The 113730-nt window shown below is 69.3% G+C and carries 100 protein-coding genes and 2 pseudogenes (2 of these 102 only partly in view); 45 read left to right on the top strand and 57 right to left on the bottom strand.

All coding sequences use genetic code 11. From position 1 onward, the window contains the following. The 5 genes from YU1_RS0109835 to YU1_RS0109815 all read right to left on the bottom strand — a co-directional run. Positions 1–571, bottom strand: partial view of an FAD binding domain-containing protein gene (locus YU1_RS0109835; RefSeq protein WP_029003918.1) — the 5' portion only. It extends 230 nt beyond the left edge of the window; 571 of the gene's 801 nt are visible here — the first part of the coding sequence; it begins with the start codon at positions 569–571; its stop codon lies beyond the left edge, outside the window. Between the two features lie 30 nt (positions 572–601). Continuing rightward, entirely contained in the window at positions 602–2980 is a 2379-nt protein-coding gene (locus YU1_RS0109830) for a xanthine dehydrogenase family protein molybdopterin-binding subunit (RefSeq protein ID WP_029003917.1), read from the bottom strand. Between the two features lie 245 nt (positions 2981–3225). Next, the gene (locus YU1_RS0109825) at positions 3226–3714 is read right to left on the bottom strand and encodes a (2Fe-2S)-binding protein (protein ID WP_029003916.1); all 489 of its coding nucleotides are present in this window, start codon (positions 3712–3714) and stop codon (positions 3226–3228) included. A 159-nt stretch (positions 3715–3873) separates the two neighbouring features. After that, on the bottom strand, positions 3874–4929 hold the full coding sequence (locus YU1_RS28850; protein WP_084539784.1) for a bile acid:sodium symporter family protein: 1056 nt from the start codon (positions 4927–4929) through the stop codon (positions 3874–3876). Positions 4930–4956: 27 nt separating this feature from the next. Continuing rightward, on the bottom strand, positions 4957–5421 hold the full coding sequence (locus YU1_RS0109815; RefSeq protein ID WP_029003915.1) for an SRPBCC family protein: 465 nt from the start codon (positions 5419–5421) through the stop codon (positions 4957–4959). Between the two features lie 218 nt (positions 5422–5639). Here YU1_RS0109815 and YU1_RS0109810 point away from each other — a divergent pair, with 218 nt between their 5' ends. The 8 genes from YU1_RS0109810 to YU1_RS31910 all read left to right on the top strand — a co-directional run bounded on the left by YU1_RS0109810 (position 5640) and on the right by YU1_RS31910 (position 13808). Further along, the gene (locus YU1_RS0109810) at positions 5640–6557 is read left to right on the top strand and encodes a branched-chain amino acid ABC transporter permease (RefSeq protein ID WP_029003914.1); all 918 of its coding nucleotides are present in this window, start codon (positions 5640–5642) and stop codon (positions 6555–6557) included. After that, positions 6557–7999 (top strand): high-affinity branched-chain amino acid ABC transporter permease LivM, encoded by a 1443-nt coding sequence (gene livM, locus YU1_RS0109805; protein WP_051356699.1) that lies wholly within the window; start codon positions 6557–6559, stop codon positions 7997–7999. Before YU1_RS0109810 ends, livM begins: the two co-directional genes overlap by 1 nt. Then, positions 7996–8907, top strand: coding sequence for an ABC transporter ATP-binding protein (locus YU1_RS0109800; protein ID WP_029003912.1), 912 nt, complete (start codon positions 7996–7998; stop codon positions 8905–8907). The genes livM and YU1_RS0109800 overlap by 4 nt, the downstream gene beginning before the upstream one ends. Continuing rightward, positions 8904–9623 (top strand): ABC transporter ATP-binding protein, encoded by a 720-nt coding sequence (locus tag YU1_RS0109795; protein WP_029003911.1) that lies wholly within the window; start codon positions 8904–8906, stop codon positions 9621–9623. Before YU1_RS0109800 ends, YU1_RS0109795 begins: the two co-directional genes overlap by 4 nt. 1 nt (position 9624) lies before the next feature. Continuing rightward, positions 9625–10065 carry a DUF6867 family protein gene (locus YU1_RS0109790; RefSeq protein WP_029003910.1) on the top strand — a complete coding sequence of 147 codons (441 nt, stop codon included), beginning with the start codon at positions 9625–9627 and terminating at the stop codon, positions 10063–10065. Between the two features lie 236 nt (positions 10066–10301). Next, positions 10302–11402, top strand: coding sequence for a branched-chain amino acid ABC transporter substrate-binding protein (locus YU1_RS0109785; RefSeq protein ID WP_029003909.1), 1101 nt, complete (start codon positions 10302–10304; stop codon positions 11400–11402). A gap of 145 nt (positions 11403–11547) precedes the next feature. After that, a complete protein-coding gene (locus YU1_RS0109780) occupies positions 11548–12654 on the top strand; it encodes a branched-chain amino acid ABC transporter substrate-binding protein (RefSeq protein ID WP_029003908.1) in 1107 nt (368 codons plus the stop codon). A 137-nt stretch (positions 12655–12791) separates the two neighbouring features. Continuing rightward, positions 12792–13808, top strand: a complete 1017-nt coding sequence (locus tag YU1_RS31910) for a glycosyl transferase family 90 (RefSeq protein ID WP_051356698.1) — start codon at positions 12792–12794, stop codon at positions 13806–13808. 15 nt (positions 13809–13823) lie between these two features. On the opposite strand, the gene YU1_RS0109770 is transcribed toward YU1_RS31910, so the two are convergent. Then, on the bottom strand, positions 13824–14555 hold the full coding sequence (locus YU1_RS0109770; protein ID WP_029003907.1) for a cytochrome c biogenesis CcdA family protein: 732 nt from the start codon (positions 14553–14555) through the stop codon (positions 13824–13826). 242 nt (positions 14556–14797) lie between these two features. Between YU1_RS0109770 and YU1_RS0109765 the strand changes: the two genes are divergently transcribed. Together YU1_RS0109765 and YU1_RS0109760 are read left to right on the top strand one after the other, a co-directional pair. Next, on the top strand, positions 14798–15805 hold the full coding sequence (locus tag YU1_RS0109765) for a P1 family peptidase (RefSeq protein WP_029003906.1): 1008 nt from the start codon (positions 14798–14800) through the stop codon (positions 15803–15805). A 73-nt stretch (positions 15806–15878) separates the two neighbouring features. Beyond that, positions 15879–16388 carry a DUF2569 family protein gene (locus YU1_RS0109760; RefSeq protein ID WP_029003905.1) on the top strand — a complete coding sequence of 170 codons (510 nt, stop codon included), beginning with the start codon at positions 15879–15881 and terminating at the stop codon, positions 16386–16388. A 48-nt stretch (positions 16389–16436) separates the two neighbouring features. On the opposite strand, the gene YU1_RS0109755 is transcribed toward YU1_RS0109760, so the two are convergent. The 9 genes from YU1_RS0109755 to coxB all read right to left on the bottom strand — a co-directional run bounded on the left by YU1_RS0109755 (position 16437) and on the right by coxB (position 24763). Further along, positions 16437–17696: an NAD(P)/FAD-dependent oxidoreductase gene (locus YU1_RS0109755; protein ID WP_035714798.1), complete on the bottom strand. Its 1260-nt coding sequence runs from the start codon at positions 17694–17696 to the stop codon at positions 16437–16439. 135 nt (positions 17697–17831) lie between these two features. Further along, positions 17832–18629, bottom strand: coding sequence for an SURF1 family protein (locus YU1_RS28840; protein ID WP_084539777.1), 798 nt, complete (start codon positions 18627–18629; stop codon positions 17832–17834). Next, entirely contained in the window at positions 18626–19015 is a 390-nt protein-coding gene (locus tag YU1_RS0109745) for a DUF983 domain-containing protein (protein WP_029003903.1), read from the bottom strand. The genes YU1_RS28840 and YU1_RS0109745 overlap by 4 nt, the downstream gene beginning before the upstream one ends. A 68-nt stretch (positions 19016–19083) precedes the next feature. Next, on the bottom strand, positions 19084–19920 hold the full coding sequence (locus tag YU1_RS0109740) for a cytochrome c oxidase subunit 3 (RefSeq protein WP_029003902.1): 837 nt from the start codon (positions 19918–19920) through the stop codon (positions 19084–19086). Positions 19921–20039: 119 nt separating this feature from the next. Next, positions 20040–20702, bottom strand: coding sequence for a cytochrome c oxidase assembly protein (locus tag YU1_RS28835; protein ID WP_084539776.1), 663 nt, complete (start codon positions 20700–20702; stop codon positions 20040–20042). 7 nt (positions 20703–20709) lie between these two features. Next, complete coding sequence (locus YU1_RS28830; RefSeq protein WP_035714724.1) at positions 20710–20937, bottom strand: hypothetical protein; 228 nt, start codon at positions 20935–20937, stop codon at positions 20710–20712. A gap of 4 nt (positions 20938–20941) precedes the next feature. After that, on the bottom strand, positions 20942–21886 hold the full coding sequence (gene cyoE / locus YU1_RS0109725) for a heme o synthase (RefSeq protein ID WP_029003901.1): 945 nt from the start codon (positions 21884–21886) through the stop codon (positions 20942–20944). A gap of 233 nt (positions 21887–22119) precedes the next feature. Continuing rightward, the gene (gene ctaD / locus YU1_RS0109720; protein WP_029003900.1) at positions 22120–23730 is read right to left on the bottom strand and encodes a cytochrome c oxidase subunit I; all 1611 of its coding nucleotides are present in this window, start codon (positions 23728–23730) and stop codon (positions 22120–22122) included. A gap of 181 nt (positions 23731–23911) precedes the next feature. Then, on the bottom strand, positions 23912–24763 hold the full coding sequence (gene coxB, locus YU1_RS0109715) for a cytochrome c oxidase subunit II (RefSeq protein WP_029003899.1): 852 nt from the start codon (positions 24761–24763) through the stop codon (positions 23912–23914). Positions 24764–25270: 507 nt separating this feature from the next. On the opposite strand from coxB, the gene YU1_RS0109710 reads away from it, so the two are divergent. The 4 genes from YU1_RS0109710 to YU1_RS31905 all read left to right on the top strand — a co-directional run bounded on the left by YU1_RS0109710 (position 25271) and on the right by YU1_RS31905 (position 30199). Further along, positions 25271–25726, top strand: coding sequence for an invasion associated locus B family protein (locus YU1_RS0109710; protein ID WP_245263281.1), 456 nt, complete (start codon positions 25271–25273; stop codon positions 25724–25726). A 113-nt stretch (positions 25727–25839) separates the two neighbouring features. Next, entirely contained in the window at positions 25840–27681 is a 1842-nt protein-coding gene (locus tag YU1_RS0109705) for a monovalent cation:proton antiporter-2 (CPA2) family protein (RefSeq protein WP_029003897.1), read from the top strand. 96 nt (positions 27682–27777) lie between these two features. Beyond that, positions 27778–29202 carry an MATE family efflux transporter gene (locus YU1_RS0109700; protein ID WP_029003896.1) on the top strand — a complete coding sequence of 475 codons (1425 nt, stop codon included), beginning with the start codon at positions 27778–27780 and terminating at the stop codon, positions 29200–29202. 43 nt (positions 29203–29245) lie between these two features. Continuing rightward, positions 29246–30199, top strand: coding sequence for a DUF937 domain-containing protein (locus YU1_RS31905; protein ID WP_029003895.1), 954 nt, complete (start codon positions 29246–29248; stop codon positions 30197–30199). A 106-nt stretch (positions 30200–30305) separates the two neighbouring features. Here YU1_RS31905 and YU1_RS28820 read toward each other — a convergent pair whose 3' ends face one another. Then, positions 30306–30623: a DUF1127 domain-containing protein gene (locus tag YU1_RS28820; protein ID WP_198018888.1), complete on the bottom strand. Its 318-nt coding sequence runs from the start codon at positions 30621–30623 to the stop codon at positions 30306–30308. A gap of 174 nt (positions 30624–30797) precedes the next feature. Between YU1_RS28820 and YU1_RS0109685 the strand changes: the two genes are divergently transcribed. Then, positions 30798–31679 carry a LysR substrate-binding domain-containing protein gene (locus YU1_RS0109685; RefSeq protein WP_029003894.1) on the top strand — a complete coding sequence of 294 codons (882 nt, stop codon included), beginning with the start codon at positions 30798–30800 and terminating at the stop codon, positions 31677–31679. 39 nt (positions 31680–31718) lie between these two features. Here the strand turns inward: YU1_RS0109685 and YU1_RS0109680 are convergent, their stop codons facing one another. The 4 genes from YU1_RS0109680 to YU1_RS28810 form a co-directional block, all read right to left on the bottom strand. After that, a complete protein-coding gene (locus tag YU1_RS0109680; RefSeq protein WP_029003893.1) occupies positions 31719–33089 on the bottom strand; it encodes a glutamate--cysteine ligase in 1371 nt (456 codons plus the stop codon). 247 nt (positions 33090–33336) lie between these two features. Next, positions 33337–34332: an AI-2E family transporter gene (locus YU1_RS28815; protein WP_035714721.1), complete on the bottom strand. Its 996-nt coding sequence runs from the start codon at positions 34330–34332 to the stop codon at positions 33337–33339. A gap of 90 nt (positions 34333–34422) precedes the next feature. Next, positions 34423–36072 (bottom strand): long-chain-fatty-acid--CoA ligase, encoded by a 1650-nt coding sequence (locus YU1_RS0109670; RefSeq protein ID WP_029003892.1) that lies wholly within the window; start codon positions 36070–36072, stop codon positions 34423–34425. A 191-nt stretch (positions 36073–36263) separates the two neighbouring features. Beyond that, positions 36264–37541, bottom strand: a complete 1278-nt coding sequence (locus tag YU1_RS28810) for an OmpP1/FadL family transporter (RefSeq protein WP_035714718.1) — start codon at positions 37539–37541, stop codon at positions 36264–36266. A 526-nt stretch (positions 37542–38067) separates the two neighbouring features. Here YU1_RS28810 and YU1_RS28805 point away from each other — a divergent pair. From YU1_RS28805 to YU1_RS28800, 6 genes are all read left to right on the top strand, one after another. After that, positions 38068–38523 (top strand): MerR family transcriptional regulator, encoded by a 456-nt coding sequence (locus tag YU1_RS28805; RefSeq protein ID WP_029003891.1) that lies wholly within the window; start codon positions 38068–38070, stop codon positions 38521–38523. A gap of 105 nt (positions 38524–38628) precedes the next feature. After that, entirely contained in the window at positions 38629–39765 is a 1137-nt protein-coding gene (locus YU1_RS0109655; RefSeq protein WP_029003890.1) for a thiolase family protein, read from the top strand. Positions 39766–39777: 12 nt separating this feature from the next. After that, on the top strand, positions 39778–42108 hold the full coding sequence (locus YU1_RS0109650) for a 3-hydroxyacyl-CoA dehydrogenase/enoyl-CoA hydratase family protein (RefSeq protein WP_029003889.1): 2331 nt from the start codon (positions 39778–39780) through the stop codon (positions 42106–42108). A 424-nt stretch (positions 42109–42532) separates the two neighbouring features. Further along, a complete protein-coding gene (locus YU1_RS0109645) occupies positions 42533–44323 on the top strand; it encodes an acyl-CoA dehydrogenase C-terminal domain-containing protein (protein ID WP_029003888.1) in 1791 nt (596 codons plus the stop codon). A 59-nt stretch (positions 44324–44382) separates the two neighbouring features. Continuing rightward, positions 44383–44691, top strand: a complete 309-nt coding sequence (locus tag YU1_RS0109640) for an SCP2 sterol-binding domain-containing protein (protein WP_029003887.1) — start codon at positions 44383–44385, stop codon at positions 44689–44691. A 269-nt stretch (positions 44692–44960) separates the two neighbouring features. Continuing rightward, complete coding sequence (locus YU1_RS28800) at positions 44961–45500, top strand: hypothetical protein (RefSeq protein ID WP_051356695.1); 540 nt, start codon at positions 44961–44963, stop codon at positions 45498–45500. A gap of 113 nt (positions 45501–45613) precedes the next feature. Here the strand turns inward: YU1_RS28800 and YU1_RS0109630 are convergent, their stop codons facing one another. After that, positions 45614–46039, bottom strand: a complete 426-nt coding sequence (locus tag YU1_RS0109630; RefSeq protein WP_029003886.1) for an organic hydroperoxide resistance protein — start codon at positions 46037–46039, stop codon at positions 45614–45616. A 131-nt stretch (positions 46040–46170) separates the two neighbouring features. Next, on the bottom strand, positions 46171–46305 hold the full coding sequence (locus YU1_RS34710) for a hypothetical protein (RefSeq protein ID WP_280790708.1): 135 nt from the start codon (positions 46303–46305) through the stop codon (positions 46171–46173). Between YU1_RS34710 and tcuC the strand changes: the two genes are divergently transcribed. Beyond that, positions 46304–47563 (top strand): MFS transporter, encoded by a 1260-nt coding sequence (tcuC, locus tag YU1_RS0109625; RefSeq protein ID WP_425339144.1) that lies wholly within the window; start codon positions 46304–46306, stop codon positions 47561–47563. The genes YU1_RS34710 and tcuC overlap by 2 nt on opposite strands. A gap of 985 nt (positions 47564–48548) precedes the next feature. Then, positions 48549–50030, top strand: coding sequence for a methyl-accepting chemotaxis protein (locus YU1_RS0109620; RefSeq protein WP_198018887.1), 1482 nt, complete (start codon positions 48549–48551; stop codon positions 50028–50030). A gap of 53 nt (positions 50031–50083) precedes the next feature. Here the strand turns inward: YU1_RS0109620 and YU1_RS28795 are convergent, their stop codons facing one another. After that, positions 50084–51358 (bottom strand): ATP-grasp domain-containing protein, encoded by a 1275-nt coding sequence (locus YU1_RS28795; RefSeq protein ID WP_051356692.1) that lies wholly within the window; start codon positions 51356–51358, stop codon positions 50084–50086. A gap of 327 nt (positions 51359–51685) precedes the next feature. After that, positions 51686–56533 (bottom strand): Calx-beta domain-containing protein, encoded by a 4848-nt coding sequence (locus YU1_RS28790; RefSeq protein WP_084539781.1) that lies wholly within the window; start codon positions 56531–56533, stop codon positions 51686–51688. Between the two features lie 237 nt (positions 56534–56770). Here YU1_RS28790 and YU1_RS28785 point away from each other — a divergent pair, with 237 nt between their 5' ends. Further along, positions 56771–57916, top strand: coding sequence for a sensor histidine kinase (locus YU1_RS28785; RefSeq protein ID WP_051356690.1), 1146 nt, complete (start codon positions 56771–56773; stop codon positions 57914–57916). Next, on the top strand, positions 57901–58653 hold the full coding sequence (locus YU1_RS0109595) for a LytR/AlgR family response regulator transcription factor (protein WP_029003883.1): 753 nt from the start codon (positions 57901–57903) through the stop codon (positions 58651–58653). The genes YU1_RS28785 and YU1_RS0109595 overlap by 16 nt, the downstream gene beginning before the upstream one ends. Before the next feature lie 47 nt (positions 58654–58700). On the opposite strand, the gene mgtA is transcribed toward YU1_RS0109595, so the two are convergent. The 8 genes from mgtA to YU1_RS0109555 form a co-directional block, all read right to left on the bottom strand. Further along, the gene (gene mgtA / locus YU1_RS0109590) at positions 58701–61277 is read right to left on the bottom strand and encodes a magnesium-translocating P-type ATPase (protein WP_084539773.1); all 2577 of its coding nucleotides are present in this window, start codon (positions 61275–61277) and stop codon (positions 58701–58703) included. A gap of 189 nt (positions 61278–61466) precedes the next feature. Continuing rightward, entirely contained in the window at positions 61467–62720 is a 1254-nt protein-coding gene (locus YU1_RS0109585) for an RNA polymerase sigma factor (protein WP_029003881.1), read from the bottom strand. A gap of 39 nt (positions 62721–62759) precedes the next feature. Beyond that, positions 62760–63128, bottom strand: coding sequence for a YciI family protein (locus YU1_RS0109580; protein ID WP_029003880.1), 369 nt, complete (start codon positions 63126–63128; stop codon positions 62760–62762). Between the two features lie 160 nt (positions 63129–63288). Beyond that, a complete protein-coding gene (locus tag YU1_RS0109575) occupies positions 63289–64584 on the bottom strand; it encodes a four-carbon acid sugar kinase family protein (protein WP_029003879.1) in 1296 nt (431 codons plus the stop codon). Between the two features lie 10 nt (positions 64585–64594). Further along, the gene (locus YU1_RS0109570; RefSeq protein WP_035714770.1) at positions 64595–65857 is read right to left on the bottom strand and encodes a ribulose-bisphosphate carboxylase large subunit family protein; all 1263 of its coding nucleotides are present in this window, start codon (positions 65855–65857) and stop codon (positions 64595–64597) included. A gap of 22 nt (positions 65858–65879) precedes the next feature. Beyond that, a complete protein-coding gene (locus YU1_RS0109565; RefSeq protein WP_029003877.1) occupies positions 65880–66419 on the bottom strand; it encodes a VOC family protein in 540 nt (179 codons plus the stop codon). Between the two features lie 28 nt (positions 66420–66447). After that, the gene (locus YU1_RS0109560; protein WP_029003876.1) at positions 66448–68328 is read right to left on the bottom strand and encodes a TRAP transporter large permease; all 1881 of its coding nucleotides are present in this window, start codon (positions 68326–68328) and stop codon (positions 66448–66450) included. Positions 68329–68373: 45 nt separating this feature from the next. Next, positions 68374–69390, bottom strand: coding sequence for a TRAP transporter substrate-binding protein (locus tag YU1_RS0109555; protein WP_029003875.1), 1017 nt, complete (start codon positions 69388–69390; stop codon positions 68374–68376). 103 nt (positions 69391–69493) lie between these two features. On the opposite strand from YU1_RS0109555, the gene YU1_RS0109550 reads away from it, so the two are divergent. Next, positions 69494–70576 (top strand): LacI family DNA-binding transcriptional regulator, encoded by a 1083-nt coding sequence (locus tag YU1_RS0109550; RefSeq protein WP_051356689.1) that lies wholly within the window; start codon positions 69494–69496, stop codon positions 70574–70576. Positions 70577–70707: 131 nt separating this feature from the next. Here the strand turns inward: YU1_RS0109550 and YU1_RS0109545 are convergent, their stop codons facing one another. Further along, entirely contained in the window at positions 70708–71787 is a 1080-nt protein-coding gene (locus YU1_RS0109545) for a LysR family transcriptional regulator (protein ID WP_245263279.1), read from the bottom strand. On the opposite strand from YU1_RS0109545, the gene benA reads away from it, so the two are divergent. The 9 genes from benA to pcaD all read left to right on the top strand — a co-directional run bounded on the left by benA (position 71786) and on the right by pcaD (position 80314). Continuing rightward, positions 71786–73120: a benzoate 1,2-dioxygenase large subunit gene (gene benA, locus YU1_RS0109540; RefSeq protein ID WP_029003872.1), complete on the top strand. Its 1335-nt coding sequence runs from the start codon at positions 71786–71788 to the stop codon at positions 73118–73120. The two genes, YU1_RS0109545 and benA, sit on opposite strands and share 2 nt — an antisense overlap. Positions 73121–73134: 14 nt before the next feature. Further along, positions 73135–73653, top strand: a complete 519-nt coding sequence (gene benB / locus YU1_RS0109535; RefSeq protein WP_029003871.1) for a benzoate 1,2-dioxygenase small subunit — start codon at positions 73135–73137, stop codon at positions 73651–73653. A gap of 35 nt (positions 73654–73688) precedes the next feature. Further along, the gene (gene benC / locus YU1_RS0109530; protein WP_029003870.1) at positions 73689–74720 is read left to right on the top strand and encodes a benzoate 1,2-dioxygenase electron transfer component BenC; all 1032 of its coding nucleotides are present in this window, start codon (positions 73689–73691) and stop codon (positions 74718–74720) included. Between the two features lie 4 nt (positions 74721–74724). Beyond that, complete coding sequence (gene benD / locus YU1_RS0109525) at positions 74725–75495, top strand: benzoate diol dehydrogenase BenD (protein WP_029003869.1); 771 nt, start codon at positions 74725–74727, stop codon at positions 75493–75495. A 66-nt stretch (positions 75496–75561) separates the two neighbouring features. Then, on the top strand, positions 75562–76488 hold the full coding sequence (gene catA, locus YU1_RS0109520; RefSeq protein WP_029003868.1) for a catechol 1,2-dioxygenase: 927 nt from the start codon (positions 75562–75564) through the stop codon (positions 76486–76488). 97 nt (positions 76489–76585) lie between these two features. Beyond that, positions 76586–77764 carry a muconate/chloromuconate family cycloisomerase gene (locus YU1_RS0109515; RefSeq protein WP_245263278.1) on the top strand — a complete coding sequence of 393 codons (1179 nt, stop codon included), beginning with the start codon at positions 76586–76588 and terminating at the stop codon, positions 77762–77764. An 11-nt stretch (positions 77765–77775) separates the two neighbouring features. Continuing rightward, entirely contained in the window at positions 77776–78054 is a 279-nt protein-coding gene (catC, locus tag YU1_RS0109510) for a muconolactone Delta-isomerase (RefSeq protein ID WP_029003866.1), read from the top strand. Between the two features lie 98 nt (positions 78055–78152). Then, a complete protein-coding gene (locus YU1_RS0109505) occupies positions 78153–79487 on the top strand; it encodes an MFS transporter (RefSeq protein WP_029003865.1) in 1335 nt (444 codons plus the stop codon). A 5-nt stretch (positions 79488–79492) separates the two neighbouring features. Beyond that, a complete protein-coding gene (pcaD, locus tag YU1_RS28780) occupies positions 79493–80314 on the top strand; it encodes a 3-oxoadipate enol-lactonase (protein ID WP_051356687.1) in 822 nt (273 codons plus the stop codon). 91 nt (positions 80315–80405) lie between these two features. On the opposite strand, the gene YU1_RS0109495 is transcribed toward pcaD, so the two are convergent. From YU1_RS0109495 to YU1_RS0109450, 10 genes and pseudogenes are all read right to left on the bottom strand, one after another. Next, a complete protein-coding gene (locus YU1_RS0109495; protein ID WP_029003864.1) occupies positions 80406–81911 on the bottom strand; it encodes an ATP-binding protein in 1506 nt (501 codons plus the stop codon). Next, complete coding sequence (locus YU1_RS0109490) at positions 81908–82627, bottom strand: response regulator (RefSeq protein ID WP_029003863.1); 720 nt, start codon at positions 82625–82627, stop codon at positions 81908–81910. Before YU1_RS0109490 ends, YU1_RS0109495 begins: the two co-directional genes overlap by 4 nt. A 129-nt stretch (positions 82628–82756) precedes the next feature. Then, complete coding sequence (gene soxA / locus YU1_RS0109485) at positions 82757–83551, bottom strand: sulfur oxidation c-type cytochrome SoxA (protein WP_156922020.1); 795 nt, start codon at positions 83549–83551, stop codon at positions 82757–82759. Continuing rightward, entirely contained in the window at positions 83551–83871 is a 321-nt protein-coding gene (soxZ, locus tag YU1_RS0109480) for a thiosulfate oxidation carrier complex protein SoxZ (RefSeq protein ID WP_029003861.1), read from the bottom strand. The genes soxA and soxZ overlap by 1 nt, the downstream gene beginning before the upstream one ends. Then, positions 83871–84332 (bottom strand): SoxY-related AACIE arm protein, encoded by a 462-nt coding sequence (locus YU1_RS0109475; RefSeq protein WP_035714711.1) that lies wholly within the window; start codon positions 84330–84332, stop codon positions 83871–83873. Before YU1_RS0109475 ends, soxZ begins: the two co-directional genes overlap by 1 nt. Before the next feature lie 2 nt (positions 84333–84334). After that, positions 84335–84832, bottom strand: coding sequence for a sulfur oxidation c-type cytochrome SoxX (gene soxX / locus YU1_RS0109470; RefSeq protein ID WP_084539772.1), 498 nt, complete (start codon positions 84830–84832; stop codon positions 84335–84337). Then, a pseudogene (locus YU1_RS28775) lies at positions 84829–86136 on the bottom strand (FAD-dependent oxidoreductase). The gene soxX and the pseudogene YU1_RS28775 overlap by 4 nt, the downstream one beginning before the upstream one ends. Continuing rightward, on the bottom strand, positions 86060–86365 hold the full coding sequence (locus tag YU1_RS28770; protein WP_035714709.1) for a c-type cytochrome: 306 nt from the start codon (positions 86363–86365) through the stop codon (positions 86060–86062). Before YU1_RS28770 ends, YU1_RS28775 begins: the two are co-directional and overlap by 77 nt. Beyond that, positions 86362–88548 carry a xanthine dehydrogenase family protein molybdopterin-binding subunit gene (locus YU1_RS0109455; protein WP_029003858.1) on the bottom strand — a complete coding sequence of 729 codons (2187 nt, stop codon included), beginning with the start codon at positions 88546–88548 and terminating at the stop codon, positions 86362–86364. Before YU1_RS0109455 ends, YU1_RS28770 begins: the two co-directional genes overlap by 4 nt. 10 nt (positions 88549–88558) lie before the next feature. Continuing rightward, positions 88559–89023: a (2Fe-2S)-binding protein gene (locus YU1_RS0109450; RefSeq protein ID WP_029003857.1), complete on the bottom strand. Its 465-nt coding sequence runs from the start codon at positions 89021–89023 to the stop codon at positions 88559–88561. Between the two features lie 573 nt (positions 89024–89596). On the opposite strand from YU1_RS0109450, the gene YU1_RS0109445 reads away from it, so the two are divergent. From YU1_RS0109445 to YU1_RS0109435, 3 genes are all read left to right on the top strand, one after another. After that, a complete protein-coding gene (locus tag YU1_RS0109445; protein ID WP_035714706.1) occupies positions 89597–90985 on the top strand; it encodes a methyl-accepting chemotaxis protein in 1389 nt (462 codons plus the stop codon). 215 nt (positions 90986–91200) lie between these two features. Beyond that, a complete protein-coding gene (locus tag YU1_RS0109440) occupies positions 91201–92580 on the top strand; it encodes an aspartate aminotransferase family protein (RefSeq protein ID WP_029003855.1) in 1380 nt (459 codons plus the stop codon). Positions 92581–92777: 197 nt separating this feature from the next. Next, positions 92778–93578 carry an aldolase gene (locus YU1_RS0109435; protein WP_029003854.1) on the top strand — a complete coding sequence of 267 codons (801 nt, stop codon included), beginning with the start codon at positions 92778–92780 and terminating at the stop codon, positions 93576–93578. Positions 93579–93624: 46 nt separating this feature from the next. On the opposite strand, the gene YU1_RS0109430 is transcribed toward YU1_RS0109435, so the two are convergent. The 4 genes from YU1_RS0109430 to YU1_RS0109415 are packed head-to-tail and all read right to left on the bottom strand — an operon-like array spanning position 93625 to position 97656. Next, positions 93625–94572 (bottom strand): DUF6282 family protein, encoded by a 948-nt coding sequence (locus YU1_RS0109430; protein ID WP_035714703.1) that lies wholly within the window; start codon positions 94570–94572, stop codon positions 93625–93627. Between the two features lie 25 nt (positions 94573–94597). Next, positions 94598–95527 (bottom strand): cupin domain-containing protein, encoded by a 930-nt coding sequence (locus YU1_RS0109425; RefSeq protein ID WP_029003852.1) that lies wholly within the window; start codon positions 95525–95527, stop codon positions 94598–94600. Positions 95528–95567: 40 nt separating this feature from the next. After that, positions 95568–96338, bottom strand: a complete 771-nt coding sequence (locus YU1_RS0109420; RefSeq protein ID WP_029003851.1) for an HpcH/HpaI aldolase family protein — start codon at positions 96336–96338, stop codon at positions 95568–95570. A 10-nt stretch (positions 96339–96348) separates the two neighbouring features. Beyond that, the gene (locus tag YU1_RS0109415; protein WP_198018886.1) at positions 96349–97656 is read right to left on the bottom strand and encodes an MFS transporter; all 1308 of its coding nucleotides are present in this window, start codon (positions 97654–97656) and stop codon (positions 96349–96351) included. Positions 97657–97778: 122 nt separating this feature from the next. On the opposite strand from YU1_RS0109415, the gene YU1_RS0109410 reads away from it, so the two are divergent. Then, on the top strand, positions 97779–98594 hold the full coding sequence (locus YU1_RS0109410) for a DNA-binding transcriptional regulator (protein WP_051356684.1): 816 nt from the start codon (positions 97779–97781) through the stop codon (positions 98592–98594). Positions 98595–98640: 46 nt separating this feature from the next. After that, positions 98641–99546, top strand: coding sequence for a beta-keto acid cleavage family enzyme (locus YU1_RS0109405; RefSeq protein ID WP_029003848.1), 906 nt, complete (start codon positions 98641–98643; stop codon positions 99544–99546). A gap of 47 nt (positions 99547–99593) precedes the next feature. On the opposite strand, the gene YU1_RS0109400 is transcribed toward YU1_RS0109405, so the two are convergent. The 9 genes and pseudogenes from YU1_RS0109400 to YU1_RS0109360 all read right to left on the bottom strand — a co-directional run bounded on the left by YU1_RS0109400 (position 99594) and on the right by YU1_RS0109360 (position 108644). After that, on the bottom strand, positions 99594–100367 hold the full coding sequence (locus tag YU1_RS0109400) for an SDR family oxidoreductase (RefSeq protein WP_029003847.1): 774 nt from the start codon (positions 100365–100367) through the stop codon (positions 99594–99596). Between the two features lie 193 nt (positions 100368–100560). Beyond that, entirely contained in the window at positions 100561–101268 is a 708-nt protein-coding gene (locus YU1_RS0109395) for an SDR family NAD(P)-dependent oxidoreductase (protein ID WP_029003846.1), read from the bottom strand. Continuing rightward, positions 101265–102335 carry an ABC transporter substrate-binding protein gene (locus YU1_RS0109390; RefSeq protein ID WP_029003845.1) on the bottom strand — a complete coding sequence of 357 codons (1071 nt, stop codon included), beginning with the start codon at positions 102333–102335 and terminating at the stop codon, positions 101265–101267. Before YU1_RS0109390 ends, YU1_RS0109395 begins: the two co-directional genes overlap by 4 nt. Before the next feature lie 37 nt (positions 102336–102372). Continuing rightward, a complete protein-coding gene (locus YU1_RS0109385) occupies positions 102373–103245 on the bottom strand; it encodes an ABC transporter permease (protein WP_035714699.1) in 873 nt (290 codons plus the stop codon). Continuing rightward, on the bottom strand, positions 103245–104054 hold the full coding sequence (locus tag YU1_RS0109380; protein ID WP_051356683.1) for an ABC transporter ATP-binding protein: 810 nt from the start codon (positions 104052–104054) through the stop codon (positions 103245–103247). Before YU1_RS0109380 ends, YU1_RS0109385 begins: the two co-directional genes overlap by 1 nt. 34 nt (positions 104055–104088) lie before the next feature. Beyond that, positions 104089–105291, bottom strand: a pseudogene (locus YU1_RS28765) (sialidase family protein). A 1-nt stretch (position 105292) separates the two neighbouring features. Continuing rightward, positions 105293–106450 carry an iron-containing alcohol dehydrogenase gene (locus YU1_RS0109370; protein ID WP_035714696.1) on the bottom strand — a complete coding sequence of 386 codons (1158 nt, stop codon included), beginning with the start codon at positions 106448–106450 and terminating at the stop codon, positions 105293–105295. A gap of 14 nt (positions 106451–106464) precedes the next feature. Continuing rightward, positions 106465–107505, bottom strand: coding sequence for a 4-hydroxythreonine-4-phosphate dehydrogenase PdxA (gene pdxA, locus YU1_RS0109365; protein ID WP_029003841.1), 1041 nt, complete (start codon positions 107503–107505; stop codon positions 106465–106467). Continuing rightward, entirely contained in the window at positions 107502–108644 is a 1143-nt protein-coding gene (locus tag YU1_RS0109360; protein ID WP_051356682.1) for a four-carbon acid sugar kinase family protein, read from the bottom strand. The genes pdxA and YU1_RS0109360 overlap by 4 nt, the downstream gene beginning before the upstream one ends. Before the next feature lie 309 nt (positions 108645–108953). Between YU1_RS0109360 and YU1_RS0109355 the strand changes: the two genes are divergently transcribed. After that, on the top strand, positions 108954–109688 hold the full coding sequence (locus YU1_RS0109355; protein ID WP_029003839.1) for a FadR/GntR family transcriptional regulator: 735 nt from the start codon (positions 108954–108956) through the stop codon (positions 109686–109688). A 189-nt stretch (positions 109689–109877) separates the two neighbouring features. Further along, on the top strand, positions 109878–110768 hold the full coding sequence (locus YU1_RS0109345) for a dihydrodipicolinate synthase family protein (protein ID WP_029003838.1): 891 nt from the start codon (positions 109878–109880) through the stop codon (positions 110766–110768). A 27-nt stretch (positions 110769–110795) separates the two neighbouring features. On the opposite strand, the gene YU1_RS0109340 is transcribed toward YU1_RS0109345, so the two are convergent. After that, the gene (locus tag YU1_RS0109340) at positions 110796–111440 is read right to left on the bottom strand and encodes a TetR/AcrR family transcriptional regulator (protein ID WP_035714762.1); all 645 of its coding nucleotides are present in this window, start codon (positions 111438–111440) and stop codon (positions 110796–110798) included. Positions 111441–111653: 213 nt separating this feature from the next. On the opposite strand from YU1_RS0109340, the gene YU1_RS0109335 reads away from it, so the two are divergent. The 3 genes in view from YU1_RS0109335 to YU1_RS0109325 are tightly spaced (each overlapping or abutting the next) and all read left to right on the top strand, a layout consistent with a single transcriptional unit that may run on beyond the window. Continuing rightward, complete coding sequence (locus tag YU1_RS0109335) at positions 111654–112514, top strand: FAD binding domain-containing protein (protein ID WP_029003836.1); 861 nt, start codon at positions 111654–111656, stop codon at positions 112512–112514. Beyond that, positions 112511–113020: a (2Fe-2S)-binding protein gene (locus tag YU1_RS0109330; protein WP_029003835.1), complete on the top strand. Its 510-nt coding sequence runs from the start codon at positions 112511–112513 to the stop codon at positions 113018–113020. Before YU1_RS0109335 ends, YU1_RS0109330 begins: the two co-directional genes overlap by 4 nt. Further along, positions 113017–113730: the beginning of a xanthine dehydrogenase family protein molybdopterin-binding subunit gene (locus tag YU1_RS0109325; protein ID WP_029003834.1), read on the top strand. The gene runs 1662 nt beyond the window's last position; 714 of the gene's 2376 nt are visible here — the first part of the coding sequence; its start codon is at positions 113017–113019; the stop codon falls past the right edge of the window. The genes YU1_RS0109330 and YU1_RS0109325 overlap by 4 nt, the downstream gene beginning before the upstream one ends.

Here is a 113730-nt window from a genome sequence, read left to right as displayed (position 1 = left end):
CCACGAACACGCCGGCCATGGCATAGCGCGAGGCCGGGTTGCGGAACTTGGCGTAGCCGGCGCGGGCCGGTGCGGCGAACTCCACCGCCACCACCAGTTCGTCTTCCGCCAGCGCGGTCTCGAACAGGCCGGTGAAGAAATCGTCCGCCGGAAGCGTGCGCGCGGTGGTGACGATGCTGGCGCCGAGCCCGAGGCAGGCGGCCGGATAGTCGGCGGTGGGATCGTTATTGGCGATGGAGCCGCCCAGCGTGCCGCGATTGCGCACCGCCGGGTCGCCGATCATCCCGGCCAGTTCCGCCAGCGCCGGGATGACGCTGCGCACCAGCGGCGAGGCCGCCACCTGGGCATGGCGCGCCATGGCGCCGATCAGCAGCCCCTCCCCCCGCCGCTCGATGGCGGCGAGGCCGGGGATGCCGGCAAGGTCCACCAGCGTGCCCGGCTGGGCGAGGCGCTGCTTCAGCGTCGGCAGCAGCGTCTGCCCGCCGGCCAGCACCTTGGGCTCGTCCACCGCGCGCAGCAGGGCAACGGCGGCCTCAATGGCGGCGGGGCGCTGATAATCGAAGGCATACATGGCCTGTCTCCTTGAAATCCTGGCGCGGGTCTATTCGGCGGCCTGCGCCACGGCGCGCTGGGCCTGGATGATCTGCCACACCTTGGCGGGGGTGGCCGGCATGGGCACGTCCTCGGTGCCCAGCGCGGAGGTGAGGGCGTTGATGACGGCGGGGGGCGCCGCGATCGCCCCGGCCTCGCCGCAGCCCTTGATGCCGAGCGGGTTGGAGGGGCAGCGCGTCTCGGTCAGCCCGATGCGGAAGGACGGCAGGTTGCCGGCGCGCGGCATGGTGTAGTCCATGAAGGAGCCGGTCACGAGCTGGCCGTCGCCGTCATAATGCACCCCTTCGAGCAGGGCCTGCCCCACCCCCTGGGCGATGCCGCCGTGCACCTGACCCTCGACGATCATCGGGTTGATGACCACGCCGAAATCGTCCACCGCCACGAAATTCACGATCTCGGTGACGCCGGTGTCCGGGTCTACCTCCAGCTCGCAGACATGGCAGCCGGCGGGGAAGGTGAAGTTGGTGGGGTCGTAGAAGGCGCCCTCCTTCAGCCCCGGCTCGATCTCCGAAGTGGGGAATTTGTGCGCCACATAGGCGTTCAGCGCCACCTCGGCGAAGGCGAGGCCCCGGTCGGTGCCGGCGACCGTGAAGCGGCCGTCCTTGAATTCGATGTCGCCCTCCGACGCCTCCAGCATGTAGGCGGCGATCTTCTTGGCCTTGGCCTCCACCTTGTCGAGCGCCTTGACGATGGCCGACATGCCCACCGCGCCGGAGCGCGAGCCGTAGGTGCCCATGCCGAACTGCACCTTGTCGGTGTCGCCATGCACGATGCTCACCTGCTCCATGGGAATGCCCAGGCGGGATGAGACCAGTTGCGCGAAAGTGGTCTCGTGCCCCTGGCCGTGGCTGTGCGAGCCGGTGAGCACCTCGACATTGCCGGTGGGGTTCACCCGCACCTCCGCGCTCTCCCACAGGCCGACGCCCGCCCCCAGCGAGCCCACCGCCGCCGAGGGGGCGATGCCGCAGGCCTCGATATAATTGGACAGGCCGATGCCGCGCAGCTTGCCGCGCGCCGCGGCTTCCGCCTTGCGGGCGGGGAAGCCGGCGTAGTCGGACAGCATCAAGGCCTTGTCCAGCGAGGCGCCGTAGTCGCCCGCGTCATAGGCCATGATCACCGGCGTCTGGTGCGGGAAGCTGGTAATGAAGTTGCGCCGGCGGAAGGCGGCGCCGTCCATCTTCAGCGTGCGGGCGGCGATCTCGACGATGCGCTCCACCAGGAAGGTGGCCTCCGGCCGCCCGGCGCCGCGATAGGCATCCACCGGGGCGGTGTTGGTATAGACCGCGTCCACATGGCAATGGATGGCGGGAATATCGTACTGGCCCGACAGCAGCGTCGCATAGAGATAGGTCGGGATGGACGAGGCGAAGGTGGAGAGATAGGCGCCCATGTTGGCGGTGGTCTTCACCCGGAAGCCGAGGATCTTGCCGTGCGCATCCAGCGCCAGCTCCGCATGGGTGATGTGGTCGCGTCCATGGGCGTCGGAGAGGAAGGCCTCCGAGCGGTCGGAGGTCCATTTCACCGGCCGCCCCACCCGTTTGGCGGCCCATACGCACACCGTCTCCTCCGCATAGATGAAGATCTTCGAGCCGAAGCCGCCGCCCACGTCGGGGGCGATCACCCTGAGCTTGTTCTCCGGCGCGATGCCGACGAAGGCGGAGAGCACGAGGCGGGCGAGGTGCGGGTTCTGGCTGGTGGTCCACAGCGTGAAGGCATCGTCGCCGCTGTCATATTCGCCGATGGCGGCGCGCGGCTCGATGGGGTTGGGCGCGAGGCGGTTGTTGACGAGGTCGAGCGGGATCACGTGCGCCGCGCCGGAGAAGGCCGCATCGGTGGCGGCCTTGTCGCCCAGCTCCCAGGAGAACACCGTGTTGCCGGGCGCCACCTCGTGCAACTGCGGAGCGTCGGGGGCCTGCGCCCGGCCGGTCTCGGCGACGGCGGGCAGCACGTCGTAGTCCACCTCCACGGCGGCGGCCGCGTCCTTGGCCGCGTTCAGCGTCTCGGCGATGACCACCGCCACGTGGTCGCCCACATAGCGCACGGTGTCCTTGGCCAGCGCCGGATGGGAGCCCATGCGCATGGGCGTGCCGTCCACCGAATGGATCATCCAGCCGCAGATCAGGTCGCCCACCCCGTCGGCGGCGAGGTCCGCGCCGGTCAGGATGGCGACCACGCCAGGCATCGCGGCGGCGGCCGTGGTGTCGATGGCGCGGATGCGCGCATGGGCATGCGGCGAGCGCAGGAAATAGGCCTGCGTCTGGCCCGGCCGGTTCATGTCGTCCGTGTAGCGGCCCTTGCCGGTGATGAAGCGGTGGTCTTCCTTGCGCCGGACCGGGGCGCCGATGGTGGAGATCGTGCTGGCGTTCATGCTGTCCTCCCCGAGCGCATCGCCGCCGCAGGCGGGACGGACGCTCTCCGTGTGGTGGAGGCGGGACGCCGCCGGACATGCGGTCGGCGCGGCTCCGGCTCCCTGGATGAGGTGGCCCGGCGCCGCTTGTTCCGGCTGTCCGGGGATGCGTCAGCGCCCGCGCGGCGCGGACGCGTCCCGGCATTGCGATCCATGCCGGGTGATGAGCAGATGCACAGGATACCCGGCGCGCGGCGCCGGAGCGGTCATTCCGCCGCGAGCGCCGGCTGGCCCATGGCCCGGGCCCCGGCCTCCACCGCCTTGACGATGTTGTGGTAGCCGGTACAGCGGCAGAGGTTGCCGTCGAGATTTTCGCGGATGGTGGCCTCGTCCAGCTCGGAGCCGAGCCGCGCCACCATGTCCACCGCGGTCATGATCATGCCCGGCGTACAGAAGCCGCATTGCAGGCCATGGTGCTCGCGGAAGGCTTCCTGCATGGGGTGCAGCTGGGTCCCCTTGGCGAGGCCCTCGATGGTGGTCACGCTGGCGCCGTCCGCCTGGACCGCGAGCATGGTGCAGGATTTGACGGCGGCGCCGTCCAGATGCACCACGCAGGCGCCGCACTGGCTGGTGTCGCAGCCCACATGGGTGCCGGTGAGATTGAGCGTCTCACGCAAGAGCTGCACCAGCAGCGTGCGCGGCTCGACCTCCGCCGTCACCGCCTTGCCGTTCACGGTCAACGAAATCTTCGCCATCAAGCAACCTCCCGGACCTTTTTCGCCCGGCCGGCCCGGCGGAGCCCTCGCGCGTCCGGGCTGGATGGGATCGTTTTTAATTGGTCCAGTGTGGAACTTGGCGGATGCGGCGGTCAAGCGCGGTGATGGCCGATCACCGCGCACCGATCCGCCGCCGCATCACATCTTCGCGCCGCGTCCCTGCTCGGCCAGGCGCGCCGGCTCTCCGGGCGCGGGCGCCGCGTCCCGCGCCGCCGCCTCGGCGCGATCGAGGCGCGCCGCATTATGGCTGGCAATGAAGCTGACGATCACCAGTTGGATGAAATGGAACAGCATCACCGGCGCGATGATCAGGCTGAGCTCGGCCTGCGAGCCGAAGATGACGCGGGCCATGGGCAGGCCGGTGGCCAGCGACTTCTTGGAGCCGCAGAACAGCACCGCGATACGGTCCGACGGATTGAAGCCCACGAGGCGGCAGATCACCGCCACGAGGCCGTAGACCACGAAGAACAGCACCACCACGCCCACCAGCATCTCGACGATGAGGCGCGGATCGTGCTTGCTCCACACCCCACCGGCCACGCTGTCGCAGAACGAATTGTAGACGATGGCGAGGATCACCGCCCGGTCGGCGATGCGGGCCATGGTCTTGTGCCGGGCAACGAATTCCGCCGCCACCGGCCGCAGCATCTGGCCGATGCCCACCGGCAGCATCACCAGCAGGACCAGCTTGATGATGACGTCCTTGAGATCCATCTGCGAGCCGGTCGCGTGCATGTACCAGGCCATCAGCAGCGGCGTGACGAACACGCCGATCAGGCTGGAGATGCTGGCGTTGAAGATCGCCACCGGCACGTTGCCGCGCGCCAGCGAGGTCATCGCCACCGAGGACGAGACGGTGGAGGGCAACGCGGCCAGGAAGAAGAAACCGGTGACCATCTCCTGCGGCATGATGCGCACCAGCAGCGGATGCGCCGCCAGCACCACCACCGGGAACAGCACGAAGGTGGAGGCCTGCACCACGAGATGCACCCGCCAGCGCCCGGCGCTTTTCCACAGATGCTCGGGGGCGAGCGAGAGGCCGTAGAGCACGAAGATGAAGGCCACGCCGTAGCTGGCGGCCTTGTCGGCGTGCAGCGGGCCGTCGGTGACGCCGGGCGTGGGCCAGGCGATGGCGGCGAGAACGGTCAGCGCGAGGGCAATGACGAACGGATCGAGCTTGAAGCGGGACGACATCAGGGAACGCACGAGAACAGAGGGAGATCATGCTCCCTCGGACGTCTCCTGCGCGACCGCTTCGGCGAAATTCCTGAAGAACTCGTCGGCGATTTTTTTCGCTGTCCCTGCCACGAGGCGCTGACCAAGCTGGGCAAGCTTGCCGCCGATCTGCGCCTCGGCCGTGTAGGCCAAGGTGGTGCCGGTTTCGCTCGGGGTCAACTGGACAAATGCCCCACCCTTGGCGAATCCGGCGATGCCGCCGTCGCCTTCCCCAGAGATACGGTAGCTCTCGGGCGCGTTGAACTCGCTCAAGGTGACAGTGCCGCGGAACTTCGCCTTCACCGGCCCGACCTTGGCCACCACCACCGCCTTCAGCTCGGTGTCGGAGGCTTTTTCAAGCTCCTCGCAGCCCGGGATGCAGCGCTTCAGGACCTCCGCGTCGTTCAGCGCCGCCCAGGCTTTCTCGCGCGTCACGGGCAGTTCGTAGCTGCCCGACATTTCCAGCGCCATGTTGTCCTCCCACGCGACTCCTGCGCCAGATGTTGCGTCAGGCGCGCTTTGAGGAAAAGCTGTCTGGTCCGGAAAACGCGGGGGGAGGCGCTGTCCACACGCCAAAAGGCGCATTTGTCTCCCCGCAAGACCCACGCTATGAGTCGCATTGATCCGTAGTGCCCACACATGAGGCACGGCTAAACAATAGGCGGATCCAAACGAGGGGCATCGGACGCATGGACGTCTTTCTCCAGCAATTGATCAACGGGCTGACGCTCGGATCCATCTATGGGCTCATCGCCATCGGCTACACCATGGTGTTCGGCATCATCGGCATGGTGAACTTCGCCCATGGCGACGTGTTCATGGTCAGCGCCTTCATCGGCCTCATCGCCTTCCTGCTGCTGACCACCGTGATCGGCCTCTCGTCCATCTTCCTCGTGCTCGCCATCGTCCTCGTGGTGGCGATGATCTTCACCGGGCTTTTGTCCTGGACCATCGAGCGCGTCGCCTACCGCCCCCTGCGCGGCTCGTTCCGCCTCGCGCCGATGATCTCGGCCATCGGCATGTCCATCCTGCTGGCCAATTTCGTCCAGGTGGCCCAGGGCCCGCGCAACAAGCCGCTGCCGCCCATGCTCACCGACGTCATCGTGCTGATGGACAACAACGGCTACCAGGTGACGCTGGCCTACAAGCAGATCGTCATCATGGGCGTCACCGTGGCGCTGCTGGCCGGCTTCTGGTACCTGGTGCAGAAGACCCCGCTCGGCCGCGCCCAGCGCGCCTGCGAGCAGGACCGCAAGATGGCCGCGCTGCTGGGCGTGGACGTCGACCGCACCATCTCGCTGACCTTCATCATCGGCGCCATGCTGGCCGCGGTCGCGGGCGTCATGTACCTGATGTATTATGGCGTGGTGAACTTCAACGACGGCTTCGTGCCGGGCGTGAAGGCCTTCACCGCCGCGGTGCTGGGCGGCATCGGCTCGCTGCCGGGCGCGGTGCTGGGCGGGCTGCTCATCGGCCTGATCGAGACCTTCTGGTCCGCCTACTTCTCCATTGAATACAAGGACGTGGCGGCCTTCTCCATCCTCGCCATCACGCTCGTCTTCATGCCCCAGGGCCTGCTCGGCCGGCCGGAAGTGGAGAAGGTCTGATGGCCAAGGCCCTGACCGGGGACGGGAGCGCGCCCGCGCGTCCCGCCCCGCTCGCCGTCGCGCTGAAGGACGCGGTGGTGAGCGGCGTCATCACCTGGCTCCTGCTCCTGCCGCTGGTCGGCTTCCGCGCCACCGAGAGCGGCAGCGGCCCGCTCACCCTCACCACCCGCTTCGGCCTCGTCACCGTGTTCGCGGTGGTGGTGGCGGTGCTGCGCCTCGTCATGCACCTCACCGTGTGGCGTCCGGGCCGGGAGAAACGCGTCGCCGCCACGCCCTCCGCCCTGGCGGGGCTGGGCGCGCGCATCTCGCCGCTCGCCAAGCCCGCCTTCTTCACCCTCGCCCTCCTCTATCCGCTGCTGGCGGTGGTGCTGTCCGGCGGCCTCACGCCCAGCCGCTACTGGATCGACCTCGGCATCTACATCGGCTCCTATGTGATGCTGGGCTGGGGCCTCAACATCGTGGTCGGCCTCGCCGGGCTGCTGGACCTCGGCTACGTGGCCTTCTACGCCGTCGGCGCCTACGCCTTCGCGCTGCTGTCCACCAGCGTGCCGATCAACGACTTCATGGCCGGGCACCTGGGCGAAGGCTTCTGGGCGGCGTGGTCGTTCTGGGTCTGCCTGCCGGTCTGCGGCCTGCTGGCGGCGCTGTGGGGGGTCATCCTCGGCTTCCCGGTGCTGCGCCTGCGCGGCGACTATCTGGCCATCGTCACCCTGGCGTTCGGCGAGATCATCCGCCTCGTGCTGATCAACTGGACCGATTTCACCAATGGCGGCGCGGGCATCGCCTCCATCCCGCCCATCTCCTTCTTCGGCATGCCGTTCTCCGCCGGGGACGACGGCTTCGCGGCGCACTTCGGGCTCACCTTCGATCCCATGCACCGCATCATCTTCCTCTATTTCGTCATCCTCGCGCTCGCCGCCCTCACCGCCTTGGTCACGCTCCGGCTGCGGCGCATGCCGGTGGGCCGGGCGTGGGAAGCCCTGCGCGAGGACGAGATCGCCTGCCGCTCGCTCGGCATCAACACCACGCTCACCAAGCTCACCGCCTTCGCCACCGGCGCCATGTTCGGCGGCTTCGCCGGCGCTTTCTTCGCGGTGCGGGTGCGCTTCGTGTCGCCGGAAAGCTTCACCTTCATCGAATCGGCCATGATCCTGGCCATCGTGGTGCTGGGCGGCATGGGCTCGCAGATCGGCGTCGCCGCCGCCGCCGTGCTGATGATCGGCGGCATGGAGATGCTGCGGAACCTCTCCTTCCTGAAAAGCGACTGGCTGCTGGGGCCGGACTTCGACCCCACGCTCTACCGCATGCTCATCTTCGGCTTCGCCATGGTGGCGGTGATGGTGTGGCGCCCGCGCGGCCTGGTCTCGGGGCGGCTCGCCACCATCTTCCTGAAGGAGCGCAAGACGGTGTCCGGCGACCTCGTGAAGGAGGGCCACGGATGAGACGTTGGGAAACCGATCCCATCCTGGCCGTCGACCATCTCACCATGCGGTTCGGCGGCCTGATCGCGGTGAACGACGTGTCCTTCAGCGTGGGGCGCGGCGATGTCACCGCCCTCATCGGCCCCAACGGCGCCGGTAAGACCACGGCGTTCAACTGCATCACCGGCTTCTACAAGCCGACGTTGGGGCGCCTCGCGCTGTCTCACGACGCCCCGGCCAGCCCGGAGGAGGTGCAGGCGCTCACCGCCAACGGCCAGGCGCACGCGGCCACCACCGGCGGCGCCCTTTACCTGCTGGAGCGCCTGCCCGACCACAAGGTGGCCTCGCGAGCCCGCGTCGCCCGCACCTTCCAGAACATCCGCCTGTTCTCCGGCATGACGGTGCTGGAGAACCTGATGGTGGCGCAGCACACCCGCCTCACCCGCTCCGGCCTGCTGTCGCCCAGCGCGCTCATCAACCTGCCCTCCTGGCGGCGCCAGGAAAAGGAAGGGCTGGACCGCGCCCTGCACTGGCTGGAGAAGGTGGACCTGGTCAGCCGCGCCGACGACCCCGCCGGCGACCTGCCCTATGGCGACCAGCGCCGGCTGGAGATCGCCCGCGCCATGTGCGCCGACCCGGTGCTGCTGTGCCTCGACGAGCCCGCCGCCGGCCTCAACCCGCGGGAATCGGCGGCGCTCAACGCGCTGCTCCTGTCCATCCGCGCCGATTACGGCACCTCGGTGCTGCTGATCGAGCATGACATGTCGGTGGTGATGGAAATCTCGGACCATGTGATCGTGCTGGAGTACGGCTGCAAGATTTCCGACGGCACCCCGGCGGAAGTGCGCTCGGACCCCGCCGTGATCGCCGCTTACCTCGGCGTCGACGAAGAGGCGGTGGAAGCGGTCGAAGCGGAGGTCGGCCTATGACGGCGCTGCTCTCCGTGAAGGGCGTGAAGACTTATTACGGCAACATCGTCGCCCTGAAGGGCGTGGACGTGGAGGTCAACGAGGGCGAGATCGTCACGCTGATCGGTGCCAATGGCGCCGGCAAGTCTACGCTGATGATGACCATCTGCGGCGCGCCGCGGGCGCGGGAGGGCTCCATCAGCTTCGCCGGGCGGGACATCACCGGCCTGCCGACGCACGAGATCATGCGCCTCAAGATCGCCCAGTCGCCCGAGGGGCGGCGGATCTTCGGCCGCATGAGCGTCTATGAGAACCTCCAGATGGGCGCCGCCGTCGCCGGCAACACCCATTTCCAGGACGACCTGGAGCGCATGTTCGACCTGTTCCCTCGCCTCAAGGAACGCCTGCACCAGCGCGGCGGCACCCTGTCCGGGGGCGAGCAGCAGATGCTGGCCATCGCCCGCGCGCTGATGACCCGCCCGCGCCTGCTGCTGCTGGACGAGCCCTCGCTTGGTCTCGCTCCGCTGGTGGTGAAACAGATCTTCGACGCCATCCGCGACCTCAACCGCAGCGAGGGGCTTACCGTGTTCCTGGTGGAGCAGAACGCCTATCATGCCCTGCGCCTCGCCCACCGCGCCTATGTGCTGGTGAACGGCCTCGTGACCATGAGCGGCACCGGCAAGGAATTGCTGGAGCGGCCGGAAGTGAAAGCCGCCTATCTGGAAGGGGGACACTGACATGGTCGCGCCCCTGCCCGAACCCGGCCGCCCCGCCTCCCCCACGGTGCTCTTCCCCACCCTGGCGCTGGTGGCGGTGCTGGCGCTCTACATCGTCCGCCCGCGCTCGGTGGTGGAGGTCTCCCTCGGCGACTTCCTGCTCGTCACCGTGGCGCTCGGCGGCGGCGCGGCCTGGATGTCCGGCCGCGCCGTGGCGAAAGGCTGGAACCCGTTCTTCCAGGTCTTCCTCTATGCGGTGCTGGTCACCTGCGCCGTGCGCTTCTGCCACTTCGCCTTGTTCCATGGCACGCTGTTCGCGGTGGACCATTTCCTGCTGGAGCTGGTCATCCTGTTCTCCATCGCCACGCTGGGCTTCCGTGCGGTGCGCAAGCAGCAGATGACCCAGCGCTACGGCTGGCTCTACGAGAGCGCCGGCCCGCTCGCCTGGCGGCGACGCTCCTGAAGGCGCCGCAAACCGGAGAGGGAGTGACCGCTCCGGTTGATCTCGACCCGAGCGGCCCCCGCTCTGGTGTGGGCAATCCTGCCGCAGGGGACCATGCGCCATCGACAGGCGCCGGTTTTGCGGCAGAATGGCCGGCATCCACGTCCCCGAAGTCAGGCTGACCCAGTCGCACCATCTGCCCATTGCAGCCGGACCCATGGCCCCGCCGTGGCGCCGGAAATCCAGAGGAGATACGGATGAGGAAACTTCTAATTGCCAGCCTTGCGCTCGGCGCCGGCCTCGCCTTCGCGGCGCAGGCTCAGGCCCAGGTCAAGATGGCGGTCGCCGCGCCCATGACCGGCCCCAACGCCGCCTTCGGCGCCCAGCTCAAGAACGGCTTCGACCAGGCGGTGGCGGACATCAATGCGTCCGGCGGCATCCTCGGCCAGAAGATCCAGCCGTTCAGCGGCGACGACGCCTCGACCCCGGCCCAGGGCACCTCGGTGGCCAACAAGCTGATTTCGGACGGCGTGAAATACGTGGTCGGCCACTTCAACTCGGGCGTCTCGATCCCGGCCTCCACGAACTATGAGGAAGGCGGCATCCTCGAGATCACGCCCGCCTCCACCAACCCGACCTTCACCGAGCGCAAGCTGTGGAACGTGTTCCGCACCTGCGGTCGCGACGACCAGCAGGGCGCGGTGGCCGGCGAGTACATCCTCAAGAACCTCAAGGACAAGAAGATCGCCATCGTCCACGACAAGACCCCCTACGGGAAGGGCCTTGCCGACGAGACCCAGAAGGCCATCAACAAGGGTGGCGTGAAGGAAGTGGTCTATGAGGGCATCACGCCCGGCGAGAAGGACTATTCCGCCCTCGTCTCCAAGCTGAAGGCGGCCAACGTCGACATCCTCTACTACGGCGGCCTGCATCCGGAAGCCGGCCTGCTGGTGCGCCAGATGCGCGACCAGGGCATGAAGACCGTGCTGTTCTCCGGCGACGGCATCACCGACAAGGAATACTGGACCATCGCCGGCCCCGGCGCCGCGGGCACGCTGATGACCTTCGGCCCCGATCCGCGCAAGAGCCCCGCCGCCAAGGAAGTGGTGGACCGCTTCAAGGCCAAGGGCATCGATCCGGAAGGCTACGTGCTCTATTCCTACGCCGCCGTGCAGGTCATCAAGCAGGCGGCCGAGGCGGCCAAGTCGCTCGACCCCAAGAAGGTCGCCGAATACATGCATTCCGGCGCCACCTTCAACACCGTGCTCGGCCCGCTCTCCTATGACAAGAAGGGCGACCTGACCAAGCTCGACTATGTGGTCTACGTCTGGAAGGACGGCGGCTACTCGGAACTGTGACCGGCGCACCGACGCCGCACCGCTGACAGCAAAAGGAAACGCCCGCGCTTCGCGGGCGTTTCTGTTCGGGAGGGACACCAAGAAGAGGCGCGTCGCAACCGAACCCGGCCTCCACCGCGGTTCGGGCAAACCAGAGGAGATACGGATGAGAAAGCTTCTACTTGCCGGTCTTGCCTTCGGTGCCGGCCTCGCCGTCGCAGCCCAGAGTCCGGTCCAGGCGCAGGTGAAGATGGGCGTCGCCGGCCCCATGACCGGCCCCAACGCCGCCTTCGGCGCCCAGCTCAAGAACGGCGTCGACCAGGCGGTGGCGGACGTCAACGCTGCCGGCGGCATTCTCGGCCAGCAGATCCAGCTGCTCACGGGCGATGATGCCTCGACCCCGGCCCAGGGCACCTCGGTCGCCAACAAGTTTGTCTCGGACGGCGTGAAATACGTGGTCGGCCACTTCAACTCGGGCGTCTCGATCCCGACCTCCGTCAATTATGAGGAAGGCGGCATCCTGCAGATCAGCCCCGCCTCCACCAACCCGACCTTCACCGAGCGCAAGCTGTGGAATGTGTTCCGCACCTGCGGCCGCGACGACCAGCAGGGCGCCGTGGCCGGCGCGTACATCCTCAAGAACCTCAAGGACAAGAAGATCGCCGTCGTCCACGACAAGACCCCCTACGGGAAGGGCCTTGCCGACGAAACCCAGAAGGCGATCAACAAGGGTGGCGTCAAGGAAGTGCTCTACGAGGGCATCACGCCCGGCGAGAAGGACTATTCCGCCCTCGTCTCCAAGCTGAAGGCGGCCAACATCGACGTCCTCTATTATGGCGGCCTCCATCCGGAGGCCGGCCTGCTGGTGCGCCAGATGCGCGACCAGGGCATGAGCACCGTCCTGTTCTCCGGCGATGGCATCACCGACAAGGAATACTGGACCGTCGCCGGTCCCGGCGCCGCCGGCACGCTGATGACCTTCGGCCCCGATCCGCGCAAGAGCCCGGCGGCCAAGGAGATCGTCGACAAGTTCAAGGCCAAGGGCATCGATCCGGAAGGCTACGTGCTGTATTCCTACGCCGCCGTGCAGGTCATCAAGCAGGCGGCGGAGGCGGCCAAGTCGCTCGATCCCAAGAAGGTCGCAGAATACATGCATTCCGGCGCCACCTTCAACACCGTGCTCGGCCCGCTCGCCTTCGACCAGAAAGGCGACCTGACCAAGCTCGACTATGTGGTCTACGTCTGGAAGGACGGCGGCTACTCGGAATTGTGACCGGCGCACCGACGCCGCTCCGCCGCCGGCAAGGAGCCGCCCGCCCCCAGGCGCAGGCGGCTCCCCACGCGCGGCAGCGGCGCCGGCTTAAAAATCCCTACCGAAAAGAGCCACGATCGCTCTATAAGCCGCACCCGATGGCAGCGTTATCCGACCTTCTCTTCCGTGCCGCGCCCGGCTGGGCGATCCGGCTCGCGGTGGGCGCCCGGTTCAGCACCGTGGTGCCCGCGGGCCGGCGGGTGCGCGTGCTCGCGGGCGATCCCCAGGATGCCCGCCTCACCTTCGAGAATGACGGCCGCTGGTTCACCGCCACGGCGGGCGGCGCGCTGCTGACCCGCGAAGGCATCAACAGCCTCTGGAAGCGCGGCGCGGTGATGGCCTATTTCGCCTCCCGCTCGGCCGCCGACGCGGTGGAGGCGAGCCTTGCCGACCATTCCTCCCAGCCCGGCGTGCTGACCTTCTGCTCCAACCACCCCGATGCGGTGCTCATTCCCGACCGGGCCTTCATGACGCCGCGCGTCTACGCCCCCTACCGGGAGGTGGCGCAGAGCGTGCCGTGGGACGCGCGCGAGGATGTGGTGCGCTGGCGCGGCGCGCCCTCCGGCCAGGGCGAGATCACCCACGCCTGGATGGACCCGGCCAACCCACTGCTGCGGCAGCGGGTGCGCATGTGCCTCGCGCTCAAGGACATGCCGGGCGTGGACGTGGCCTTCGCCGGCCGGGCGGACCTTGCGCCTTACGGCATCAGCCGCGAACGCATCGGGCCGCTGGAATGGGCCAAGGTGCGCTTCGCCGTGGACGTGGACGGCTTCTCCGCCGCTTGGATGAACTTCTATTCGCGGCTGCTGCTGGGCTGCTGCGTCATCAAGATCACCTCGCCCTACGGCTTCCGGCAGTGGTTCTATGACGCGCTGGTGCCGTGGATCCATTATGTGCCGGTCAAAGCCGACCTGTCCGACCTGCCCGAGAAGATCGCCTGGTGCCGGGCCAATACCGATGCCTGCCGGCAGATCGCCGAGGAGGGCCAGCGCTTCGCCCTCGCCCGCACCCCGGAGACCGAGACGCCGCTGACGCTGGCGCGCATCGACGCCGCGCTCGGCGCCCGCAGCGCCGCCAGCGCGCCGAACCCGCAGCTGCGCGGATACAAGTCCTGAGCCGCGCCGCCCACCTCAACCCAGCGAACTGAGGCCGGGGAAGGTCTCCAGCAGCCAGTAGCTCACATTGGCGATGCCCCCCGACAGGAAGCCGATGCCGGTGAGCACCAGAACGGCGCCCAGCACCTTCTCCACTATCGGCAGCATGCGACGCATGTGGGCGAGGCTCTTCAGGAACGGCCGCACCGCCAGCGCCGCCGCCAGGAACGGGACGCCGAGCCCGGCGGAATAGACCGCCAGCAGGCTGGCGCCGCGCGCCACCGTGGCTTCCGAGCCCGCCACCGCGAGGATGGCGCCGAGCACCGGCCCGAGGCACGGCGTCCAGCCGAAGGCGAAGGCGAGGCCCATGACGAAGGCGCCCCACAGCCCCGTGGGCTCGGCCACATGCGGCCGGGCGGTGCGCGACAGCAGCGCGATCTTGAACACACCGAGAAAGTTGAGGCCCATCAGGATGATGGCGAAGCCGGCGATGACCGACAGCGTCTCCAGATGGGCGCGCAGCACATTGCCGATGGCGGATGCCCCGGCGCCCAGCATCACGAACACCACGGTGAAGCCGGCGACGAACAGCAGCGCGCCGTAGAAGGCCCGGCGCGCCACCTGCCGCAACGGCTCGGCCGTGGTCAGGTCGTCCAGCGTGGCGCCGCCGATGTAGCATAGATAGGGCGGCACCAGCGGCAGGACGCAGGGCGACAGGAAACTGGCGAGGCCGGCGAGAAAGGCGGCGGGAAGGGAAACGTCGGCCATCGGACCCTTGCACTCGATACGTCGGCCTCCGGGAAAGGCGCGGTGCCCGTTTCATGGCCCCAGACGGCGGGGGCGGCAAGCCCCGCAACACCCCCCTCCCCGCGTTGTGAAGCCGCGCCATGCAGCGGCTGGATCGCCGGCCATCACGTCCCCTTGAGCCGTCGGCGCACGCCGGGCCGCAGGCGGCTTCCGCCGCCGGCCGTCCGGCTTTAGAGCTAGGGGCTCCACCGGCGAGGCTCCCCATGCGCAATCTCATCACCGATGTTCCCGGCCTCGCCGTCGGCCATGCCACCGATCTGGTACTCGGTTCCGGCGTCACCGCCGTGCTGTGCGACCCGCCCGCCGTGGCGGCGGTGGACGTGCGCGGCGGCAGTCCCGGCACACGGGAGACCGACCTGCTGGACCCCGCCGCCACGGTGGCGCACGTGGATGCCATCGTGCTGTCCGGCGGCTCGGCCTTCGGGCTCGACGCCGCCTCCGGCGTCATGGGCTGGCTCGCCGCCCACGGGCGCGGCCACCCGGTGCGCGACGTGCGGGTGCCCATCGTGCCCGCCGCCATCCTGTTCGACCTGCTGAACGGCGGCGACAAGGCCTGGGGCGAGGAGCCGCCCTATCGCGCGCTCGGCCGCGCGGCGGCGGAGGCGGCCGGGCCGGAGTTCGCGCTCGGCAGCGTCGGTGCCGGCACCGGGGCCACCACCGCCCGCGTCAAGGGCGGGCTGGGCTCGGCCTCGGCCATGTCGCCCTCCGGCCATGTGGTGGGGGCGCTGGTGGCGGTGAACGCGCTCGGCTGCCCGCTGATGGGCAATGGCCCGCACTTTCGCGCCGCCCCGTTCGAGCGCGACGGCGAGTTCGGCGGCCTCGGCCTGCCGTCGCCGCTGCCGGCGGACGGCGCCGCCATCCACCTGAAGGGCGCGACACCGATGACCGCCACCACCCTCGCCGTGGTGGCGACCGACGCCGTGTTCTCGGGTGCGCAGGCCCGCCACTTCGCGGTGATGGCGCAGGACGGGCTGGCGCTCTCGCTGTTTCCCGTCCACACCCCACTGGACGGCGACTGCGTCTTCGCGCTCGCCACCGGCACGGCCCAGATGGCCGACCCGGTGGGCGATCTCCTGGCCATCGGCGCCACGGGGGCGGCGGTGCTGGCCCGCGCGGTGGCGCGCGCCGTCCATGAGGCCACAACGCTGCCCCATCCCGGCGCCCAGCGCGCCTGGCGCGACCAGTTCCCGGCCGCCGCCGCGGGACGATGATGGCCCCGGCGGCTTTTGTGTTAGAGCACGCAGCAACGCGCGTCGCCCGAGCGCGATCCCCGAGGAGTTGCCCATGTCCGCCGTGCCGCCCATCCCCAAACGCCGCCGCCGCTTCGGTGAAGCCGGGGCCCTCGGCGGCGTGCTGGCGATCATCTTCTGGTGCGCGTGCGGCATCGTCGCCGTGCCGCTGGCGGGGCTGTTCACGCTGATTTCGGCGCTGGGCACCCAAGGCGCCTTCTCGGCCATCGCGGATTCGGTGACGGGAAATTCCGTCTCCACCCAGATGCTGCGCTTCGGGCTGGTGCCGCAGGCCATCCTGTTCCTGTGGGCGGTCAGCTTCGTCGCCCTCACCGTCCTGCGCTCGCGCCATGCGCTGAGCGTCGCGCCGCTGCTGATGATCGTGTGGGTGGCGGTGAGCGCCTTCTGCCAGTTCTCCATCCGCGCGCTCATCACTCCCGATGGCGCGACCATCATGGATTTCGCCGCCCTCATGCCGGGCCTGCTGGCGCAGGGGGTGGGGGTCGCGGCCTTCGTCGGCTACTTCAAGGACGGCCGGCGGCCGCGCGAGCTCTACACCCGCTGAACGCGGCGCGCGCTCCGACCAGATGGATTCAATCTGATCGGAGCGCGCTCAGGCCCCTTTCGCGAACCGCGTGGGGGCGAATGGCGCGGGGTCGATGCAGGGCGTGGCGCCGGTGACGAGGTCGGCCAGCAGCCGGCCGGACACCGGCCCCAGCGTCAGCCCCCAATGGCTGTGCCCGAAGTCCAGGAACAGGCCCGGCTGCCCCGGCGCCGGGCCGATCACCGGCTTGGAATCGGCGAAGGCCGGGCGGAAGCCCAGCCACGGCTCCGCCTCCCGCACCGCGCCCACCGGCAGCAGCTTGCGCACGTTGGCGATGACCCGGCGCACCTGGATGTCGGTGGGGGGATCGTCCCGCCGGGCGAACTCCACCCCGGTGGTGGCGCGGATGCCGCCCTTAGTCCATTGCAGCGCGAAGCCCCCGGCCCGATCGGTCACGCCGCGGTTGAGCACCACGCCGGGCTGGGCGGCGAAATGCACGTGGTAGCCGCGCTTCACCGCCATCGGCAGCGGCGCCGGCAGAGCCAGCGGCTTCAGCAGATCGAGGCTCCAGGGGCCGAGCGCCACCACCGCCACGTCCGCATCCACCGGCCCCTCGGCGGTCTCCACCCGCCAGCGCGCGCCGGAGCGGCGCAGGCTGCGGGCATCGCCGCGCAGGGACAGGCCGCCCTGCTGCTCGAACAGCGCCGCATAGGCCTTCACGAGCCCACCGGGATCGCTGACATTGTCGCAATCGTGCCAATGCACGGCGGCGGTGAAGCCGGGCTTCAGCGCCGGCTCCAGCACCCGCACGCCGGCGGCGTCGAGCACCGTGTAGGCGACGCCCAGTTCGTCCGCCAAGGCGCGCTCGACGGCTGTGGCGGCCAGATCCGCCTCCCGGTGGTAGAGCTTCAGGTAGCCGGTGGCCGACAGCAGGCCCATGGCCCGCGCGGGCTTCGCCAGAGCATGATGTTCGGCCCGCGCCAGCGCCAGGATCGGACGCAGTTCGCGCCCGATCACCGCCTGGGCGGCGGGGGCGGAGGCGCGGAAATAGGCCGTCAACCATGAGGCGTAGCCGGGCAGCGCGGCGAGACGGTAGTTGCTCTGCGGCGAGAGCTTCAGCGCATGGCGCAGCAGCGTGAGCGGATCGCGCGGCAGGGACACCGGCAGCAGCGCGCTGCCCTCGATCACCCCGGCATTGCCGAACGAGGTGGCCTCGCCCGGCGCCTGCCGGTCCACCAACGCCACCGACAGGCCGCGCGCCTTGAGATGCAGCGCGGCGCTGACCCCGACGATCCCCGCCCCCAGCACGATCGCATCCGTGCGCGCCATCATGTCCCTCCGGTCCGGACCGGGCGCAGCGCCCGCGCGGTCCCTCGTCCGCACGGCACACCCGCCCCGCAGTGCGATAGACCGCCTTCCGGCCGTCCTGGCAAGTCGGGTCCTGGCAAGCCGTCCCCGCCGACGTCAGGGATGAGGCGTCCGCCGGCGCGCCGCCCGCTGCGAGAGAGCGACGGCCAGCCCCACCCCGAGCAGGGTCGCGGCGAGGCCGTACCAGGTCAGCGCATATTCCAGGTGCCGGTTGGGGAAGGCGAGGCGCGTCTCCCCGCCCTGCGGCAGCCCGCCGGGGTTCGGCGCGGCGTCGGCATCGATCAGGAACGGCGCCGCCCCCGGAAGGCCCCGCGCGGCGGCGATCTCCGCCGGGTCGCGCCGGTACCAGGCGTCCTTGGCCGGATCGTTGGCGGGCACGAAGACGCTGGCTTCCTCCGGAAAGCGCAGCAAGCCGGTGACGCTCACCGGACCCGCCACCTGCCCCTGCGCGCGGCTGGCGGGCGTGCGCTTCTCCAGCGGCACGAAGCCCCGGTTGACCAGCACGGAACGCCCGTCCGGCAGCATCAGCGGCGTGATGACGAGGAAGCCCTGCCCCCGGGCCTCGCCCTTGGGGTCGGACAGCACGGTATAGACCAGAGTCTCGCGGGCGTGGTCGAAGCTGCCCGTCACCTGCACATGGGCATATTCGTCCTCGGCGCGAGAGAGGCGACCCCAGGCGGCGGGGGGCGGCAGCGGCCGGGCGGGCGCATCGGCGCGTTCCTCCACCTGGCGGATCAGCTCGAGCTTCCAGGAGCGCCGCTCCAGCTGCCAGGTACCGAGCCCGACCAGGATGAGAAAGGCGGCCCCGGCCGCCAGCAGCGGCAGGACCCTGCCGCCGCGCGCCGGGCGGACATGGTCGCCGGCGGGCGCGCGAGCCTGCGCCTCGCCGCTCATGGGGTGTCGCGATGCTCCAGCCGGCCCTCGGCCGCCTTGTTGCGATATTGCAGGGCCACCAGCACGCCCTTGAACGGACGCAGCAGCCCCAGCGTGACCACGAGGATGCTCGGCACCCACAGCAGCGCATGCAGCCACAAAGGCGGCTCGTATTTCGCCTCCACCCACAAAGCGAGGCCGACCACAACAGCCCCGCCGATCAGGATGACGAACACCGCCGGCCCGTCGCCCGCATCGATGAAGCCATAGTCGAGCCCGCAGGCCTCGCAGCGCGGGGCCATGGTGAGGAAGCCAGAGAACAGCTTGCCCTTGCCGCAGCGCGGGCAGCGGCAAGACAGGCCTGCCGCGATCGGCGACACTGGCGCCATATAGGGGTCGAGGCTCATGTCGCCTTCCTCCGGCTCGAACAAAAAAGGGGCGGCTCACGCCGCCCCCGATTTCCGGGACGCCCGGCTCAGTGCGCTGCGGATGCCCCCGCCGCGGCCCACACATAGACGAAGGTGAACAGGAACAGCCACACCACGTCCACGAAGTGCCAGTACCAGGCGGCGGCCTCGAAGCCGAAGTGCCGCTCCGGCGTGAAGTCGCCCAGATAGGTGCGCAGCAGGCAGACCATCAGGAAGATGGTGCCCACGATCACATGGAAGCCATGGAAGCCGGTCGCCATGAAGAAGGTGGAGCCGTAGATGCTGCCCGAGAAGGCGAAATGCACGTGCATGTATTCATAGGCCTGGCACGTGCTGAACAGCAGGCCGAGCAGGATGGTGCACCACAGGCCCCACTTCAGGCCCTGCCGGTCCCCTTCCAGCAGCGCATGGTGCGCCCACGTGATGGTGGTGGCCGAGGTGAGCAGGATCAGGGTGTTGAGCAGCGGCAGGTGCCAGGGGGAGAGCGCCTCGATGCCCTTGGGCGGCCAGGTGCCGCCGGTGAATTCGAACCGGCTGTAGTTGATCGCCTCGCCGGAGAACAGGGCGGCGTCGAAGAAGGCCCAGAACCAGGCGACGAAGAACATCACTTCCGAGGCGATGAACAGGATCGTCCCGTAGCGGAACGCGATCTGCACCACCTTGGTGTGATAGCCGGTGCGGCTTTCCCGCACGATGTCCCGCCACCAGCCGAACATGGTGTAGAGGACGCCCAGCAGGCCCAGCGACATGGGCAGGGCGGACCCGCCATGCAGCCACAGCACCGCCCCGGCGGTCATGATGAAGGCCGCGATGGCGCCGATGATCGGCCACGGGCTCGGATCGACTACGTGATAGTCGTGATGCTTCGCGTGTCCCTCGGCCATCTCTCGCGGCCTCCCCTTTCATCCCAGTCGTTCTTGACTATGCCACAGCGCCGCCGGATTGGCGCCGGCGCCGCGTTGGAACCCTTGCGTCAACAGCGCGCGGTTGCGCGCCGCCCCGCCTACATCTGCTTCTCGCTTTTGGCCGGCTCTGCCCGCGCCTGGGTGGCGGCCGGCGGCTTGGCGGGGAAGAAGGTGTAGGACAGCGTGATGGTGCTGACCTCGTCCATCTCCGGGTCGTCGGCGATGGCGGGATCGATGAAGAAGACCACCGGCATGTCCAGCTTCTCGCCGCCCTTCAGCGTCTGCTCGTTGAAGCAGAAGCACTGGAGCTTGACGAAATAGGCACCTGCGGTGGACGGCATCACATTGTAGGTGGCGTTGGCATAGGTCTCCGCCGGGCTGCGATTGCCGGCGAAATAATACGCCATCTTGGTCTCGCCGACCTTCACATCCACCTTGGTCTGCTCGGGACGGAAGTCCCACGACAGTCCGGGTGCCACGTTGGCGTCGAAGCGCACGGTGATGGTGCGGTCCAGCACCTTGCCGGGCGCGGCGTCGCCGGTGCGGGTATAGCCGCCGAAGCCGGTGAGGGTGCAGAAGGCCTGGTAGAGCGGCACGGAGGCATAGGTGACGCCCACCATGGCACCGACGAAGGCGACGCAGCCGGCGACGATCAGGGCCTCCGTGCGCCGGGAGCGGCGGCGGCCGGCGGCTGGCGGGGCCGCCTGCTGCGCGCCGCCCGAGGGCTCCTGGCCGGTTCCACTGGTCTCGCGCGCGTCCATGCCTACCTCACAACGGCCGGTTCAGCACGACGCCGGGGCCGAGCTTCACGATGGTGACCACGTAGAACAGCACCACCAGGAAGCCGAGCACGGAGGCGATGGCGATGGAGCGGGCGCGGCGGCGGCGCAGTTGCTCGGGCGTCAGCACGACGCCGTCCGGCGGCGGTCGCACAGCCGGCGGGGCCTCCTCCTTCGGGCGCTCGTCGCCGAGCTTGCGATGTACCTTCTGTGCCAACAGCTCAGATCCCCGCGACCACCGCTTCCGCCAGCAAGGTGGCGAACAGCAGGAACAGATAGAGGATGGAGAAGCCGAACAGCTTCTTGGCGGCGCGCACCGCTTCCGTCCCCGTGCGACGGCGATAGACGTTCACCGCCAGCGCCAGCATGCCGAGGCCGGTGACGGCGGCGACGATGCCATAGGCGAGGCCCGCCTCGCCGAGGGCCACGGGCGAGAGCGCCAGCGGCACCAGGAACAGGGTGTAGAGCAGGATCTGCCGGCGGGTCTCGTCCGGGCCGGCGGTGACCGGCAGCATGGGGATGCCGGCGCGGGCGTAGTCATCCGCGCGATAGAGCGACAGCGCCCAGAAATGCGGCGGGGTCCAGAAGAAGATGATGGCGACGAGGATGACGCTCTCGAGGCTGACGGTGCCCGAGGCGGCGGCCCAGGCCACCATGGGCGGCAGCGCGCCGGCGAGGCCGCCGATGACGATGTTCTGCGAGGTCGAGCGCTTCAGCCACATGGTGTAGACCACCACGTAGAAGAAGATGGTGAAGGCCAGCAGCGCGCCGGCCAAGGCGTTCACCAGCAGGCCGAGCACCACCACCGAGAAGGCCGACAGCGTCAGGCCGAAGGCCAGCGCCTCCTGCGGGGTGACCCGTCCGGAGGGAATGGGCCGGCCCTTCGTGCGGGTCATCACCGCGTCGATGTCCGCGTCCCACCACATGTTGAGGGCGCCGGCGGCGCCCGCCCCGACGGCGATGCACAGGAGCGCGGTGAAGGCAATGACCGGATGGACGTGATCGGGCGCGCGCACCAGGCCGACCAGCGCGGTGAAGATCACCAGCGACATCACCCGCGGCTTCAGCAGCGCGATGTAGTCGCGCGGTGACGCCAGCCCGCCCGGGGCTTCCGGCGCGAGGCTGAGGCCCCGCTTCTCATTCAATCCAACGCTCACGTCGCTCATCAGCTCTCATCCACCGCCCCGCCAGGCCCTGGCAGGGGCACTTGGCGTGGGCACTTGGCGGGAACATGGCCTTCCTGGGGCATCACGAAGGCCGGTCCGCTCGGTCGTCCTAGAGCCGGCCGCGCGCTGCGGGGCCCCCTGTTCTTCCCGAGCGGAACCGCCCGGGAGCCTTGACGATGCGGCCGGCGCGGGGACCCGCGCCGGCCGGTCTCGGGTTCAATGGGCCGCGCCCGTCACTTGATGCGCGGCAGCACTTCGAAGTGGTGGTAGGGCGGCGGCGAGGGCAGCGTCCATTCCAGCGTGGTGGCGCCGGCGCCCCACGGATTGTCGCCGGCCTTCTCCTTGCGCACGAAGGCCAGGGTGACGCCGGTGAGGAAGATCAGCACCGCCACGCCCGAGATGTAGGAGCCGATGGATGAGATGAAGTTCCAGTGGGCGAAGGCATCCGGATAATCCGCATAGCGGCGCGGCATGCCGGCGAGGCCCAGGAAGTGCTGCGGGAAGAACACCATGTTCACGCCCACGAACGTGACCCAGAAGTGCAGCTTGCCCCAGAACTCGGGGATCATGTAGCCGCTCATCTTCGGGAACCAGTAGTACCAGCCGGCGAAGATGGCGAACACCGCGCCCAGCGACAGCACGTAGTGGAAGTGGGCCACCACGTAATAGGTGTCGTGCAGCGAGCGGTCGATGCCGGCGTTGGACAGCACCACGCCGGTGACGCCGCCGACGGTGAACAGGAAGATGAAGCCGATCGACCACAGCATCGGGGTGCGGAACTGAAGCGAGCCGCCCCACATGGTGGCGATCCAGGAGAAGATCTTCACGCCCGTCGGCACGGCGATGATCATGGTCGCGGCGACGAAGTAGGACTGGGTCGAGGACGACAGGCCCACCGTGTACATGTGGTGCGCCCACACCACGAAGCCCACCACGCCGATCGCCACCATCGCATAGGCCATGCCCAGATAGCCGAAGATGGGCTTGCGGGAGAAGGTGGAGATGATGTGCGAGACGATGCCGAAGCCGGGCAGGATGAGGATGTAGACCTCGGGGTGGCCGAAGAACCAGAACAGGTGCTGGAACAGGATCGGGTCGCCGCCGCCGGCCGGGTCGAAGAAGGTGGTGCCGAAGTTGCGGTCGGTGAGCAGCATGGTGATGGCACCGGCCAGCACCGGCAGCGACAGCAGCAGCAGGAAAGCGGTGATGAGCTGGGCCCAGGCGAACAGCGGCATCTTGTGCAGCGTCATGCCGGGGGCGCGCATGTTGAAGATGGTGGTGATGAGGTTGATCGCCCCGAGGATGGACGAGGCGCCGGCCACGTGCAGCGAGAAGATCAAGAGGTCCATGGCCGGACCGGGATGGCCGAGCTTGGAGGACAGCGGCGGATAGATGGTCCAGCCGCCGCCGAAGCCGTCCGAGCCCGCCGCGCCCTCGACGAAGAGCGACATGATGGCGAGGGCGAAGGAGGGGATCAGCAGCCAGAAGGCGATGTTGTTGATGCGCGGGAAGGCGGTGTCGGGCGCCCCGATCATCAGCGGGATGAAATAGTTGCCGAAGCCGCCGATCAGAGCCGGCATCACCATGAAGAAGATCATGATGAGGCCGTGGCCCGTGGTGAACACGTTGAAGGTCTGCGGATTCTTGAAATATTGCAGGCCCGGCTCCATCAGCTCGAGCCGGATGCCGATGGACAGGGCGCCGCCCACGATCCCCGCCACGATGGCGAAGATCAGGTACATGATGCCAATGTCCTTGTTGTTGGTGGAAAAGGCCCAGCGCCGCCAGCCGGTCGGCACATGCTCGTCGTGGGGGGCGCCGTAAGACGTTGCCTCAGTGGCCATGGGTTCGATCCTCGATCTCGGTCAGGCGCGCGGCCCTGCCGCGGCGGCCCTACTCAGCTGACTATGGGTCCAGGTCGTCTTCCGGCTGGTCTGCCCGGCGGCCTGGGGCCGAACCTTCCCGGCCCGGCCAGCTCGATGTCGGGGCGCGCGCCCGGCGCGCCCGATCCTGCCCCCGAGGGGTTCAGCGCACGCCGCCGGCGTCCGCGAGCTGCGCCGGCGCGATCACCGGCACGTCGGAATACTTCTGCTTGGCCTGGCCGACCCAGGCGTCGAAGTCCTGCTGGCTCACCACCCGCACCGCGAGCGGCATGAAGGCGTGGTCACGTCCGCACAGCTCCGAACACTGGCCGTAATATACGCCTTCCTTGGTGGCCTTGAACCACGACTCGTTGAGGCGGCCCGGAATGGCGTCGATCTTCACGCCGAACGAGGGCACGGCGAAGGAGTGGATCACGTCGGCGCTGGTCACATAGACCCGGACGGTCTTGTTCACCGGCACGATCACCTCATTGTCAACCGTCAGCAGGCGCGGCTGGCCGGGCTTGAGGTCCTTCTCGCCGACCATCAGCGAATCGAAGCTGAAACCGCCGTTGTCGGGATATTCGTAGGACCAGTACCACTGGTGCCCGGTGACCTTCACCGTCATGTCCGGTTCCGGCGTGTGCAGCTCAAGGTGCAGCAGGCGGAAGGAGGGAATGGCGATGGCCACCAGGATCATCACCGGCACCACCGTCCACACCACCTCGATCAGCGTGTTGTGCGTGGTCTTGGAGGGGACCGGGTTCGCCTTCTCGTTGAAGCGGACGATCACGATCGACAGCAGCACCGTCACGAACAGCACGATGGCCGAGATGATGGTGAGCAGAAAGGTGTTGAAGGAGTGGATGCTCTCCATCACCGGCGTGGCGGCGCCCTGGAGGCCGATCTGCCACTCCGAGGGCTGGCCCATTCCCGCCCAGGCTGCGGCACCCGACAGGCTCACGGCCGCCAGCGCGACCATGGCGAGACCGGCGGTGCGGACGAATGACTTCATGTTTGCCCTCTCCCCGGAGCGGCGACGCGCCGGACATCGTGTTTCAGCCCTAGGACCAAAACCGCCTGTAAACGCAACCGGCAGTTGTCGTGCGGCCACGCTCGCGAAAAGGCGCTTTGGCTTCTTTCTTGATTTACATCAAACACAATTCGCAGTGCCCCGCAATTAGCTCCAATCTGCCTCCGATGCGACACAAAGTCGGGGCATCCGGCGCAGTGCTTCCTACGAGGCGCCCGCGCTGTTTAGAACAATTCCACACATTTCTGGCGTCTTTCCAATGCCGCTTCGCGCCCCGCGCGTGGCGCGGCGGGGCGTCCTCATTCTTGACATGCACGTCGCGCCCCTTAAGCAAGACATGATATTCCACGGCCGCAGGCGTCATCGCCTTGCACGGCTGGAGCCTGTTCGATGATGCTGATGCTGCCCTTCCGCCGTTCCCTGGCTTCGGCCCTGCCCCGCCTGCGCAGCCTGCTGCCGGCGCTGGGCCTCGCCGGCCTCGTCCTGGGCATGGGCGCCGTCACGCCGGCGGCGGCGCAAGGGGTGGTGAAGCAGACGTTCGGCGACTGGCAGATCCGCTGCGATACCCCGCCGGGCGCGCAGAGCGAGCAGTGCGTGCTGCTGCAGAGCGTGCAGGCGGACGACCGGCCGAACGTCGGCCTCACCGTCATCGTGCTGCGCACCGCCGACCAGAAGAGCCGCCTGCTGCGCGTGCTCGCCCCGCTCGGCGTGCTGCTGCCGTCCGGCCTCGGCCTGAAGATCGACGATACCGATGTGGGCCGCGCTGGCTTCGTGCGCTGCCTGCCCAATGGCTGCGTCGCGGAAGTGGTGATGGACGATGCCCTCGTCGCCCGGCTGCGCACCGGCAAGCAGGCCACGTTCATCATCTTCCAGACACCTGAGGAGGGCATCGGCATCCCCCTCGGCCTCAACGGCTTCGGCCCGGGCTTCGACGCGCTGAAGTAGCTGCGCGCGCCCCATCCACCGGTGGTGGAAGAAATGGGCGCGCACGGCATGGTTTGGCCATGCTTGGGCGCCACAAGGCGGGGCACCAGCGGGGGCGCGGGGGGACAAGGTGGATGCATGGGGATGAACACACGCTCTTTCTGAGCGCCCTCGCCTTCCTCGCCGCAGCCGTCATCTCCGTTCCCGTGGCCAAGCGCCTCGGCCTCTCCCCCGTCGTCGGCTACCTTGCGTCCGGCATCGCCATCGGCCCGGTGGGGCTCAACGTCGCCAATCCCTCCACCGTCATTACGGTTGCGGAACTCGGCGTCGTCCTGCTGCTGTTCCTCATCGGCCTGGAGCTCCAGCCCTCGCGCCTGCTGTCCATGGGGCGCTACATCTTCGGCCTCGGCACGGCGCAATTGCTGATCACCGGCGCGGTGATCGCCGGGGTGGCCTACATGCTCGGCTTCGGCTGGGCGGGAGCGGTCATCTCCGGCATGGCGCTCGCCATGTCCGCCACCTCCATCGCCCTGCAACTCTTGTCCGAGCGCGGCGACCTGTCGTCCGGCTACGGCCAGCGCGCCTTCTCCATCCTGCTGTTCCAGGACATCGCCATCGTCCCGCTGCTGGCGCTGGTCCCGCTGATCGCGCCGACGGACCACGCGGCCGCGCCGCGCGACCCCATGGGCGTGCTGCTCCAGGCGGCCGGCATGCTGGCGGCCATCAGCGTCATCGTGCTGGCCGGCCGCTTCCTGCTCAATCCCCTGTTCCGCCTGCTCGCCCGCTCCGGCGCGCGCGAGGCGATGACGGCGGCGGCGCTGCTGGTGGTGCTGGGGGCGGCGGGCATCATGGCGTTCGCCGGCCTCTCCATGGCGCTCGGCGCGTTCCTCGCCGGCCTGCTGCTGTCGGAAAGCACCTTCCGCCACGAGCTGGAAGCCAATATCGACGCCTTCCGCGGCCTGCTGCTGGCGCTGTTCTTCATGGGCGTCGGCATGACGCTGGACCTCGGCGTAGTGGTGCCGCACCTGGTCCCCGTGCTGTCGGGCGCGCTGGTCATCACCCTCATCAAGTTCGCCGTGGTCTTCGTGCTCTATCGCGGCGACCACCGCGACCTGGCGGACGGCCTGCGCGCCGGGGCGGTGCTGATGCCGGCGGGCGAGTTCGCCTTCGTGCTGTTTCCGCTCGCTCTGTCCAACGGCATCCTGAACCAGGAGCAGGCGGCCCTGCTCGTCGCCACCGCGGCGCTGACCATGATGATCGGCCCGCTGGCCTTCGCCGGCATCGAGGTCCTGCTGCCCCGCCTCAGGAAGGCCACGCCCGAGCCCGAGCCGGACGACTTCACCGATGCCAACGGCACCGTGCTGGTGATCGGCTTCGGCCGCTTCGGCCAGGTGGTCTCGCAATGCCTGCTGGCGGAGAACGTGGGCGTCACCATCATCGACAACGACGTGGAGATGATCCAGAGCGCCGGCCGGTTCGGCGTGCACATCTATTATGGCGACGGCACCCGGCTCGACGTGCTGCGCTCGGCCGGGGCCGAGACCGCCGAGGTCATCGCCGTGTGCGTGGACGACAAGGACGCCGCCACCCGCATCGTCGAGATCGTGAAGGCCTCCATGCCCCAGGCCCGCCTGTTCGTGCGCAGCTTCGACCGCGTCCATTCCATGGACCTGCTGCGCAAGGGGGTGGATTTCGAGATTCGCGAGACCGTCGAATCGGCCTTCGCCTTCGGCACCCGCACGCTGGAATCCCTCGGCCTCGACCCGGAGACGGCCCGCCAGCGTGTCGCCGACGTGCGCGAGCGCGACCGCACCCGCCTGCTGCGCCAGTTGGAGGAAGGGCTCTATGCGGGCATCGACATGATCACCCCGCGCAAGGTGGAACCGGAGCCGCTGATCGCGCCGGAGAAGCCGGCCCGTCCGCTCAATCCGGAAGCCCAGGACGTGCTCAGCCACGAGACCGAATTCTCCGGCTGAGGACGCGCCAGCGCGGGCTGCCTCCCGCGGCGGCGTGGCGCTGCGGGCCGGCTTTCGTGGTAGGAACAGCCGTCCGCCGCCCCACCCCCAGGTTCCATGACCCGCTCCCACCCCACCTTCACCCACGGCCCGATCATGCGGCACGTGGCGGTGATGACCGCCACCGGCTCCGTCGGCCTCATCGCGGTGTTCGTGGTGGACCTGCTGAACCTGTTCTACATCTCGCTGCTGGGTGAGGCCGAACTGGCGGCGGCCATCGGCTATGCCGGCACGATGATGTTCTTCGTCACCTCGGTGGCGCTCGGCATCATGATCGCCGCCTCCGCCACCGTGTCGCGCGCGCTCGGCGCCGGCCGGCGCCGCGCGGCCCGGCAGCTCGCCACCTCGGCCATCGTCTATGTGACGGTGGTGAGCCTTCTCCTCACCCTGGTCTCGCTGCCGCTGATCGGCCCGCTGCTGCATCTGCTCGGCGCCACCGGCCGCACGGCGCAGATCGCCGAGCGCTTCCTGTTCGTCATCACCCTGTCCACGCCCCTGCTCGGCCTCGGCATGGTCAGCTCCGGCCTTTTGCGCGCCACCGGCGACGCCGGCCGCGCCATGTGGGTGACGCTCGGCGCCGGGCTGCTGATGGCGGCGCTCGACCCGATCTTCATCCTCGCCCTCGGGCTGGGCGTCGATGGCGCCGCCGCCGCCAGCGTCGCCTCGCGGCTGTTCATGGCGGTGGCCGGCCTGGTCTGGTGCGGCCGCGTCCACCGCCTGCTGGTCCGCCCGCGGCTCGCCATGCTGGCGACCCGGGTGCCGGCCATCAGCGCCATCGCGGTGCCGGCCATCCTCACCAATATCGCCACGCCGGTGGGCAACGCCTATGTCACCAGCGCGCTGGCGCCCTATGGCGACCATGCGGTGGCCGCCTGGGCGGTGATCGGGCGCATCATCCCGGTGGCCTTCGGCCCGTTGTTCGCGCTCACCGGCGCCGTCGGGCCGATCTTCGGCCAGAACATCGGTGCCGGCCGCTTCGACCGGCTGCGCGCCACGCTGAAGGACAGCCTGCTGCTGACGCTGGCCTATGTGGGCACGATCTGGGTGCTGCTCGCGCTCGGCCGCGACAGCATCGCCTCGGTGTTCAGCTTGACGGCGCAGGGCGAGGAGATCGTCTCCTTCTTCTGCCTGGTGTCGGCCGGCAGCTTCATGTTCCTCGGCGCCCTGTTCGTCTCCAACGCCGCCTTCAACAATCTCGGCGCGCCGCTGCTGTCCACCCTGTTCAACTGGGGCCGGGCCACGCTCGGCACCGTTCCCTTCGTGTGGGCGGGCGGGCGCCTGATGGGCACGAACGGCGTGATTCTCGGCCAGTCCCTGGGCGCCGCGGCCTTTGGCGTCGCCGCCATGATCTTCGCCTTCCGGCTGATCGAGAAAATCGGCGCCGATGCGGCCGCCGGGAATCAAGTCCCCACGCCCCATCCCGCAGCGGCGGAGATGCCGGCGCTCTCCTCCCCCCAGGACGCGGTCGCCATCGACCCGTGATTTCGGCGGGATGATGGCGTAGGGTGGCGCAGGGGAGGCCACCATGGATCAGTTCGTACAATTGCTGCGCGCCGCACAAGGCGGGCATGGCGTCGAGAACCTGGCGAGCCTTTACGGCCTGTCGGCTCAGCAGGCGCAGCGGGTCATGGAAGCGCTGATGCCGGCGTTCTCGGCCGCGATGCAGCGCGCCATGCAGTCGCCGGAAGGCATGGCCAACCTCACCGTGCTGATGATGAGCGGGCCCTATGGCGGGCTCTACGAACACCCTCCGACCGTGCCCGGGGATCTCGCCAAGCCCGGCGACCCGGTGCTGGAGACGGTGTTCGGCAGCCCGGACGTCGCCCGCGCCGTCGCCGACCACGCCGCCACCACCTCGGGGCTGGCCGCCGCCGTGGTCAAGCAGGTGATGCCCTCTTTCGCCACCCTGCTGCTGGGCGGGCTCGCCAAGTCGCTGGCGGCGTCCGGCGCCATGAACCAGTTGCTGGCGGCCTCGCTGGCGCGGGCCAGCGGCCAGCCGCTGCCCACCGGCAATCCCTGGATCGACGCGCTGAGCAACTTCCTGACCCCGCCGCCGCAGCAGGCGGCTCCCAAGAGCACCGGCAACCCCTGGCTCGATTCCTTCGCGCAGATGATGGTGCAGTCGCCGTTCGGCCTGCGCGGCGCGGCCAGCCGCAACGCCAATCCGTGGCAGGCGCTCTCGGATGCCATCAGCGCCTCCATGGCCAATTTCCAGATGCCGGCGCAGGCCTGGGCCGCGGCCCAGCAGCCGGCGCCCAAGCCGGTGGCGCCGCCCCCGCCGCAGCCCGCCCTCAGTGGCCCCCTGCCCTTCCAGGACTATTTCGCGCAGTTCTTCGCCCAGGGCTTCCCGCCCGGCTTCTCGCCGTTCGAGGCCGGCAAGGGCCAGGCCGGCGGCCCCACGGGCTTCTATCCGTTCGACTTCTGGAGCCAGATGCTCGACCGCAGCTCCGGCCGCGAGCACGGCGGCCCGAAGCGCTGACGCCGTCCTCGGCGGGCGCACAAACAAAGAGCCCGCACCGACGGGCGGTGCGGGCGAGGCGGCGGTCCCGAGGGGCGCGACCGCAATCGAAAAAGGGCGGCGCCGCTCAGGGCGCCATGCGCTGCCGGGCGGCGAGGCGCTGCTGCAGCTTGCGGGAGGCCTGACGCTCCACGGAGCGCGACACCAGCACCTGCGTCGGGTCCGACCACCACGGCACGGACGCCGCGTCGCGCAGGTCGGCGCGGTCGATGCCGATGTCGCGCAGCATGGCGTCATTCATGGCGCCGAGCACGGTCAGCTCGTTGCGGCGGGCGATGGCCTCGGTGATATGGCGCACCGCGCGCACCACCAGACGGGCGGTCGTCGCCACGCGGGTGCCGAAGGGTTCCGCGAACGTGCTGCTGATCTCTCCAAGACTTGCCATGTCGCTCTCCATCGCCGGGCGCCGGCTATCTCTGCCTCCTGGTCACGGGTGACAGCCACCCGATTTCGCTGCGCCGCAGCTGCCCGACGGTTGTGACCGAGCGCTTCAAATCAGACTAGCGAATGTTATTCATCCCATTTATCATCCTGGGTGATGATTGCAGAGACCGTGCCCATGACCGTTCTGCTCGACACCGATCACCTGCGCACCTTCGTCGCTATTGCGGAAACCGGCAGCTTCACCCGCGCCGCCGAAGTGGTGCACAAGACCCAGTCGGCCGTGTCCATGCAGATGAAACGGCTGGAGGACCGGGTCGGCCGGCCGCTGTTCGCCCGTGACGGGCGCGCCTCGCGGCTGACGCCCGAGGGCGACCGCCTGCTGGATTACGCCCGGCGCATCGTGAAGCTCAATCTGGAAGCGGTGGCCGCCTTCGCCGACGACACCCTGTCCGGGCGGGTCTGCCTCGGCGTGCCGGACGATTACGCCGACCGCTACCTGCCGGACATCATGGCCCGCTTCTCGCGCACCCATCCCTCGGTGGAACTGACCGTAGTGTGCGAGCCGAGCTTCCGGCTGAACGAGAGCATCGCCGCCGGCAATATCGACCTCGCCATCATCACCGCCACCGACATCACCGGACGCAACGCCCAGGTGATCCGCCGCGAGCGCCTGCTGTGGGTCGGCTCGCTGCGCCATTCCGCGCATCTGGAAATGCCGACCCCGCTGGCCCTGGGCCAGCCCACCTGTCAGTGGCGAGACGTGGCGATGACGCGGCTGAACGCCGCCGGGCGGGGCTATCGCGTGCTCTACAGCAGCCCCAACCACGGCGCGGTATCGGCCGCCGTGCTGGCGGGCCTTGCCGTCTCCGTGGTGCCGGAATCGGCGCTGCGGCCAGGCATGCGGGTGCTGGGCGCGGCGGAGGGCTTCCCGCCTTTGCCGCCCTGCGACATCGGCCTGCTGCGCAACCGCCATGAGCCCTCGGTGCTGGCGGACGCGCTGGCCCACCACATCATCCAGGGCCTCGACAACCTCACCGAAGCGGACGCGGCGGAATAGCCGCGCGCTTGGCGCTCCCGCCGGTGGCGGGAGGCCGGATCAGTAGGCCAGTTCCTCGAACGCCGGCTCCACCGAGCCTTCCCAGGCGCCGTGGAAGCGCTCCAGCAGCACATCCGCCGGCGTGCGGCCGGTGGCCACCACCTCCTCGATGGGGCTGAGGAAGCGCGTCTCGTCGCGGCCCTGGCTGTCCAGGCGCCGGCGGCGCACGAGCCCGGCGCGGGACAGCGCCAGCACGTCACGGGCGACGTCATGCAGGCTGCGGCCGGCGATCTGCGCCTTCAGTCCGAGGCGGGGCACGTCGTCGCGCAGCTTCTGGCGCTCCTGCGCGGTCCAGTCCTTGGCGATCTGCCAGGCGGCGTCCAGGCTCTGCCGGTCATAGAGCAGCCCCACCCAGAAGGCGGGCAGCGCACAGAGCTTGGCCCACGGGCCGGCATCGGCGCCGCGCATCTCCAGATAGCGCTTCAACCGCACTTCCGGGAAGATGGTCGAGAGGTGGTTGATCCAGTCCGCCAGCGTGGCGCTCTCGCCCGGGACGGCCGGATGCCGCCCCGCCAGCAGGTCGCGGAAGGACGAGCCGGACACGTCGATATAGCCCTCGCCGCGCTTGAGGAAATACATCGGCACGTCGAGCGCATAGTCCACGTAGCGCTCGAACCCCATGCCCGGCTCGAAGGCGAACGGCAGCATGCCGGAGCGGGCATTGTCGGTGTCGCGCCAGATTTCCGAGCGGAACGACAGGAAGCCGTTGGGCTTGCCCTCGGTGAAGGGCGAGTTGGCGAACAGCGCGGTGGCCACCGGCTGGAGCGCGAGGCTGACGCGCAGCTTCTCCACCATGTCCGCCTCGGAGGAGAAGTCGAGATTCACCTGCACTGTGCAGGTGCGGAACATCATGTCGAGGCCGAGCTTGCCCACCTTGGGCATATAGCCGGCCATGATCTTGTACCGGCCCTTGGGCATCACCGGCGTCTCGGCGCGGCTCCACTTCGGGCTCATGCCGATGCCGAGGAAGCCGACGCCCAGCGGCTCGGCCACCTTGCGCACTTCCGCGAGATGGGTGTTCAGCTCCGAGCAGGTCTCGTGGATCGAGGCGAGCGGCGCGCCGGACAGTTCGAACTGGCCGCCCGGCTCCAGCGAGATGGCGCCGCCGCCGCGCGGGTCGGCCAGCCCGATGATGGTCTCGCCTTCCAGGATAGGGTCCCAGGCGAGCACGTCGCGCATGCCTTCCAGGATGGCGCGGATGCCCTTCTCGCCGTCATAGGGAACGGGCTCGTGGCGGCCGAGGGTGAAGGGAATCTTCTCGTGCTCGGTCCCGAGTAGGAAAGAGGCCTCCGGCTTGTTGCCGGCCTCGAGATAGGCCACCAGCTCATCACGCGAGCAGATGGGAGTGGCGTCCGTGGTATCGCGGGCCATGCAAGCGTCTTCCCCGTACCCCTGCGGCAGCCGCCAGGGCGAAGGCCGCCGGCGCGCCGTATAGCTGAAACACAGGCCGGCCCGGACGGGCCTACCCGACGGCTGAACCGCCGCCCCTGCGCGGGCAGGAGGCCCACGCGATGGCCGAGGGATCGGGCGATCCCGGCCGGCGCGGGAGGCGCAGGGCGCGCGAACATACACGGCGCGCGGGCGACCGCAAACCGTGGCGCATCCGCCCATTGCGTCCTCAGCGCCGGCAATGGCCTTCCGGCCGCGCCAGCGCGAACACGAGCACGGTGAGCGGCGTCGCCAGCAGCAGCCCGAGCGGCCCCAGCAGCGTGCCGAACGCCACCACCGAGAACAGCGTGACCGCCGCCGGCAGCGACACCAGTTCCTGCTGCAGCAGCGGCGAGATGAGGTTGCTCTCCACCTGCTGCACCACGACGAACAGCAGCAAGGTATAGAGCGTGGAATCGAGGCCGACGGTCAGCGCCAGCAGCAGCGCCGGGATCGCCGCCATCACCGGCCCCACCATGGGCACGAATTCCGCCAGCCCCGCGAACAGGCCGAGCGCCAGCGCGGCCGGAATGCCGAGGATAGCCAGCCCGATGCCGCTCAGCAGGCCGACCACCACCATGGCGATGAGCTGGGCCTTCAGGAAGCAGCGCAGCGCCTCGCCCACGTCGTCGAGCCGCCGGCCCGCCGCCGCCCGGTGCTGCGCCGGGACCAGCGCCAGCAACCCGTTGCGATAGAGCTGCGGCTGCACGGCGAAATAGAGCCCGCCGACCACCACCAGGAAGATGCCCAGCAGCACGTTGGTGACATTGGCGGTGACGCCGCGCACGGCCGACAGCAGGGTGGCGCCGGAGGGCGCCGCCGCCTCGGCCCGGCGCATCAGGTCGTCGGTCATGCCATGCAGGTGGAACTCGTCCTGGAAGGTCTGCCACGCGGACGGCAGCCGATGGAACAGCTCCTTCACCTGCGCGCTGATGATGTTGCCGAACAGGTAGGAGATGGCCGCGAGCAGGCCGGCGACGGCCAGGCAGACGATGGCCAGCGCGGCCTTCGGCGGGCAGCGCGTGTAGTGGGTGACCGTATGCGAGAGCCCATGCAGCCCCACCGCCACGAGAATGGCGGCGAAGACCAGCAGCAGCACGTCGGAGATGACCCAAGCCGCGAGAAACAGCGCGACCACGGCGCAGGCGATGGCCACATAGCGAGCCATGGTCCAGTCTGACGGCATGCGGAGGGTCCCCGTCTTGCGGCGGGGACAGGGCGCCCGGCCTCGCCCCGCCATAGCACGGCCCGCCGCCGGGAGCATCCGGCGCCGCGCTCAGGCCTGCGGGTGCTTGCGGGCTTCCTCGTCCACCAGTTCCTTCTTGGACAGCTTGCCCACCAGCGTGCGAGGCAGTTGGTCGCGGATCTCCACCTCGCGCGGCAGCTCCACCTTGGAGACCTGCTTGGTGAGGAAGCTCTTCAGTTCCGCCACCGTCGCCGGATGGCCGACCTTGAGGGTGACGAAGGCCTTGGGGGCCTGGCCGCGATAGGAATCCGGCACGCCGATCACCACCGCCTCGGCCACCGCCGGATGCAAATAGAGCGCTTCCTCGATCATCCGCGGGTAGACGTTGAAGCCGCCGCACAGAATCACGTCCTTGATCCGGTCCACCAGGAAAAGGTAGCCGTCCTCATCGAGATAGCCGACATCGCCGGTGCGGAAGGCGCCGTCCACGAACACCCGGGCGGTTTCCTCCGGCTTCTGCCAGTAGCCCAGCATCACCTGCGGGCCGCGGGCGCACACCTCGCCCTTCTGCCCGACGCCGAGCACGCGGGCGGGGTCTTCCAGGTCGCGGATCTCCAGCGTGGTGCCGGGCACGGCGAGCCCCACCGAGCCGTCCTTGATGATGCCGTTGGGCGGATTGGCGGTGAGCACCGGCGCGGTCTCGCTGAGGCCGTAGCCTTCCACCAGCTTGCAGCCGGCCAGCGCTTCGAAGCGGTGGCGCACCTCCACCGGCAGCGGCGCGCCGCCGGAGATGCAGATGGAGAGCGAGGACAGGTCGTAGCTCGCGAGGTCCGGCGCATTGTTGATGGCGCCGTAGATGGTGGGCACGCCCGGGAAGACGGTCGGGCGCGTGCGCACGATGGTCTTCAGCAGGTCGTCCAGATGGAAGCGCGGCACCAGGATGATCTCCGCCCCCAATGCGATGGGGATGTTCATCACCGTGGTCATGGCGAAGACGTGGAACAGCGGCAGCACGCCCAGGATGCGCTCGCAGCCGGTGCCGAGGCAGTTCACGTGGTCGATCACCTGCCGGGCGTTGGCCGCCACGTTGGCGTGGCTGAGCATGGCCCCCTTGGGAACGCCGGTGGTGCCGCCGGTATATTGCAGCACCGCCACGTCGCGCTCCGGATCGACGCTCACCGGCTTCAGCGGCGGGGCGCCCGCGACCAGTGCCTTGTGGGTGAGGTGCCGGCCGTCATTGGCGTCGAAGACGGCCTTGTCCTTGCGCTTGAAGATGTTGAACAGCAGGCCCTTCAGCGGCGAGAGGATCGCGGCGAAGGGGCAGACGACGATGGTGGAGAGCCCGGCCTCCTGCGCCACCGCGGCGACCCGGGAGTGGATGATCTTCAGGTCGGGCACCACCATGATCGTGGTGCCGGAATCGCGGATCTGGTGCTTGAGCTCGCGCTCCACATAAAGCGGCGAGAAGTTCACCACCGTGCCGCCGGCTTTCAGCACGGCGAAATAGAAGATCACCGAATAGGGCGTGTTCGGCAGGCAGAGCCCGACCTTGCTGCCCTTGGTGACGCCGAGGCGCTGCAGGCCGGCGGCGGCTTCGTCCACCTGCCGGCCGAGCTGGGCGTAGGTCCAGCGGCGGCCCAGGAAATTGAGCGCAGGCAAGGCACCGTAGGCGGTCACGCTGGCATCCAGCAGCGCCGTCAGCGGGCTGGTGGCGCTTGTGTGCTCGACGCGCTGAAGCATCGTTCTCTCCCTCGCCCGCATGACGCGGGGTGGCGGGCCGTCTGTGCAGCCCTCACAGGCGGATTGACGCGCGCCTTGCGACGCGCGTTCCGCTTCATCCGGACCGGGATTGTAGATCCACGGGCGACGTTATGTAAGAAGCGGAATGCGCCCAAAACCCGGCGGCCTGACGACCGCCGGGCCGGATGTTCCTACTTCACGTAGAGCGCGGCGGTCTTGGGCTCCGGCGCGTTGAACTTGTAGCGCACGCCCATGGAGACGATGTCCACATAGGCGTCGTTGACTTCCGCCACCAGCGTGCCGCGCAGGGCGTTGGCCGGATCCAGCGGGCTCAGCGCGATGTTGCCGCTCTGGCCGAAGATGTGGGTGTAGGCGAAGTCGAAGCTCAGCTGCTCGGTCCAATTGTAGGTGGCGCCGACCGAGAGCCAGATGCGGTTGGAGTCCGGCAGGCGGGGATTGCGCACCTCGTCGGTGACGGGGGAGATCTCGTAGCCGAGACCGCCGCGCAGCGCGAGGCGCTGATCCCATTGATATTCCACGCCGCCGGAGAAGAACCAGCCGTCGCGCCAGCCCAGATCGAGCACCGAGACCGAGGAACCCGTGGCGGTGGAGGTGACGACGAGCTGCTGCAGCTTGGACCAGTTGGTCCACTCCACCGTGCCCAGCGCCGTCCACTGCGGGGTGAGTTGAGAGCGGAAGCTGGCCGTCACCTGGTCCGGCAGGCTCAGCGAGGCATTGGCCGGCAGCAGCTGGAAGGCGGTGGCGGCGGAGTTGAACAGGGTGACCTGGCCGGAGAGGTTGAGGTCGATGGCCGAGCGATAGCCGACGCCAAGCGTGGTGCCGGGCGCCAGGGTGAACAGGGCGCCCAGGCTGAAGCCGTAGCCCACGTCGTCGCCGTCCACCTGGCCGCTGCCATAGGCGATGCCCTGGGTGGTGACGCCGTTGATCTGCGCCTGGCTGAGGCGGGCGTCCATGTAGTTCAGCGACACGCCGCCGCCCAGGGTCAGCCAGTCGTTGACCTTGTAGGCGATGTTGCCCTGGACGTTGACGTCATAGATGCGGCTGTAGCAGCCGTAATAGCGGCCCGACCAGTTGCAGGGCGCGTCGGTGACGAGGCCGAACGGGGCGTTGACCGAGATGCCGATGGCGATGCGGTCCCAGCCATAGGTGATGTAGGTGGACGGCACCGCGGCATTGTCCACGATGTCCGATACGCCGTAAGTGCCGAGATTCGCGCCGGTAATCGGCCCGGTGGCACGCAGTACGTCGACCGAGGCGTGGGGGGCGATGTAGCTGACGTTGCCTTCCACCTGGAGGCCGGGGGCGAAGCTCACCGCGGCCGGGTTCCAGAACATGGAGGCGAGGCCCGCGCCGCCGGCGGCATCGCCCGCGAACGAGGTGCCCTGGTAATAGGAGCTCTGCTCGCGCAGGCCGAAGCCGCCCGCCTGCGCGCCGCCGGCGGCGGCCACGGCCAGAGCCGGAAGAACAAGTACCGGCGCCGCGCGCCGCCAACGAGACCCGTGGTTCACAATCAGCCCCTCCCCACGATGGCCGTTCCAACGAACGGTCCAGACACGTTTCCAGAAGGGCACCCTTTTTGTGCATTGCACCTTAGGGTGTGCGAGATGCCCTATACGTCATCAGCATGCCGATCCTGAGCCGGGCGTCAACGCGATTGCCGCGCAACCGACACATTTTCGACCACGAATTCCCCACTGTTGTTTCGATGCAACGCATTTTACACCGAACGCCGGACCCAACAACCGCAACGGGTGGCGATTTTCAAGTTTTGTCTCATACATCGTTTTCCCTGTCGCAAGACATTTGCTGCGAATCCGCCCCCGTCCCCACGTTGTTGCATTGCACAACATGGACCGCCCCGCCGAGAACATCGCCGGCAATGTTGTTTGTTTGTACAGAGGCGATCCGCCGGGGGTTGATGGCCGGGGCAAAGCATGTATCCTAAGAGCCAACGCATGACGTATAGGTCAACCCATGGCACCCGATGGTTCCGCCGCCCCCCACGGCCTGACCGACACCTTCTTCTCGGTCACCGAGCTCGCCCGCGATCTGGCGATCACCCCGCGCACCATCCGCTTCTATGAGGACAAGGGGCTGGTCTCGCCCCGCCGCGCCGGCAACATCCGCGTCTACACCAAGCGCGACCGCGCCCGCATGGTGCTGATCCTGCGCGGCAAGCGGCTCGGCTTCAGCCTGCGCGAGATCAAGGAATATCTCGACCTCTACGACGTGGACCCCACCCAGGCGGAGCAGATCCGCCTGCTGCTCGCCAAGGTCCGCACCCGGCTGGAAATGCTGGAGGACCAGCGCCTCGCCCTGGAGGAGAGCCTCGCGGAACTGAAAGACATCGAGGAGCAGACCCTGGCGGCGCTCGCCGCCGCCGACGCCGCCGAGGCCGCGCCCCGCCGGGGCGCCAAGAAGGCCGGCTGAAGCCGGGCCCGACCCGGCCCGAGCCGCCGACACCGGACCACCGTCACACCGACGTCAGACCCGACAGAACAACAATACGGCCCCAAGGAAATCGCAGGAGTGCCCATGCAGAACGTCGTCATCGCGGGCTATGCCCGCTCCCCCTTCGCGCCCGCCAAGAAGGGCGACCTCGCCCGCGTCCGCCCGGACGACCTCGCCGCCCAGGTGGTGCGCGAGCTGATCGCCCGCACCAAGGTGGACCCGGAGGACATCGAGGACCTCATCGTCGGCTGCGCCTTCCCGGAAGCTGAGCAGGGGTTCAACGTTGCCCGGCTCATCGGCATGATCGCCGAGCTGCCGCAGTCGGTGGCCGGCGTCACGGTGAACCGCTTCTGCGGCTCCTCCATGCAGGCGGTGCACATGGCCGCCGGCCAGATCCTGCTCGGCGCCGGCGAGGTGTTCGTGTGCGCCGGCATCGAGAGCATGAGCCGCGTGCCCATGACCGGCTTCAACCCGATGCCGAACCCCGCCCTCTACGCCGCCAACCATGCCGCCTACATGGGCATGGGCGACACGGCGGAGAATGTCGCGCGCAAGTGGCAGATCACCCGCGCCGACCAGGAGGCGTTCGCCCTGGAGAGCCACCGCAAGGCGGCCAAGGCGCAGGCGGACGGCAAGTTCACCGACGAGATCGTGCCGATCCGCATCAACGGCAAGTCGGTGAGCGCGGACGGCTGCATCCGCGCCGAGACCACGGCGGAAGACCTCGCCGGCCTCAAGCCCGCGTTCGACCAGAACGGCACCGTGACCGCCGGCACCTCCTCCCCGCTCACCGACGGCGCCTCCGCCGTGCTGGTGTGCTCGGAAGCCTACGCGGAGAAGCACGGGCTGAACGTGCTGGCCCGCCTGCGCAGCGTAGCGGTGGCCGGCTGCGCGCCGGAGATCATGGGCATCGGCCCGGTGGATGCCACCCGCAAGGCGCTGGCCCGCGCCAACATCACCATCGACGACGTGGACGTGGTGGAGCTGAACGAGGCCTTCTCCTCCCAGGCCATCGCCTGCGCCCGCGACCTCAACATCCGCACCGAGACGCTGAACATCGACGGCGGCGCGCTGGCGCTCGGCCATCCGCTCGGCGCCACCGGCGCGCGCATCGTCGGCAAGGCCGCGTCCCTGCTCCAGCGCGAGGGCGGGCGCTACGCGCTGGCCACCCAGTGCATCGGCGGCGGCCAGGGCATCGCCACCGTCCTCGAACGCGTCTGAGCGGAGGCCGTCATGAGCGAGATCAGGAAGGCCGCCGTCATCGGCGCCGGCGTCATGGGCGCCGGCATCGCCGCCCACATCGCCAATGCGGGCGTCGAAGTGCTGCTGCTGGACATCGTGCCGGACGCGGCCAAGAGCAATGGCGCGAGCCGCAGCACCATCGCGGAAAAGGCGGTGGAGCGGCTGTTGAAGGCGGACCCCGCCGCCTTCATGTCCAAGCGCGCCGCCAGGCTGGTGACCGCCGGCAATACCGAGGACGACCTTGAGAAGCTGGCGGAGTGCGACTGGATCGTCGAGGCGGTGGTGGAGCGGCTCGACATCAAGCAGGCGCTCTATGCCAAGATCGAGAGCGTGCGCAAGCCGGGCACGGCGGTGTCCTCCAACACCTCCACCATCCCCCTGGGCGACCTCACCGAGGGGCTGCCGGAGAGCTTCCGGCGCGACTTCCTCATCACCCATTTCTTCAATCCGCCGCGCTACATGCGACTGCTGGAGATCGTCGCCGGGCCGGAGAGCGACCCGGCCACGGTCGAGCGCGTCGCCCGCTTCGCGGACGTGAAGCTGGGCAAGACCGTGGTCCGCTGCAAGGACACCCCGGGCTTCATCGCCAACCGCCTCGGCACCTATTGGATGCAGCTGGCGGTGGGCCAGGCGTTCGAGCTGGGCCTGACGGTGGAAGAGGCCGACGCGGTGATGGGGCGGCCGTTCGGCATTCCCAAGACCGGCGTGTTCGGCCTGCTGGATCTGGTGGGCCTCGACCTGATGCCGCACGTGCAGGGCAGCCTGGAGCGCGCCCTGCCGAAGGACGACCCGTTCCACGCCACCGTGCGCGACGTGCCGCTGATCAAGAAGATGATCGAGACTGGCCACACCGGGCGCAAGGGCAAGGGCGGCTTCTATCGCCTCAACCGCGAGAACGGCGGCAAGGTGAAGGAGAGTATCGACCTCGCCACCGGCACCTACCGGCCGCAGGAAAAGGCCGTGCTGCCCGAGGTGGAGGCCGCGTCCAGGCACCCCAAGGCGCTGCTCGCCGCCGACACCCCGGCCGGGCGCTACGCCGCCGGCGTCGTCGCCCGCACGCTCGCCTATGCCGCCTTCCTGGTGCCGGCGGCGGCGGACGACGTGGTGGCCATCGATGAGGCCATGCGCCTCGGCTACAATTGGAAATGGGGCCCGTTCGAGCTGATCGACCGCATCGGCGCGGGCCCGGTGGCCGAGATGCTGAAGGGGATGGGCGAGCCGGTGCCGGAGTTCCTGGCGCAGGGCAAGCCCTTCTACCGGGTGGAGAACGGCCGCCGCCAGTATCTCGGCCTCGACGGCGCCTATCGCGACATCGTGCGCCCCGAGGGCGTGCTGCTGCTCTCCGACATCAAGCTCGCCTCCGAGCCGGTGCTGAAGAACGGCTCCGCCTCGGTGTGGGACATCGGCAACGGCGTGCTGTGCTTCGAGTTCACCTCCAAGTCCAATTCGCTGGACGAGGGCATCATCACCCTGCTCGGCAAGACGCAGCGGCTGGTGAAGGACAAGTACAAGGCCCTCGTCATCTATAACGAGGGCTCGAACTTCTCGGTCGGCGCCAATCTCGGCCTCGCGCTGTTCGCCTGCAACATCGCGGCGTTCGGCGAGGTGGAGAAGCTGGTGGCCACCGGCCAGCAGGCCTATCAGGCGCTCAAATACGCCCCCTTCCCCGTGGTGTCGGCCCCGGCCGGCATGGCGCTGGGCGGCGGCTGCGAGATCCTGCTGCATTCCTCCGCCGTGCAGGCCCATGCGGAGAGCTATATCGGGCTGGTGGAATGCGGCGTCGGCGTGCTGCCCGGCTGGGGCGGCTGCAAGGAGATGCTGACCCGCTGGCAGTCGGACCCGGCCCTGCCCAAGGGGCCGATGCCGGCGCCCTCCAAGGTGTTCGAGACGGTGAGCACCGCCACCGTGTCGAAATCCGCCGCCGAGGCCAAGGAGCTGAAGTTCCTGCGCGAGGACGACGGCATCACCATGAACCGCGACCGCCTGCTGGCGGACGCCAAGGCCAAGGCCCTGGCGCTGGCGGAGAACTACGTGCCGCCGCAGCCGAAGGAGCTGACGCTGCCGGGCCCCTCGGGCCGGGTGGCGCTGGAGATGGCGGCGGAGAGCTTCCACAAGCGCGGCATCGCCACCAAGCACGACCTGGTGGTGGCCGCGGCCCTGGCGGAGGTGCTCACCGGGGGACCGGCGGACCACATCCAGCCGGTGACCGAGGCGCAGGTGCTGGAGCTGGAGCGGGCGGGCTTCATGAAGCTGATCCGCACCAATGCCACGCTGGCGCGGATCGAATCCGTGCTGGAGACCGGACGGCCGCTGCGCAACTAGGGGGCGGGCAGCAGCGGCTCGGGGCATGGCCGGCGCGTTCATCCGCGGCCGGCCATGCTGCCTCCCGCGTTTGAAAGGGGCCTTTTCCGCGCTGACGCGCGGCCCCCACCCCTGCCCTCCCCCGCAAGCGGGAGAGGGAGGGCGAACGGTGGGGATGGCGCACGATTGACGCGGATGCCACCAAGCGTGGCGCGCCTTCTTCGCCCGCGTGCGGGCAAAGCCCTCTCCCGCTTGCGGGGGAGGGTTGGGTGGGGGCGACGCGCGCAGCGCGGCGGAGCAGCGCAACGATTCCCCTCCCCCGCAAGGGAGAGGGTTGAAATCGGCGAGGGCAGGAACAAGCCACGGAATGACCGCCCCTCCCCGGCAACCGCCGGGGGCGCTACAAGCGGGCAACGGATCGAGAAGAACGACACGGGAGACGACCATGCAGACCTATCAGCCGCCGCTGCGCGACATGCGCTTCGTGCTCCACGAACTGCACGGCAGCGACACCCTCAAGGACATGAAGGGGTGCGAGGACATCACCCCCGACCTCATCGACGCGGTGCTGGAAGAGGCCGGCAAGCTGGTCACCGAGGTGCTGGCGCCGCTCAACCCCGTCGGCGATGCCGAGGGCTGCAAGTATGAGAACGGCGTGGTGCGCACGCCTACCGGCTTCAAGGACGCCTACAAGACCTATGTGGAAGGCGGCTGGAACGGCATCGCCTGCGATCCCGAATGGGGCGGCCAGGGCCTGCCGGCGAGCGTGACCAAGTTCATCGAGGAGATGATGTGCTCGGCCAACCTCTCCTTCGGCCTCTATCCCGGCCTCACCCACGGCGCCTACCAGGCGATCGTCAGCCACGCCCCGCAGGAGCTGAAGGAACGCTTCCTGCCGAAGATGGTGGAAGGCATCTGGTCCGGCACCATGTGCCTCACCGAGCCGCATTGCGGCACCGACCTCGGCCTGCTGCGCACCAAGGCCGAGCCGCAGGGCGACGGCTCCTACAAGATCACCGGCTCGAAGATCTTCATCTCCGCCGGCGAGCATGACCTGACCGAAAACATCATCCACCTCGTGCTCGCCCGCCTGCCGAACGCGCCCAAGGGGGTAAAGGGCATCTCCCTGTTCCTGGTGCCGAAGTTCCTGCCCAAGGAGGACGGCACGCCCGGCCCGCGCAACGGCGTGCTGTGCACCGGCATCGAGCACAAGATGGGGCTCAACGGCTCGGCCACCTGCCAGCTCTCGCTGGACGAGGCCACCGGCTGGCTGGTGGGCGAGCCGCACAAGGGCATGCGCGCCATGTTCACCATGATGAACTCCGAGCGCCTGTCCGTGGGCACGCAGGGGCTCGGCGTGGGCGAGGCCGCCTACCAGAGCGCGGTGGCCTATGCCAAGGAGCGCCTCCAGGGCCGCGCGCTGACCGGGGCGAAATATCCCGACAAGCCGGCCGACCCGATCATCGTCCACCCGGACGTGCGCCGCTCGCTGATGACCATGCGGGCCTATAACGAGGGCTGCCGCGCGCTCTCCGGCTGGGTGGCGCGCAATCTCGACCTGATGGAGCGCTCCAACGACCCGGAGGAGCGGCAGAACGCCGAGGACTTCACCGCGCTGATGACGCCCATCGTCAAGGCGCTGTTCACGGATCTGGGCTTCACCAACGCCTCCATGGGCGTGCAGGTCTATGGCGGCCACGGCTACATCCGCGACCATGGGGTGGAGCAATATGTGCGCGATGCCCGCATCGCCATGATCTACGAGGGCACCAACGGCGTGCAGGCGCTGGACCTGGTGGGCCGCAAGCTGCCGGCGCACATGGGCCGCTACCTGCGCAGCTTCTTCCATCCGGTGCTGGCCTATATCGACAGCAAGCTGGACGACGAGAACCTCGGCCCGCTGGTGGGGCCGCTGGGCAAGGCGTTCGGCGCGCTCCAGCTCGCCACCGGCCACATCGCCGAGAAGGGGCTGAAGGACCCCGACGAGGCGGGCGCTGCGGCGACCGACTACCTGCGGCTGTTCGGCCTGGTGGCGCTCGGCTACATGTGGGTGCGCATGGCCGACGTCGCCTTCCAGAAGCGCGCCGAGGCCAATGGCGAGGCCGCCTTCTACGAGGCCAAGATCGCCACCGCGCGCTTCTATATCGACCGCCTGCTGCCCGAGGTGGCCGGCCTGTGGGGCTCCATCAAGGCCGGCAAGGCGGCGATGATGGCGCTCGACGACGCCGCCTTCTGATCCCTTCCCCTCCCCGGCCGCGCCCGCGAGGCGCGGCCGCTTTCGTTCTGGAGCTTCCCATGGCCGACATCGCCGCCCTCATCGACAGCCTCACCGACCGCGCCGGCGCGCTGGCCGCGCTCGGCCACACGGTGCGCTTCGACCTGACCGACAGCGGGCAGTCCATCCATCTCGACGCCACCGGCCCGGCGGTGACGGTCGCCGAAAGCGACGCGGAGGCCGACGCGGTGCTCAAGCTGTCCTCCGACACGCTAGACAAGCTGATCACCGGACGGATCGGCCCGATGATGGCCTTCTCCACCGGCCGGCTGCGGCTGGAAGGCTCCCAGGGCGTCGCGCTCAAGCTCGCCGGCCTGTTGGACAGTTGACCGCGCCCCGGATGCCAGCACAGCGCAAGCAGACGCCGCAAGTTGTTTGAAGACGAACGAAAGCCGATTGCGCTGAATACCGGAGACATTATCTCCGCCGCACAGCGCATTCGCCCCTCTCCCATAGGATTCAACTTGGATACAACGTATCGCGCATCGCATCATATCTTAAACTTCGGACATGATGACGGAAGGGACTGGCAAAGCCGAGGCAAGCTGGTACAGTGCGCCGCGTGGTGACGGACCCCTCATTTACCTGGGAGAGTTCAATGAAATCAGCGATTTACGGGGCGCTGCTGGCGATGGCGTGTGCCATCGGCGGCGCCCAGGCGCAGACCGCTCCGGCCAAGCCGGGCAATGTGGAAGAAATGAAGCCGGCCAACTGGCTGTTCGTGCAGGTCGCCGATTCCGTGGTGGTGGACGAGAAGACCATCACCCTGAAGGGCGTGGCCCCGCAGACCCTGATGTTCGCCGACCGTCCGGAGCGCATGACGGGCGACGCCCCGACCGCCAACTTCGTGAAGTTCTGGAACACCGGCAAGGACAGCTTCCAGAAGGACGCCCCCAACGCCACCCTCGCGGTGACCGTGGACGGCAAGCCGACCACCGCCGTGGTCGAGCTGACCAACCCGGTGATCAACGGCGACACGCTGACCTACAATTACAAGCTGCTGAGCGACGACAAGCCGATGTCCGGCACCAACGCCAGCCTGTTCATCGACTGGTGGTACGGCTACGGCCCCTACTGGCATCCGGGCGGCTGCTGGCGCGGCCCGTACGGCGGCCTGCACTGCCGTCCCGGCTGGTGATCGCCGGCTGACCGATCGGTCTTGAGACGAAACGCCCCGCCCGGCCCTGCCGCGGCGGGGTTTTTCTTTGAGGGGCCGCCGCGACGCCGGCGGCCCCATGGTTCCGGCGGCGCTCACGCCACGCTGAGGCCCACGTCCACATTGCCGCGGGTGGCGTTGGAATAGGGGCACACCTGGTGCGCCTTCTCCACCAGCTCCGTGGCCAGCGCCTTGTCGAGGCCGGGCAGCGCCACCTCCAGCGCGGCGGTGATGCCGAAGCCGCCCTCCGAGCGCGGGCCGATGCCCACGGTGGCGGTGACGGTGGCCTCGGCCGGGATCTGCACCTTGGCCTGCCCGGCGACGAACTTCAGCGCGCCCAGGAAGCAGGCCGAATAGCCGGCGGCGAACAATTGCTCGGGATTGGTGCCCGGCCCGCCGGCGCCGCCCAACTCCTTGGGGGTGGAGAGCTTGACCTCCAGCACGCCGTCGGCGCTGGCGGCGCGCCCGTCGCGCCCGCCCGTGGCGGTGGCCTTGGTGGTGTACTTCACATCGACCGACATGGGGAAATCCTTGAGGTTGCGCGGCCCGGCGCCCGACAGGAGCGCCCACGGCACCGCGAGCCCGGTTCTTTTAGCGCACAATTTAATTGTGTCAAATCTTTTTTCGCCGCCGCCGGCAACCTCTCCTTGCGTCACCATTTTTCCGTTTGCGCACAGGCACTTACCTGCCCCTGCGGCAGATAGGCAGAATGCCCCGGCTGCGTCATAGTCCCGCCCAGTTTGGTGTCCGAGAGGCCGAAAATGCCCAAATCCACGTCCAAGGCCATGGCAGTTCTCCGCGTCACGAGCGGCAACTTCCTGGAGATGTTCGACTTCTTCCTGTTCGGCTTCTACGCGACGCACATCGCCGCCGCCTTCTTCCCGGTCAGCAACCCGTTCGCCTCGCTGATGCTGACCTTCGGCACCTTCGGCGCCGGCTTCCTCATGCGCCCGCTGGGCGCCCTCTTTCTCGGCGCCTATGTGGACCGCATCGGCCGCCGCGAGGGCCTGATCCTGACGCTCGGCATCATGTCGCTCGGCACCGTGCTGATCGCCTTCGTGCCCGGCTATGCCACCATCGGGCTGGCGGCGCCGATCCTGGTGCTCATCGGCCGCCTGTTGCAGGGCTTCTCCGCCGGCGTGGAGCTGGGCGGCGTCTCGGTCTATCTGGCGGAAATGGCCACCCCCGGCCACAAGGGCTTCTATGTGAGCTGGCAGTCGGGCAGCCAGCAGGTGGCGATCATCGTCGCCGCCGCGCTGGGCTACTGGCTCAACGCCTCCTTCGCCCCGCAGACGGTCTCCGACTGGGCCTGGCGCATCCCCTTCTTCATCGGTTGCCTCATCGTGCCGCTGCTGTTCGCGCTGCGCCGCTCGCTCCAGGAGACCGAGGAATTCCTCGCCCGCAAGCACCGTCCGGAGACCCGCGAGATCTTCCAGTCCATGGCCGCCAACTGGCGCCTGGTGGGCGCCGGCATGCTGCTGGTGGTGATGACCACCGTGTCCTTCTACATGATCACCGTCTACACCCCGACCTTCGGCCGGGCGGTGCTCAAGCTCTCGGCCACCGACGCGCTCATCGTCACCTTCTGCGTCGGCGTGTCGAACCTGTTCTGGCTGCCGGTGATGGGCGCCCTGTCCGACCGGGTCGGCCGCCGCCCCATCCTGCTGGTCTTCACCGTCCTCACCCTGCTCACCGCCTATCCGGCCCTGGCCTGGCTGGTGGCCAACATCACCTTCACCAAGATGCTGGTGGTGGAGCTGTGGCTGTCCTTCCTCTATGCCAGCTACAACGGGGCCATGGTGGTGGCGCTCACCGAGGTGATGCCGGCGCACGTGCGCACCTCCGGCTTCTCCCTCGCCTACAGCCTCGCCACCGCCTTGTTCGGCGGCTTCACGCCGGCGGTGTCCACCTGGCTGATCGAGGTGACGGGCGACAAGGCGGCGCCGGGCTACTGGCTGATCTTCGCCTCGGCGTGCGGGCTCATCGCCACCCTCATCCTCTATTCCTCCCACCGCCCGGTGGCGCGCGAGGCTGTGGCGCACTAGGCCTCCGCGTCACCCGCATCCACGCACCATCTCCCACGGCGCGCGCCCGGAGCCTTCCGAAGCTCCGCTTCGGCCTCCACCCTGCCCTCCCCCGCGAGCGGGAGAGGGTTTTCCCGCGCGGCGGATGGATGGCGCGCGCCCTCTCGCCCGCGGCGCGACCGCACTCCCTCTCCCACATCGTGGGGGAGGGCTGGGGTGGGGGCGCCGCGCCAGCGGCGGGAACGCACGGACCCGGCACACACCCACGGCGGGCACCCGGATCCTTCCGAAGCTCCGCTTCGGCCCCCACCCCGCAAGCGGGAGAGGGTCGGGAGAGGGTTCCGCCGCGCGATGAATGGCAGGGCCCGCTTCTCCTGAGCGCCCGCTCGATGCACCCAAGGCGACGCCGGACTGTCATGCCCGCCCGCTAGGGTCGCCCCCAGCCACGCCGGCCGGCATCTGCCGCAGCGGAAGGCCAAGCTGCCCCCCCGCTTGACGGCCGAATGCGCCGGCATCGCCGCCGGAGAGCCGGCAAACTTCAAACGCACGTTTGATCTCGTTTTCCAAAGTCAAGTCAGAATTTCGAGAGCGCATTCCTTAGGCACAATCGGCTGGATTTAATGCAGATCAAACATCTCCTGCGGCATATCCCTCTATTGTCCGAGCCATTCAAGCCGGATCGTTCGATGCCTGCTTCCTCACATCGCCACGTCGAGGCACCGATTCTTTTTATCCGCTTATCCGTCGCCGAACGGCGCAGCCGTCCTTTTCGCAGTCCAACGGAACACCATCCATGTACAATAACATCTCCATGATATGGAAAGTCGCCATCCTCCTGATTGCTTTCGGAATAGTGAGTTTTGGCGGCGCATACTATTCGTCAACGAACATGGATGCAGTAGACGATACCTATATATTTCTCTTGAATGGCCCGGCGCGGGCCAGACAAGAGACATCTCGCGCCTCGCGCTTCCTGAGCGACGCCAATGCCGCGATCTACATGAACATGGCCGCGGTTTCCGCTGAGGAGAAAGCGGCCGCGCGCCAGAACCTTGTTGAAGCCCGCCGCAACTTCAATGAGAAGATCAGCCTCGCGGCCACGCTGTTTCCCGACGCCGCGGCCGAGCTCAAGGGGCTCGACACCGACTATGCGCGGCTGCTCGACGTCACCTGCGCCGAGACCATCCGTCTCGCCAACGACATGACCGTCGCCGACGGCAACGCCAAGTCGTTCGCGCAAATGGCCAAGGTTTGCGAGCCGGCCGGGCGCGCCTTTCTGCAGCGGATGGTGGACGTGAACACGGACATCAACACGGCGACGCAGAAGCTCGCCGAGCGGGCGTCGCAGACCACCCATTCCACCAGCCTGCAGACCCTCGGCACCATCGCCGCCGCCACCCTGCTGATGACCGCCATCGCCGTGCTGCTGGTGCGCCGGAGCATGGTGGCGCCGATCCAGGTCATGATCGCGGAGATGGAGGGGCTCGGCCGCGGCGAGCTCGACACCGCCATCGCCGGCACCGCCCGCAAGGACGAGATCGGCGCCATGGCCAAGGCCCTGGAAGTGCTGCGCGGGCAGCTCTCCGACGCCGACGCGGCGCGCCACGCGCAGGCCGAGCGGGAGGAAGCCGAGCGCGTCCGCCTCGCCCATCGCAACGCCCTGGGCGAGGGCTTTGTCGCCCGCATGACCGAGCTTGCCGCCGCCTTCGCCTCCTCCTCCGACCAGGTGGCCGGCTCCGCCCGCAGCCTCTCGGTCACCGCAGAGGAAACCGCCCGCCAGGCGCAGGCGGTGGCCGAGGCCGCAGAGGAAGCCGCCGGCAACGTGCAGACCATGGCCGCCTCGTCCGAGGAGCTGGCCGCCTCGGTGCGCGAGATCACCGGGCAGGTGAGCCATTCCGCCGATGTCGCCGACATCGCCTTCAACGAGGCGGCGTCCTCCAACCAGCGCATCAACGCGCTGGCCTCGTCCGCCGCCGCCATCGGCGACGTGGTCTCGCTGATCAAGGGCATCGCCGACCAGACCAACCTCTTGGCGCTCAACGCCACCATCGAGGCCGCCCGCGCCGGGGATGCCGGCCGGGGCTTCGCGGTGGTCGCCTCCGAGGTGAAAGCGCTGGCCACCCAGACCGCGCGGGCCACCGACGAGATCGGCCGCAAGATCGGCGAGATCCAGGCCGCCACCAACGGCACGGTGACCTCCATGGCCGAGATCATCCGGGTGATCTCCGACATGAAGCAGATCTCCTCCTCGATCGCCGGCGCGGTAGAGGAACAGGGCGCGGCGACGGGCGAGATCGCGCACAATTGCCAGAAGGCGGCCACCGGCACCGAGCAGGTGACGCAGAGCATCGGCGGCGTCGGCCAGGCGGCCCAGATGACCGGATCGGCCTCCACCGAGCTGCTCACCCTCTCCGAGGGCCTGTCCAGCCAGGCGGGCGACCTGCGGGCGCTGGTGGCGGACTTCGTGCGCGACCTCAGCGCCGCCTGACGGTGGGGCAACGGCGCGAAGACGAGACCAGGAAGGGAAAGGGAAAGCGCGGCTCAGGCCGCGCTTTCGCCGCGCGGGGCGGCGGAGCCGGCATCGGGGCCGCGCGCCTCAAGCGCCGCCTGGAAGGCGGCGAACAGCCGGCGCATGGGCTCCACCTTATAGGGAAACATCACCGGATCGTCCGCATCGTGCAGCACCATGGCGATGTCGGCCTCGAACAGCAGCAGGCGGCCATCCGGCAGCTCGGCGCAGTCGATGGCGAAATAGTCGAGCCCGATGCCCTCGGCCAGGGCCGCGAAGGCATCCGCGTGGCGCGCGGCGTAGCCGGCATCGAACGTGCCCATGAACACCGCTTCCTCGTCGCGGCGCTCGGCGAACTTGCGCATGCCGGCGTTGATGTAATGCACCATCCAATGGGCGGAGGTGGCGCCGTGGGCGGCGTAGGCCACGCCGTCGATGAAGGCGATGCGCTGCTTGCGGAACAGGCCGTCCGGCCCGCTGTAGTCCACGAACGGCGAGACGAAGAATTCGCCCTCGGGCTGCTGGGTCAGATAGAGATAGAGTTGGTCGCGGCTCGTCACCTGCTCCAGCCCCTCGCCCGCGTGGCTGGCGATGGGGCGGACGATGAGCGGGAACGTCGCCGGCAGGTGCGCGGCGCGGGAGAAATCGCCCTGCGCCAGGGCTTGCAGGTCCGCGCGCGGCACCCGCGCGGTGGCCGGGACCAGCACGTGCGGGTGGTCCTTGAACAGCGCGCACACCCCGTCCCGCGTCAGCGCCGCGATGCGCTGCGGCGGGCCGTTCAGGATCGGCACCGGCCAGCCGGCGAGCAATTGTGCGAGACGCGCCAGCACCGCCTGGTTCTCCGGCGATTCGCCCACCGCGATGATCGCCACATCGTGCGGCGGCACGTCGGCGAGGTCGGCGGTGTCGGCGTCCACATAGATCAGGTCCAGCTCGAAGTCCGAGCCGGTGAGCAGGAAGTCCAGCGGCGTGTTGGCCATCAGGTCGCCGGCGGTGACGAAGGCCGCGAGCCTGAGCCCGCCGCCCAGCCCGTAGGTGCGGTGGTAGATGCGGGCCAGGTCCAGCGCCGCCGCCTGGGCCGCCTCGCCCTTGGCGCGCACCTTGCGGACCATGAGGAAGGTGGACATGTCCAGCAGCGCCGCGGCGTCGGTGGGGTCGGCGTCCAGCCGGGCGACGAGACGCTCCCACACCGCCGCCATGTCGCGGCCGGCCTCGAAGCCGCGGACCAGCTCGGCCATGCCGACGAGGGGGTGCCGCGCGGACGCAAGGGAAACCGGCCGGGCCGGGGAAAGGGCGGCATTCGTCATGAAGGCGCGGCAGCTCCAGATGTCCCCGGCGGGACCGGGGCGCCTCCCCGCGTGCCCTCATGGCGGCGGCGGATGCACCGGCCAAACTGGAGCGGCGAGCTTGCCCTGGGCTTGCGCGGGACGGCCCTGGGGCGGCCGCGCCCGCCCCTTCCGCAACGTCGGGCGGCCCGGGGCCGAGGGGGGAGCGGGAGGGAGCCCGCACGCGGCCGGTCTCCCCGCAAAGGTCGGCCGGGCGTCCCCCCGGCCCCCTCCCGTCCCGCCATCACCACCGTTCGGGGCATGCCCCCCGACCATGGGACCCGGCGGTGGTGGCGAGCATGCGGCGCTTCAGAAGATCAGCTCCACATGGGTCGGGTCGAGCTTGCCCGTGCCGATGAAGCCGAAGCTGACCTCCGCGTCCGCCCCCACCGTACCGTTCCAGGCGGCGTTGCGGATCACGTAGGTGTCGCCGGTGTGGGAGACGATCTCGGCGTTCCAGATGTTCTGGATCTCGTAGGGCATCTCCACGCTCACCTGCCAGCCGGAGGTGGGGATGGTGCCGTCATTGTGGACCGCGACCGAGAGGTTGAAGCCGCTGTTCCACGTATCCACCACGGTCAGCGCCCCGTGCAGCCCGTCGCCGGCGGGATCGGCGGGGGTGGTGGGGGTGGTGGGGTCGGTGGGCGTCGTCGTCCCGCCGTCGTCGTCGAGGATGGTGGCGGTGCCGGTGTCCTTCACCACCGTGGCATGCACCGGATTGGAGAGCGCGACGGCGAAATGCTCGGTCGCCTCCGCGGTCTTGTCGGCGGTGACCGGGATGGAGATGACCTTGCTGGTCTCCCCCGGCAGAAAGGTGACGGTGCCCGAGGCGGCGGTGAAGTCCGATCCCGCCGCAGCCTCCAGCGCCACGGTGTGGTAGTCGACGCTCACCGCCACGTCGAAGGCCTGCGACAGGGTGACGGTGAAGTCCGCATGCGCGCCCGCCGCCGCGCCGCCGGTGCCGTCCAGCGCCGGAAACGGCGCCTCGATGGGCGTGAGATAGGCCATCTTGTTGGTGTTCACGCTGGTCCAGTCATCCTTCAGGATGCCGCCGGTGTCGCCCGAGTTCGGGTTCCACGACCAGTAGGTCCAGCTCGGCCCGGTCTCGCCGGCCGGCAGGTCGGAGACGCCGTCATTGTTGAAGTCGCCGCCGAGATAGGAGGTGATGGCCTCGAACCAGGCGACGTCCTTCGGATCGGTCAGCTTGGTGCCGAACTCGCCGATATAGACCGGGGCGATTCCCTCGCGGTAGATGTAGCCCCACATGTCGTCGAACTTCTCCGTCAGGTTGGCCGGGAAGTCGCTGCCCTGGAACCAGGGCTGGGCGTAGACGGAGTTGGGATAATCATGCGCTGAATAGACCAGCTTGTTGTCCACATCGAGATCGATGGGCCGGTCGCGCACCCCCATGAGGTTGCCGCCCCACCAGTAGTTCTGGCCGTCATAGGTGGCGATGCCCTCGACGAAGATCAGCCAGTTGGGATTGACCTCGCCGATGGCGTTGCCGGCGGCCTCCGCCGCCCGCGCCCAGTCGGTGGCCCCGCCCCCGCCCCAGGTGCCGTTATAGGGCTCGTTGTGCAAATCGGCGCCGATCACCGTCGGGTCGTCCGCATAGCGCGCCGCCAGCATCTGCCAGTCGGCGATCCAGCCGGCTTCCGAATGGGCGCTGTCGTACCACAGGCCGTTGGCCGAGGTGCCGTCGCCGGCGCTGCTGCGGTGGTGGTCGAGAATGATCTTCAGGCCGATCTCGCCGGCATAGTCGACGATCTTGTCCATCACCTCCAGCGGCGTCAGCCCGGCGAGGTCCGGGTTCTTGGCATAGTCGATGCCCAGCGCGGCGGCGGTGGCGTGCAGCATGTCGCTGGAGAACGGCAGGCGGATGGTGTTGAACCCCTCGTCCACCATCTGCTGCATCATGTCCTTGTAGCCGCGCGTCCACAGGCCGTTGGGCGATTCATTGGTGCCCTCGAAGCCGAACCAGTTCACCCCGGCGATCTGCACGCTGTGGCCGTCCGCATCGATGATCTGGTTGCCCGAGGTGCTGAACCAGCCGGTCTCGGTGACCACGGCGGGATTGCCCTCGCTCACCGTGGTGTCGGAGATGCTGATGGTCGGCGTCGCGCCCGGCGCCGCCGTGTCGTCATTGACGATGGTGCCGGTGGCCGTGCCGGTGCCGATGGTCGCCCCGCCCGGCTGGGAGAGGATCAGCTTCAGCGTCTCGTTCGCCTCCACCGCCGTGTCGGCATTCACCTGCACGTGCACCACCTTGGAGACCTCGCCGGCGGCGAAGGTGAGCGTGCCGGAGGTGGCGGCATAGTCCGAGCCCGCGCCCGCCGTGCCGTCCTGCGTGCCGTAGTGCACGCTCACCGCCCCGGTGGTGGCCTGCGACAGGGTGACGGTGAAGGCGAGATCCACGGCGCCGCTGTTGCCCTCGGTCACGCTGGCGTCCGCCACCGAGACCACCGGCACCACGGGCGCCACGTCGTCATTGACGATGGTGCCGGTGCCGCTGCCGTCGGCGATGGTGGCGCCGCTCGGCGCCGACAGGCTCAGCGTCAGGGTCTCGTTCGCCTCCACCACTGTGTCGCCGCTCACCGGCACGTGCAGCACCTTGGAGGTCTCGCCCGGCGCGAAGGTCAGCGTGCCGGTCATGGCGGTGTAGTCCGAGCCCGCCGTGGCGGTGCCGTTGCCGGTGGCATAGGCCACCGTCACCGCGGTGGCGGAGGCCGCCGACAGCGTGACCGTGAAGGCGAGATCGGCGAGGCCCGCATGGCCCTCGCTCACGCTGGCGTCGGACACCGAGATGGTGGGCAGCGCCGGGGCCGGCATGCCGCCGTCCGCCGACCGGCCGTTGACGAGGAAGCCGCCCGCCGTGGTGCCCCCCGCGCCCGGCGTCGCCTGGAAGCCGAAGGCGGTGTCCTTGCCGGCGCCCACCGCGCCGTTGTAGCTGGCGTTCTTCACCACGTAGTGGGTGCCCACGTGGCTGACGATCACCGCGTTCCAGATGTTGGTGATGGTGATGGTGAAGCCCGCGTCGAACTCCACGGTCCAGCCGGCGAGCGCGCTGCTGCCCGCCTCCACCGTCATGGCCGCCGTGAAGCCGGAGCCCCAGTTGCTGGTGACGTCATAGTCCAGCCCGGCGCCGCCGGCCGGGACGCTCGCCACGTCGTCATTGGTGATGGCGGCCGTGGCCGAGCCGTCCGCCAGGGTGGCGTTGGTCGGCGCGGAGAGCTGCACCGTGAAGGTCTCGTTGGCCTCCACGGCGGTGTCGCCCGTCACCTGAACCTGCACGACCTTGGAGGTCTCGCCCGGCGCGAAGGTCACGGTCCCGGCCTTGGCGGTGTAGTCCGAGCCGGCGCTCGCCGTGCCGTCTGCGGTGCCATAGGCCACGCTCACCGTCTGCGCCGAGGCGGCCGACAGGCTCACCGTGAAGCTCAGCGCCGTGCTGCCGGCATTGCCCTCCACCAGCGTCGCGTCGCCGATGGACAGCGTGGGCAGCACCACGGCGGCATCGTCATTGACGATGGTGGCGACGGCGGTGCCGTCGGCGATGGTGGCGTTGGTCGGCGCCGACAGGGTGACCGTATAGGTCTCGTCGGGCTCGACCGTGGTGTCGCCATACATGTGGGCGTGGATGGTCTGCGTCGTCTCGCCCGGCGCGAAGGTGATGGTGCCGCTCAGGACCTCATAGTCGGTGCCGCCGATGGCGGTGCCGTCCGAGGAGGCATACTGCACCGTGATGGTCTGCGTGGAGGCCTTGGACAGCGTCACCTGGAAGCGGAAATGCGCCAGGTCCGCATCGCCTTCCACCACCGAGATGTCGGCGATGGAGATGGCGGGTGGGACATCGGGGGCGGTGTCGGCGTCATTGTCGGTGATGGTGCCCACCGCCGAGCCGTCGTTGATGGTGGCGCCGGAGGGCGCGGACAGTTGCAGCGAGAAGGCTTCGCTCAGCTCGTGCAGGGTGTCGCCGGTCACCGCCACGGCCACCGTCTTGACCGTCTCGCCGGGCGCGAAGGTCACCGTGCCCACAGCGGAGGCGTAGTCGCTGCCCGCCGTGGCGGTGCCGTTGAGGGTGGAATAGCTGACGCTCACCGCGCTGTCCGAGGCGTGCGACAGGGTCACGGTGAACAGCATCTGCGTGGTGCCGGCATCGCCCTCCACCACCTGCCCGTCGGCCACGTTGATCACCGGCAGAGCGGCCGGCGGCGGGGCGGCGTCGATCAGCGCCTGCCATTCGGCGCGGGCGGTGGTGTCGAGCGCGACGATGTTGTTGATCTCCAGCTCGCCCAGGCTCACCCCGGTCAGGGTGTAGGTCTGGTGGTTGCCGGTGATGCTGATGACGGTGGAGCCGTTGACCTCGCGGACGTCGAACTCATAGGCCTTGAACCAGCCGAAATCGAGCTTGTCCACGGCCGGGTTGAAGGCCAGCGCGGTGTCCGTGCCGTAGTGCCATTCGATGGCGTAGGTGGTGCCGGTGACGCCGGAGGGCGCCTCCCCGCTGCCGGCCACGGTCGGCCAGGCGGTCGTGCCGGCGTAGTCGACGCCCTGCGGGATGATCTGGCTGGCCGGCACGCTGGAGAAGCCCAGTTGCAGCGCCACCCGGTCCTCCAGCACCTCGGCCGGATAGAAGACGAAGTTGTCGACCGTCAGCTCGGCCTTGGTGACGCCCAGGAGGATCAGCGCCTGCCCGGTCCCCGAATTGGAGATGATGACACCCTCGGAGCTGTCGCTCATGTAGATCTGCTCGCGGGTGCCGAAATAGCGGAAGTCCACCACGTCGGTCGCCGGATCGAACGCCACCTTGTCGATCTGCCCCAGCTCGTGCGAGCGGGCATAGACCGTGTGGGGCGCCGCCTCGATGCCGTGCTCCCAGGCCAGGGCGCCGCTGAGGGTCTGCCGCAGGTGGTCGTTCACGATCGGCACGAAGCTGTCGATGGTGAGCTGGGCGAGGGACACGCCCAGGATGACGCAGGTCTCGCCCGACCACGGATTCATGAAGCCGACGCCGGTCGGGGTGTCGACGACGATGAAATTGTGGACCGAGTTGTCGCCCAGATCGAGCTTGTCCCTGGCCGGGTCGAACCCGACGATATCGGCACCGGAGGTGCTGACGGTGAAGATCCGGCCTTCGGTGGTGGCATCGGCGTTTGTCATCTTGGTCACTCCCTTCCGCAGCGCGTGTCGGCGTGCCTCTGGGGGTTGTCCTGTCACAAACGACGCGTGACTTCATGACGCAACGGAGCCTACTCGGTGAAGCCGCCCGGAAAAACGGCGAGGCGGCGGCCGCGGGCAACGAAGCGCTCATTCGCGCCCGGCCGCGCGGCCGGAACACCCGCTTCGTCTTGCCCGCCCGCCGCAAATGCCGTTACCTCGGTGCGGGACCATGGGTGGATGGGGCGCGCGGTGAGCGAGCGGGGGCTGACGGCAGATCTGCGACACGACTTCGCCCGCCGCTGGCAGCAACTGCCGGTGTTCTGGCGGGTGCAGATCGTCGGCTGGGGCCTGTTCTCGCTGGTGGACCTCGCCACCCGCACCGTGGTCTACCAGAGCTTCACCACCGCGCTTACCATCACGCTGCTGCTGGAGCCGCTGCTGGTGCTGGCGGCGGCGGGCCTGCGCGCGGCCTTCCTGCACCTCGGCCTCAACGGCCGGCTTTCGGTGGCGGCGCTGGCCTGCATCTTCGCGCTCAGCGGCGGCACGGCCATCCTCATCGTCAGCGTGCTGACCCTGGTGCGCGGGCCGCTCGGCTGGGGCATTCCGGACTGGAACGCCTCCCAGGAGCTGCTGGCGCCGCTGGCCTATTACATGCTGATCTTCGGCGGCTGGAGCCTCGCCTATTTCTGGGTGCGGGCGGAGATCGAGGGCCGCGCCGAGCGCCAGCGCGCGGCCACCGCCGAGGCCGAGGCGCTGCGCGCCGAGCTCCAGCAATTGCGCCTCCAGCTCAATCCGCACTTCCTGTTCAACGCGCTGAACGGCGTGGCGGAAGAGATCCCCGAGCATCCCGACGCGGCGCTGGCCATGGTCCGGGATCTGGCCGCCTATCTGCGCCACACGCTGGCCGGCATCAACCAGAGCGTGGTGAGCGTCGCCGCCGAGGCCGAGGCGCTCGGCGCCTACCTGCGCATCCAGGAGGCGCGCTTCGGGCCGCGCCTGCGCAGCCGCGTGGAGGTGGACCCGGCCGCCGCCGGCCGGCCCATCGCCAGCGTGCTGCTCCAGCCGCTGGTGGAGAATGCGGTGGAGCACGGCGACCGGGAGGGCCATATCGACCTCACCGTGCGCATCACGGCGGAGGGCGAGGCGCTGCGGGTGGTGATCGAGAACAGCGGCGCGCTGGCGCCGCAGGACGGGCCGGCGCCCCCCCGCCACACCGGCATCGGCCTGGAGAACGTGCGCCGGCGGCTGGCGCTGCATTATCCCGGCCGCCACCGCTTCGAGCTGCGCCAGCAGGCCGTGGTGCCGCGCGCGGCCGACTGCCACCATCACGACGCCGTGGTGGCCGAGCTGCTGCTGGAGGGAGAGCCATGCTCCGTGTCGTGATCGTGGATGACGAGCCGCTGGCGGTGCGCGCCATGCGCCGCCTGCTCGCTGCCCATGCGGACGTCAGCGTCGTCGGCACGGCGGACACGCTGCGCGCCGCCGCCGCCGTGCTCGCCGCCGAGCGGCCGGACGCGGTGTTCCTCGACATCGACCTCGGCACCGGCACCGGCTTCGATCTCATCGCCCGCCTCGACCCGGCGCCCAAGGTGGTGTTCGTCACCGCCCACGCCGCCTATGCGGTGGACGCCTTCGCCGCCGACGCGGTGGACTATCTGCTGAAGCCGGTGGAGCCGGAGCGGCTGGCGGAAGCCCTGGCCCGGCTGAACCGCGCCAAGGCGCAGGCGGCGCCGCCCGCCGCGCCCGCGGCGAAGGGCGAGATATTGGAGCTGCGCACGCCCAACCGCACGGTGCTCGCCGCCCCCGACGACATCGCCGCTCTGTGCGCGGAGGGCGACTTCACCCGCGTGGTGCTGGCCGAGCAGCCGGCGCTGCTGATCTGGCGCACGCTCAGCCATTTCGAGACCGTGCTGCCCGCCCCGCCCTTCGTGCGGCTGAGCCGCTCGCTGATCCTCAACCGCACCCGGCTGCGCGGCTTCGACACCCCTTCGCGCAACCGCTCGCGGGTGACGCTGGAGGGCGTGGCCGAGCCGCTGGTGCTGGGGCGCGTCGCCACCACCCGCCTGCGCGAGGCGCTGGCCAAAGCCGGATCCGCTCAGCCTGACCAACCAGAGCGGTAAATCCATCTCTCACGCCGAGACGGAGGCCGAGCGGCGGTGAGGCCGGCCTACGCCCTGTGGCGGCGCGGCGGCTTGATGGCAACGCGCTTCAGCCCCTCCGCCACGACCAGATAGAGCACCGTCAGCGTCGCGATCGCCGCCAGCAGCGGCGGCGGCAGCGGCGCGAAGCCGATCTCCCGTCCGATGGGAGTGAGCGCCAGCAGCAGCGCCACCGCCAGCGCGCCGAGCGAGGTCAAGGTGAGCACGCGGTCCGGCCGGCTCTTCCACACCGGCAGGCGGGTGCGGATGATGAAGATCACCAATATCTGGGTGGCGATGGATTCCACGAACCAGGCGGTGCGGAACACCTCGACGCCGGCGTGGAAGCCCAGATGCAGCACGGCGAAGGTGGCGAGGTCGAACACCGAGGACAACGGCCCCATGATGAGCGTGAAGCGCAGCACCGCGCCCATGTCCCAGGCCTGCGGCCGGGCAAGGTCCTGCGCATCCGCCTGGTCGAACGGAATGCCGATCTCGGAAAAGTCGTAGATCAGGTTGTTGAGCAGGATCTGCAGCGGCGCCAGCGGCAGGAACGGCAGCACCAGCGAGGCCGCCGCCATGGACAGCATGTTGCCGAAGTTAGAGCTGGTGCCCATGCGCACGTATTTCATGATGTTCGCATAGGTGCGGCGGCCTTCCGCCACGCCGTCCGCCAGCACGCCGAGATCGGGCGCCAGCAGGATGATGTCGGCCGCCTCGCGGGCAACGTCGGTGCCGCCCTCCACCGACAGCCCCACGTCGGCCATGTGGATGGCGGGGGCGTCGTTGATGCCGTCGCCGATGAAGCCCACCGTGTGCCCGCGATGGCGCAGCGCCCGCACGATGCGGCCCTTCTGTTCCGGCGAGACGCGCACGAACAGGTCCGTGCCCTGCACCCGGGCGGCGAGCGCGAGGTCGCTCATCTCCTCCATCTGCGCGCCGGTCAGCATGCCGCGCGCCGGCAGGGCCAGCGTCTCCACCAGATGCTGCACCACCGGCCCGGCATCGCCGGAGACGATCTTCACCCGCACCCCGGCGGCCGCGAGGCGGGCGATCGCCTCGGTGGCGGAGGCCTTGGGCGGATCGAGGAAGACCAGGCAGCCGGCGAAGGCATAGGCCACGCCCTCCTCGGCGATCTCGCATGCCTCCCCGGCGGCGGGCCCGCGGGCGACGCCGAGCAGGCGCAGCCCCTCCCGCCCCCTGGCCTCCATGCGCCCGGTGATCGCCGCGCGGGCGGCGGCGTCCAGCGGCGCCCGCGTGCCGTCGGGCAGCTCCACCTCAGTGCATAGCGCCAGCACCGCCTCGGGGGCGCCCTTGGTGACGAGGAAACGCCCCTGCGGCCCCTCCAGCAGCACGGTGGCGCGGCGGGTCTCGAAATCGAACGGCCGGTCGTCCAGCCGGCGGATGCCGGCGCACTCCCCCGGCCCGTCGGCCAGCAGCGCGTCGTCCAGATTGCTGTGCATGCCGCCGACGAAATGGCTGTTGAGGCGGCCCAGCGCCACCACATGCGCGCTCTCGCTCCCGTCCGCCGCGAAGCTGCCGGTCAGGGCGATGCGCGCCTCGGTGAGCGTGCCGGTCTTGTCGGTGCACAGCACGTCCATGGCGCCGAGGTCGTGGATGGCGGACAGGCGCTTCACCACCACCTTGCGCGCCGCCATGCGCACCGCCCCGCGCGACAGGGTGACGGTGGTGATCATGGGCAGCAGTTCGGGGGTGAGCCCCACCGCCAGCGCCACCGCGAACAGGAACGCCTCCAGCGACAGGCCGTGCTGCACCAATTGCGTGAGCAGCACGAACAGCACCAGGAAGCCGGTGAGGCGCAGGATCAGCATGCCGAGCGCATGGATGCCGCGTTCGAAGGCGCCGGGCGCCACCTTGGCCTGCACCGAGGCCGCCACATGGCCGAAGCGGGTGCCGGGGCCGGTGGCCACCACCAGCATCACCGCCTCGCCGCCGACGATGCTGGTGCCGGCGAACAGCGCGTTGGTGGCGTCCGCCACGTCCGGCGCGGCGCAGGCGCCGGGCGCCTTCTCCGCCCCGTAGGCCTCGCCCGTCAGCGCCACCTCATTGGCCAGCGTGCCGCGCCCGGAGAGCAGGATGCCGTCCGCCGGCACGAGGTCGCCGGCGGTCAGCTCCACCACGTCGCCGGGCACGATCTCGCGCACCGGGACGGTGAGGCAGGCCCCGTCCCGCCGCACCCGCGCGGTCACCGCCACGGCGCGCTTCAAGGCCTCCACCGCCGCCTCGGCCTTCTCCTCCTGGACGAGGTCGAGGCCGATGGAGAACAGGACGATGCAGACGATGATGACGAAGCTCTGCCAGTCCCCGGTGGCGCCGGAGACGGCGGCGGCGATCAGCAGGATGGCGACCAGCGGCTCGGCGAGGCGCTTCAGCAGCTTCGCCAGCAGAGAGCGCCGGCCGCGCGCCACCGCCACATTGGGCCCGCAGCGGGCAAGGCGCGCCTGCGCCTCTCCGGCGGAGAGCCCCTCCGGCCGGGCCTCCAGCCCGGCGAGGAGCGCATCGGCGCCCTTCGTCCAGAAAGCGGCGGCCGGGGGCAGCCCGGCGGAAGCGGCGAGGGGGCGCGGGAAAACGGGACGCGAGAGCATGGGCGGAAGCCTTCGCGAAGGGAGACGGCCCCTTCTAGAAGGCCAGGCATGCCACGTCCTTGCGTCCCGTCAAACCGCGATCGGCCGCCGCGGCCTCCCCCGTGGCCGGATCGGCGGCGGGCCGCCGCCCTGCGTCAGGTTGGAAACACAATGCGCGCGCATGGCCTTCACCGGGCGAAGCGGATGCGTTCATGCCGGGCCGGCGTCGCCTGCGGCCTCGCGCTCCAGCCGGTCGAGATGCATGCGGATATGCGCCGCCTCCGCCGCCGTGGACGCGAGCGCGATGGCCCGGTCGAAGGCCGCCCGCGCCTCCCGCCTGCGGCCGAGCTGAAGCAGCAGCCCGCCGCGCACGCCGTGGAAATAGAAATAGCCCGACAGCCGGCCCTCCAGCGGCGCCACCACGGCCAGCGCCGCCTCCGGCCCCGCCACCTTGGACACCGCCACGGCGCGGTTGAGCGTCACCACCGGCGAGGGGTTGAGGCGCTCCAGCGCCAGATAGAGCCGCTCGATCTGCGCCCAGTCGGTCTCCTGTGGCCGCTCGGCGCGCACATGCAGCGCGGCGATGGCGGACTGGATCTGGTAGGCGCCGGGCGTGCGATGGCGCATGGCCTTGTCGATCAGCGCCAGCCCTTCGGTGATCAGCGGCCGGTTCCACAGCCGCCGGTCCTGGTCCTCCAGCAGCACGACGGCGCCCTGCGCATCGAAGCGCGCGGCGGCGCGGGCATGCTGGAGCAGCATCAAGGCCAGCAGCCCCATCAGCTCCGGCTCGGCGGGAAACAGGCGCAGCAGCAGCCGGGCGAGGCGGATCGCCTCCTCGCACAGGCGGGCGCTCTCCCCGGCGGCCGAATAGCCTTCGGTGAAGACGAGATAGAGCATGGCCGCCACGGCGGCGAGGCGCTCGGCCCGCTCCACCGCGCCGGGGGCCTCGAACGGCACGGCGCCCGCCGCGATCCGCGCCTTGGCCCGCGTGATGCGCTGCTCCATGGCGCTCTCGCCCACCAGGAAGACGCGGGCGATCTGCTTCACCGACAGGCCGGAGACGATGCGCAAGGCGAGCGCGATCTGCTGCGTCGGCGGCAGATCCGGATGGCAGCAGATGAACATGAGGCGCAGCACGTCGTCGCGATAATGCGCGCCGTCGAGCCGCTCGGCGGCATCCGCCTCCGCGTCCTCCAGGTCGGACAGCACGGCCTCGTCCGGCAAGGCCGTGAGCCTGCGCTGCCGGCGCACGCCGTCGATGCCGGCATTGCGGCCCACCATCACCAGCCAAGCCACCGGATCGCGCGGCGGACCGTTGTCCGGCCAGTGCTTCAGCGCGCGGAGGCAGGCGTCCTGCACCGCCTCCTCGGCGGCGTCTAGATTGCGGAAATAGCGCAGCAGCGCCGCCACCGCCTGCGGCCGCGCCCCGGCCAGGGTGGCGTGGATCCAGGCCGGATCGCCCATGCCGAGATCGCTCATGACACGGCGCTCATGACACCGCCCTCACGCGAGCGGGCCGGGAAAGAACAGCGCCAGCGGGCGGATCTCGTAGGAGCCGCCGGGATTGGCCTGTCCGAGGTCGCGGGCGATGTCCAGCACCGCGTCCAGGCTGTCGGCATTGACGATGTAGAAGCCGAGCAGCTGCTCCCGCGTCTCGGCGAACGGGCCGTCGATGACGAGGGGCGGGTCGCTGTCCTTGCGCAGCGTGGTGGCGGTGGTGGTGGGCAGGAGGCGCACCACCGGGCCGAGACGGCCTTCCTTCAAGAGCCGCTCCTGCACCACGGACAGGCGGGCCATGACGGCGGCGTCCTCCTCCGCGCTCCAGGCCCCGACCACTTCCTCGGAATGGTAGCACAGGATGGCATATTGCATGTTGTCGTCTCCTCCGGGGCCGGGAGCTTAGGGCCGGATGCGATCCGCCTCAAACCCTTGGCCGGGAACGGCCAAGGCGCGGCTTGCGGAAGGCCGCCGCGCCTTTGATGTTCCAAGGACGAAGGACACCGGCCCGCGCCGACAGGGGGCGCGGCTGAATTCACCCGCCGTGGAGAAGCCGCTCGAACAGATCGGGCGAGCCCATCTGGCCGCCCTTCAGCATGAGTTCGAGGCCGTCGAGCGCGGGCGCATCGCTGTGCACCCGGCACAGCGCCACGCCCGGCGAGGGCGCGCCGAGATAGGACAGGCCCCACAGATCGAGCGCCTGCACCGCCCGGCTCGACGTGTCGCCGCCGGCGATGCCGAGCCGGCGCACCGGCGCGCGGGCAAGCACGGCGGTGAGGAAGGCGGCGGTGGCCGCCGCCACCTCGGCCGGGCCGAGGGCCGCTTCCCCCTCCCCGCCCTCCGGCGCGGTGGTGGCGAGCACGGACCGGCCAGCCCGCAGCAGCCCGGCGATGGTCTGCGCGCCGTCGGCGGCATAGGCCGGATCGCGGGCAAGGCGCGCGGCGTCGAGCGGCACCGGCGCGTAGGAGACCGCCGCCTGCATCTGCCGCCGGGTGACCGGCGACAGGCTGCCGGCCAGCAGGAACACCGGCCCCTGCGCCGGCGCGAGCGGAGCCGGCGGCACCGGCTCGGCGCCCCAATGGGCGCAGACCGCCTGGGCGACGCTGCTTGCCCCCACAGCCAGCAGCGTCGCCCGTTCCGCGGCCCCCCAGATCAGCCGGCCGACGACGGCAAGGTCGTCGGCGCCGGCAATGTCGCACAGCACCGCGTCGGGATGCGCCGTCAGCAGCGCCGCGAGACGGGCGTCGAGCGCCGCCGCCTCATCCGCATACGCAGGGTAATGCAGCGCGGCGACGGTACCGAGCCCCTGGGCCGCCAGATGCCGCCGCAGGTCGCCCTCCCCCATGGGGGTGACGGGATGGACGCTCATGGTGGGATGGCGGTCGATGCGGTGCACCTCCCCGCCGGTGCCCGCCGCCGCGAACAGGTTGGAGAAGGTGCAGTAGCGCCCGATGTTCGGCTGGCCGCCGACGATGGGGCGGAACGGATTGGGAAAGGACGGGGCGAGCACGGACACCGCATGGCCGATGCTGCCCACCTGCGGCGCGCTGTCGAAGGTGGAGCAGCATTTGTAATGCAGCACCCGCACCCCGAGGCCGGCGAAGAAGGCCGCCACCAGCCCGAGCTCCGCGGTCATGTCCGCAAGGCCCATGGCGCGGGAGGCTCCGGCGATGCCCACCGCATCCAGCGGCCCGGCGCGGCGAAGCTGCTCCGGCGTCGGCAGGCCGCGGAACAGCAGCGCCCGCTGCCCGCGCTGGGCCAGCACGGCCAGCGTGTCGCTGGCGCCGGTGAAATCGTCGCCATACCAGCCGTAGCGGGGCGCGGGCGTCATGATCCCGCCGTCACGCTTTGCCGAAGAAGGCCATGGCGGCGCGCAGCGCGCCCTGCTGGGCGGCGGCGCTTTCCAGGCTCTCACCCGCCATGGTCGCCTCCCACGCCTCGCGGATGCTGGCGACGCCCGCCGCCGGCCCCTGCGGATGGGCCATGATGCCGCCCCCCGCCATGAACAGCAGGTCGGCGTTTCCGGTGGCGGCGTAGGTGGCCGGCACGGTGCCCGCCCACTGGCCGGAGGAGAAGGCCGGCATCACCCGGTCGTCGGTGGTGCTGGACAAAGGCATGGCGCAGTCGCGCGCGCTTTCCACCACCTCGCGGTCCTCCTGGGCGAACTTGCCCCTGAGGCCGTGCACATGCATGTGGTCCACGCCGGCGAGGCGCCAGAGCACCTGATAGGCCTGGAACGAGATGCCCAGCAGCGGATCGCGGGAGAGCGCGCCATAGCCGTTGCGGTGGCCGTGCAGCACCAGATCGGTGGAACGGCGCAAGGTCTGGACGGCGGAGAAGCCGCACCAGTTGAGGCTCACCATCACGCAGCTGCCGCCTTCCTTCGCCACGAGGTCCGCATGGCGGCGCATGGCGTCGGTCTCGTCCGTGATGTTGAAGGCCACCATCACCTGCTTGCCGGTGCGGTCCGCATGCGCCCGCACCCGGCGCATCACCGCCGGCACGCGCGCGGCGAGCGGAGCATGGGCGGGGTCGGCGCAGATCTCGTCATCCTTGATGAAATCGAGCCCGGCCTCGCAGAGCTGCCCCGCCAGCTCGCCCGTCTCCTCCGCCGACAAGCCGACATTGGGCTTGATGATGGAGCCCACCAACGGCCCGGCGGAGACGCCGGTGAGGGCGCGGGTGCCCGACAGGCCCTGGCGCGGCAGATCGAAGGCAAGGCGGTAGGCGTCGGGCAGCGCGATGCTCTCCAGGCGCAGGCCGGTGACCTCGCCGAGGTCGTAGAGATTGCCGGCGACGGTGGCGGCCAGCGTCGGCAGGTTGGCGCCCACGTTGGCGGCGGGGAAGGCGAGGCGTACCCGCGCCTGCCGGTAGGGGCCGGTCACCCCGCGCCGGTCGAGATAGGCATTGGGCAGGCTGGGCGCGCCGCGCGTGCCGAGCTCGACCACCGAGAGCACCTCGGCGCGCGAGCGGGCGCGCAGTTCGTCGGTCTCGCCATGCACGCGGGTGAAGGTGCCGCTCGACTGCTCCCCCGCCATCACCTCCGCCACCTTGGCGGGATCGAACGGGGTCTCGATCAGATAGCTCGCTTCGAAGCGTGACATGGGGACCTCGGACATCATCGCCTCAGAGCGTCGAGAGATCGGGGAAGGCCCGCACGGGATCGGTGCCGTCCCAGCCCTGCGCCGCCTCGCGGATCATCTTGAACAGCTTGCCCTTCGGCCCCGCCACCTCGGACAGCTCGATGACCGTGCCGGGATGGTATTCGGTGTCGAAATAGACGAAGCGGCCCTTCTCGCCCACTTCCCCGCCCATCACCGGCTTGAAGCCGTCCTTGAGAAGGCGCTCAAGATCGGCGTCGTAGTTCTCGGTCCAGTAGGCGACGTGCTGGAGGCCGGTGTTCCCGGCCTCAAGGAAGTCGCGATACATGGAGGGCGCGTCGTTGCGGCACTGGATCAGCTCCATCTGCAACGGCCCGGAATTGGCCAGAGCGACGGAATTGTGCACCTCGTAGGCTTCGCCGCGATAGGTGTAGTTCACGATCGGCACGCGCGGATTGTAGAACCACGGGCCGATGCCGAGCACCCGGCTCCAATAGTCCATCGCCGCCTCGATGTCCTTGACCACATATCCGGCCTGCCGGATGTCGCCGAAAAACCGGCTCATGACGTAAACCTCTTTGTTGAGCGGAAGATCACAGGAAGCCGATGGAGAGCCACGGGATGGCGGCCACGATGACCAGGCCGATGAGGAGCGCGGCCACATAGCCCCAGATGTGCTTGAGGCCCTCATCCGGATTGATCTTGGAGATGGCGCAGGCGCCGTAATAGCCGACCCCGAACGGCGGGGCGAACAGGCCGATGCCCATGGCGAAGATCACCACCATGGCATAGTGCACCTCGTGCACGCCCGCCGCCTTGGCGATGGGGAACAGCAGCGGCCCGAACAGGACGATGGCCGGAATGCCCTCCAGCACGCTGCCGAGGATTATGAAGGCGAGGATGGAGATGGCGAGGAAGCCGTAGCCGCCGCCGGGGATGGCCGCCATCGCCTGGGCGAGGCTGCGCGAGAAGCCGGACTGGGTGAGCCCCCAGGCCATGGCGGTGGCGCAGCCGACGATGAAGATGATCGCCCCGGTGAGCGCCGCCGTCTCGATCAGCATGGGCCGGATGCGCCGGATGTCGAACTTGCGGTACACCAGCAGGCCCATGAGCACCGCGTAGACGATGCCGATGGTGGAGACCTCGGTGGCCGTGGCGACGCCTTCCACCACCGCCGCGCGGATGACGAAGGGCAGCGCGATGGCCGGGACGGCGACCAGCGCCAGCTTGCCGATCTCGCGCGCCTTGGGCTTGCGGATATGGCTCAGGTCCTCGCCGCGATAGCGCCACCACACCACGGTGCACAGGCACAGGCCGAGCACCAGCGCCGGCACCATGCCGCCGGTGAACAGCGCGGCGATGGACACGCCGGTGACCGAGCCGATGGTGATGAGGACGATGGACGGCGGGATGGTCTCGGTCTGCGCGCCGGTGGTGGCGAGCAGCGCCACCAGGTCGCCCTCCTTCGCCCCACGCGCCTTCATCTCCGGGAACAGGATGGGCGCGATAGCCGCCATGTCGGCGATCTTCGAGCCGGAGATGCCGGAGACCAGGTACATGGCGCCGATCAGCACATAGGACAGACCGCCCTTCACATGGCCCAGCAGGCTGGCGAGGAAGGCGATCATGGCTTTGGCCATGCCGGTCATCTCAATCAGCGCGCCGAGAAAGATGAACAGCGGTACCGCCAGCAGGATGAGGTGGCTCATGCCCTCGTCCAGCCGCCCCACCATCACCAGCATGGGGGTGCGGGTGGTGAGCGCCAGATAGCCGAAGGTGGCGAGCGCGAAGGCGAAGGCGATGGGCACGCCGGTGAACACGCAGAGCCCCACCACGCCGACGAAGAAGATGACGAGGTTGAGCTGGCCGAGCGGCTTCAGCACCGGGCCCAGCAGATAGAAGGCCAGCATCAGCCCGGCGGTGAGGCCGAGCGCCACCAGCAGCGCCTTGAGCGAGGTGGCGCGCGCCAGCCGCGCGAGAGCCGCCAGCACCATCAGCGCCAGCCCCACCGGTATGGCCGAGGCGCGCCACACGTTGCTGATCTCCAGCGCCGGGGTGACGATGAAGCGTTCCTCGGCGGCATAATCCACCGCCGGGTGCAGGATGAGGCCGAGGAAGGCCAGCGGCACGACCACCGCCAGCGCTTCCAGCACCGCCCGGGTCTGCGGCCCGGCAAAGCCCAGGCAGCCGGTCATGCGCATGTGCTCGCCGCGCCGGAGCGCCACCACCGCGCCCAGCATGGAGAGCCAGAGGAACAGGATGGACGCCAGTTCGTCCGACCACACCAGCGGCGCGTGGAAGGCGTAGCGGGCGAGGACGCCCGCGAACAGCACCACCACCTCCACCAGCACGATCAGCGCGGCGAGATTCTCGATGAGGCCGAAGACGGCCGCCTCCAGCCGCGCCAGTCCGGACGCAGCCGGGCGGCCGGCGGCCGGGCTATCGGCCGCCGCCTGGAACAAGGAGCCGGACATGGGGCCTCCGTTACAACATTCGGCAGGAACTGGGCGGGTGTGCGCTCAGGCGAGCTTGCCGACCGCGCCCTCCAGCAGGCCCCACACCTCGTCGCCGAACCGGCCCTTCCACTCCACGTAGAAGCCGGCGTCCTTCAGCTTGGCGCGGAAGCTGTCCGGCGTGGTGGTGTTGAAGACGAGGCCGTTCTTCTCCAGGTCCGCCTGCACGCCTTGGTTCAGCGCCTTGATGTCGGCGCGCTGGGCGAGGCCCGCGTCATTGATGGCGGTGGCGACGATCTTCTGCAGGTTCTCCGGCAGGGTCTTCCACTCGCGGGCGTGGGCGATGAACCAGTAGCCGTCCCAGATGTGGTTGGTCAGCGAGGCGTATTTCTGCACCTCGTAGAGCTTGGCCACCTGGATGATGGGCAGCGGGTTTTCCTGCGCATCCACGATCTTGGTCTGGAGCGCGGAATAGACTTCCGAGAATTGCAGGCTGGCGGGGGCCGAGCCCAGCGCCTTGAACATGGAGACGGAGAGCGGGCTCACCGGCACGCGGATCTTCAGCCCGTCCATGTCCTTGGCGCTGGTGATCGGCGCCTTGGACGAGGTCATCTGGCGGAAGCCGTTGTCCCACATCTTCTCGAAGGCATAGAGGCCGACCTTGGAGATGGCGCCGCGCACATGGGCGCCGAGCGCCCCGTCCATGGCCTTCCACACCTGGTCATAGTCGGCGAAGGCGAAGCCCACCGCATTGATGGCGGCGGAGGGCACCAGGGTCGCGATGACCAGCGCCGAGGGGGTGAAGAAAGTGACGCCGCCGGAGCGCACCTGCGCCAGCATGTCGGTGTCGCCGCCGAGCTGGTTGTTGGGGAAGATCTGGATGGTGACCTGGCCCTTGGTCTCCACCTCCACCCGCTTGGCAAATTCCTGCGCGCGGATGTTGAGGGGATGCGTCATGGGCAGGTTGTTGGCGTACTTCAGCTCGTATTCGGCGGCGCGGGCGATGCCCGGCATGCCGATGAGGCCGGCCGCCGAGGCGGCACCGGCGGCGGCAACGAACTGGCGGCGCGACAGAGACGGCATGAGATCCTCCCGATTTGATGTTTTTTGATGTTTTTATTGCGGTGTTCTGAGATGATATGGTTTATGAAATCGACGCGTCAATTTCAAAGAATGATGTAATCTGATGTCTTCCGATGCCGTGACATCACCCGGCGCGACCGAAACGCCGGACAGCGCGGAGCCGGCGCGCCCGGCGCACGCCCGGCTGCCCGACGTGGCGCGGCGCGCGGGCGTGTCCACCGCGACGGTGGACCGGGTGCTCAACAAGCGGCCCGGCGTGCGCGCGATCACCGTGCAGCGGGTGCTGAAGGCGGCGGCGGAGCTGAACTATATCCTGGAGAGCGAAATCGCCCCGCCGGTGGCACCCCTGCGCCTCGTCTTCCTGCTGCCGGCGGGCACCAACCGCTTCCTCGGCCTGCTCGGCCGCCTCATCGCCGCGAGCGCGGCGGACCTTGCCGAACGGCAGATCCACGCCCGCGTGGAATATATCAAGAGCTTCAATCCCGAACTGCTGGCCCGCGCCCTGCTCCAGCACGGCCGGCACGCCGACGGCATCGCCTTCATGGCCCTGGAGCACCCCGCCGTGCGCGAGGCGGTGAACGCCCTGGCCGAGAAGGGCGTGCCCACGGTCACGCTGATCTCCGATCTCGGCGGCGCCCGGCGGGTGGCCTGCGTCGGGCTCGACAACCGCTCGGCCGGACGCACGGCGGGCTATCTGATCGCCCGCTTCATCGGCGCGCGCAAGGCCAAGGTGGCGATGATCGCCGGCTCACTCTCCTACCGCGCCCATGAGGAGCGGGAGATGGGCTTCCTGCACCTGTTCGAGGAGATGTTCCCGCAGATCGAGGTGGTGGGCCTGCGCGAGGGGCAGGACGACGAGGCGCGCAACTATCGCCAGACCCGGCAGTTCCTCGCCCAGCACCCGGATCTGGCCGGGCTCTACAATATCGGCGGCGGGGCCGCGGGCGTGGGCAAGGCGCTGCGCGAGATGCGCCGCTCCGACGTGGTGTTCGTCGGCCACGGCCTCACCCCGGACACCCGCGCCTTGCTGCTGGACGGCACCATGGACGCGGTCATCACCCAGAATCCGGAGAGCGCCATCGCCAGCTGCGTCGGCATCTTCTCCAACCTGCGGGCCGGCCGCGAGGCGCTGGCCAGCATCACCCCGCCGCGCATCGACATCGTGCTGCGCGAGAACCTGCCCTGAGGCCCGGCAGGCGGACAGCCGCTCCGTGATCAGCGCCCTATCCCCACCCTCCGGCGCCAGCGCTCGGCGTCGAGTGTCCGGCAACAATGGCATCCGCCGGTATCGATATGGAACGGCCCGGACGGCCCATCCTATTGGCCGAACGTTATTCCGGCGTCCCGGTACATGGCCTTGATGATCTTCAGCAGCACGGCCGCCTCGGGCGACGGCGCATCCCGCCGCGTGCTCATGATCACCGGGGACAACGCGTCCGGCTCGTCGAGCGGCATGTAGCGCACATTGTCGCGCTTCAACCGCTCGACGCAGGCCGGCACGATCGCCACGCCGCTTTCCGCGGCCACCAGCCCGAGAGCGGTCTGCAATTCCCGGACCTCATGCACGACACCCAGCCGGATGTCCCGGTCACGGAACAGCTTCAGCACCTGATCGGCATAGCTGGGCCGCGGTGATTGCGGATAGACGACGAGCGGAAAGCGCGCCAGCTCGTCGAGCGTCACCAGCCTGGCCTGCCGGACAAGGGGGAAGCTCGCCGGCAATGCGGCGATCATCTTCTCGTTCCGCAGCAGGCGTCGTTCGAGAACGGGATCCTCCAGCGTAATCCGCCCGAAGCCGATGTCGATCCGCCCCTCCTTCAGCGCGACGAGCTGTTCGAGCGTGGTCATCTCGACAAGCGCGAGCTCGACATCCGGTCGGGCAGCGCGGTAGCGGCGGATCACCTCGGGAAGATAGCCATAGAGGGTGGACGCCACGAAACCGATGCCGAGGCGCGTCTGCCCCGCCTCGCGCAGGCGGCGGGTCATCAGCAGCATCTGCTCGACCCGGTCCAGCACCTGCACGGCCTGCTCATAGAACAGCCGCCCTGCCTCGGTGAGCCGCACCGGGCGGCTGCCGCGCTCGACGAGAATCACCCCCGTCTCCTGCTCCAGTTGCTGGATCTGCCGGCTCAGGGGCGGCTGCGCGATATTCAGCGTCTCCGCCGCACGGGTGAAGTTCCGCTCCCGCGCAACGGCCACGAAATACTTCAGTTGCCGCAGCTCCACTCCATACCCTTTCGGTATCGAACGCATCCAATCGGTATTGGAAGCCTGCTTTCGAGCGAAGTAAAGCTCGTCATCACGAAGAACGAAGCGGCCTTGGGGTTCATTCAGGGTATCGCGACGCACAACGAGCCGCCGCAGTGCGGCAAGGAAACGCCAAGAGGAGACGGCCATGCTCGACGAGATCGGGGTGAAGATCGATTCCGCCCTGGAGGATGATGCGGCGCGCGGGGTCTATCGCGTGGCGCGCGACATCTTCACCGACCCGCAGATCTTCGAGCTGGAGATGGCCCACATCTTCGAGGGCAACTGGATCTATCTCGCCCACGAGAGCCAGGTTGGCGGGTCGAACGACTATTTCACCACCACCATCGGCCGCCAGCCCATCGTCATCACCCGCGACCGCAAGGGCGAGCTGCGGGCCTTCATCAATGCGTGCAGCCACCGCGGCGCCATGCTCTGCCGCTTCAAGCGCGGCACCAAGGCCACCTTCACTTGCCCGTTCCACGGCTGGACCTTCTCCAACGCCGGCAAGCTGCTGAAGGTGAAGGACCCGGACTGCGCCGGCTACCCCGAGAGCTTCGATTGCGAGGGCTCGCACGACCTCACCCCCGTCGCCCGCTTCGAAAGCTATCGCGGCTTCATGTTCGGCAGCCTCAATGCCGACGTGGCCCCGCTGGCCGATTATCTCGGCGAGGCGGCCAAGATCATCGACCTGATGGTGGACCAGTCACCCGACGGCCTGGAAGTGCTGCGCGGCGCCTCCACCTACGTCTATGACGGCAACTGGAAGCTCCAGACGGAGAATGGCGCGGACGGCTATCACGTCACCGCCACCCACTGGAACTATGCCGCTACCACCAGCCGCCGCAAGGAAGCGGAGAAGGGCGACAGCGTGCGCGCCATGTCCGCCGGCGGCTGGGCCAAGCAGGGCGGCGGATTCTACTCCTTCGAGAACGGCCATCTGCTGCTCTGGACCAACTGGGCCAACCCCGAGGACCGGCCGAACTGGGAGCGCCGCGAGGAACTGGCGGAAGCCTTCGGTCCCGCCCGCGCCGAATGGATGGTGCGCCGCTCGCGCAACCTCTGCCTCTATCCCAACGTCTATCTGATGGACCAGTTCTCCAGCCAGATCCGGCATTACCGTCCCATCGCCGTCGATAAGACCGAGGTGACGATCTATTGCATCGCCCCCAAGGGCGAGGCGCCGGAGGCCCGCGCCCATCGCATCCGCCAGTATGAGGACTTCTTCAACGCCTCCGGCATGGCGACGCCGGACGACCTGGAGGAATTCCGCGCCTGCCAGATGTCCTACAAGGCGGCCGCCGCGCGCTGGAACGACATGTGCCGCGGCGCCACCCACTGGATCGAGGGCGCCGACGAGGCCGCCGAGGCCATCGGTCTTGAGCCGCAGATGAGCGGCGTGCGCACCGAGGACGAGGGCCTGTTCGTGGTGCAGCACCGGCACTGGCAGACCATCATGCGCAAGGCGCTGGGCGAACTCTGAGGGAGGATAGACCCATGACCATCGCCGCCCTCTCCCACCCCGCAGGCCTCACCCTGGAGGCAGTGCGCGACTTCCTTCACCGCGAGGCCCGCGCGCTGGACGACCGCGATTTCGAGACCTGGCTCGCCTTCTACTCCAGGGAGGCCGAATTCTGGATGCCGGCCTGGGATGACGACGACACGCTCACCGAGGATCCGCAGTCGGAAATCTCGCTGATCTGGTACGGCAATCGCGACGGGCTGGAGGACCGGGTGTTCCGCATCCGCACCGAGCGCTCCAGCGCTACCAGCCTGCCGGAGCCGCGCACCTCGCACAACATCTCCAATGTGGAGATCGTCAGCCGCTTCGGCCCGGTCACCGAGGTGCGGTTCAATTGGGTCACGCTGTCCTATCGCTACAAGACGGTGGACACCTATTTCGGCACGTCCTTCTACACCATCGACACCGCGAGTGGTGAGCCGCAGATCACCCGCAAGAAAGTGGTGCTCAAGAACGACTACATCCACCACGTGGTGGACATCTACCACGTCTGAACCCGCCCCAGCGCTCCAGTCCCGGGAGGGTCCCAATGGCCCATGCAATCGCATTGAATTTCGAGGACGGCGTCACCCGCCTCATCGAGGCACGCCCCGGTGAGACGGTGGCCGAGGCCGCCTACCGGCTCGGCATCAACATCCCGCTCGACTGCCGCGACGGCGCCTGCGGCACCTGCAAGTGCCGCATCGCCTCCGGCAGCTTCGAGAGCGGCGATTATCTTGAGGATGCGCTGGGTCCCGAGGAGGCGGCCGAAGGCTATGCCCTGGCGTGCCAGGCCCGGCCGACCGGCGACCTCGTGGTGGAGGTGGCCGCGTCCTCCGCCGCCTGCAAGACCCGGCCGCAGAGCGTGACGGCGACACTGGCCAAGGTGGCACGCCTGTCGCCCTCCACCCTCGCCTTCGAGCTGGACGTCGCCGGCGCCTTCGGCTTCCTGCCCGGCCAGTATGTGAACCTCACCGTGCCGGGCACGCGGGAGACGCGCTCCTATTCCTTCGCCAGCGCGCCGGGCACAGATCGCCTCGCCTTCCTGATCCGCGACATACCGGGTGGCCTGATGAGCGGGACGCTGCGCGGGGCGGCGGCTGGACTGGCGCTGGAGTTCACCGGCCCGTCCGGCAGCTTCTATCTGCGCGACGTGAAGCGCCCCCTGCTGTTCCTCGCCGGTGGCACCGGCCTTGCGCCCTTCCTCTCCATGCTACGGCATCTGAAGGCGAAGGGCACGGGCGGCCACCCTGTCCATCTGGTCTATGGCGTCACCCGCGACGCGGACCTGGTGGAGGTGGACACGCTGGAAGCGCTGGCGCGGGACATCCCCGGCTTCACCTTCGCCACGGTAGTGGCGGACGCGCAGAGCCCCCATCCGCGCACGGGCTACGTGACCGACCATCTGCCCGCCGCAGCGCTCCACGGCGGGGACGTGGATATCTATCTCTGCGGCCCGCCGCCCATGGTGGATGCGGTGCGCGGCTGGCTCCACGCGCAGGGCGTCACGCCCGCCGGCTTCCACACGGAAAAGTTCGCGGTGAGCGGCACCGCTGCCGTTCCCCTCAAGCGCGCCGGGTGAGGCCATGACCTTTCCCGGACGCTTCAAGGACAAGGTGGGCGTCATCACCGGCGCCGCCCAGGGCATCGGCCGCGCCGTGGCGCTGCGCTTCCTCGCCGAGGGTGGACGCGCCGTCCTGGTGGATCGCTCGGACCTGGTGCGCCAGGTGGCCGCCGAGGCGCAGGGCGAGGCCCGCGCGGTGGTGGCGGACCTGGAGACCTGGGAGGGCGCCAGCGCCGCCGTGGCGGCCGCCAGCGAATATTTCGGGCGGCTGGACGTGCTGGTGAACAATGTGGGCGGTGCCATCTGGATGCAGCCGTTCGAGGCCTTCTCGCCGGAGCAGATCACGGCGGAGATCCGCCGCTCGCTGTTCCCCACCCTGTGGTGCTGCCGGGCGGCGCTGCCGGTGATGGAGAAGGGGGCGGTGATCGTGAACGTCTCGTCCATCGCCACGCGCGGCATCAACCGCATTCCCTATTCCGCCGCCAAGGGCGGGGTGAACGCGCTCACCGCCAGCCTCGCGCTGGAAGCGGCCGGGCGCGGCATCCGCGTGGTCGCCGCCGCCCCCGGCGGCACGGACGCCCCCACCCGCCGCGTGCCGCGCAAGCCGGAGGCGCCGAGCGAAGCCGAGCGCGGGCACATCTCCGCCGTGGTCGAGCAGACGCTCGGATCGAGCCCGATGCACCGCTACGGCACGCTGGAGGAGATGGCCGCGCCGATCCTGTTCCTGGCCTCCGACGAGGCCTCTTACATCACCGGCTCCGTGCTGCCCGTGGGCGGCGGAGACCTCGGCTGAGCGGCGCCGCCAAGCGCCGGACATTCATCCAAGACGCCCGGAACGGGCCACAAGGAGGAGACGCAGATGACGAACCTGGTCGATACAGCCGAAGTCCAGCAGTTGCTCGACAAGGTGGCCGGCGGCGGCCAGTCCGGCGGCGACCCGCGCGTGAAGGCGGTGGTCCGCCGCGTGGCGCAGGACATGATGCGCATCATCGAGGATTTCGACGTGCAGCCGGACGAATTCTGGTCCGCCGTCGCCTACATTACCCGCCTCGGGCAGGCCAATGAAGCCGGACTGCTGGTGCCGGGCCTCGGCATCGAGACCTTCCTCGACCTGCGCCTCGACGCGGCCGAACGGCAGGCCGGGATCGAGGGCGGCACGCCGCGCACCATCGAGGGGCCGCTCTATATCGCCGGCGCGCCGCTCAGCAAGGGCGAGGCGCGGCTCGACGACGGCTCCGAGCAGGGCGAGGTGCTCGTCATGCACGGTCAGGTGCGGGACATGGACGGCCGGCCCGTGGCCGGCGCGGTCGTGGACGTCTGGCACGCCAACACCAAGGGCGGCTATTCCTTCTTCGACCCCAGCCAGCCGAAATACAATCTGCGCCGGCGCATCGAGGCCGACGCCGAGGGCCGCTACCGTTTCCGCTCCATCCTGCCCGCCGGCTATGCCTGCCCGCCGGAAGGCGCCACCCAGGCGCTGCTGAACCAGCTCGGCCGCCACGGCAACCGCCCCGCCCATATCCATTTCTTCGTCTCGGCCAACGGCTATCGCCACCTCACCACCCAGATCAACATCGAGGGCGACGCCTATCTGCATGACGACTTCGCCTTCGCCACCCGCGACGATCTGATCCCGCCCGTCACCCGCGTGGAGGATGCCGGCCGCATCCATGCGCAGGGGCTCAACGCCCCCTTCGCCGAGATCGCCTTTGACTTCGTGCTGCATGCGGAGACGCAGGCGGCCCCCACCACCATCGTCCAGCGGCCGCACGCGCAGGCTGCCTGACGCCTCCCCGCCCGCCGCGCCCGGATGACCTCCGGCGCGGCGGCTCCCCACCCCGCCTGATGCAGCCCGCGGCCCCTGCCGCGGGAAGGAAGAGCTCATGCCCGCAGGACCCGCCGTCATGGAAATCCGCCCCATCCCCGTCCCGCCCGACCTGCGGCGCGACCTGACCATCGAGGCGGTCTCCACCACCATCGTCGACGTGCCGACCGTGCGCCGACACAAGCTCTCCCAACTCTCCGTCACCGCGCAGAGCTACGTCATCGTCGAGATCCGCCTGCGCAACGGCGCCACCGGCGTCGGCGAGGCGGCGACGCTGGGCGGCCCGCGCTGGAGCGAGGAGAGCGTGGAAGGCATCAAGGCCACCATCGATGCCCATCTGAGCCCCGCCATCCTCGGCCAGTCGGCCGAGCGCTTCATCGCGATCGGCACGCTTCTCGACGCCGCCGCCAAGCGCAACAGCGCCGCCAAGGGCGCCATCGAGACGGCGCTGATCGATGCGGTGGGCCGCACCCTCGGCCTGCCCGCGCACCAATTGCTCGGCGGGCGGGTACGCGAGCGCTTTCCGGTATTCTGGACCCTAGCCTCCGGCGACCCCGGCCAGGAGATTGAGGAGGCGGAGGCCAAGCTTTCCGCGCGCCTCCACGACCGCTTCAAGATCAAGGTGGGCGCCCAGCCCGTCGAGGCCGACCTCGCCCGCCTCACGCGGCTGTCGGCCGCGCTGGCGGGGCGGGCGCAGCTCATCGTCGATGCCAACCAGGCCTGGGACGAGCCCACCGCCGTGCGCGCCCTGCCCGCGCTCGCGGATCTCGGCATCGCCTTAGCGGAGCAGCCCCTGCCCGCTTGGAACATGGCCGGCATGGCGCGGCTGAAGGCGCGCTCGCCCATTCCGCTGATGGCGGACGAATGCGTCTTCTCCGCCCACGACATGTTCCAGGCCGGCGCGCTCGCCTGCGCCGATGTGGTGTCGCTCAAGATCGTCAAGCACGGCGGCCTGTTCGGTCTCCACAAGGTGGCGGCGGTGGCGGAGGCGGCGGGGTTCTCGCTCTATGGCGGCTGCCTGCTGGAAAGCTCCATCGGAGCGGCCGCGCACCTCCAGGCCTTCGCCGGCCTCAACACCCTGGCCTGGGGCTGCGAGCATTTCGGTCCGCACATCCTCACGCAGGATCTCGTGCTGGAGCCGCTCGTCATCCGCGACTTCCACATCCACCTGCCGAGCGGCCCCGGCATCGGCATCGAGCTGGACCGCGCGCAACTCGCCCGCTTCGCCCGCACCTGAAGGAGACCCTAATGCTTTACCACGTGCGCATGGACGTGTGCCCGCCCCACGACATCGACCCCGCCTGGTTCGACGCCCTGAAGGCGGCCGAGAAAGAGAAGGCGCAGGAGCTCCAGCGCGCAGGCAAGTGGCGCCATCTCTGGCGTATCGCTGGCGAATACGCCAACGTCTCCATCTTCGACGTCGCCGACCATGACGAGCTGCACGCGCTGCTCTCCGGCCTGCCGCTCTTCCCCTTCATGTCCATCGCCGTGACGCCGCTCGCCCGGCACCCCTCGGCCATCGGCTGAGGTCCGGGCCGCCCGGCGGCCCGTTCCGCATGGAACACGCCAGGCGAAGCGGCCGGAAAGAGCCCTCGCCAATCCCTTGCAACAGAGAGGAAACGCCAATGTCCCCCCGGATCGTCGACGTCCAGGCGGTGTTCGACAGCCATCCCCTGTCCGCCCGCCAGAAACTGGTCATCGCCCTGTGCTTTCTCGTCGTCGCCATCGACGGTTTCGACACCGCGGCCATCGGCTTCATCGCTCCCGCCCTGCGCGCGCAATGGGGCGCGACGCCCGCCGATCTCGGGCCGCTGTTCGGCGCCGGGCTGTTCGGCCTCATGGCCGGCGCCTTCGTCTTCGGCCCGCTCGCCGACCGGGTGGGCCGCAAGCCCGTGCTGGTGGCGACCACCATCTTCTTCGGCATCGCCACCTACGCCTCCTCCTTCGCCGGGGATGTGCAGACGCTCACCGCGCTGCGCTTCATCACCGGCATCGGCCTCGGCGGCGCCATGCCGGCGGCCATCACCCTGACCGCCGAGGTCTGCCCGCAGGGGCGACGCTCCTCGCTGGTGACGCTGATGTTCTGCGGCTTCACCATCGGCTCGGCGGCGGCGGGCCTCGCCGCCTCCCATGTGGTGGCGGCCTTCGGCTGGCAGGGCCTGCTGATGCTGGGCGGCGTGCTGCCCCTGGTGCTCACCCCGCTGCTGATCTGGGGCCTGCCGGAATCCGCCCGCTACCTCGCCAGCCGCAAGGGTCATCCCGCGCGCATCGCCGCCGTCCTCAAGCGCCTTGTTCCGGAAGCAGATCTTGACGGCGCCACCTTCATGGTTCCGCTGCGCCCAGCCGGCTCCCCGGTGAGCCGCCTGTTCAAGGACGGGCTCGCCATGGGCACGGTGTTCATCTGGATCACCTTCTTCATGAGCCTGCTGGTATTCTATCTGCTCTCCAGCTGGCTGCCGCTGCTCATCACCTCCGCCGGCTTCTCCATGGCCAACGCGTCGCTCATGGGCGCGACGCTGGCCACCGGCGGCACCATCGGGGCGGTCATAATCGGCCGGCTGATGGACCGCTACGAGCCGCACAAGGTGCTCGCCCTTTCCTATGTGGTCGCCGGCCTGTTCGTGGTGCTGCTGGGCAATGCGGTGTCCGTCCCCTGGCTGCTGGTGCTGGCCATCTTCGGCGCGGGCTTCGGCGTCGCCGGGGCGCAGGTGGGCATCAATGCCCTGGCCGCCGGCTTCTATCCCACCGCCAGCCGCGCCACTGGGGTGAGCTGGGCCAATGCGGTGGGGCGCACCGGCTCCGTGCTGGGCTCGATGATCGGCGGCGTGCTGCTGTCCTTCGGCTGGCCGCTCTCCACCGTCTTCGCCGCCGCGGCGGTGCCCGCCTTCATCGCCGCCCTCGCCATGCTCGCCAAGGCGGCGCGCCCGGTGCGCGCGCCCGCTTCCGCCCCCGCGGAGTGATCCCCATGTTCGTCGACCTGGACGGTTTCACCCTTCATTTGCGCGCCTCGGGCCCACAGGACGCGCCCGTGGTCCTGCTGCTGCATTCGCTCGGCACGGACCATGGCGTGTGGGACCCGCAGGCTGAGGCGCTGGAGCACGACTATCGCGTGCTGCGGCCGGACCTGCGCGGCCACGGCCTCAGCGGCGTGACGCCCGGCCCCTATTCCATCGACGGGCTGGCCGACGACATCGCCGGCCTGTTGGAAAGGCTGGAGGTGACGCAAGCGCACGTCGCCGGCCTGTCCATCGGCGGCATGGTGGCCCAGGCCCTGGCGGCGCGAGCACCCCGGCGGGTCGCCTCACTCGTGCTATGCGACACGGCGCTCGCCATTCCCCCCACCAGCCTGTGGCGGGACCGGGCGGCGCTGGTGCGCCGGGAGGGCATGGCGGCGATCGCCGACGCGGTGCTGGCCCGCTGGGTGACGCCCGCCGCCGTCGACACGCCGGAGACGCGCGGCCTCAAGGCCATGCTGCTGCGCACCGCGCCGGAGGGCTATGCTGGCGCCGCCGAGGCGCTGGCGGTCGCCGATCTCTCGTCCAGCGCCGGCGCCCTCCATGTGCCGACGCTGGTGCTCGTGGGCGAGGAGGATCTCGCCACGCCGCTCGCCTCCGCGCAGGCCCTGGCGGGCGCAATACCGGGCGCGCGGCTCGCTGTCATACCGGCGGCCTCGCATATACCGACCTTTGAGAGAGCCGCGGCGGTGAACCAGCATCTGACGACGTTCCTGGCACCCCAAGCCCATGGCCTGGCGCGTCCTTCCATCACGGCGCGAGGTTCGGGCTGAGTGTTCCTGTCGCTCAAGGCTTGCCGAAAGCTCCTCTTGCCGAGGCACGGCCCTCGCATCGCGCTTCGAGCCGACCTGCCGCGGCGATCCGTCAGCCGGCGCGGGCGGAGGGCGCCGGCGAGGACGGGAGCGGAAAGCCCCGGGCGCCCCCTTCACGGGACGGCGCCACCGGCAGGTTTTGGCCGACATCGCCATTCACCGCCGGCAGCGTGAGGGTCACGCGAAGGCCCGTCGCCCCATTGGCAAGGCCGACGTCGCCGCCGTGGTGGCGCACGATGGTCCGGGCGATGGCGAGCCCGAGGCCAACACCGCCGGTCTCCCGGTTGCGGGAATTCTCCAGCCGGAAGAAGGGCGCGAAGACGTGCTCGTGGTCCGCCTCGGGAATGCCCGGGCCGTCATCCTCCACGATGATCGCCACGCCGTCGGCGCCGTGCTCGATGCGCACGCGGGCGCATTCCCCATAACGCACGGCATTCTCGACGAGGTTGCGGCAGGCGCGCCGCAGGGCCGCCGGCCGGCAGTGATAGCCGAGCTTGGGCGCCTCCTCGAACGTGACCTTGTGGCCCAGTTCGGCCAAGTCCTCGCACAGGCTCTCCACCAGCGCCGTGAGGTCCACCGTGCGGGTCTCCTCCGCCGCGCCTTCCTCCCGCACGAAGGCGAGCGTCGCCTCGCACATGGACTGGATCTCGGTCACCGTGCTGAGGATCTTCTCCCGCACCTCGTCGTCGGCGATGAATTCGGCGCGCAGGCGCAGCGAGGTGAGCGGCGTGCGCAGATCGTGGCCGATCGCCGCCAGCATGCGGGTGCGATCCTCCACGAAGCGCACCAGCCGTTCCTGCATGCGGTTGAACGCCTCCGCCGTCTGCCGGATGTCGTCCGGCCCGGTCTCCGGCAGCCGATCGATCTGCTGGCCGCGCCCAAGCGCCTCCGCGGCCCGCGCGAGGCGGCGCAGCGGGCGGGCGATGCCACGGGCCGCGAACACCGCGAGGACGGACAGGACCAGCGCCGAAATGGCGAACGAGGTGATCGTCTGGGCGTTCCAGAAGCTTTCCTGCGGCTTGGCGAAGGCGATGTTCAGCCAGCTTCCGTTCTCCAGCCGCACGGTGAGGCCCATGCCTGTGGCATTGTCCAGATAGACAAACCGCGCCGCGCGGGCGAGCGGCCAGGCCGCGGGAGGCATGTCGAGCCATTCGGGCGAGCCGACCTCAGCCGCATTGCGCGGCGGCTCAATGCGGGGCTCGAGCGCGGGCGGCATATAGCCGTGCATCGGCAGGCGCGGCAGCGGCTCGGACAAATGCGACCAGGCCTGCAACCGCCAGGTCGCGGCGTCCTGCGGCACCTCGGCGGTGACCCAATAGCGCGTCGTCATGCTGCTGCTGGCGGCCAGGATGTCGGTCTGCAACTCCGGCGGCGTCGCTTCGAGCACCCGCACCAGTGCCGTGCTGCGGCTGAGCATTTCGCCCTTGGCGGACTTGCGCATGGCCTGCCCGTGCTCATCCCAGGAGATGAAGAACACCACCGCCTGCGACAGGATGAGCGAGAACAGGGTGAAGCAGATGAAACGGGCGGCGAGGCTCCGCGTCCACAGGCGCATCATTGGCGTCTCACCTCGGCGACCAGGCTGTAGCCGCCACCCCAATGGGTCTTGATCAGGCACGGCGCCTTCGGATCCGCCTCCACCTTCTTGCGCAGGCGGCTCACCTGATTGTCGATGCTGCGGTCGAACGGATCGGCGTTGCGGCCGGCGGTGAGATCAAGCAGCTGGTCGCGGCTGAGCACGATGCCGGGATGGTCCAGGAAGGCGCACAACAGGCGATATTCCGCCGTGCTCAACGGCACCGCCACCGCGTCCGCGCCCATCAGTTCGCGGCGCCCCACGTCCAGGGTCCAGCGGTCGAAGCGCACCACCTTGGCGGCGAGCTGACCCTTCTGCGGCGGCAGGCTGTTCACCCGGCGCAGCACCGCCTTGATGCGCGCCAGCAGTTCGCGGGGATTGAACGGCTTGCCCACATAATCGTCCGCGCCCACCTCCAGGCCCACGATGCGGTCGGTCTCCTCGGTCATGGCGGTCAGCAGGATGATCGGCAGGTCGGTCGTGCTGCGCAGGTAGCGGCACAAGGAGAGGCCGTCTTCCCCCGGCATCATGATGTCGAGCACCACGAGATCAGGGGCGCTCTTCTCCAGCAGACGGCGCAGCGCCGCCGCATTCTCCGCCAGGCTGATGCGATAGCCGTGCTGGGCCAGATACTTGCCGACAAGATCGCGGATGTCGCGATGATCATCGACGACCGCGATATGGGGTGCCGCTTCCATGGAATGCTCCTGGAACGACCATACTGAAAGGTTCCGCCGGGCCCAGGCCAAAAGTGTATCAGACTGTATCACAGTCCGGCTCTGTGGCACGGGACGGACGATGGCCCTTCGCAGCGGTCTGCTGCCGCATCACGGCCGGACGCCCGGCGTTTCCATTGGCAGGCCCGCCGCCCGCGCGGCGAGATAGAGCTCAAGATCGATATAGTCTGCCGCATCATACGCGAAGGGCTCCGCCCGCACGCCCGCCATGCAGTTGCGCATGCGCCGTTGCAGCGAGCCAAGCGCCTGCCACTCCAGGCGGTAGAGCGGATAGGCATTGGGCTGGGCCTGCGTCACCGGGCTGCCCCCGAGGCGGGCGCTCCAATGGTCGTCGTGACAATTGGCGCAGGACAGGTCCAGTTGCCCCATCCGCTGCTCGAACAAGCGCCGCCCCTCGGCGCGGAACGGGGCGAGGCGCGCGTCGGCGGCCGGCGCCATCGGCAGGCCCCGCGACTGGAAGGCCACGAAGGCCGTCAGCGCCAGCATCTCGGAGCCTTCATGCGCCAGTGGCGCGGCGCGCTGGTGCCGCACGCGGCACAGGTTGATGCGTCCGCTCAGGTCCACCGGCCGCCCGAGGCCGGCGTCGAAATCCGGATAGCGTGGCGCGACCCCCTTCATGCTTTGCGCCGCGTCGCCGTGACATTCTTGGCAGGCCTTGCCCGCCGCGCCGTCCGGCCGGCGCCAGAGCTGGGCGCCGTCCATGACCCACAACATGCCGGGATTGGCGGTGTCATCGGCCTGCATGGCCTGCGTCTGCGGGCTGGCGAACGCAATGCCCGAGCGCCGGTCACCCTGTTCGAGCGCGACCGCCCCCGAGACCGCCAGCAGCGCGGGGATCGACAGCAATGCCGCGATGACGGCTGGCGCGCGCGGGCGAGGCCGCATCAGGTCACCGTGATATCCGTCGTGGCCACATGCACCTCGCCCGTATCCTCGGTCCAGGCAAAGGCCAGGACGCCGCTTTGCGTCGCGACCACGCAGAAGGACAGGAAGGGATTGGCCGAGACCGCCGGATGGAGATCGGCCGAGAACACCACCTCGCCGCCATAGGTGCAGACGAAGCGGTTGATGATGGCGCGGGGAATCATGGTGCCGTTCACGCCCATGCGCTGCCCGGTCTCCATGGGGTGGGCGATCATGGCCCGGATCTCGATGATCTCGCCGGCCCGAGCGGCCTTGGGCGCATGGATCAGGGTGCGTGCCATCACAGCCCCTCGATGCAGGCGGCGAGCGTCACCACCACGCCGCGCGCCACGCCCCAATAGGTGCCATCGCTCATCTCGGCGACGGCGACGACCTGCTGGGAGGTGGCAAGGCGAATGCGGGTGGAGACGCGGGCGCGGCCGGATTTCGGATAGAATTGAAAGATCGCCACGTCCGCCAGCGGGTTCTTCTCGTTGAAAATGCCGATGCGGCGCACGTGGTCCTCCGGGCGCATGGCGCTGTCCACATCCACGGTCAGCGGCACGGCGTTGCCATTCTCCACCAGCGGGGCGATGTCGAGATGCACCCGGCCCTCGCGCAGGTCGGCACCGCCGGTGAACAGGCGCACCGCCGCTTGAAGATCAGGGCGCGCCATCGCGCGCAACGGCAGCGCCAGAACGACAAGGTGGGCCACCGCGCCGGCCAGCACGTCGCGCCGCCTCAGGGCTGGGATCTCGACCATGCTCACCCCTTCAGGCTGGACAGATAGGCGACGATATCCTCGATCTCCTCGCCCGACAGGATCGGCTTGCCTCGCCACGCATTGGCAACGCGGGCACCGGGAGATGATCCGCCATAGGCCGGCATGATGCTCTCCGGGTTGAGCGCTTTCATGTTCACGATGCGCAGGCGGATCTGCCCCTCGGACAGGCGCGCGCCAATTCCGGCGAGGCTCGGCGCGAGATTGCCCTGCATGTGGGCGGGCGCCTCCAGCCCGGAATGGCACAGCACGCACAGGCTGAGCGTCCGGTCGGCCACAAGGCCCGCGCCGCGCGCGGCATCTCCCGGCGCCCCGGTCAACGGCGCGCCGATGGCATCGCCCTCGACGGTGTAGCCCACGAGCGTCTGCGCATCGGCACGAGCGGCGACCAGGAGGAACCCGACCAGGAGGAACCCGGCCAGGAGGAGCCAGGCCAGGAGGAGCCCGGCCAAGAGGCCGGCCGTGAGCGCGGCCGCCCTCATGCGAAGGCCTCGTGCGTGACGGTGTTGAACCAGGCATCCGCATAGGCCGCCTCCCTCGCGCGCATGCCGTCCGGGGGGGTGAGCGGGCTCACGCCGCCGGCGCCCTCCACGTCGGCCAGAAGCCCATCCTTGGGGCGGTAGACGCCGGCGATGGAGATGGCGCTGCCAGGCGCCACCAGACTGTAACAGGTGTTGACCAGCTTCGGCGCCTGTGGGGCACGGCCCGCCAGCAGGTCCGCCACGGCGGCGGCGCACACCTTGGCCTGCCCGTTGGCCGCGAAGGCCGATTTGGGCATGGCTCCGGCAATGGCCGCGTCGCCGATCACATGGATGCCGCCCTGGAGGCGGGATTCGAACGATACCGGATCGATGGGGCACCAGCCGGTGGCGTCGGCGACGCCCGCCGCATGGGCGATGGCCCCGGCCTGCTGCGGCGGGATGACATTGGCCACGTCCGCCGTGTAGCGGTCGAACTCGGTCACCAGCGTGCGGGTGGCCACGTCCACCTCCATCACCTTTCCGCCGAACGACAGCCCGATTCATTCGATCATGTTCGGATAGAGCTCAGTCCAGGCCGCCTCAAACAGGCGCTGCTTGGAGAAGGCATCCTTGGCATCGAGGATGATGATCTTGGAGCGCGGCTTATGGGTCTTCAGGTAGTGGGCGATGAGGCTCGCGCGTTCATAGGGGCCGGGCGGGCAGCGGAAGGGATTGGGTGGGGCGGCGATGACCACGAGGCCGCCGTCCTCCATCACCTCCAGTTGCCGGCGCAGCAGCAGCGTCTGCGCGCCCGCCTTCCAGGCGTGCGGCATCAGCCCGGCCGCCGCCGCGTCATAGCCGCCGATGGCATCGAACCGCAGGTCCACACCCGGCGCCAGCACGAGGCGGTCGTAGGACAATTCGATGCCGTCCTCCAGGCGAACGCTGCGGGCCAGCGGATCGACCGCCGCCGCGGCATGCGGCACCAGCTTCACCCCCGCGCCCACAAGGCCCTGGTAGCCGAAGGTCTGCTGATCCATCTCCCGCAACCCGGCGACGACGGCGTTGGAGAACGGGCACGCCACATACTGCGCACTCGGCTCCACCAGCGTGACCGCGAGACCCCGCTCCGCCAGGGCGCGGGCGCAGGTCGCCCCGGCAAAGCCGCCGCCGATGACGACCACGCGCGCGGGCGCCTGGGCCAGAACGGCGGGCGCCGCCAGCGCAGCGGCACCGCCGGCAAGGCCCCTAAGGACCGCGCGTCGGCTCGGCCGCCCCGCCGTGAGGCGTGGCCAGCCAGTCGGCGATGGCGCGCGTTTCTTCATCGGAAAAACCCTTCGCGATGCGATCCATGACGGTCGCCGGGCGGGAGCCCGAGCGGAATGCGGCCATGTCGGCGACGATCTCGCCGGCGGTGCGGCCGGCAAGGCTGGGAATGGCGCCCGCCGGCTCGGGCGGGTGGCAGCCGCCGCAGGACAGCGCCCCCGGCGGGGCGGCGGCGAGGGGCGGCGCCGCGGCCAGAACGGCGAGCAGCGCCGCGACCGCCCGCCTCATGCGAGCGGATGATTCTTCAACGGCAGCAGGCGGATGCGCTTGCCGCTCACCGCGAACAGGGCGTTGAGGACGGCCGGGGCGGCCACCGCGATGGTGGGCTCGCCCACCCCGCCCCAGAAGCCGCCGGAGGGGATGATGATGGTCTCCACCTTCGGCATCTGCGCCATGTGCAACACATCGTAGGTGTCGAAATTCTCCTGCTCCATGCGGCCCTTATCCACCGTGCACTCGCCGTAGAGGCAGGCGGACAGGCCGTAGGCGAAGGAGCCTTCCACCTGCCGCTCCACCTGGGCGGGGTTGACCACATGGCCCGGATCGGTCGCCGCGACGATGCGATGGACCTTCAATTCACCACTTGCGACAGACACTTCCGCCGCCGCCGCCACATAGGAGCCAAAACCCATGATCTGGGCGATGCCGCGCCCCACGCCCTTCGGCGCCGGCGTGTCCCAGCCGATGCGCTCGGCCACCGCGTTCAGCACCGCCAGATGCTTTGGATGGCCGGCCATGAATTTGCGCCGGAACGCCAGCGGGTCGACCCCGGCGGCGTGGGCCAGCTCATCCATGAAGCACTCCACATAGACCGCGTTCTGGTTGAGGTTCACCCCGCGCCAGAAGCCCGGCCGGACCGGCGGGTTGCGCATGGCGTGGTCGATGAGGACGTTGGGGATCGCATAGCCCAGCATGCCCTCCGGGCTTCTCGCGGTCAGGCCCTGGAACACCACCGGGTCCATGCCGCCCGCCATCGCCTCGGGCCGCACCGAGGCCATGATGGACTGGCCGGAGATGCGCATGTGCAGGGCCGTCACATTGCCCTGTTCATCCAGCGCCCCGGTCAGCCGGCACTGGGTGGTCGGGTGGTAGAAGCCATGCAGCATGTCCTCCTCGCGCGACCACAGCAGCTTGACGTGCGTCCCTGGCACGGCCTTGGCCACCAGCACCGCCTGGCGCACATAGTCCTGGAAGCCGCGCCGGCCGAAGCCGCCGCCCAACAGCAATTTGTGCACCTCGCATTGCGCTGGCGGCAGGCCCGCCGCCTCCGCCGCCGCCGCGAGGCTGGCCTCGCCGTTCTGCGTCGGCGCCCACACCTCGCAACGCTCGCCGGTGAACAGCGCGGTGGCGTTCATCGGCTCCATGGTGGCGTGGTTCTGATAGGGGAAGGCATAGGTCGCCGTCACCGTCCTCGCCGCCTTGGCCAGCGCGCCCTTGGCGTCGCCGGAACTGTTGCCGACGAAGGCCTCCGGCGCGTCCAGCCCCGCGCTCAGCGTCTCGGCAATGGCGGCGCTGGTGAGGGCGGCGTTCGGCCCCTCGTCCCAGGTGACCGGCAGCGCGTCGAGCGCGGATTTCGCCTGCCACCAGGTGTCGGCGACGACCACGAGGGTGGCATCGTCCACCTTCACCACCTTGCGCACGCCGGGCTTTCCGGCGATGGCCGCCGCGTCATAGGAGGCGATCCGGCCGCCGAAATAGGGGCAGGCCTTCACCGCCGCGCTGAGCATGCCGGGGAAGCGCAAATCGGCGCCATAGACCTGCTTGCCGGTAAGCTTGTCGCGCGTGTCGAGGCGCGGCAAGGGCTGGCCGGCGATGGTCCAGTCCTTGGGGTCCTTCAGGACGATATTGGCCGGCGGCGCCATCCTGGCGGCGGCGTCCGCCACCTGGCCATAGGTGGTGCTCCGGCCGGAGGCGGCGTGGGTGATCACGCCCTTGGCGACCCGGCACTCGGCCGCCGGCACGTTCCACGCCGCCGCCGCGGCGGAGACCAGCATGAAGCGGGCGGCGGCACCGCCCTCGCGCACGTATTTCTCCGACTCGCGCACGCCCCGGCTGCCGCCGGTGGAGAAATTGCCCCACACGCGGTTGCGTCGCAGGTTTTCCGAGGGGCCGGGATATTCGGTCGTGACCCGCGCCCAGTCGCATTCCAGCTCCTCGGCGACGAGCTGGGCCAGGCCGGTGAGGGTGCCCTGCCCCATCTCCGAGCGGGCGATGCGGATCACCACGGTCTCGTCGGGCCGGACCACGACCCAGGCATTCACCTCGGGAGGGGCCTTCGCCCCGGCCGGCGCTGCGGCCTGCGCGTGCGCCTCCGGCATGAACGCCATGCTGAAGCCGAGGGAGAGGCCGCCCATGGCGGCGGCGGAGCCGACGACGAAGCGGCGGCGGGAGATGTCGATCTGGCTGGTCATGCGCGCGCCCTCACCCGGCCTTGCCGCCGCCGTCGGCGGCGAGATGGATGGCGGCCCGGACCTTGTTGTAGGTCCCGCACCGGCAGATGTTGGTGATCTCGGAATTGATGTCCGCGTCGGAGGGCTTCGGATTCTGCTCCAGCAGCCCGGCGGCGGCCATGATCATGCCCGACTGGCAGTAGCCGCACTGAGGCACGTCGAGCGCCAGCCAGGCCCGCTGCACCGGGTGGCTGCCATCGGGCGACAATCCCTCGATGGTGACGATCTTCTGCGCCGCATCGACGCCGCTGACCGGCAAGGCGCATGAGCGCGTGGGCACGCCGTCGATATGCACCGTGCAGGCGCCGCACATGGCGATGCCGCAGCCGAACTTGGTGCCGGTGAGGCCGAGCTGTTCGCGGATCACCCACAGCAGCGGCGTATCCGGATCCACCTCGACGTCGCGGACCTGCCCATTGACGGTCAAGCGAGGCATGTTCTGCTCCTTTTTGCGGGACGGCGGCTTCGGATCGACCCCGGCGGCCCGGTGGTCGGCTGCGATGCGCGGAGAACGGCCGCCGCCCTCGCCGCCGGCGGGATGACGCAGGAGAACGGTAGGGGCGAGCTGTCGCAGAACCTTGCCTCCCGCGCCGACCTTTGTCGCAAGGTGTCGCAGGCGCCGGCTTTGTGAAGTCTTGTTACAAAACAGGCACCGGAAGCGGCCGCCGCGACGGCCTCGCCCCCGCCGCGGCAGAGGTCACGGCCTGACCGCCGACATCCCGCTTATATCAATCAAGAACAGTATTCGCCTCCCTCGCATGGATGTCGACTCCGCATTTACGGGCAGGTTTGATTGAATTTCGCGTCATCGAAATAAATACGGCGCCGCAGATCGAAAAACAGAGCATTGACGACGTGTTCCGACGGGCGAAACTCATGGGCCGGCGGGCGATTTGGCATGGGCCGGAGCGGTACCTTGCGATGCATCAAGCGCCACGCCAGCCTGAGCTGCTAACATGTACCGGAGTACAGGCGATGCGCACGTGCGCCCTGGATGATGGGAGAAGACATGCTTTCGGTTCTAAGAGGCAACAAGACCCCGGCAACGGCGGCGCCGTCCCTCGCCCCGGCTGGAGAACAGGTTGCCCTGTCCGCGCTCCTGCCGGTGCTCGTCGCCCTGGTGGCGCGCCGGACGTGCGACATGCCCGCCTCCTTCCCGCCGGCCCTCAAGGAGACCCTGGCCGCGCTCGACGCGGCGCTTGAAGCGCGTGACCGCTCCATCCTGCTGCAAGCCGTGGGCTTCTCGATGAAGGCCAGCGAGGCGATGGCGTCCGCCGCGCGCATCACCGGCGAAATCGCCGAAACCTCGCAACAGGCGGGCACCATGGCCGCCGCCGTGGAGGAACTGAACGCGACCACCGACACCATCGCCGAGAATTCACGCGGCGTGGCGGACGCCATGGACCAGGCCAGCCGGCAGATCGGCGACGCCGCCGAGACCTCGCTTGCCTCCGCCGACGCGAGCCGGGCCATGAGCGGGGCCTTCCAGCGGATGGTCGATGCCTCCGGCCATCTCACCCAGGCCGCCGAGCAGATCGTCACCTTCGTCGCGACCATTGAGGGCCTCGCCCAGCAGACCAACCTTCTCGCCCTCAACGCCACCATCGAGGCGGCGCGCGCCGGAGAGGCCGGGCGCGGCTTCGCCGTGGTCGCGTCGGAAGTGAAGGAACTGTCCGGCCAGACGAAGAAGGCGACGGACGACATCCGCGCCCGCATCGCGCAATTGAGCGGCTATGTGACCGGCGTGCGAAACGCGGTGGAGGAGGTCAGCGAGCCGCTGCGGCTTTCCGCCAGCTCGGCGGACGACGCGCGGGCAAAGATCGAGGCCGTGCGCGCCCAGGTTCTCCAGAGTTCCGAACGCATGGCGCAGATCGCCAGGATTCTCGGCGAGAACAGTGCCGCCGTCGCCGAGATGGCGCACGGCGTCCAGACCGTCTCCACCCATGCCATGCAGGCCGCGGGCTTCACCGAAGGCGTCAACACGGCGGTCGGCGGCTGCGAGCAGATGGTCGACGCCATCTTCTCGGACATCGAACGCATCGACATCCCCAATTACGTGCTGCATCGCGCCAAGTCCGACCACTTCATGTGGAAGAAGCACCTGTCGGAGGTGCTGGTCGGCAAGCGGCACATGGATCGCAGCAAGATCAGCGACCACCACCAGTGCCGCCTCGGCAAATGGTATGACGGCATCACCGACGCGGCGCTTCTCAAGCACCCTGCCTTCCTCGCGCTGCTCCCCGCCCACCAGGACGTCCACGCCAGCGGCCGCAAGGTGGTGGAGGAGGTCGCCAACGGCAACCGGAGCGCGGCGATCGAAGCCTATGCCCGGATGGAGAAGGCATCGGCCACCGTCGTCGAATGCCTCGACCGGCTCATCGCCAGGACCGACGGCTGACGCCACCGGCCTCCGCGCCCTGCCCCCTATCCGGCGTCCTGTTCCTGCAACAGGCGCCGGGCGATGGCCGAGGCGCTCGCAACCCGACCGCGCGTTCCGGCTGCATGCGCGGCGAAACGCGCGCGGCATCCCGTTTCGTTCCGGCCTGAGGCATGCCATGTATCGGGGGCGCCGCTTCGGGCGCCAATGCTGACCTTCCCGACTGGACCCTGACGATGCCGACCAACTCGCTGCACAGCCTGGACATTGCCCACCACATCCATCCCGTGACCAACCTGCGCCGTCACGAGCGCCTTGGCCCCATCGTCATCGACCACGGCTCCGGCATCTATGTGTATGACGACGAGGGGAAGGAATATATCGAGGCCATGGCCGGCCTGTGGAGCGTGGGCCTGGGCTTCGGCGAGAACCGCCTGGTGGAGGCCGCCACCCGGCAGATGTCCAAGCTGCCCTACTACCATATCTTCTCCCACAAGGCGCACGAGCCCTCCATCCTGCTGGCGCAGAAGCTGGTGGAGCTGTCGCCCGCCGGGCTCGACCACGTGTTCTTCACCAATTCCGGCGGTGAGGCCAACGACACGGTCGTCAAGTTCGTCTGGTACTACAACAACGCGCTCGGCCGGCCGGAGAAGAAGAAGTTCATCGCCCGCGAGGGCGGCTATCACGGCATCACCATCGCCGCCGCCAGCCTCACCGGCCTGCAGGTGAACCAGAAGGGCTTCGACCTGCCGCTGTCATTCGCCCGGCACGTGTCGCGCCCGCACCACTATCGCAACGCCCAGCCCGGCGAGACCGAGGAGGCGTTCGCCGAGCGCCTAGCCGCCGAGCTGGAGGCGATGATCCTGGCGGAAGGCCCGGAGACGGTGGCCGCCTTCATCGGCGAGCCGGTGATGGGCGCGGGCGGCGTCATCGTGCCGCCGCGCACCTACTGGCAACGCATCCAGGAGGTCTGCCGCAAGTATGACGTGCTGGTGGTCGCCGACGAGGTCATCAACGGCTTCGGCCGCATCGGCACCATGTTCGCCTGCGAGGCGCTGGGCATCCAGCCGGACATCCTGGTGTGCTCCAAGCAGATCACCTCCTCCTACCAGCCGCTGGCGGCGGTGCTGGTGAGCGACGCCATCTACCAGGGCATGGCCGACCAGTCGGAGACGCTGGGCACGCTGGGCCATGGCTACACCACCGGCGGTCATCCGGTGGCCACCGCCGTGGCGCTGGAGAACCTCGCCATCATCGAGGAGCGCGGGCTGGTGCAGAACGCCGCCGAGATGGGCGCCTACATGCGCGCCGGGCTCCAGCGCTTCGCCGACCACCCGCTGGTGGGCGAGGTGCGCGGCATGGGGCTGATCGCCGCCGTCGAGCTGGTGGCCGACAAGGCCACCAAGGCCAAGTTCGATCCGCCCGGCAAGGTCGGCCTGCGCTTCTACGACCAGGCTCACAAGCATGGCCTGATCATTCGCGGCATCGGCGACAGCATCGCCTTCTGCCCGCCGATGATCATCACCCAGGAGCAGATCGACGAGATGCTCCGCCGCTTCTCCGCCACCCTCGACGACGTCACCGCCTGGGTCCAGGCCGGCATGCCGGACGCCTGAGCGCCGGCCTGCCGCGATCCCGGCTCCGGCCGGTCCCGCCCGCGCCGCGCGGGTGGGACCGGCCCACCGGCCTTGGGCGTGGAGATGGCACAGTCCCATCCCCGCCATGGTCCCGCACGGGCCGCAGATCCCGCCGCCGCCCTTTCAGACGACGCACCGGCCCGCCCGCGCCGGACCACCCAGACAGGAGAGATCCGATGGCCCATGCCTTCACGCGCGAGACCGCCCCGCAGGCGGCCCAGTCCGCCCCCAACCGCCCGGCGCTCGACGGCGAGGAAGTGTGGAATGCCCGCGTGGAGCTGGCGGCCTGCTTCCGCTTCGCCGCGCGCCTCGGCATGCACGAGGGCATCTGCAACCACTTCTCCGCCGTGGTGCCCGGCTATGACGACCTGTTCCTGGTGAACCCCTACGGCTACGCCTTCAGCGAGCTGAGTGCCTCGCACCTGCTGGTGTGCGATTTCCACGGCAACGTGCTTTCGGGCACCGGCGTGCCGGAGGCGACCGCCTTCTACATCCACGCCCGCATGCACCTGAACGTGCCGCGCGCCCGCGTCGCCTTCCACACCCACATGCCCCATGCCACCGCGCTCAGCATGGTGGAGGGGGAGCCGCTGATCTACGCCGGCCAGACCGCGCTGAAATTCTACGGCCGCACCGTCGTCGACCACGACTACAACGGGCTCGCCCTGGACAGCACCGAGGGCGACCGCATCGCCGCCTCGGTGGGCGATGCGGACATCGTCTTCATGAAGCACCACGGCGTCATGGTGCTCGGCCGCAGCATCGCCGAGGCGTGGGACGATCTCTATTATCTGGAGCGGGCCTGCGAGGTGCAGTGCCTCGCCATGGCCACCGGCCGCCCCGTCATCCCGGTGAAGACCGAGATCGCCGAGGCCGCCGCCCGCCAGATGCGCGAGGGCGACGAGGAATCCGCCCGCCTGCACCTGGAGAGCATGAAGCGCATCCTCGACCGCGAGGAGCCGTCCTACCGGAGCTAGGCGCGGGACCGGGCGGCCGGCGCGCTTGCGCGACCGGCCGCCCCGCTCACGCCAGCTTCAGCAGCGATGCCGCATTGTCGCCGACGAGTTTGCGGATATCGGCCTTCGGGAACTGGAGGTCGAGCAGGGTCTGCACGATGGCGCGGAAGCCGTCCACGGGGCGCGGCCCGCCGAGAAGGCCGAGATCGGACGACAGGATGGTGCGCTCGACGCCGGCCACCTCGATCAGATGGGCGAGGTCGTCGGGCGAGAATTTCAGCGACTTGCCGCCCACGAACATGCAGATCGAATGTTCCATGAAGGCGCCCAGCCCCACCAGGTCGCGGATGTCCGCGTCGGTGCAGCCGATGACATAGGTGGGGTGGTTGACGAGCATCTTGCGCACCCCGCGCCGCGCCGCCTCCGCGAACAGGATCGCCAGCTCGGCCGCCGACAGGTGACCGCCGGCCAGGATGACGTCGGCCTCGGCGATGATGTCGAGCACCTGCTTGCTCTCGTCGGTCAGCGCGCCGTTGGCGTCGAGGACGCTCAGGGGGGCGGGCGGCAGCATCCTGCGGGTGGTCTTGGGGAAGCTCTTGGTCTGCTTGCCGGCATCGGCGAGATGATTGGCCGCCGACAAAGTCGGCATCCACACGATCGCGGCGCCGAGCCCGACCGCATGGTCCACCGCGTGCGGGTTGATGCCGCCCGATGCGTTGTTGAGCGCGATGCCGGAGAACAGCCGGACCTTCTCCTGCGGGAACAGCGTCTGCAGCAGGATCGCGTGCGGCGTGCCGAGATAATAGTGGTCCTTGAACAGCAGCGCGCGGAAGCCGGCGTCCTCGGCATCCACCATGGCCTCGCGATGGTCGAGGATGCGCGGCATGGCCGCCGGCCCGCTGTGGCAGTGCAGGTCGACGGCGCCGACGAGCAGCTCGGCCACCTCCGCGGGGCGCTGGAGGGGCGGCAGTTCGTGGATGCTGTCGTGGCGGGGCAGGAAGGCTTCGATGTTCATGGTGTCGGGCTCTCGCAAATGGAGGTCAGCCGTTCCCGCCGGCGTCGCCGCCGTCCGCGGGAAGGGGATAGTCGGCGGCGTTCAGCACCCAGCCGGGCTTGGCGGAGAAGTCCGCGCGCGGCGGGCAGAAGATGTCGACCAGCTGGTTGATGCCGGCGCCGATCGCCTGCGAGGTGTGGATCGCCGGCGGCGGAATGATCGCCACCGACGGCGAGGCGCAATGCTCGTGCTCGTCGCCGCGCCAGTGGGCGAGGTTCGTGGTCCAGGGCCACCGCAGGTGATGGACATATTCGCCGGACAGGGCGAGCGAGCACTGCTCGAAGTCGTCGTGATGGTGTGGCGACAGCACGGCAGGGTCGCGCGGCCCGTCCTTCGGCTCCAGATAGTTCACCATGAAGGTCGATCCCCGGAAGATCCGGCCGAACCGCCCCGGCTCCGGCGGCACCGCGAGGCTGTAGCTGCGGACACGATATCCCTCGTGCGGCGCGGGCCAGGGCTTCAGCTCCGGAATGGCGAGGTTCGGCGCCGCGTAGGTGGCGGCGTTGGACGCCTGGGCGATCAGGTCGCCCGCCGCCGCCGTGAACAGGCGGACGATGCGCCCGCCCTCCGGCAGGATGATCCGGCTGTCGCCGGGCGGGACGAAGGTCACCGAGAAGCCGGCGATGTCGGTGGCGGTGCCGTCCACCTCGACGACGGCACGGGTCTCCGCGTCCGGGATCAGGAGCACGTATTCGTCGCCCTGCCCGGTCCGCTCGAAAACCTGCCGGCCCTCGGCCGCGCTGTAGAGGACCACGAAGGTCTGGCCGCGGACGATCCAGGTGTCCGCGCCCGGACGCCGCTCCTGGGGCTCCGACTGGTAGAAACGGGCATAGGTGGCGGGAAAGGCCGGCTGGTTCCGGGCGCTGCCGGGCTTGGGCGGCGCCAGGCTCGCGCGCGGGTCTGAGGGGTCGTACACGGGTGATCCTCCGGGTTGGTCGGTGGCGCTGGCGCGGCCTTCAGGCGCGGAAATCCTTGAGGATCTGCCCGGCCGCCTTGCGCAGCAGCCCCTGGTCGGTGGACAGGATGAAGGCGGAGGCGCCCATCTGGGCGTAGGCGTCGCCCTCCTCACGGCTGTTGGCCATGACCGCGAACGGCTTGCCCGCCGCCTTCGCCGCCTCGGCGATCTTGCCGACCGCCTCGGTGACCTCAGGCGCGCGGGCATCGCTGGCCCCGAGCGCGACCGAGAGGTCGCCGCGCCCGACGAAGAAGCCGTCGATCCCATCCACACGGGCGATCTCGGCGATCTGCTCGACGCCGGACGGATCCTCGATCATGGCGATGACCGTGACCTTGCCGTCGGCGGCGTCGATATAGGGCCAGGACGCCGTTCCGCCGTAGCGGCCCGAGCGGCCGGAGGGCGAGTAGCCGCGATGCCCGTCGCGGTAGCGCGACGCCGCCGCCACCTCCCGCGCCGCCGCGACGCTCGACACATGCGGCACCAGCACGCCCTCCGCGCCGCAGTCGAGCGCGCTCAGGATCGTGGCCGGCGAGGAAACCCTGACCAGCGCCGCGATGTCGGCCGCGCGGGCCGCAAGAAGCGCGATGTCGATGGCCCGCCGGTCGAACGGGGCATGCTCCTCGTCGATCACCACGAAGTCGAAGCCGACGTCGCCGAGGATCTCGACCGGATGCGGCGTCGGCATTTTGACAAAGGTGCCGAGGAGGCGTTCTCCCGCGGCGAAGCGCTGGCGAAAGCCATGGGGCGCGGCGTTCTGGCTGGCTGTCATCATCCGTCCTTCAGATATCGCTTGGGTTGCCGCCGGAGACGGCGGGCAGAGGGCGTCGTCCGCTCGCCTGGAGGCTCCGCAGCATGCAGGTCAGCCAGAGCAGCCCGAGGCAGACGGCGGGGACGATCATCGCGCCCACCGAGCTTCCCACCGCCTGGGCGACGCTGGGCATCAGGTTCTGCCCGATGAAGCCGCCCAGCAGCCCGATGGTGTTGATGACGGCGATGCCGGCCGCCCCGCGCGACCCCTTGAACATGCGCGAGGGAAAGAACCAGAAGCACGGGTACAGCAGCGAGATGCAGGGCGTGCCGATGGCCAGGGCGGCGAAGCGCAGGGCATTGGACGGCAGCATCGTCGCGGCCGCGAAGGAGCACAGGCCGACCAGGGTGAAGACCGCCGCCGCCATCAGGATCGACCGCTCGGTCTGCAGGCGGCGCGGCAAGGTGAACAGCAGCACCGCCGCGAACGCCCACGGGACGGCGTTGAGCAGCCCGTTCTGCGTTCCGGTAACGCCAAACCCCTTGATCACGGTCGGCAGCCAGTAGATCACGCCGAACAGAGAAATGTTGATCAGCGTATAAACGACGGCCAGGCCGAGCACCTTGGGATCCACCATCGCCGCGAGCGGGTTGCCATGGTGCTCCGGCTCCCGCCGGCTGGCGCTGAGCCAGGCCTTCTCCTCGGACGACAGGAAGTCGGCCTCGGCGAGGTTGCTCGGAAGATACTTCAGCACCACCAGCGACAGCAGGATCGGCGGCACCCCCGTGGCGATGAAGACCCATTGCCAGCCGCTCAGCCCGCCCATGCCGTGAAGATCGAGCAGGGGGCCGGAGATCAGCGCCGACAGCATGTTTCCGAACGCGCTGCCCAATGTCAGGACGGCGAGGGCATGGGCGCGGTGGCGCTCCGGAAACCACAGCGTCAGGTAGAACACCGCGGCGGGATACAGGCCGCCCTCCGCCGCGCCCAGCAGGAAGCGCAGCGCGTAGAAGGTGAAGCCGGAGTTGGAGAAGGCCAGCAGGACCGTCAGAACGCCCCAGGTGAAGGCGATCCGCGCCAGCCACAGGCGCGCGCCGAACCGATATGCGGCGAGGGCGCTGGGGATCTCCACCGCGATGTAGCTGAAGAAGAAGAGCGAGGAGCCGAGGGCGAACCCGACCTCCGTGAGGTGCAGTTCGTCGATCATCTGGAGCTTGGCAAAGCCGATGTTCGATCGGTCGATGATGGCGCAGAGATAGAGCCCCATCACCATGGGCAGGATGCGCCACGACAGACGGCGGATCAGCTCTGGCTCGCTGACGGAAGTTGCGATGCGCACGGTTCCTCCCAAACACTTTGTATGGCGCGAGGCCTTTTTTGTTCGCGGAGAGTTGCAAATCCGCCGCCGCGGATCCATCAATCCCCTACGTCATTCCGTATGGCGGAATTTCGGAGGCACCCTTGAGCGAGCCGTCGGTGGAATCCGTCCTGAGGGCCCTGGCGCTGCTGCGGGAGCTGAACCGCCAGCGCGTCTCCTCCGTGAAGCACCTGCATGCGGCCACCGGCCTGCCGAAGGCGACCATCGTTCGATTGCTGAAGACCTTGTGCGACGCGCAATATGTGACGAACGACCGGCGGCAGGGCGGCTACCAGGTCACGTCGAACGTCAAGGCGCTCAGCTGCGGCTATCACGGCGACCCGCTGGTGGTGGAGGCGGCGCGGCCGTGGGCCATCGAGTTCACCCGACAGCACCGCTGGCCGATCGCCATGGCCACGTTCGAGAAGGATGCCGTCTTCGTCCGTCTCAGCACCATCCCCGACAGCCCGGTGTCGCCGTTCCACGGCACCATCAATCTGCGTCTCGATCTGCTGACGCGCGCGCTCGGGCGTGCCTATCTCGCCTTCTGCCCGGAGCGGGAACGCGCGCTCCTGCTCGATGCCCTGGGCGTCCAGGACGAGGAGCGCCGCACCGGCCTCGCCATGCTCGCGCGCATCCGGAACGCGGGGTTCGCGCTGCGCGATCCCGCCGTGGAGCCGCGCTCGTCCAACACCATCGCGGTCCCCGTCATGCGCGGCCGCGACGTGCTCGCCACCATCGGGATGACCTATTACAATTCCGCCTATTCGGTGCCGCAGGCCGTCTCCACCTTCGTCCCGCTTCTTCAGGCGCTGGCGCAGCGCATCGGCGAAAGCGCTGCCGCCCTGGAGGCGCAGGATCCCGCAGCCGGCGCGCAAGCTCATTCCGACCCGCAGAACGCCGCCAGAATCCTGCCGTGACCTCCGGCCCGCCTGCTAACCCCGGGCGATCAAGGAGGAGAATGCAATGGCCCCAAGCAATGCCAAGACCGTCATCACCTGCGCCGTCACCGGCAATCTGACCACGCGGGACCAGACCCCGCACCTGCCGGTGACGCCGGCCGAGATCGCGCGCTCATGCCTGGAGGCGGCGGAAGCCGGCGCGGCGATCGTCCATATTCATGTGCGCGATCCGGCGACGGGACGCCCGTCCATGGAACTGGACCTCTATCGCGAGGTGATCGATCGCATCCGCGAGCGCAACGGCGACGTGGTGATCAACCTGACCACCGGGCCCGGCGGGCGCTTCGTGCCGGGCGAGGCGGATCCGAAGGTCGCGGCGCCGGGAACCACGCTCACGACGCCGGAGCGCCGCGTGGCGCACGTGAGCGTGCTGAGGCCGGACATCTGCACGCTCGATCTCAACACGATGAATTCCGGCGCGGAGGTCGTCATCAACACGCCGCGCAACATCCGGCGCATGGCGGCGATCATCCGGGAGGCCGGCGTGCTGCCGGAGATCGAGCTGTTCGACACCGGGGACACCGCACTGCTGCGCGACCTGATCGCCGACCGGGCGCTCGGCGGGCCGGTGGTCTGCTCGCTGGTGCTCGGCGTGAAATACGGCTTCCCGGCAACGCCCGAGACCTTGCTGCACGGCCGCAGCCTGTTGCCGCCGGGCGCGTTCTGGACCGCCTTCGGGGTGGGCCGCAGCGCGTTTCCCATGCTTGCCCAGTCCTATCTCGCCGGCGGGCATGTCCGCATCGGCCTTGAGGACGCGGTCTATCTTGAGAAGGGGGTTCTGGCGCGCTCGAACGCCGCCTTGGTGGAAAAGGCCCGCGCCATCGTCGAAACCCTCGGCGGCGCGATCGCCACCCCGCGCGAGGCGCGCCGCCTGCTCGGCCTGGTCGAGACGGCCGCGGCGGCCGAATAGGCGGGACGATAGGGGGGGCGGCGCCACGCGGCGCCCCCCGCCTCGCATCACAGCGCCGCCAGATAGCCGCCGTCGAGCGGGATGGTGCAGCCGTTGACATAGGCGCCGGCGCGCGAGGCGAGGAAGACGGTCAGGCCCTCCACATCCTCGGCCCGGCCCGAGCGCTTGAGGGGAACATAGGTCTCGACGCTCTTCTTCACTGCATCGGACGCGGTGTCGGTCAGGCGCGAGGGGAAGGGCCCCGGGGCGATGGCATTGACCAGGATGCGGTCCGGCCCCAGGCGCTTGGCGAGCGCGCGCGTGAGGTGGTGGAGCGCCGCCTTCGACCCGCCGTAGGGATAGGCCTCCCAGCCGGGAATGTGCAGGCCGCCGATGGAGCCCACATTGATGATCCGCGCGGGCGCCTCCTCGCTGGCCGCGGCGCGCAGCAGCGGCAGCAGCTTCTGGATGAGGAAGAAGGGCGCGCGCAGGTTCACGTTCAGCACGAAATCCCACATCTCCGGCGTCGCCGTCTCGATGGTGGCGCGATCGTTGGCGCCGGCATTGTTGACCAGGATGTCGAGACGCCCCTCATGCCCGGCGACCAGCGCGGCGAGACGCTCGGGGCCTTCATCGGACGCGAGGTCCGCCGCCAGGCCGATGCAGTGGCCCTCGCGGGACAGTTCCGTCGCTGCCGCCCGGCTGCGGTCCGCGTCGCGCGAGGCGATATAGGTCTTCACCCCCCGCCGGACGAAGCCGCGCGCGATCATCGCGCCGATTCCGCTGGTGCCGCCCGTCACCAGCGCGACCTTGCCCGCCACCGAGAACAGATCGTCCGTCATGCGCCCGCTCCTCTTCCGCCACGCCCCGAGGGGTGTCACGCCGCGTGGCCGGGCCGTCTCCCGGCAGGGCTGATCCCTCGGCAGGTCCGATCCCTCGGCGGGTCTAGGCTTCTACAGGGGAAGCGGCGCCGGGCCTGAGGTATCGCGCGCCGTTTCGCATTGCGGAACATGAAATTGGCGCCGCGCCGGCCGCCTAGAGCGAGGCTCCGCCGCACACGACGATCTGCTGGCCGGTGAGGCTGGCCGCCCCTTCCGAGAGCAGGAACGCGGTCAGGGCGGCGATCTCCTCGGGCTGCACCAGGCGGCCCATGGGCGGCACCTTGGGTGAGACCGAGGCGCGGTTGGGATCCTTGAGCATGGGCGTATCGGTCGCTCCGGGGGAGACCACGTTGACGGTGATCCGGCGCGGCGCCAGCTCGATGGCGAAGGACCGCGCCATGCCCACCAGCGCCGCCTTGGTCGCCGCATATTGCGCCCGCCCGGCCGATCCCGCCGCCGTGCGGCTGCCGATGAAGACGATGCGCCCGCCATCGGGGAGCTTCGGCACGAGCGCCTCGATCATCTGCTCGGCGGCATCCACATGGAGCCGCCACATGGCCCGTCCGTTCTCCGGATCGAGCGCGCCCAGCGTTCCCACCCGCAGAATGCCGGCCGCGTGCACGACGGCATCGAGCGAGGCAATTTGATCCAGCGCCGCTGCGAGCGCGGCCCGCTCGGCGATGTCCACCGGCACATGGTGCAGCGCCTCATGCGCGATGGCCGGCACGCCGCGGCTGAAGCCCGTGACCTGCCAGCCGTGATCCAGCAGATGCCGGGCGATGGCCTGCCCGATCCCCGAGCTCACCCCGGTGACGAGCGCGCGCCGCGCGCGCCCGTTCCCCGTCGCGGGAGAGGACGTCACAGGCCGTAGGCGCGTGCCTGCGCCCGGATCTTCTCCACGTCGAAATTGTTGATCTCGTTGATGAGATCGTTGGTATAGATCTTCGAGAAATCGGTGATGGCGAGATCGTTCATCCTGGCTTCCGTCACGAACTCGTCCTCGCGGATGCTGCCCATCTTGGCGCCCGGATAGGGCGGCTCGTAGAGCTTGATCCGGCGGCTGATGGCCTCGATGACCGACTTCACCGCCTGCTCCTCAGTGGAACCGCGCGGCGCGGTCTCGGGATAGAGCTTCAGGAAGGCCTTGGCGCCGGCCTGCGGGTTGGCGAGGATGAAATAGGACGCCTTGGCGGTCGAGCGCCCGAAGCCGACGAACAGCTGCCGCTCGGCCTGGATGCGCTCGCGCAGGCCCATCAGGAACTGCCCGCCGATCATGGGCAGGTTGCTCGGCCGCTGCACCAGCTCGAACGGAATGCCGGCGCCGTCGATGATGCCGAAGCCGGTGTCGTAATAGGCGAGCGCATCGATCGCGCCCCGCTGCAAGGCCACGCCCGCCGGCACCCCCGCGCCCACGGCGGTCCATTTCACGTCCTTGTCCGGATCGACGCCCAGCGACTTGAGGACGTTGCGCGTGACCGGATACTCGGTGCCGCCAAAGTCCGACACGCCGATATTCTTGCCCTTGAGGTCGGCATAGGCCTTGATCGGCCCGCCGGGCTTCACCGCCACGTCCCATTTATAGGGATAGGTGTACTGGTAGAACCACAGCGCATTGCCCCACTCGCCCTTGGCGAGGATCGGCAGAGCGTAGGACGGGACGCCGATGCCCACGTCCACGTCGCCCTTGTTGGTCGCCACCTGGACGTTGGCATTGCCGCCGAGCGCCATGCCCTGGACCTTGAAGCCCTCCTCGGCATTGTAGCCCAGCGCTTCGCCGATCAGCAGGTTGATGACGCTGGCATTGATCGACTTCAGCCCCACCCCCACCTTCACGGTCTTGACCGGCTGCGCCATGACGGAGCGCGGACCGAGCGCGAGAGCCGCCGCGAAGGCGCTGCTCGCCTGAAGCCATTGCCTGCGTGTGATCATGACCTTCTCCCTCATGTTTTCTTTTGATCTTGGCTGCTTATTTCCGGCCGCGGTCGCCCCAATGGACGATCCGGGCTTCGAGGCCGCGGACGATGCCGTGGAGCAGGATGCCCATGGCGCCGAGGATGACGAGCGCCGCGAACACGCCGGCCACGTCGGTGACCGCCTGCGCCTGGGTGATCACCACCCCCATGCCCTGCTGCGCGCCCAGGAATTCCGCGACGATGGTGCCGAGCAAGGCGTAGACCACCGCCATGTCGAGGCCGGCGAAGATGTAGGGCGCGGCGTTGGGAAGCTTCACGATGCGGTAGGTCTCGAACCGCGAGGCGGAGAGCGAGCGCATCAGGTCGATGCGCTCCGGCTCCACCGCCCGCAGGCCGGTAAAGCTGTTGATCAGCATCGGGAAGAAGGCCAGCAGGGCCGAGATCGCCACCTTCGAGCCGTCGCCGAAGCCGAACCAGATCACCACCAGCGGGGCGATCGCCACCTTGGGCAGGCTCTGGAGCGCGAAGGCATAAGGCATCAGCAGCTTCTCGATCACCCGGCTCTCCGCCATGAGCGAGCCGAGCACGAGGCCGAGGCCCGAGCCGATGGCAAGGCCGATGGCCGCATTCTTCAAGGTGCCCCACAGCGGCAGATAATAGCCGAGCGGGCTCGACGGGCTCACGGCGATGCCGGACCAGAGCGCGTGCCAGACCGCCACCGGCGAGGGCAGGATGTAGGACGGGATCTCGAGATATTTCACCGCCAGCGCCCACCCGCCGAACAGGATCAGCAGGCCCAGCACCATGATGACGGTGCCGCCCGCGCCCTTCCCGCGCCGCTTCCGGCCCGCGACGGCCGGGGCCTTGGGCGCGGCCGCCTCGATGGCGGTGACATTGGCCAGGACGGAAGTCTTCGCCTCGCTCATCACTCGTCTCCCTGCGCGTTGAGCAGGCCCCGGATCTCCTTGGCGAGCGCCGGATAGGCCGGATGGCTGATGATGCCGTCGTTGCTGCGCGGACGCGGGATCGGCACCTCCAGCTCGCGGATGACGCGGCCCGGACGGGCGGACATCACCACCACCCGGTCGGCCAGGAAGATCGCCTCGGAAATCGAGTGCGTGATCAGCATCACGGTCTTCCGGCTGGCCTGCCAGATGCGCTGGAGCTCCAGGTTCATGCGCTCGCGGGTCAGCGCGTCCAGCGCGCCGAACGGCTCGTCCATGAGCAGCACGCGCGGGCTGCGCACCAGGGCGCGGCAGATGCCGGCCCGCTGCTGCATCCCGCCGGACAGCTCATAAGGGAAGCGATGGCCGAAGTCCTTCAGCCCGGCCACGTCGAGCAGCCGGTCGACGTCCTCCGCCTGGCCGACCTGCTTGCCGCCGACGCGCAGCGGCAGCGCCACGTTCTCGCGCACCGTCAGCCACGGCAGCAGGTTCGCGGCCTGGAACACCACCCCCACGTCCCGGGACGGGCCGGTGATGGCCTTGCCGTCCAGCGCCGCGGTGCCGGTGTCGTAATCGTCCAGCCCGGCGAGGATGCGCAGCAGCGTGGACTTGCCGCAGCCGGACGGGCCGACGACGCACACGAACTCGCCGTCCCGGATGTCCAGGTTGATGTTGGACAGCGCGTGCACGCTGCCGTCCGCATAGGTCTTCTCCAGCCCGCGGATGCGGATGAGGTCGCCCAGCGCGGCGGCGGCCGGATCGATCGGTTGGGCTTGCGCGAAGGCAGCCATGGGAGTCTCCCTGCTCATTCTTTTCTCGATCACGTCACGCCCCCGCCACCCATTCGGGCGCGACGCGGACGTGCTTGATGGCGCGGCGGTAGTAGGTGAACGCGATCTGAAGCATCCCGTCCGCCGTCTGGGTGATCGACGGATAGGAGAACTCGCGGTTGAGGCCGTCCTTCGAATTGTTGGTCATGCAATAGCCGTCGCCGACCTCCAGGTCGCGCATCCGCGGCCACGTCCGCCCGCCATCCTGCGAGATCGCGAGCGTCATGGGCGCGCGCGGCGCGCCCCAGAAGGCGGAACGCCCGGCCGCCTCGGGTGCCGGCACCGGCGCTGCGGGCGCTCCGTCGTCCTCCAGATCGTCATAGAGCCCGGTGCGGCGGTCGGTGGCGTCCTTCCGGCTCGCATTGTTGAACACGAGGGCGATGCGCCCGTCGGCGAGCACCGTGGCCTGGATGGAGGAGTTGTTGTTGGGCAGTTACGTCGCCACCGGCGCCGTCCAGGCGCGGCCGTCCGTGGAGCGGCTGGCATGGATGAATTCCGCCCAACGGCTGCGATAGAGGGCAAGCAGGCCCTCCTTCGTCTTCAGCACGTTCATGTGCACGCACCCCAGCGAGCCCGGCACCGGGTATTCGCTCCAGGTGCGCCCCGCGTCGGTGGAGAGACGCACCGCGCTCGTGTCGCGGTCGCCGACCCATCTGGCGCCGGGCACGCTCGCGCAATGGAACACCGGAATGACCCACGCCCCGTCATCGAGCACCACCGGCGGCTGGCGCACGAACAGGCCGCCGCCCTCCGGCGCCTCGAACAGCGTCTCGATCGGCCCCCAGGTGAGGCCGTGATCACGCGAAATGCGCTTGCGGACGAAGGCCGTGTCCTGATTGCCGGAGACCTGCGCGGTCCAGATCAGCCAGAGCTCCCCGCCGGGGGCCGTGAACAGCACCGGATTCTGCTCGGAACGAGTGGGATCGTCCGAGAGCTTCTGCGGCTGCGTCCAGCGGTCGGCACCGCGGGCAAGACGCGAGAAATAGACCGAGATGTCGGAAATGCCTTCCTGCGTGCCGCCGAACCAGACCGTCGCCAGGTCGCCATTGCCGAGCACCGCGATATTGGCCGCATGGTTCTGGACGCAGGGCGAAGGCAGATAGGCCTCGACCCGCGCGGCATCGCCGGCGCGCGGGTGCAGGATGCCGCTGCGCTCGGTCAGATCCTCGGGCTCGATGACCGGCTGATGGGATCCCATCTCAATAGGCCTTCTCATAGAGGGCGAGGATCTCCTCGCGGCTGATGTCACGCGGGTTGTTGTCCAGCAGGCGGCGGATGGCGTGCGCTTCGCGCGCCATCTCGGGCAGGTCGGCCCGCGGCACGTGGAGGGCGGAAAGCCGCATCTCGCAGCCGAGCTTCGCGCAATAGCCATAGGCGGCGCCGAACACCTCTTCCTGGTGCGGGGAAGGCTCAAGGCCCAGGGCCGAGAGGATGGCGGCCGTCTTCTCCGCCGCCACCGGCGCGTTGAAGGCGAGCGTGTGCGGAAAGATCAGGGCGTTCGCCGCGCCATGGGCGATGTGGTGGCGGGTGCCGAGCGGATAGGCCACCGCATGGCCGGCCGTGGTGTTGACCGGGCCGAGGCAGAAGCCGCCATAGAGCGAGGCCAGCGACAGGCCGGCACGGGCCTCGACATCCGCGCCATTCTCGACCGCCCGCGCGAGAAAGCGCCCCACCAGCGACACGCCCTCCAGGGCATACATGTCGATCAGCGGATGCGCCTTGCGGCTGGTGAAAGCCTCCACGCAATGGGCCAGGGCATCGACGCCGGTGGCGGCGGTGACGGCGGGCGGCACCGTGAGGGTCAGGGCCGGGTCGATGATGGCGATGTCGGCGAGCATGTGCAGGCTCTGGACCGCCAGCTTGTTCTGGGTGGCAGGGTCGGTCACCAGCGCCCGCGTGCCCGCCTCGCTGCCCGTGCCGGAGGTCGTGGGCACCTGCATCAGCCGCGCGCCCCTGGCGCGGACCTTCTCGGGACCGACCACCTCCGCCAGCGTCTGCCCGCTGGACGGCAGCACCGCCACCAGCTTGGCGAGATCCATCGCGCTGCCGCCGCCGAAGCCGATGACCAGATCCGGCGCCACCTCGACCGCGAGCGCGAGCGCCGCGTCCAGATTGGCGACGTCCGGCTCCGGCTTCACGGTGCCGAAGACCCTCACCTCACCCTTCAGCTCCAGCACATCCACACGGGCGGCGTTGAAGGCATCGGCGATGACGAGGATGCGGGACAGCCCGTGCTCGGCCGCCCAGCGGCCGGCCAGGCCCGCGACGCCGGCGCCGAACTCGATGACCCGTGGCCGCTGGATGGCGATCGGCGCCGCCAGGCTGGCCGAGGCGATGGGAGAGCGATGGACATTCATGCGAACTCTCTCCTTCACGCCGCGTCGCGGGCGGAAATGCCCCGCGCAGCAGCCAGTCTTTCGGCATAGGCGATGGCCTCGATGAGGCTCAGCTCATTGGCGATGCCCTTGCCGGCGATGTCGAAGGCGGTGCCGTGGTCCACGGACGTACGCACGATGGGCAGGCCGAGCGTGATGTTCACGCCCGACAAGGCATCCCAGGTTCCGGTCTCGGGATTGACGTTGAAGCCGAGCAGCTTAACCGGAATGTGCCCCTGGTCGTGATACATGGCGACCACGGCATCGAACTGGCCGGCCCGGAGCTTGACGAACACCGTGTCGCCGGGGACCGGCCCTACGACGTCGAAGCCGTCCTCGACCGCCCTGGCGATGGTGGGCACCGAGACCTCGTCGTCCTCGCGACCGAACAGGCCGCCCTCCCCCGCATGCGGATTGAGCGCGGCGATGGCGATGCGCCGGCGCCCCAGCGCCAAAGCGGAGAGCGCCTCGTCCGTGCGCTCGATCACATAGCGCAGGCGCTCCGGCGTGAGCTTGGCGGGCACGTCCTTCAGCGCGACATGGGTGGTGACATGGCTGACACGCATGTTGCCATGGGCGAGCATCATCACCGATCCCTTCGCGCCGGTGAGGGTGGCCAGCATGTCCGTATGGCCGGCGAATCTGTAGCCCGCCTTGTTCAGCGCCTCCTTGTTGAGCGGCGCGGTCACGATGCCCTGGATGCGGCCGGCTGTCGCGAGCCGCACACCCGCCTCGACGGCGAGATAGGCGAAGCGGCCGCCATCGGCGGACAGGACGCCCGGACGGATCGGCTCTCCCTCCGGCCCGGCCTGGAGGCAGGCGAGGCCCGGCCACGCGTCGCGCTCGCCCACCTCCGGAATGTCGATCGCGGCGCCGAGCATGGTGCGCGCACCATCCAGCGCCGGCTTGCTGCCGATGATGAGCAGGCGCAGATCACCGGCGGCCAGCCGATCCCGCAAGGCCAGACAGGCCTTGACGATGATCTCGGGGCCGACGCCCGCGGGGTCGCCCATGGTGATGGCGAGATGGGGTGTCATGCTGCTGCTCCAGCTATCGCGGCCACTTCGCCGGTAACGATCTGTTTCAGGATATCGGGACCGCCGAACGCCCCGGATTTCGAGACCACGGCCACGCCGTCCCAGCGGCCGCCGCGCATCACCGAGCACGGAATGCCCGGCATCATCTCGCCGATGACGTCGAGCCGCGCCGTACCGAGATGGTCGCACACCCCTCTCAAGGTCTCGCCCCCGGCCACGACCAGGGTGCCCGGAGGGGGAAGCCCATCCGCCAGCCGCGCGAAGCGGCCGGCGATCTCCGCCGCCGCCCGCCGCCGGTCGAGCCCATCCGCTAGCGCCACGCTGGCGAAGCCCACGCCCTCGGCGGCGAGCAGGCGTGCCAGTTCGCCCTCCCCGCCCTGCGCCAAGACCACATGATTGCGCCCGAGACGCTCCAATTGCCGGCGCGCGACCGCCTGGTCCGAGCCGATCAGGCCGAGGACGGGACGGCCCAGCGGTGGGCGGACGGGGCGGCGCATCTCCTGCGCGCGCGCCTCTTGCCCACGGCTCCGGCGAGCGAGCGCGGCGGCAAGGCCGCCGCTCCCCACCCAAAGGGTGCGCTCAGGGCCATCGGCGCGTGCCACGACGAGATCGAGATCCGCATCCGTCCGCGCATTCCAGAAGCTCACGCCGCGCGGCACCGGATCACCCGGCTCCGCCACATGCACCGCCAGGTCGGCGCGGACGAGATCGGCCACAAGGTCGGTCTCGACGCAGATCTCGCCCGGTGTCGCGCCCGCCCATTGCCGCCCGCCGTGCGTCACCCGGTTCTGGGCCGGAAACGCCGGGGCCACGATGCAGTGATCCGGTTGCAGCCAGTCGACGATGGCGCACAATTCTGCGGCCTCATGCCCCCGCAGCAGGCTGTCCACCTTCTTGAAAGCCAGACCCGAGCGGAAGTGCCAAAGGCGCGGCGCCAGCGCGCGAACCGCCAATCGGGCCTGTGCCGCCGAAATCTCACGCGTGGCGCTGTCGAAGGCGACCGAGCCGTGCTCCGGAATCTCGCCCCGCCACACCACCGGCACCGGAGCTTCCGCCGACGCGAACGCCGCCGCGCTGTCGAGCGCGCCGGTCAGGTCATCGGCAAGCAGGCGCAGGGAAAGCCGGGGCATCGCCGTCATCCCCGCTTCCGCGCGCCGATGCCGGCAGCCCAATGCACCATCGCGACCCAAGCCTTCGGCATCATCCACCCATGCGCATTGATATCGACGGGGCGGACGCGTCTGGGCGAAAGCCGGGCATGCGGCTGAAGCCTGGACGTCTCCTTCCCTGGGCCTCTGGCGGGCCGTTTCGGGAAGTCAAACGCAGCTCGGCGACGATGTCAACATGTTGTAATATCACAAGCCGTGGAGAGCCTATTTTCCGTTTGCGCCGTGGCCCACTCTGGTTTGCGCCTTGACGAACATGTCACGACTTGTAATTTATACCGCATGGCCCGTACCGCTCCCGCTCCCGCCCCCGCCCCGCCTTCTCCTTTGGTCCAGCGCGTGCATCATCAATTGCGGGCGCGCATCGCCTCGCGGGAATACGCGCCCCATTCGCGGCTACCGGGCGAGCACGATCTTTCGGCCATCTTCGGCGTGTCGCGTCCGGTGATCCGGGAGGCCCTGCGCCGGCTGCGGGAGGACGGGCTGGTGTTCTCCCGCCAGGGCGCCGGCACCTTCGTGCGCGGACCCGAGCCCGAGACGGGCAAGGCGCTGACCTACGCGCCGGTGGGCACCATCGCCGACGTGCAGCGCTGCTACGAATTCCGCCTTGAGGTGGAGCCCGCCAACGCCTTCTACGCCGCCCAGCGGCACAATGGCGCCGCGCTTGAAACCATTGAGCGCGCGCTCGATCTGCTGCGCGACACCACCTATGCCCACCGGCATCGCGAGGACGCGGACTACGCCTTCCACATCGCCATCGCCGAGGCCGCCAACAATTACTTCTTCCTGTCCTCGATGCAGGCGCTGAAGGAGCACATCACCGTGGGCATGAAGCTCCACGGCCTGTCCCTGCTCGGCCCGTCCGGCGATCTCGCCGGCGTGCTGGAGGAACACGCCGCCATCTTCACGGCCATCCGCGATCGCGACGCGCACGCCGCGCGCGACATGATGCGGCGGCACATCCAGGGCTCATACGACCGCCTGTTCGAGGGCAAGGTTCTTGACCTGGCGCTTTGACGCCGCCCGGCGCAGCAGAAGTTACAACATGTTGACAGATGCACGTCCCAAATCTAGGACTTGAGGCTGCCAAGCAAGCGGCGGCTCAGGAGGGCATCGCCGGCCGGATGCGCGCGGTCCGCGCCGATCGTTGCCGCTCCGATCATCGCCCCTCCGATCATTGCCGCTCACAGTCTGGGATTTGAGGACATGACCAAGATCACCGGCCCGTTTGTTGCCATCGTCACGCCCTTCGACGAGACCGAGGCGGTCGCGCCCGCCGCGCTGCGCCGCCAGGTGGCCCGGCAGGCCAAGGCCGGCAACGGCGTGTTCTGCGCCGGCACGAACGGGGAGTTCTATGCCCTCTCCTTCGCGGAGAAGGTCCGCGTGGCCGAGATCAGCGTGGATGCCGCCGCCGGCCAGGTGCCGGTGCTGGCCCATGTCGGGGAGGTGTCCACCCGCGAGACCATCGCGCTCGGCAAGGAGATCGAACGGCTCGGCGTGCGCGCCTTGTCGGCGATCACGCCCTCCTTCATCGCCTGCTCGCAGGCCGAACTCATCGCCCATTACCGGCGGATTGCCGACGCCTTGTCCAAGCCCCTCTATCTCTACAATATTCCGGCCCGGACCGGGAACACGATCGCGCCCGAGACCGCCGACATCCTTGCGGATCACCCCAACATCATCGGCATCAAGGACAGCGCAGGCTCAAAGGACAGCCTCGACAGCTTCCTCGCCATCGCCCGGGGGCGCGATGATTTCGACGTGCTCGTCGGCCCGGATTCGCTGGTCCTGCACGGCCTCCGCAACGGAGCCGCCGGCTCCATTTCCGGGCTTGGAAATGTCGCGCCCGAGACGCTGAACGCCATCTATGCGGCCTTCGTGCGCGGCGATCACGCCGCGGCGGAGGCGGCTCAAGCCCGGTTCAGCACGCTGCGGGCGGAGCTTTATGCCCTCGGCTTCCCGCCGGCCGTCGTGAAGCGGGCCTTGCGGCACGCCGCGCCGGACGTGGGGGCCAGCCGCGCCCCGATCCTCATCCCGGAGGAGGCCGACGCGCAGATCGGCCGGATTTCCGCGACCTATGTCGAGGCCGTGGACTGAGGCACCCGGCGCACCCGCCGGACACGGCTAAGCGCCGCCCCCCGCCACCGCCTCCCCGCGTCGAACGAGATCAGGGGCCATGCTCCGCGCGCCAATGAAGAAGCCGCGCACGGCATCCGCGACGATGTCGTCCAGCCGCTCCGGCGTCCGCGTCTGGTACACGTAGCGGCGGATCGCGATGTAGAAGATGCGGCCGTGGAGGCCCCAGAACATCTCGGTCTCCCGCTCCGTGAGCGGACGCTCATCCCGGCCGGGAAGGCCAAGTTCCTGGCGCAGCTCGACGCAGGCCGGCTCGATGATCTCGCGCCTGACGATGTCGAGATAGCGGCCGGTGATGTCGACGGCCCGCAGTCCCGAGAAGACGAAGATCCTGACCCAGTCATGATCGAACACGCGGGCGACATACTCGCGATAGAACTGGTCCAGCCGGGCTTCGAGCGGACGCGACCTGTCCACGATCAGCGGCGCCCATGAGGGTTGCCAGCGGCTGAGATAGACGTGCTCGTAGACCCGCTCGATCAAGACCTCCTTGCTCGGGAAGTGCCGGTAGATCGCGGAATGGGTGATGCCCATGCGCTTGGCGAGTTCGCGGGTCTGGCCTTCGAACCCCTGCTCGGCGAAGAAGCGGATCGCCGCGTTCAGGATTGCCTGCTCCCGCTCCGGCGCCCGCATGTTGCGCCGGCGCGGGCGGATGTCCGTCATGTCTTCCGAGGCCGTCATTCCCGCTCCGTTATGTCCACGCGAATACAACGCCATGATCCGCCACGGCAAATTTGAGACCAGATGGTCATTTTAACTTGACGCCCTCCAGATGTCGTGCGTTCATTTTGAGACCAGATGGTTACAAATCTGGACCTGGAAACGTGTCATCGGAGTTCGGCAGCCTTGAAAGCCCGGGCCTTCAGCTATGTGTGCCCCGCGACCGTCGCGGAGGCTCTGGACGCTTTCGCCGCGGCGGGAAGCGAAGCGAGCTTCATTGCCGGCGGGCAGAGCCTGGTCCCGGCGCTGGCCCTGCGCCTGCAAGCCCCGGAATGCCTTGTCGATATCGGCCGGATCGCCGAGCTGCGCGGCATCTCGCAGGACGGCGAGTGGCTGCGCCTCGGCGCGCTGACGCGGCATGTGGAGGTCCACGACCACCCGCTGATCGCGGCCTGCGCGCCCCTGCTGGCGCTGGCCGCACCCTTCGTCGCGCATCCGGCGATCCGCAACCGCGGCACGCTCGGCGGCAGCATCGCCTTGGCGGACCCGGCCTCAGAATTTCCGGCGATGATGCTCGCCGTCGCGGCCGAGATGGAGATCGCCGGTCCGGCGGGCCGGCGACGGGTGCCGGCGACGGACTTCTTCCAGGACCTCTACCAGACGGCGATCGAGCCCGGCGAATTGCTGGTGGCCATCCACATCCCCGTCGCGCGCCCTGGGCATCGCTGCGCCTTCGACGAGTTCGCGCGCCGGCGCGGCGACTACGCCATCGTCGGCTGCGGCGTGATGCTCGCCCTGCCCGCCGATGTCGTGAACGAAGCGCGCATCGCCTTCCTGTCCGTCGGCTCCACGCCGCTGCGCGCCCGCGCGGCGGAGGCCGCCCTGAACGGGCGGCCCCTCGACGCCGCCGCGATCCGCGACGCACAGGCGGCGCTGGCCTCCGATCTCGATCCGGCGGACGACGAGCAGGTGCCGGCGGCAATGCGGCTGCACCTCGCCCGTGTGCTGCTGGGGCGCCTGCTCGGCAAGATCGCGGCGGCAGCATGAGCGCGCACCTGCCCATCACCCTGTCGGTCAATGGCGAGGAGCTGACCCGCCGCGTCGAGCCGCGCGAGACGCTGGCCGATTTCCTGCGCCGCGACCTCGGCCTGACCGGAACCCATGCCGGCTGCGAGATGGGCGCCTGCGGCGCCTGCCTCGTCATGCTGGACGGCCTGCCCGTCCATGCCTGCCTGATCTTCGCCGTGCAGGCCGCCGGCGCCACCATCCAGACGGTGGAGGGCTTGACCGAGAGCGCCGCGATCGCCGATCTGCAAAGTGTCTTCCACACACGCAACGCCCTGCAATGCGGCTTCTGCACGCCGGGCATGCTGGTCGCGGCGCACGGGCTGCTCAGCCGCTGCGCGATGCCGAGCCGCGAGGAAATCCGCGACGCGCTCTCCGGCAATTACTGCCGCTGCACCGGCTATGAAGCGATCGTCGACGCCATCGAGACGGTCGCACGCCGCCGGGCGGGCGAAGCGGCGTCCTCTATGGCGGAGGAGCCGGCATGAACGCCCCCCTCGGCGCGCTCGACCGCCCGAACTCCTATATCGGCCGCTCGGTCTCGCGACCGAACGCGGCGCGGCTGCTCGCCGGACGCGGGCGCTACGTCACGGACCTCGTGCTGCTGCGCATGCTGCACGTCGCCTTTCTGCGCAGCCCTTATGCCCATGCGCGCATCGTCTCGATCGATGCGGAGGCGGCCCGCGCGATGCCGGGCGTGCGGCTCGTCGCGACCGGGCCAGATCTGGCCCGGCTGTGCACGCCCTGGACCGGCACGCTCGATCATTTCAAGGGCATGAAGTCGGCACCGCAACTGCCGCTGCCCATCGAAGAAGTGCTGTGGTCCGGCCAGGCGGTGGTCGCGATCGTCGCGGAGACGCGCGCGCAGGCTGAGGACGCGGCCGAAGCGGTCACCGTCGCGTTCGAGGAACTGCCGGCGGTGGTCGAGGTCGACCATGCCCGCGCGCCCGGCGCGGACCGGGCCGCCCTCGCCGTCGCGGACAATCTCTGCTTCGGGAGCCGTCTCGACACCGGTGGCATCGACGGCGTCTTCGCCGATGCCGCCCACGTGGTCGAGGAAGAATTCCATTTCGGTCGGCACACGGCCGTGACGCTGGAGCCGCGCGCCATCCTCGCCGACTGGGACCCCAGCGAGGGCAAGCTCACGGTCCATCACGCCACGCAGACCCCCTACCAGTTCCAGGATCTCTATTCCCGG

It is taken from the genome of Azorhizobium doebereinerae UFLA1-100, from assembly GCF_000473085.1.
Classification (GTDB): Bacteria; Pseudomonadota; Alphaproteobacteria; order Rhizobiales; family Xanthobacteraceae; genus Azorhizobium; species Azorhizobium doebereinerae.
This window is presented reverse-complemented; position numbering and strand designations above follow the sequence as displayed.

Bases quoted from the DNA above. Each gene is read 5' to 3' on its own strand.
- YU1_RS0109830 (WP_029003917.1), bottom strand. From the start codon at position 2,980: ATGAACGCCAGCACGATCTCCACCATCGGCGCCCCGGTCCGGCGCAAG.
- YU1_RS0109825 (WP_029003916.1), bottom strand. From the start codon at position 3,714: ATGGCGAAGATTTCGTTGACCGTGAACGGCAAGGCGGTGACGGCGGAG.
- YU1_RS28850 (WP_084539784.1), bottom strand. From the start codon at position 4,929: ATGTCGTCCCGCTTCAAGCTCGATCCGTTCGTCATTGCCCTCGCGCTG.
- YU1_RS0109815 (WP_029003915.1), bottom strand. From the start codon at position 5,421: ATGGCGCTGGAAATGTCGGGCAGCTACGAACTGCCCGTGACGCGCGAG.
- YU1_RS0109810 (WP_029003914.1), top strand. From the start codon at position 5,640: ATGGACGTCTTTCTCCAGCAATTGATCAACGGGCTGACGCTCGGATCC.
- livM (WP_051356699.1), top strand. From the start codon at position 6,557: ATGGCCAAGGCCCTGACCGGGGACGGGAGCGCGCCCGCGCGTCCCGCC.
- YU1_RS0109800 (WP_029003912.1), top strand. From the start codon at position 7,996: ATGAGACGTTGGGAAACCGATCCCATCCTGGCCGTCGACCATCTCACC.
- YU1_RS0109795 (WP_029003911.1), top strand. From the start codon at position 8,904: ATGACGGCGCTGCTCTCCGTGAAGGGCGTGAAGACTTATTACGGCAAC.
- YU1_RS0109790 (WP_029003910.1), top strand. From the start codon at position 9,625: ATGGTCGCGCCCCTGCCCGAACCCGGCCGCCCCGCCTCCCCCACGGTG.
- YU1_RS0109785 (WP_029003909.1), top strand. From the start codon at position 10,302: ATGAGGAAACTTCTAATTGCCAGCCTTGCGCTCGGCGCCGGCCTCGCC.
- YU1_RS0109780 (WP_029003908.1), top strand. From the start codon at position 11,548: ATGAGAAAGCTTCTACTTGCCGGTCTTGCCTTCGGTGCCGGCCTCGCC.
- YU1_RS31910 (WP_051356698.1), top strand. From the start codon at position 12,792: ATGGCAGCGTTATCCGACCTTCTCTTCCGTGCCGCGCCCGGCTGGGCG.
- YU1_RS0109770 (WP_029003907.1), bottom strand. From the start codon at position 14,555: ATGGCCGACGTTTCCCTTCCCGCCGCCTTTCTCGCCGGCCTCGCCAGT.
- YU1_RS0109765 (WP_029003906.1), top strand. From the start codon at position 14,798: ATGCGCAATCTCATCACCGATGTTCCCGGCCTCGCCGTCGGCCATGCC.
- YU1_RS0109760 (WP_029003905.1), top strand. From the start codon at position 15,879: ATGTCCGCCGTGCCGCCCATCCCCAAACGCCGCCGCCGCTTCGGTGAA.
- YU1_RS0109755 (WP_035714798.1), bottom strand. From the start codon at position 17,696: ATGGCGCGCACGGATGCGATCGTGCTGGGGGCGGGGATCGTCGGGGTC.
- YU1_RS28840 (WP_084539777.1), bottom strand. From the start codon at position 18,629: ATGAGCGGCGAGGCGCAGGCTCGCGCGCCCGCCGGCGACCATGTCCGC.
- YU1_RS0109745 (WP_029003903.1), bottom strand. From the start codon at position 19,015: ATGAGCCTCGACCCCTATATGGCGCCAGTGTCGCCGATCGCGGCAGGC.
- YU1_RS0109740 (WP_029003902.1), bottom strand. From the start codon at position 19,920: ATGGCCGAGGGACACGCGAAGCATCACGACTATCACGTAGTCGATCCG.
- YU1_RS28835 (WP_084539776.1), bottom strand. From the start codon at position 20,702: ATGGACGCGCGCGAGACCAGTGGAACCGGCCAGGAGCCCTCGGGCGGC.
- cyoE (WP_029003901.1), bottom strand. From the start codon at position 21,886: ATGAGCGACGTGAGCGTTGGATTGAATGAGAAGCGGGGCCTCAGCCTC.
- ctaD (WP_029003900.1), bottom strand. From the start codon at position 23,730: ATGGCCACTGAGGCAACGTCTTACGGCGCCCCCCACGACGAGCATGTG.
- coxB (WP_029003899.1), bottom strand. From the start codon at position 24,763: ATGAAGTCATTCGTCCGCACCGCCGGTCTCGCCATGGTCGCGCTGGCG.
- YU1_RS0109710 (WP_245263281.1), top strand. From the start codon at position 25,271: ATGGGCGCCGTCACGCCGGCGGCGGCGCAAGGGGTGGTGAAGCAGACG.
- YU1_RS0109705 (WP_029003897.1), top strand. From the start codon at position 25,840: ATGCATGGGGATGAACACACGCTCTTTCTGAGCGCCCTCGCCTTCCTC.
- YU1_RS0109700 (WP_029003896.1), top strand. From the start codon at position 27,778: ATGACCCGCTCCCACCCCACCTTCACCCACGGCCCGATCATGCGGCAC.
- YU1_RS31905 (WP_029003895.1), top strand. From the start codon at position 29,246: ATGGATCAGTTCGTACAATTGCTGCGCGCCGCACAAGGCGGGCATGGC.
- YU1_RS28820 (WP_198018888.1), bottom strand. From the start codon at position 30,623: ATGGCAAGTCTTGGAGAGATCAGCAGCACGTTCGCGGAACCCTTCGGC.
- YU1_RS0109685 (WP_029003894.1), top strand. From the start codon at position 30,798: ATGACCGTTCTGCTCGACACCGATCACCTGCGCACCTTCGTCGCTATT.
- YU1_RS0109680 (WP_029003893.1), bottom strand. From the start codon at position 33,089: ATGGCCCGCGATACCACGGACGCCACTCCCATCTGCTCGCGTGATGAG.
- YU1_RS28815 (WP_035714721.1), bottom strand. From the start codon at position 34,332: ATGCCGTCAGACTGGACCATGGCTCGCTATGTGGCCATCGCCTGCGCC.
- YU1_RS0109670 (WP_029003892.1), bottom strand. From the start codon at position 36,072: ATGCTTCAGCGCGTCGAGCACACAAGCGCCACCAGCCCGCTGACGGCG.
- YU1_RS28805 (WP_029003891.1), top strand. From the start codon at position 38,068: ATGGCACCCGATGGTTCCGCCGCCCCCCACGGCCTGACCGACACCTTC.
- YU1_RS0109655 (WP_029003890.1), top strand. From the start codon at position 38,629: ATGCAGAACGTCGTCATCGCGGGCTATGCCCGCTCCCCCTTCGCGCCC.
- YU1_RS0109650 (WP_029003889.1), top strand. From the start codon at position 39,778: ATGAGCGAGATCAGGAAGGCCGCCGTCATCGGCGCCGGCGTCATGGGC.
- YU1_RS0109645 (WP_029003888.1), top strand. From the start codon at position 42,533: ATGCAGACCTATCAGCCGCCGCTGCGCGACATGCGCTTCGTGCTCCAC.
- YU1_RS0109640 (WP_029003887.1), top strand. From the start codon at position 44,383: ATGGCCGACATCGCCGCCCTCATCGACAGCCTCACCGACCGCGCCGGC.
- YU1_RS28800 (WP_051356695.1), top strand. From the start codon at position 44,961: ATGAAATCAGCGATTTACGGGGCGCTGCTGGCGATGGCGTGTGCCATC.
- YU1_RS0109630 (WP_029003886.1), bottom strand. From the start codon at position 46,039: ATGTCGGTCGATGTGAAGTACACCACCAAGGCCACCGCCACGGGCGGG.
- tcuC (WP_425339144.1), top strand. From the start codon at position 46,304: ATGGCAGTTCTCCGCGTCACGAGCGGCAACTTCCTGGAGATGTTCGAC.
- YU1_RS34710 (WP_280790708.1), bottom strand. From the start codon at position 46,305: ATGGCCTTGGACGTGGATTTGGGCATTTTCGGCCTCTCGGACACCAAA.
- YU1_RS0109620 (WP_198018887.1), top strand. From the start codon at position 48,549: ATGGCCGCGGTTTCCGCTGAGGAGAAAGCGGCCGCGCGCCAGAACCTT.
- YU1_RS28795 (WP_051356692.1), bottom strand. From the start codon at position 51,358: ATGACGAATGCCGCCCTTTCCCCGGCCCGGCCGGTTTCCCTTGCGTCC.
- YU1_RS28790 (WP_084539781.1), bottom strand. From the start codon at position 56,533: ATGACAAACGCCGATGCCACCACCGAAGGCCGGATCTTCACCGTCAGC.
- YU1_RS28785 (WP_051356690.1), top strand. From the start codon at position 56,771: ATGGGGCGCGCGGTGAGCGAGCGGGGGCTGACGGCAGATCTGCGACAC.
- YU1_RS0109595 (WP_029003883.1), top strand. From the start codon at position 57,901: ATGCTCCGTGTCGTGATCGTGGATGACGAGCCGCTGGCGGTGCGCGCC.
- mgtA (WP_084539773.1), bottom strand. From the start codon at position 61,277: ATGCTCTCGCGTCCCGTTTTCCCGCGCCCCCTCGCCGCTTCCGCCGGG.
- YU1_RS0109585 (WP_029003881.1), bottom strand. From the start codon at position 62,720: ATGGGCGATCCGGCCTGGATCCACGCCACCCTGGCCGGGGCGCGGCCG.
- YU1_RS0109580 (WP_029003880.1), bottom strand. From the start codon at position 63,128: ATGCAATATGCCATCCTGTGCTACCATTCCGAGGAAGTGGTCGGGGCC.
- YU1_RS0109575 (WP_029003879.1), bottom strand. From the start codon at position 64,584: ATGACGCCCGCGCCCCGCTACGGCTGGTATGGCGACGATTTCACCGGC.
- YU1_RS0109570 (WP_035714770.1), bottom strand. From the start codon at position 65,857: ATGTCACGCTTCGAAGCGAGCTATCTGATCGAGACCCCGTTCGATCCC.
- YU1_RS0109565 (WP_029003877.1), bottom strand. From the start codon at position 66,419: ATGAGCCGGTTTTTCGGCGACATCCGGCAGGCCGGATATGTGGTCAAG.
- YU1_RS0109560 (WP_029003876.1), bottom strand. From the start codon at position 68,328: ATGTCCGGCTCCTTGTTCCAGGCGGCGGCCGATAGCCCGGCCGCCGGC.
- YU1_RS0109555 (WP_029003875.1), bottom strand. From the start codon at position 69,390: ATGCCGTCTCTGTCGCGCCGCCAGTTCGTTGCCGCCGCCGGTGCCGCC.
- YU1_RS0109550 (WP_051356689.1), top strand. From the start codon at position 69,494: ATGTCTTCCGATGCCGTGACATCACCCGGCGCGACCGAAACGCCGGAC.
- benA (WP_029003872.1), top strand. From the start codon at position 71,786: ATGCTCGACGAGATCGGGGTGAAGATCGATTCCGCCCTGGAGGATGAT.
- YU1_RS0109545 (WP_245263279.1), bottom strand. From the start codon at position 71,787: ATGGCCGTCTCCTCTTGGCGTTTCCTTGCCGCACTGCGGCGGCTCGTT.
- benB (WP_029003871.1), top strand. From the start codon at position 73,135: ATGACCATCGCCGCCCTCTCCCACCCCGCAGGCCTCACCCTGGAGGCA.
- benC (WP_029003870.1), top strand. From the start codon at position 73,689: ATGGCCCATGCAATCGCATTGAATTTCGAGGACGGCGTCACCCGCCTC.
- benD (WP_029003869.1), top strand. From the start codon at position 74,725: ATGACCTTTCCCGGACGCTTCAAGGACAAGGTGGGCGTCATCACCGGC.
- catA (WP_029003868.1), top strand. From the start codon at position 75,562: ATGACGAACCTGGTCGATACAGCCGAAGTCCAGCAGTTGCTCGACAAG.
- YU1_RS0109515 (WP_245263278.1), top strand. From the start codon at position 76,586: ATGCCCGCAGGACCCGCCGTCATGGAAATCCGCCCCATCCCCGTCCCG.
- catC (WP_029003866.1), top strand. From the start codon at position 77,776: ATGCTTTACCACGTGCGCATGGACGTGTGCCCGCCCCACGACATCGAC.
- YU1_RS0109505 (WP_029003865.1), top strand. From the start codon at position 78,153: ATGTCCCCCCGGATCGTCGACGTCCAGGCGGTGTTCGACAGCCATCCC.
- pcaD (WP_051356687.1), top strand. From the start codon at position 79,493: ATGTTCGTCGACCTGGACGGTTTCACCCTTCATTTGCGCGCCTCGGGC.
- YU1_RS0109495 (WP_029003864.1), bottom strand. From the start codon at position 81,911: ATGATGCGCCTGTGGACGCGGAGCCTCGCCGCCCGTTTCATCTGCTTC.
- YU1_RS0109490 (WP_029003863.1), bottom strand. From the start codon at position 82,627: ATGGAAGCGGCACCCCATATCGCGGTCGTCGATGATCATCGCGACATC.
- soxA (WP_156922020.1), bottom strand. From the start codon at position 83,551: ATGCGGCCTCGCCCGCGCGCGCCAGCCGTCATCGCGGCATTGCTGTCG.
- soxZ (WP_029003861.1), bottom strand. From the start codon at position 83,871: ATGGCACGCACCCTGATCCATGCGCCCAAGGCCGCTCGGGCCGGCGAG.
- YU1_RS0109475 (WP_035714711.1), bottom strand. From the start codon at position 84,332: ATGGTCGAGATCCCAGCCCTGAGGCGGCGCGACGTGCTGGCCGGCGCG.
- soxX (WP_084539772.1), bottom strand. From the start codon at position 84,832: ATGAGGGCGGCCGCGCTCACGGCCGGCCTCTTGGCCGGGCTCCTCCTG.
- YU1_RS28770 (WP_035714709.1), bottom strand. From the start codon at position 86,365: ATGAGGCGGGCGGTCGCGGCGCTGCTCGCCGTTCTGGCCGCGGCGCCG.
- YU1_RS0109455 (WP_029003858.1), bottom strand. From the start codon at position 88,548: ATGACCAGCCAGATCGACATCTCCCGCCGCCGCTTCGTCGTCGGCTCC.
- YU1_RS0109450 (WP_029003857.1), bottom strand. From the start codon at position 89,023: ATGCCTCGCTTGACCGTCAATGGGCAGGTCCGCGACGTCGAGGTGGAT.
- YU1_RS0109445 (WP_035714706.1), top strand. From the start codon at position 89,597: ATGCTTTCGGTTCTAAGAGGCAACAAGACCCCGGCAACGGCGGCGCCG.
- YU1_RS0109440 (WP_029003855.1), top strand. From the start codon at position 91,201: ATGCCGACCAACTCGCTGCACAGCCTGGACATTGCCCACCACATCCAT.
- YU1_RS0109435 (WP_029003854.1), top strand. From the start codon at position 92,778: ATGGCCCATGCCTTCACGCGCGAGACCGCCCCGCAGGCGGCCCAGTCC.
- YU1_RS0109430 (WP_035714703.1), bottom strand. From the start codon at position 94,572: ATGAACATCGAAGCCTTCCTGCCCCGCCACGACAGCATCCACGAACTG.
- YU1_RS0109420 (WP_029003851.1), bottom strand. From the start codon at position 96,338: ATGACAGCCAGCCAGAACGCCGCGCCCCATGGCTTTCGCCAGCGCTTC.
- YU1_RS0109405 (WP_029003848.1), top strand. From the start codon at position 98,641: ATGGCCCCAAGCAATGCCAAGACCGTCATCACCTGCGCCGTCACCGGC.
- YU1_RS0109400 (WP_029003847.1), bottom strand. From the start codon at position 100,367: ATGACGGACGATCTGTTCTCGGTGGCGGGCAAGGTCGCGCTGGTGACG.
- YU1_RS0109390 (WP_029003845.1), bottom strand. From the start codon at position 102,335: ATGATCACACGCAGGCAATGGCTTCAGGCGAGCAGCGCCTTCGCGGCG.
- YU1_RS0109385 (WP_035714699.1), bottom strand. From the start codon at position 103,245: ATGAGCGAGGCGAAGACTTCCGTCCTGGCCAATGTCACCGCCATCGAG.
- YU1_RS0109380 (WP_051356683.1), bottom strand. From the start codon at position 104,054: ATGGCTGCCTTCGCGCAAGCCCAACCGATCGATCCGGCCGCCGCCGCG.
- YU1_RS0109370 (WP_035714696.1), bottom strand. From the start codon at position 106,450: ATGAATGTCCATCGCTCTCCCATCGCCTCGGCCAGCCTGGCGGCGCCG.
- pdxA (WP_029003841.1), bottom strand. From the start codon at position 107,505: ATGACACCCCATCTCGCCATCACCATGGGCGACCCCGCGGGCGTCGGC.
- YU1_RS0109360 (WP_051356682.1), bottom strand. From the start codon at position 108,644: ATGACGGCGATGCCCCGGCTTTCCCTGCGCCTGCTTGCCGATGACCTG.
- YU1_RS0109355 (WP_029003839.1), top strand. From the start codon at position 108,954: ATGGCCCGTACCGCTCCCGCTCCCGCCCCCGCCCCGCCTTCTCCTTTG.
- YU1_RS0109345 (WP_029003838.1), top strand. From the start codon at position 109,878: ATGACCAAGATCACCGGCCCGTTTGTTGCCATCGTCACGCCCTTCGAC.
- YU1_RS0109340 (WP_035714762.1), bottom strand. From the start codon at position 111,440: ATGCGGGCGCCGGAGCGGGAGCAGGCAATCCTGAACGCGGCGATCCGC.
- YU1_RS0109330 (WP_029003835.1), top strand. From the start codon at position 112,511: ATGAGCGCGCACCTGCCCATCACCCTGTCGGTCAATGGCGAGGAGCTG.